Annotated in this window: 99 protein-coding genes and 5 tRNA genes (1 of these 104 cut by a window edge); 60 read left to right on the top strand and 44 right to left on the bottom strand. The window is 74.6% G+C overall.

Features of this window, described 5'->3' with window-relative positions; all coding sequences use genetic code 11:
- The 8 genes from ACFVUH_RS27120 to ACFVUH_RS27085 form a co-directional block, all read left to right on the top strand.
- Positions 1-49, top strand: the 3' end of a protein-coding gene (locus tag ACFVUH_RS27120; protein ID WP_355362139.1) for an NAD(P)H-dependent oxidoreductase. Its footprint begins 566 nt before the window's first position; only the last 49 of its 615 coding nucleotides appear in the window; the start codon falls outside the window, past its left edge; the stop codon is at positions 47-49.
- 38 nt (positions 50-87) lie between these two features.
- On the top strand, positions 88-1263 hold the full coding sequence (locus ACFVUH_RS27115; RefSeq protein WP_387915842.1) for a 3-deoxy-7-phosphoheptulonate synthase: 1176 nt from the start codon (positions 88-90) through the stop codon (positions 1261-1263).
- A 136-nt stretch (positions 1264-1399) separates the two neighbouring features.
- On the top strand, positions 1400-2173 hold the full coding sequence (locus ACFVUH_RS27110; RefSeq protein ID WP_387915841.1) for a 2,3-dihydro-2,3-dihydroxybenzoate dehydrogenase: 774 nt from the start codon (positions 1400-1402) through the stop codon (positions 2171-2173).
- A complete protein-coding gene (locus tag ACFVUH_RS27105; RefSeq protein ID WP_387915840.1) occupies positions 2166-4160 on the top strand; it encodes an anthranilate synthase family protein in 1995 nt (664 codons plus the stop codon). Before ACFVUH_RS27110 ends, ACFVUH_RS27105 begins: the two co-directional genes overlap by 8 nt.
- Positions 4161-4267: 107 nt before the next feature.
- Complete coding sequence (locus tag ACFVUH_RS27100; RefSeq protein WP_355362131.1) at positions 4268-5071, top strand: arylamine N-acetyltransferase; 804 nt, start codon at positions 4268-4270, stop codon at positions 5069-5071.
- Between the two features lie 8 nt (positions 5072-5079).
- On the top strand, positions 5080-5487 hold the full coding sequence (locus tag ACFVUH_RS27095; protein WP_355362129.1) for a DUF4440 domain-containing protein: 408 nt from the start codon (positions 5080-5082) through the stop codon (positions 5485-5487).
- Complete coding sequence (locus tag ACFVUH_RS27090; RefSeq protein WP_387915838.1) at positions 5484-6620, top strand: phenazine antibiotic biosynthesis protein; 1137 nt, start codon at positions 5484-5486, stop codon at positions 6618-6620. Before ACFVUH_RS27095 ends, ACFVUH_RS27090 begins: the two co-directional genes overlap by 4 nt.
- Positions 6620-8014, top strand: coding sequence for an aldehyde dehydrogenase family protein (locus ACFVUH_RS27085; RefSeq protein WP_387915837.1), 1395 nt, complete (start codon positions 6620-6622; stop codon positions 8012-8014). Before ACFVUH_RS27090 ends, ACFVUH_RS27085 begins: the two co-directional genes overlap by 1 nt.
- A gap of 57 nt (positions 8015-8071) precedes the next feature.
- Here ACFVUH_RS27085 and ACFVUH_RS27080 read toward each other — a convergent pair whose 3' ends face one another.
- The 7 genes from ACFVUH_RS27080 to ACFVUH_RS27050 all read right to left on the bottom strand — a co-directional run bounded on the left by ACFVUH_RS27080 (position 8072) and on the right by ACFVUH_RS27050 (position 16236).
- On the bottom strand, positions 8072-9487 hold the full coding sequence (locus tag ACFVUH_RS27080; RefSeq protein WP_387915835.1) for a lyase family protein: 1416 nt from the start codon (positions 9485-9487) through the stop codon (positions 8072-8074).
- Entirely contained in the window at positions 9484-11508 is a 2025-nt protein-coding gene (locus tag ACFVUH_RS27075) for an FAD/NAD(P)-binding protein (protein WP_387915872.1), read from the bottom strand. Before ACFVUH_RS27075 ends, ACFVUH_RS27080 begins: the two co-directional genes overlap by 4 nt.
- A complete protein-coding gene (locus ACFVUH_RS27070; protein WP_355367101.1) occupies positions 11505-12740 on the bottom strand; it encodes an FAD-dependent monooxygenase in 1236 nt (411 codons plus the stop codon). Before ACFVUH_RS27070 ends, ACFVUH_RS27075 begins: the two co-directional genes overlap by 4 nt.
- On the bottom strand, positions 12737-14317 hold the full coding sequence (locus ACFVUH_RS27065) for a class I adenylate-forming enzyme family protein (RefSeq protein ID WP_387915834.1): 1581 nt from the start codon (positions 14315-14317) through the stop codon (positions 12737-12739). Before ACFVUH_RS27065 ends, ACFVUH_RS27070 begins: the two co-directional genes overlap by 4 nt.
- Positions 14318-14407: 90 nt before the next feature.
- A complete protein-coding gene (locus ACFVUH_RS27060; RefSeq protein WP_387915832.1) occupies positions 14408-14962 on the bottom strand; it encodes an SRPBCC family protein in 555 nt (184 codons plus the stop codon).
- A gap of 93 nt (positions 14963-15055) precedes the next feature.
- A complete protein-coding gene (locus ACFVUH_RS27055) occupies positions 15056-15490 on the bottom strand; it encodes a GNAT family N-acetyltransferase (RefSeq protein WP_387915831.1) in 435 nt (144 codons plus the stop codon).
- A 56-nt stretch (positions 15491-15546) separates the two neighbouring features.
- Positions 15547-16236, bottom strand: coding sequence for a TetR/AcrR family transcriptional regulator (locus ACFVUH_RS27050; protein WP_355367089.1), 690 nt, complete (start codon positions 16234-16236; stop codon positions 15547-15549).
- A 115-nt stretch (positions 16237-16351) separates the two neighbouring features.
- On the opposite strand from ACFVUH_RS27050, the gene ACFVUH_RS27045 reads away from it, so the two are divergent.
- The 4 genes from ACFVUH_RS27045 (at position 16352) to ACFVUH_RS27030 (ending at position 19799) form a co-directional block, all read left to right on the top strand.
- Entirely contained in the window at positions 16352-16735 is a 384-nt protein-coding gene (locus ACFVUH_RS27045) for a VOC family protein (protein WP_355367086.1), read from the top strand.
- Between the two features lie 97 nt (positions 16736-16832).
- A complete protein-coding gene (locus tag ACFVUH_RS27040) occupies positions 16833-18179 on the top strand; it encodes an FAD-binding oxidoreductase (protein ID WP_387915830.1) in 1347 nt (448 codons plus the stop codon).
- A 178-nt stretch (positions 18180-18357) separates the two neighbouring features.
- Positions 18358-18879: a SigE family RNA polymerase sigma factor gene (locus ACFVUH_RS27035; protein WP_355367080.1), complete on the top strand. Its 522-nt coding sequence runs from the start codon at positions 18358-18360 to the stop codon at positions 18877-18879.
- Positions 18876-19799 (top strand): hypothetical protein, encoded by a 924-nt coding sequence (locus tag ACFVUH_RS27030; protein WP_387915827.1) that lies wholly within the window; start codon positions 18876-18878, stop codon positions 19797-19799. Before ACFVUH_RS27035 ends, ACFVUH_RS27030 begins: the two co-directional genes overlap by 4 nt.
- A gap of 51 nt (positions 19800-19850) precedes the next feature.
- Here the strand turns inward: ACFVUH_RS27030 and ACFVUH_RS27025 are convergent, their stop codons facing one another.
- Positions 19851-23051, bottom strand: coding sequence for a BTAD domain-containing putative transcriptional regulator (locus ACFVUH_RS27025; protein WP_387915825.1), 3201 nt, complete (start codon positions 23049-23051; stop codon positions 19851-19853).
- Positions 23052-23439: 388 nt separating this feature from the next.
- On the opposite strand from ACFVUH_RS27025, the gene ACFVUH_RS27020 reads away from it, so the two are divergent.
- The 7 genes from ACFVUH_RS27020 to ACFVUH_RS26990 all read left to right on the top strand — a co-directional run bounded on the left by ACFVUH_RS27020 (position 23440) and on the right by ACFVUH_RS26990 (position 33773).
- Entirely contained in the window at positions 23440-24477 is a 1038-nt protein-coding gene (locus ACFVUH_RS27020) for a ScbA/BarX family gamma-butyrolactone biosynthesis protein (RefSeq protein ID WP_387915821.1), read from the top strand.
- Entirely contained in the window at positions 24468-25211 is a 744-nt protein-coding gene (locus ACFVUH_RS27015; RefSeq protein ID WP_387915819.1) for an HAD family hydrolase, read from the top strand. Before ACFVUH_RS27020 ends, ACFVUH_RS27015 begins: the two co-directional genes overlap by 10 nt.
- On the top strand, positions 25208-26833 hold the full coding sequence (locus ACFVUH_RS27010) for an FAD-dependent monooxygenase (RefSeq protein ID WP_355367065.1): 1626 nt from the start codon (positions 25208-25210) through the stop codon (positions 26831-26833). Before ACFVUH_RS27015 ends, ACFVUH_RS27010 begins: the two co-directional genes overlap by 4 nt.
- Before the next feature lie 8 nt (positions 26834-26841).
- Positions 26842-29193, top strand: a complete 2352-nt coding sequence (locus tag ACFVUH_RS27005; protein ID WP_387915817.1) for an MMPL family transporter — start codon at positions 26842-26844, stop codon at positions 29191-29193.
- Entirely contained in the window at positions 29193-30227 is a 1035-nt protein-coding gene (locus tag ACFVUH_RS27000; protein WP_355367059.1) for an NAD-dependent epimerase/dehydratase family protein, read from the top strand. The genes ACFVUH_RS27005 and ACFVUH_RS27000 overlap by 1 nt, the downstream gene beginning before the upstream one ends.
- Before the next feature lie 86 nt (positions 30228-30313).
- Complete coding sequence (locus tag ACFVUH_RS26995) at positions 30314-31501, top strand: alpha/beta hydrolase (protein WP_355367056.1); 1188 nt, start codon at positions 30314-30316, stop codon at positions 31499-31501.
- Positions 31502-31559: 58 nt separating this feature from the next.
- A complete protein-coding gene (locus tag ACFVUH_RS26990) occupies positions 31560-33773 on the top strand; it encodes an MMPL family transporter (RefSeq protein WP_387915816.1) in 2214 nt (737 codons plus the stop codon).
- Between the two features lie 128 nt (positions 33774-33901).
- Here ACFVUH_RS26990 and ACFVUH_RS26985 read toward each other — a convergent pair.
- The 4 genes from ACFVUH_RS26985 to ACFVUH_RS26970 all read right to left on the bottom strand — a co-directional run bounded on the left by ACFVUH_RS26985 (position 33902) and on the right by ACFVUH_RS26970 (position 34649).
- Positions 33902-33975, bottom strand: a tRNA-Phe gene (locus ACFVUH_RS26985).
- Positions 33976-34002: 27 nt separating this feature from the next.
- Positions 34003-34076: transfer RNA gene (locus tag ACFVUH_RS26980), tRNA-Asp, on the bottom strand.
- 56 nt (positions 34077-34132) lie between these two features.
- A tRNA-Glu gene (locus ACFVUH_RS26975) sits at positions 34133-34205 on the bottom strand.
- Between the two features lie 102 nt (positions 34206-34307).
- Positions 34308-34649 carry a metallopeptidase family protein gene (locus ACFVUH_RS26970; protein ID WP_355367122.1) on the bottom strand — a complete coding sequence of 114 codons (342 nt, stop codon included), beginning with the start codon at positions 34647-34649 and terminating at the stop codon, positions 34308-34310.
- 70 nt (positions 34650-34719) lie between these two features.
- On the opposite strand from ACFVUH_RS26970, the gene crcB (ACFVUH_RS26965) reads away from it, so the two are divergent.
- From crcB (ACFVUH_RS26965) to ACFVUH_RS26940, 6 genes are all read left to right on the top strand, one after another.
- The gene (gene crcB / locus ACFVUH_RS26965) at positions 34720-35199 is read left to right on the top strand and encodes a fluoride efflux transporter CrcB (RefSeq protein ID WP_387915814.1); all 480 of its coding nucleotides are present in this window, start codon (positions 34720-34722) and stop codon (positions 35197-35199) included.
- Positions 35196-35606, top strand: coding sequence for a DUF190 domain-containing protein (locus tag ACFVUH_RS26960; protein ID WP_387915812.1), 411 nt, complete (start codon positions 35196-35198; stop codon positions 35604-35606). Before crcB (ACFVUH_RS26965) ends, ACFVUH_RS26960 begins: the two co-directional genes overlap by 4 nt.
- On the top strand, positions 35603-35977 hold the full coding sequence (crcB, locus tag ACFVUH_RS26955; RefSeq protein ID WP_387915810.1) for a fluoride efflux transporter CrcB: 375 nt from the start codon (positions 35603-35605) through the stop codon (positions 35975-35977). The genes ACFVUH_RS26960 and crcB (ACFVUH_RS26955) overlap by 4 nt, the downstream gene beginning before the upstream one ends.
- A 142-nt stretch (positions 35978-36119) precedes the next feature.
- The gene (locus ACFVUH_RS26950; RefSeq protein ID WP_387915808.1) at positions 36120-36911 is read left to right on the top strand and encodes a hypothetical protein; all 792 of its coding nucleotides are present in this window, start codon (positions 36120-36122) and stop codon (positions 36909-36911) included.
- Positions 36912-37117: 206 nt separating this feature from the next.
- The gene (locus tag ACFVUH_RS26945) at positions 37118-39292 is read left to right on the top strand and encodes a DEAD/DEAH box helicase (RefSeq protein ID WP_387915806.1); all 2175 of its coding nucleotides are present in this window, start codon (positions 37118-37120) and stop codon (positions 39290-39292) included.
- 181 nt (positions 39293-39473) lie between these two features.
- Positions 39474-40295 (top strand): TIGR02452 family protein, encoded by an 822-nt coding sequence (locus tag ACFVUH_RS26940; protein WP_387915804.1) that lies wholly within the window; start codon positions 39474-39476, stop codon positions 40293-40295.
- Positions 40296-40365: 70 nt separating this feature from the next.
- On the opposite strand, the gene ACFVUH_RS26935 is transcribed toward ACFVUH_RS26940, so the two are convergent.
- A complete protein-coding gene (locus ACFVUH_RS26935; RefSeq protein ID WP_387915802.1) occupies positions 40366-40704 on the bottom strand; it encodes a hypothetical protein in 339 nt (112 codons plus the stop codon).
- 136 nt (positions 40705-40840) lie between these two features.
- On the bottom strand, positions 40841-42007 hold the full coding sequence (locus tag ACFVUH_RS26930; protein WP_387915801.1) for a hypothetical protein: 1167 nt from the start codon (positions 42005-42007) through the stop codon (positions 40841-40843).
- A gap of 46 nt (positions 42008-42053) precedes the next feature.
- Between ACFVUH_RS26930 and ACFVUH_RS26925 the strand changes: the two genes are divergently transcribed.
- Positions 42054-42506: an RICIN domain-containing protein gene (locus tag ACFVUH_RS26925; protein WP_355367023.1), complete on the top strand. Its 453-nt coding sequence runs from the start codon at positions 42054-42056 to the stop codon at positions 42504-42506.
- Between the two features lie 18 nt (positions 42507-42524).
- Here the strand turns inward: ACFVUH_RS26925 and ACFVUH_RS26920 are convergent, their stop codons facing one another.
- From ACFVUH_RS26920 to ACFVUH_RS26910, 3 genes are all read right to left on the bottom strand, one after another.
- Positions 42525-43538 (bottom strand): phosphorothioated DNA-binding restriction endonuclease, encoded by a 1014-nt coding sequence (locus ACFVUH_RS26920; protein WP_387915799.1) that lies wholly within the window; start codon positions 43536-43538, stop codon positions 42525-42527.
- 26 nt (positions 43539-43564) lie between these two features.
- Complete coding sequence (locus ACFVUH_RS26915; RefSeq protein ID WP_387915797.1) at positions 43565-44272, bottom strand: tyrosine-protein phosphatase; 708 nt, start codon at positions 44270-44272, stop codon at positions 43565-43567.
- Between the two features lie 89 nt (positions 44273-44361).
- Positions 44362-45132, bottom strand: coding sequence for an SDR family oxidoreductase (locus ACFVUH_RS26910; protein ID WP_387915795.1), 771 nt, complete (start codon positions 45130-45132; stop codon positions 44362-44364).
- 142 nt (positions 45133-45274) lie between these two features.
- Between ACFVUH_RS26910 and ACFVUH_RS26905 the strand changes: the two genes are divergently transcribed.
- Together ACFVUH_RS26905 and ACFVUH_RS26900 are read left to right on the top strand one after the other, a co-directional pair.
- Positions 45275-46024, top strand: a complete 750-nt coding sequence (locus tag ACFVUH_RS26905) for a DNA polymerase beta superfamily protein (RefSeq protein WP_387915793.1) — start codon at positions 45275-45277, stop codon at positions 46022-46024.
- A 55-nt stretch (positions 46025-46079) separates the two neighbouring features.
- Positions 46080-46152, top strand: a tRNA-Lys gene (locus tag ACFVUH_RS26900).
- Positions 46153-46274: 122 nt separating this feature from the next.
- Here ACFVUH_RS26900 and ACFVUH_RS26895 read toward each other — a convergent pair.
- From ACFVUH_RS26895 to ACFVUH_RS26885, 3 genes are all read right to left on the bottom strand, one after another.
- Positions 46275-47018 carry an SDR family oxidoreductase gene (locus ACFVUH_RS26895; protein ID WP_355366981.1) on the bottom strand — a complete coding sequence of 248 codons (744 nt, stop codon included), beginning with the start codon at positions 47016-47018 and terminating at the stop codon, positions 46275-46277.
- A gap of 120 nt (positions 47019-47138) precedes the next feature.
- Positions 47139-48782: an FAD-binding oxidoreductase gene (locus ACFVUH_RS26890; protein ID WP_387915792.1), complete on the bottom strand. Its 1644-nt coding sequence runs from the start codon at positions 48780-48782 to the stop codon at positions 47139-47141.
- An 88-nt stretch (positions 48783-48870) separates the two neighbouring features.
- Positions 48871-50043 (bottom strand): acyltransferase family protein, encoded by a 1173-nt coding sequence (locus tag ACFVUH_RS26885; RefSeq protein ID WP_387915790.1) that lies wholly within the window; start codon positions 50041-50043, stop codon positions 48871-48873.
- A 145-nt stretch (positions 50044-50188) separates the two neighbouring features.
- Between ACFVUH_RS26885 and ACFVUH_RS26880 the strand changes: the two genes are divergently transcribed.
- Positions 50189-51142, top strand: coding sequence for an NADP-dependent oxidoreductase (locus ACFVUH_RS26880; protein ID WP_387915788.1), 954 nt, complete (start codon positions 50189-50191; stop codon positions 51140-51142).
- Between the two features lie 187 nt (positions 51143-51329).
- Positions 51330-51782 carry a MarR family transcriptional regulator gene (locus ACFVUH_RS26875; RefSeq protein ID WP_355366972.1) on the top strand — a complete coding sequence of 151 codons (453 nt, stop codon included), beginning with the start codon at positions 51330-51332 and terminating at the stop codon, positions 51780-51782.
- On the opposite strand, the gene ACFVUH_RS26870 is transcribed toward ACFVUH_RS26875, so the two are convergent.
- Positions 51749-52120, bottom strand: coding sequence for a hypothetical protein (locus ACFVUH_RS26870; protein ID WP_387915786.1), 372 nt, complete (start codon positions 52118-52120; stop codon positions 51749-51751). The genes ACFVUH_RS26875 and ACFVUH_RS26870 overlap by 34 nt on opposite strands.
- Before the next feature lie 44 nt (positions 52121-52164).
- On the opposite strand from ACFVUH_RS26870, the gene ACFVUH_RS26865 reads away from it, so the two are divergent.
- On the top strand, positions 52165-52758 hold the full coding sequence (locus tag ACFVUH_RS26865) for a TetR/AcrR family transcriptional regulator (RefSeq protein ID WP_355366966.1): 594 nt from the start codon (positions 52165-52167) through the stop codon (positions 52756-52758).
- A 54-nt stretch (positions 52759-52812) separates the two neighbouring features.
- Here the strand turns inward: ACFVUH_RS26865 and ACFVUH_RS26860 are convergent, their stop codons facing one another.
- From ACFVUH_RS26860 to ACFVUH_RS26845, 4 genes are all read right to left on the bottom strand, one after another.
- Positions 52813-53850, bottom strand: a complete 1038-nt coding sequence (locus tag ACFVUH_RS26860; protein ID WP_387915784.1) for a ketoacyl-ACP synthase III family protein — start codon at positions 53848-53850, stop codon at positions 52813-52815.
- Positions 53847-55073 (bottom strand): sedoheptulose 7-phosphate cyclase, encoded by a 1227-nt coding sequence (locus ACFVUH_RS26855; RefSeq protein ID WP_387915782.1) that lies wholly within the window; start codon positions 55071-55073, stop codon positions 53847-53849. Before ACFVUH_RS26855 ends, ACFVUH_RS26860 begins: the two co-directional genes overlap by 4 nt.
- Positions 55074-55130: 57 nt before the next feature.
- Positions 55131-56789, bottom strand: coding sequence for a (2,3-dihydroxybenzoyl)adenylate synthase (locus ACFVUH_RS26850; protein ID WP_387915780.1), 1659 nt, complete (start codon positions 56787-56789; stop codon positions 55131-55133).
- A 110-nt stretch (positions 56790-56899) separates the two neighbouring features.
- Positions 56900-62245 carry a beta-ketoacyl synthase N-terminal-like domain-containing protein gene (locus ACFVUH_RS26845; protein WP_387915778.1) on the bottom strand — a complete coding sequence of 1782 codons (5346 nt, stop codon included), beginning with the start codon at positions 62243-62245 and terminating at the stop codon, positions 56900-56902.
- Between the two features lie 482 nt (positions 62246-62727).
- Here ACFVUH_RS26845 and ACFVUH_RS26840 point away from each other — a divergent pair, with 482 nt between their 5' ends.
- Entirely contained in the window at positions 62728-64623 is a 1896-nt protein-coding gene (locus tag ACFVUH_RS26840) for a BTAD domain-containing putative transcriptional regulator (RefSeq protein WP_387915776.1), read from the top strand.
- Between the two features lie 51 nt (positions 64624-64674).
- Here the strand turns inward: ACFVUH_RS26840 and cydC are convergent, their stop codons facing one another.
- From cydC to ACFVUH_RS26820, 4 genes are all read right to left on the bottom strand, one after another.
- Entirely contained in the window at positions 64675-66357 is a 1683-nt protein-coding gene (cydC, locus tag ACFVUH_RS26835; protein WP_387915774.1) for a thiol reductant ABC exporter subunit CydC, read from the bottom strand.
- Positions 66354-68039 carry a thiol reductant ABC exporter subunit CydD gene (gene cydD, locus ACFVUH_RS26830; protein ID WP_387915772.1) on the bottom strand — a complete coding sequence of 562 codons (1686 nt, stop codon included), beginning with the start codon at positions 68037-68039 and terminating at the stop codon, positions 66354-66356. The genes cydC and cydD overlap by 4 nt, the downstream gene beginning before the upstream one ends.
- A 149-nt stretch (positions 68040-68188) precedes the next feature.
- The gene (gene cydB, locus ACFVUH_RS26825) at positions 68189-69235 is read right to left on the bottom strand and encodes a cytochrome d ubiquinol oxidase subunit II (RefSeq protein WP_387915771.1); all 1047 of its coding nucleotides are present in this window, start codon (positions 69233-69235) and stop codon (positions 68189-68191) included.
- 60 nt (positions 69236-69295) lie between these two features.
- Positions 69296-70591, bottom strand: coding sequence for a cytochrome ubiquinol oxidase subunit I (locus tag ACFVUH_RS26820; protein WP_387915769.1), 1296 nt, complete (start codon positions 70589-70591; stop codon positions 69296-69298).
- Between the two features lie 242 nt (positions 70592-70833).
- On the opposite strand from ACFVUH_RS26820, the gene ACFVUH_RS26815 reads away from it, so the two are divergent.
- From ACFVUH_RS26815 to ACFVUH_RS26760, 12 genes are all read left to right on the top strand, one after another.
- The gene (locus tag ACFVUH_RS26815) at positions 70834-71757 is read left to right on the top strand and encodes a LysR family transcriptional regulator (RefSeq protein ID WP_387915768.1); all 924 of its coding nucleotides are present in this window, start codon (positions 70834-70836) and stop codon (positions 71755-71757) included.
- 244 nt (positions 71758-72001) lie between these two features.
- A complete protein-coding gene (locus ACFVUH_RS26810; RefSeq protein ID WP_355366948.1) occupies positions 72002-72325 on the top strand; it encodes a 2Fe-2S iron-sulfur cluster-binding protein in 324 nt (107 codons plus the stop codon).
- The gene (locus tag ACFVUH_RS26805; RefSeq protein ID WP_387915765.1) at positions 72325-73620 is read left to right on the top strand and encodes an NAD(P)/FAD-dependent oxidoreductase; all 1296 of its coding nucleotides are present in this window, start codon (positions 72325-72327) and stop codon (positions 73618-73620) included. The genes ACFVUH_RS26810 and ACFVUH_RS26805 overlap by 1 nt, the downstream gene beginning before the upstream one ends.
- 299 nt (positions 73621-73919) lie before the next feature.
- The gene (locus tag ACFVUH_RS26800; protein WP_355366944.1) at positions 73920-74408 is read left to right on the top strand and encodes a PhzA/PhzB family protein; all 489 of its coding nucleotides are present in this window, start codon (positions 73920-73922) and stop codon (positions 74406-74408) included.
- 36 nt (positions 74409-74444) lie between these two features.
- Positions 74445-75620, top strand: coding sequence for a 3-deoxy-7-phosphoheptulonate synthase (locus ACFVUH_RS26795; protein WP_387915763.1), 1176 nt, complete (start codon positions 74445-74447; stop codon positions 75618-75620).
- A gap of 103 nt (positions 75621-75723) precedes the next feature.
- Positions 75724-76347 (top strand): isochorismatase family protein, encoded by a 624-nt coding sequence (locus tag ACFVUH_RS26790; RefSeq protein ID WP_355366939.1) that lies wholly within the window; start codon positions 75724-75726, stop codon positions 76345-76347.
- Positions 76344-78299, top strand: coding sequence for an anthranilate synthase family protein (locus ACFVUH_RS26785; RefSeq protein WP_387915761.1), 1956 nt, complete (start codon positions 76344-76346; stop codon positions 78297-78299). The genes ACFVUH_RS26790 and ACFVUH_RS26785 overlap by 4 nt, the downstream gene beginning before the upstream one ends.
- A 242-nt stretch (positions 78300-78541) precedes the next feature.
- A complete protein-coding gene (locus ACFVUH_RS26780) occupies positions 78542-79378 on the top strand; it encodes a PhzF family phenazine biosynthesis isomerase (RefSeq protein ID WP_355366933.1) in 837 nt (278 codons plus the stop codon).
- A complete protein-coding gene (phzG, locus tag ACFVUH_RS26775) occupies positions 79371-80024 on the top strand; it encodes a phenazine biosynthesis FMN-dependent oxidase PhzG (protein WP_387915760.1) in 654 nt (217 codons plus the stop codon). Before ACFVUH_RS26780 ends, phzG begins: the two co-directional genes overlap by 8 nt.
- Positions 80025-80077: 53 nt before the next feature.
- The gene (locus tag ACFVUH_RS26770) at positions 80078-80560 is read left to right on the top strand and encodes a PhzA/PhzB family protein (RefSeq protein WP_355366927.1); all 483 of its coding nucleotides are present in this window, start codon (positions 80078-80080) and stop codon (positions 80558-80560) included.
- 51 nt (positions 80561-80611) lie between these two features.
- Complete coding sequence (locus ACFVUH_RS26765) at positions 80612-81283, top strand: hypothetical protein (protein WP_355366924.1); 672 nt, start codon at positions 80612-80614, stop codon at positions 81281-81283.
- 23 nt (positions 81284-81306) lie between these two features.
- Positions 81307-81477 carry a hypothetical protein gene (locus ACFVUH_RS26760; protein ID WP_387915759.1) on the top strand — a complete coding sequence of 57 codons (171 nt, stop codon included), beginning with the start codon at positions 81307-81309 and terminating at the stop codon, positions 81475-81477.
- A gap of 156 nt (positions 81478-81633) precedes the next feature.
- Here the strand turns inward: ACFVUH_RS26760 and ACFVUH_RS26755 are convergent, their stop codons facing one another.
- The 7 genes from ACFVUH_RS26755 to ACFVUH_RS26725 form a co-directional block, all read right to left on the bottom strand.
- Positions 81634-82818, bottom strand: a complete 1185-nt coding sequence (locus ACFVUH_RS26755; protein WP_355366922.1) for a hydroxymethylglutaryl-CoA synthase — start codon at positions 82816-82818, stop codon at positions 81634-81636.
- Between the two features lie 3 nt (positions 82819-82821).
- The gene (locus tag ACFVUH_RS26750) at positions 82822-83883 is read right to left on the bottom strand and encodes a hydroxymethylglutaryl-CoA reductase (RefSeq protein WP_387915756.1); all 1062 of its coding nucleotides are present in this window, start codon (positions 83881-83883) and stop codon (positions 82822-82824) included.
- Complete coding sequence (fni, locus tag ACFVUH_RS26745) at positions 83880-84971, bottom strand: type 2 isopentenyl-diphosphate Delta-isomerase (protein WP_387915754.1); 1092 nt, start codon at positions 84969-84971, stop codon at positions 83880-83882. The genes ACFVUH_RS26750 and fni overlap by 4 nt, the downstream gene beginning before the upstream one ends.
- A complete protein-coding gene (locus ACFVUH_RS26740) occupies positions 84968-86122 on the bottom strand; it encodes a phosphomevalonate kinase (protein WP_387915752.1) in 1155 nt (384 codons plus the stop codon). The genes fni and ACFVUH_RS26740 overlap by 4 nt, the downstream gene beginning before the upstream one ends.
- Complete coding sequence (gene mvaD / locus ACFVUH_RS26735; RefSeq protein WP_355366910.1) at positions 86119-87177, bottom strand: diphosphomevalonate decarboxylase; 1059 nt, start codon at positions 87175-87177, stop codon at positions 86119-86121. Before mvaD ends, ACFVUH_RS26740 begins: the two co-directional genes overlap by 4 nt.
- Complete coding sequence (gene mvk, locus ACFVUH_RS26730; protein ID WP_387915750.1) at positions 87167-88204, bottom strand: mevalonate kinase; 1038 nt, start codon at positions 88202-88204, stop codon at positions 87167-87169. Before mvk ends, mvaD begins: the two co-directional genes overlap by 11 nt.
- A gap of 143 nt (positions 88205-88347) precedes the next feature.
- Entirely contained in the window at positions 88348-89259 is a 912-nt protein-coding gene (locus ACFVUH_RS26725; protein ID WP_387915749.1) for an aromatic prenyltransferase, read from the bottom strand.
- Positions 89260-89660: 401 nt separating this feature from the next.
- Between ACFVUH_RS26725 and ACFVUH_RS26720 the strand changes: the two genes are divergently transcribed.
- The 9 genes from ACFVUH_RS26720 to ACFVUH_RS26680 all read left to right on the top strand — a co-directional run bounded on the left by ACFVUH_RS26720 (position 89661) and on the right by ACFVUH_RS26680 (position 99839).
- Positions 89661-89733: transfer RNA gene (locus ACFVUH_RS26720), tRNA-Lys, on the top strand.
- Positions 89734-90392: 659 nt separating this feature from the next.
- The gene (locus ACFVUH_RS26715; RefSeq protein ID WP_387915747.1) at positions 90393-92174 is read left to right on the top strand and encodes an LCP family protein; all 1782 of its coding nucleotides are present in this window, start codon (positions 90393-90395) and stop codon (positions 92172-92174) included.
- A 96-nt stretch (positions 92175-92270) separates the two neighbouring features.
- On the top strand, positions 92271-92732 hold the full coding sequence (locus tag ACFVUH_RS26710; protein WP_355366889.1) for an SRPBCC domain-containing protein: 462 nt from the start codon (positions 92271-92273) through the stop codon (positions 92730-92732).
- Between the two features lie 179 nt (positions 92733-92911).
- Entirely contained in the window at positions 92912-93703 is a 792-nt protein-coding gene (locus tag ACFVUH_RS26705; RefSeq protein ID WP_387915745.1) for a VOC family protein, read from the top strand.
- A gap of 112 nt (positions 93704-93815) precedes the next feature.
- Complete coding sequence (locus ACFVUH_RS26700) at positions 93816-94592, top strand: beta-phosphoglucomutase family hydrolase (protein WP_355366883.1); 777 nt, start codon at positions 93816-93818, stop codon at positions 94590-94592.
- Positions 94592-97003: a glycosyl hydrolase family 65 protein gene (locus ACFVUH_RS26695; protein WP_355366880.1), complete on the top strand. Its 2412-nt coding sequence runs from the start codon at positions 94592-94594 to the stop codon at positions 97001-97003. Before ACFVUH_RS26700 ends, ACFVUH_RS26695 begins: the two co-directional genes overlap by 1 nt.
- A gap of 146 nt (positions 97004-97149) precedes the next feature.
- Positions 97150-98862 carry a pyruvate dehydrogenase gene (locus ACFVUH_RS26690; RefSeq protein WP_387915870.1) on the top strand — a complete coding sequence of 571 codons (1713 nt, stop codon included), beginning with the start codon at positions 97150-97152 and terminating at the stop codon, positions 98860-98862.
- Positions 98863-98934: 72 nt separating this feature from the next.
- Positions 98935-99606, top strand: a complete 672-nt coding sequence (locus ACFVUH_RS26685; protein WP_355366877.1) for an XRE family transcriptional regulator — start codon at positions 98935-98937, stop codon at positions 99604-99606.
- A 32-nt stretch (positions 99607-99638) separates the two neighbouring features.
- Positions 99639-99839 carry a DUF6126 family protein gene (locus tag ACFVUH_RS26680; RefSeq protein WP_355366874.1) on the top strand — a complete coding sequence of 67 codons (201 nt, stop codon included), beginning with the start codon at positions 99639-99641 and terminating at the stop codon, positions 99837-99839.
- A gap of 64 nt (positions 99840-99903) precedes the next feature.
- On the opposite strand, the gene ACFVUH_RS26675 is transcribed toward ACFVUH_RS26680, so the two are convergent.
- Positions 99904-101364: a PLP-dependent aminotransferase family protein gene (locus ACFVUH_RS26675; protein WP_387915742.1), complete on the bottom strand. Its 1461-nt coding sequence runs from the start codon at positions 101362-101364 to the stop codon at positions 99904-99906.
- Between the two features lie 297 nt (positions 101365-101661).
- Here ACFVUH_RS26675 and ACFVUH_RS26670 point away from each other — a divergent pair, with 297 nt between their 5' ends.
- Positions 101662-102555, top strand: a complete 894-nt coding sequence (locus ACFVUH_RS26670; RefSeq protein WP_387915740.1) for a sigma-70 family RNA polymerase sigma factor — start codon at positions 101662-101664, stop codon at positions 102553-102555.
- Positions 102556-102567: 12 nt separating this feature from the next.
- Here ACFVUH_RS26670 and ACFVUH_RS26665 read toward each other — a convergent pair whose 3' ends face one another.
- The gene (locus ACFVUH_RS26665; RefSeq protein WP_387915738.1) at positions 102568-103947 is read right to left on the bottom strand and encodes an MATE family efflux transporter; all 1380 of its coding nucleotides are present in this window, start codon (positions 103945-103947) and stop codon (positions 102568-102570) included.
- A gap of 221 nt (positions 103948-104168) precedes the next feature.
- On the opposite strand from ACFVUH_RS26665, the gene ACFVUH_RS26660 reads away from it, so the two are divergent.
- From ACFVUH_RS26660 to ACFVUH_RS26650, 3 genes are read left to right on the top strand one after another with little or no spacing between them, the layout of a single operon-like run.
- Positions 104169-104540, top strand: a complete 372-nt coding sequence (locus ACFVUH_RS26660; RefSeq protein ID WP_355366863.1) for a YciI family protein — start codon at positions 104169-104171, stop codon at positions 104538-104540.
- A gap of 41 nt (positions 104541-104581) precedes the next feature.
- Complete coding sequence (locus tag ACFVUH_RS26655; RefSeq protein WP_355366860.1) at positions 104582-105808, top strand: DUF6596 domain-containing protein; 1227 nt, start codon at positions 104582-104584, stop codon at positions 105806-105808.
- Entirely contained in the window at positions 105805-106449 is a 645-nt protein-coding gene (locus ACFVUH_RS26650) for a dihydrofolate reductase family protein (protein WP_355366857.1), read from the top strand. The genes ACFVUH_RS26655 and ACFVUH_RS26650 overlap by 4 nt, the downstream gene beginning before the upstream one ends.
- A 60-nt stretch (positions 106450-106509) precedes the next feature.
- On the opposite strand, the gene ACFVUH_RS26645 is transcribed toward ACFVUH_RS26650, so the two are convergent.
- Positions 106510-106980, bottom strand: coding sequence for a HEAT repeat domain-containing protein (locus ACFVUH_RS26645; RefSeq protein ID WP_387915735.1), 471 nt, complete (start codon positions 106978-106980; stop codon positions 106510-106512).
- 157 nt (positions 106981-107137) lie between these two features.
- On the opposite strand from ACFVUH_RS26645, the gene ACFVUH_RS26640 reads away from it, so the two are divergent.
- Positions 107138-107698 carry a hypothetical protein gene (locus ACFVUH_RS26640; protein ID WP_387915734.1) on the top strand — a complete coding sequence of 187 codons (561 nt, stop codon included), beginning with the start codon at positions 107138-107140 and terminating at the stop codon, positions 107696-107698.
- A 12-nt stretch (positions 107699-107710) separates the two neighbouring features.
- Here the strand turns inward: ACFVUH_RS26640 and ACFVUH_RS26635 are convergent, their stop codons facing one another.
- Both ACFVUH_RS26635 and ACFVUH_RS26630 read right to left on the bottom strand, forming a co-directional pair.
- Positions 107711-108241 (bottom strand): GNAT family N-acetyltransferase, encoded by a 531-nt coding sequence (locus ACFVUH_RS26635; protein WP_387915732.1) that lies wholly within the window; start codon positions 108239-108241, stop codon positions 107711-107713.
- A 55-nt stretch (positions 108242-108296) separates the two neighbouring features.
- A complete protein-coding gene (locus ACFVUH_RS26630; RefSeq protein WP_387915730.1) occupies positions 108297-109082 on the bottom strand; it encodes an NRDE family protein in 786 nt (261 codons plus the stop codon).
- Between the two features lie 224 nt (positions 109083-109306).
- Here ACFVUH_RS26630 and ACFVUH_RS26625 point away from each other — a divergent pair, with 224 nt between their 5' ends.
- Together ACFVUH_RS26625 and ACFVUH_RS26620 are read left to right on the top strand one after the other, a co-directional pair.
- A complete protein-coding gene (locus ACFVUH_RS26625; protein WP_387915728.1) occupies positions 109307-109789 on the top strand; it encodes a carboxymuconolactone decarboxylase family protein in 483 nt (160 codons plus the stop codon).
- Positions 109790-109800: 11 nt separating this feature from the next.
- Positions 109801-110619 carry an isocitrate lyase/phosphoenolpyruvate mutase family protein gene (locus tag ACFVUH_RS26620; RefSeq protein ID WP_387915726.1) on the top strand — a complete coding sequence of 273 codons (819 nt, stop codon included), beginning with the start codon at positions 109801-109803 and terminating at the stop codon, positions 110617-110619.
- Here the strand turns inward: ACFVUH_RS26620 and ACFVUH_RS26615 are convergent.
- From ACFVUH_RS26615 to ACFVUH_RS26605, 3 genes are all read right to left on the bottom strand, one after another.
- Positions 110609-110869, bottom strand: a complete 261-nt coding sequence (locus ACFVUH_RS26615) for a hypothetical protein (protein ID WP_387915724.1) — start codon at positions 110867-110869, stop codon at positions 110609-110611. The genes ACFVUH_RS26620 and ACFVUH_RS26615 overlap by 11 nt on opposite strands.
- Before the next feature lie 5 nt (positions 110870-110874).
- Complete coding sequence (locus tag ACFVUH_RS26610) at positions 110875-111141, bottom strand: hypothetical protein (protein WP_380686224.1); 267 nt, start codon at positions 111139-111141, stop codon at positions 110875-110877.
- 50 nt (positions 111142-111191) lie between these two features.
- The coding region (locus tag ACFVUH_RS26605) for a cytochrome P450 (RefSeq protein WP_387915722.1) at positions 111192-111808 on the bottom strand (617 nt) is incomplete at its 5' end.

Genomic DNA, 111808 nt, shown 5'->3' with positions numbered 1-111808 from the left:
CCGCCGGGTGGTCCGGGTGGCCGGACTGGTCCGCGGTCTCGCCGACTAGCGACCGGGCGGGTCCGCCCACCCGGGAGGGAGAGCACAGTGCACGACCCGCTCGCGGCCGTCCTCGCCGGCCGCCCCGCCGGGCAGCAGCCCGATTGGCCGGATCCGGTCGAACTCGCCGCCGTCCGAAAAGAGTTGGCCGACCGACCGGCTCTGGTGGCAGCCGCCGGGGTGCACCGGCTGCGCGCCCTGCTCGCCCGGGTCGCGCAGGGCCGCGCGCACGTCCTGCAGGCCGGCGACTGCGCCGAGGACCCCCAGGAGAGCACCTTCGGGGACGTCGCCCGCAAGGCCGCGCTGCTCGACCTGCTGGCCGGCCGGCTGAAGCTCACCACGCACCGCCCGGTGGTGCGGATCGGCCGGATCGGCGGCCAGTACGCCAAGCCCCGTTCGCGCCCCACCGAGCGGTGCGACGGCATCGAACTCCCGGTCTACCGCGGCCATCTGGTCAACGGTCCGGAACCCGACCGGGCCCGGCGCACCCCGGACCCGCGCCGGCTGACGGCCGGCTACGAGGCGGCCCGGCGGGTGATGGACCACCTCGGCCGGCTCGCCCCCGGCGAACCGGCCGCCGTCGGGCCGCCGCCGTGGACCAGCCACGAGGCGCTGCTGCTGGACTACGAACTGCCGCTGCTGCGCCGGGACGAGCGGGGCCGGCCGCTGCTCGCCTCCACGCACTTCCCGTGGATCGGCGAGCGCACCCGCGACCCCGACGGCGCCCATGTGGCGCTGCTCGCCCGGGTGGTGAACCCGGTCGGCTGCAAGGTCGGCCCGGCCACCGCGGTGGAGGAGCTGCTGCGGCTGTGCGCCCTGCTCGACCCGGGCCGCGAGCCCGGCCGGCTCACCCTGATCGCCCGGCTCGGCGCGGACCGGGTCGCCGAGGTCCTGCCCGGGCTGGTCCGCGCCGTCCGCACGGCCGGCCACCCGGTGGTCTGGCTCAGCGACCCGATGCACGGCAACACCGTCACCGGGCCGGACGGGCTGAAGACCCGGCTGGTGCCGGCGCTGGTGCGGGAGGTCGAGGCGTTCCAGCAGGCCGTCCGCTCCGAGGGCGGCGTCGACGGGGGACTGCACCTGGAGACCACCCCGGACGACGTCACCGAGTGCGCCGACGACGGGGCCGGGCTGGCCCGGGTCGGCGACAAGTACACGAGCCTGTGCGACCCGAGGCTCAACCCGGGCCAGGCGCTCGCCGTGGTGTCCGCCTGGCGCCCCTGAGCCCCGGTCCCGGCCCGAGTCCGGCCCGAACCCGGGTCCGGGCCGGGCACCGCACCACCCCGTTCCGTCCCGTGCACCACCCCAACCCACCCGCGGCCCACGTCCCCCGGGCCGCGTCCCCCAGGGAGGTCCGCACATGAGAAACAAGGTGGCATTCGTCACCGGCGCGGCGGGCGGCATCGGCGCCGCCGTGGTCCGGCTGCTGGCCGAGCGCGGTGCGCTCGTCGCGGCCGTGGACCGGGACGCCGAGCGCCTCGCCGAGCTCGCCGGCAAGCTGACCGCCGAGGGCCGCACGGTGGCCGCGATCCCCGCCGACGTCACCGACAGCGCCTCCGTCGAGGCCGCCGTCGAGGCCGCCGAGCAGCGGCTGGGACCGCTCGACCACCTGGTCAACAACGCCGGGGTGCTGCGGCTCGGCGCGATCCGCGACCTCAGCGACGAGGACTGGCGGACCACCTTCGCGATCAACGCCGAGGGTGTCTTCCGGGTCTCCCGGGCGGTGGTCCGCCGGATGATCCCGCGCGGGCACGGCGCGATCGTCACGGTGGCCTCCAACGCGGGCCTCGTGCCGCGCACCGAGATGGCGGCCTACGCGGCCTCCAAGGCGGCGGCCACCCACTTCACCCGCAGCCTCGGCCTGGAGGTGGCCCGGTACGGCATCCGCTGCAACGTGGTCGCGCCCGGCTCCACCGACACCCCGATGCTCAGCGCCATGTGGTCGGACGGCGAGGCCGGGCGGGCCGCCACCGTCGCCGGGCTGCCGTCCGCCTACAAGGTCGGCATCCCGCTCGGCAAGCTGGGCCGCCCCGAGGACGTCGCAAACGCGGTGGCCTTCCTGCTCTCCGACGAGGCCGGCCACGTCACCCTGCACGCGCTCACGGTGGACGGGGGTGCCGGGCTCGGTGCGTAACGACCGACCGTCCCCGCTGGACCGGGTGCTGGCCGACGGGCCGCCCGCGTTCGCGCTGCTGCACCGGCCGGAGGCCACCGGCCCCGGCCTGGTGGAGCTGCTGATCGGCGAGGTGTCCGCCCCGGCGGTGCTGGCCGACCTGCCACTGTCCGAGGAGCCCGGGGAGCCGGCGCGGCCCGGGGAACCGGCCGGCGAGCGGCACGAGCTGCTCGCCCTGGTCCCCTACCGGCAGATCGCCGAGCGCGGCTTCGAGGCCCCGGACGACGGCGCCCCGCTGCTCGCGCTGACCGTCACCGAGCAGGCCGTGCTGCCGCTCGCCGACCTGCTCGCCCGGCTCCCGGACGGGCCGATCGAGCTGACCGGCGGCGGCTTCGACCTCGGCGACGAGGAGTACGCGCAGACCGTCCGCCGGGTGCTCGCCGAGGAGATCGGTGAGGGCACCGGCGCCAACTTCGTGCTCAAGCGCTCCTACCTGGCCGGTGTCGCCGGGGACGCCGGGTCCGCCGCGCTCACCCTGTTCGGCCGGCTGCTGCAGCGGGAGAGCGGCGCCTACTGGACCTTCCTGGTGCACACCGGGGAGCGGACGCTGGTCGGCGCCACCCCGGAGCGGCACATCAGCGTGCACGGCGGGCGGGCGGTGATGAACCCGATCAGCGGCACCTACCGCTACCCGGAGCGCGGCCCGGACCTCGACGGGCTGATGGACTTCCTGGCCGACCGCAAGGAGAGCGAGGAGCTCTCCATGGTGCTCGACGAGGAACTCAAGATGATGGCCCGGATCTGCCCGGGCGGCGGCCGGGTGGTCGGCCCGTACCTCAAGGAGATGGCCCGGCTCGCGCACACCGAGTACTTCATCGAGGGCCGCACCGGCCGGGACCCGCGCGAGGTGCTGCGCGAGACGCTGTTCGCGCCGACGGTGACCGGCAGCCCGCTGGAGTCCGCCGCCCGGGTGATCGCCAAGTACGAGCCCGGCGGCCGGGGTTACTACAGCGGGGTGGCCGCGCTGATCGGCCGGGACGCGGCCGGCGGGCGCACTCTGGACTCCGGCATCCTGATCCGCACCGCCGAGATCGCGCCCGGCGGCCGGCTGCGGATCGGCGTCGGGGCGACCCTGGTGCGGCACTCCGACCCGCTCTCCGAGGTGGCCGAGACCAGGGCCAAGGCGGCCGGCCTGCTGGCCGCGCTGACCGAGGGCGGCCGGGACCGGTTCGCCGCGCACCCGCGGGTGCGGGCGGCGCTGGCCGGTCGCAACGGGGGCCTGGCGGACTTCTGGCTGGCCGGGGAGGCGGAGCGGGCCGGGCCGCGCCCCGGGCTGGCCGGGCGGCGGGTGCTGGTGGTGGACGCCGAGGACACCTTCACCGCGATGATCGGCCACCAGTTGCGGGCGCTCGGCCTGGAGGTCGAGGTCCGCCGGTTCGACGAGCCGTACGCGCTCGCCGGGACGGACCTGGTGGTGCTCGGGCCGGGGCCCGGGGACCCGCGCGACACCGCGCACCCGAAGATCGCCCATCTCCGCTCGGCGGTCCGGGAGTTGCTGGCCGCGCGGCGGCCCTTCCTGGCGGTCTGCCTGAGCCACCAGGTGCTCAGCGCCGAGCTGGGGCTGCCGCTGGTCCGCCGCGCGGTGCCCAACCAGGGCGTGCAGCGCGCGATCGACCTGTTCGGCGCCGCCGAGCGGGTCGGCTTCTACAACACCTTCGCCGCCTCCTGGCAGCCCGACGAGGCCGACGAAGCCGGTGCGGGCGGGCCGGGCGGGCCGGACGGGCCGGTGTGGTTCGAGGCGCCCGGGGTCGGCCCGGTGCGGATCGCCCGGGACGCCGCGACCGGCGAGGTGCACGCGCTGCGCGGACCGGGCTTCGCCTCGGTGCAGTTCCACGCCGAGTCGGTGCTCACCCGTGACGGCGTGCGGATCACCGGGGATCTGATCGAACACGCGTTGGCATTACCGTCCGCCGGGCGGAAAGCGCCGGAACGGCCGGAATTCCCCTGACGAGTCGTACACGTCCCCCAGCCGTTCCACCTGGAAAAGCATTACCGGAGCCGGAAAACCCCGGCGGAACCACCGCAACCACCGCAATCACCGACAAGGAGATCACCGTGCTGGACGACGCCTTGGTGGACGCGTATCTCGCCCGGATCGGCGCCGAACGGCCCGAGCGGGCCGACCTCGCCGCGCTCACCCGCCTCCAGGAGCGGCACGTGCTGTCCGTGCCCTTCGAGAACCTCGGCTACCACCTCGACGAGCCCGTCCACATGGACGAGCAGGTCCTCGACAAGATCGTCCGCCAGCACCGTGGCGGCGGCTGCTACGAGGTGAACCCGGCCTTCTCGTTCCTGCTCACCGCCCTCGGCTACCCGGTGGAGATCCTCCCCGGCCGGGTCCACCGCCCCGGCGGCACGCTCGGCGCCGCCCTGTGCCACCTCGCCCTGCGGGTCACCGTGGAGGGCGAGCAGTGGCTGGTCGACACCGGCTTCGGCCGCAACAGCCGCCACCCGCTGCGGCTGGCCTCGCGCGAGGTCCAGCACGACCCGGACGGCGAGTTCCAGCTGGTCGACGTCGAGGGCGGCGGCTTCGACGTGCTGCTGAACGGCAGGCCGCTGTACCGGCTGGACGACCGCCCGGTGCGGATCGAGGACTTCCGCCCGACCCTCTGGTGGTACCGCACCGCGCCCGAATCGCCCTTCCTGCAGGACGTGTTCTGCACCCTGCGGACCGAGGACGGCCGGATCACCCTCAAGGGCAACCAGCTCTCCACGCTGGCCGGCGGGGAGCGCAGCACCCAGGAGTTCGCCGGCGACGCCGCCGTGCTGGAGGCCTACAAGACCCACTTCGGCTTCAGCCTCGACCGGCTGCCCGCCCAGCCCGCCGGCGGCGTCACCGCCGGCGTCCAGACGGGATGACCTCCGCGATGACCTCCGCGACCCCGCCGACCGACCCGGCCCGGCTGCCCGCCGTCTTCGCCGAGGCCTTCAACACCGGCGACCCGGCCGCCGTCGAACCGCTCTTCGAACCCGGCGCCGCCTTCGTCGACCGCCCCGGCACGGTGCTCACCGGCGACGACCGGCGCGCCGCCGTCGCCGGCTTCCTGGCCCTCGGCCTGCCGATCCGCATCGAACTGCGGCACTGCTACACCACCGGCGACCTCGCCCTGCTGATCGGCGACTACCTGATCGAGGGCGAGGACCCGGACGGCAACCCGTTCCGCTCCGCGGGCACCGCCACCGACGTCGCCCGGCGCGGCGCCGACGGCCGCTGGCGCTACGCCATCGACAACCCGCCCGGCACCGACCGCCTCCCCGAGGAGGGACCCCAGTGACCCCCGTTCCGGAAAGCCCTGTCCTGGAAGGGCCCGGCCCGCTGCCCGACCCCCTGCTCGACCTGCCCTTCGACGCCGGCCCCGACCCGGACGCCTACCTGCGCGCCGCGATGCGCTGGCACTTCTCCCCGGAGACCGGCTCCCCGTTCTGGCTCGCCCGGGCCGGCTCGCTCGGCTTCGACCCGCTCACCGACGTCACCACCCACGCCGACCTCGCGAAGTTCCCCAACCTCGCCAACGAGCTGCGCACCGCCCGGGTCGAGGACCTGCTGCCGCGCGGCTACGGCGGGCGCGCCGAGGTGGTCGGCGTCTACGAGAGCGGCGGCACCACCGGCGCGCCCAAGCGGATCCTGCTGCTGCGCGACTGGCTGGACCGGCTGCTCGGCTGGTCCAGCGCCCAACTCGACCTGCACGGCGTGCCGCAGGACGTCAACTGGCTGGTCGTCGGGCCCACCGGCCCGCACATGGTCGGCGATGTCATCAAGGCGCAGACCGCGCTGCGCGGGGGCCTCGCCTTCACCGTCGACCTCGACCCGCGCTGGGTCAAGAAGCTGATCTCGGCGGGCCGCGGCGAGGAGGCCGCCGCCTACGCCGAGCACATCGTCGACCAGGTCGCCTTCGTGCTGGAGACCCAGGACGTCGGCGTGCTGCTCTGCACCCCGCCGGTGCTGGAGCGGATCGCCCGCCGGGACGACCTGGCCCGGCTGGTGGACGAGAAGGTCCGGGCGATCAACTGGGTCGGCACCCAGCTGGACCCGGACACCCGCCACCTCTACCGCACCGAGGTCTTCCCGAAGGCCGTGCTCTACAGCGGCTACGGCTCGACCATGATCCTCGGCAACGCCGGCGAGCGTCCCGGGCTGACCGACGACGACCCCTGCGTCTACGACCCCTTCGCGCCGTACATGAGCTTCGGCGTGGTCGACCCGGAGACCGGGCGGACGGTGGAGTACGGCGAGCGCGGCCAGGTGGTGATGCACCACGTCTCCAAGGGGCTGCTGGTGCCCAACAACCTGGAGCGCGACCTCGCCACCCGGATCCCCTCGCCGCCCGGACAGCCCGGGGACTCGGTCGCGGACATCGCGCCGGTCCGGGAGTTCGAGAACGAGACGGTCGTCGAGGGGGTGTACTGATGTCGGAGCAGCCCCGGCCCTCGCAGCCGTCCCCCCTGCTGCAGCTGGACGCGCTCGGCCCCGGCGAGCCGTACCGGGCCCGCCGGCGCACCGTGGTGGGCGACGTCACCGGCGCGCCGTTCGCCGAACTCAGCCTGGTGCCGAGGCTGTTCGTCACCCGGGCGATGAGCGCCCTGCACGCCGCCGAGCCGCTGCCGGCCGAGGAGCGGTCCGCCGCGCTCGCCAGGGCCGGGCGGATCTTCCTCACCGAGCGCATCGACGGCCTGGACCTGAACGGCTACCAGCGGGCCGTGGCCCGGGTCTCCGGGGTGCCGATCGGGGTGGTCCGGGAGGCCGTCCGGGCCATCGCCGACTCCGCCGAGAAGGCCGGCTGGGCCGCCCAGCAGGCCCGCCCGGCCGGGGCGGTGGCCGACTGGCGGGACAGCGCGACGCGCCGCGGCAGCGCGGTGTGGACCAGGCGCGGCGAGGTGTTCGCCGTCCACGCGGCCGGCAACCACCCGGGCCCGCACGGCCTCTGGCTGGAGGCGCTGGCGCTCGGCTACCGGGTGGCCGTCCGGCCCTCGCGGCGCGAACCGCTCACCCCGCACCGGCTGGTCACCGCGCTGCGGCTGGCCGGCTTCGGCTCCGACCAGGTGGTGCTGCTGCCCACCGACCACGACGTCGCCGACGAACTGCTGGCCGGCGCCGACCTCGGCATGGTCTACGGCGGCGACGACGTGGTCCGCAAGTACGCCGGCAGCACCGTGCTGCCGCAGGGCCCGGGGCGCTCCAAGATCCTGATCACCCGGGACACCGACTGGCGGGAGCACCTGGACACCGTCGTCGACTCGATCGCCCACCAGGGCGGGGTGGCCTGCATCAACGCCACCGCCGTGCTGGTCGAGGGCGACCCGGCGCCGCTGGCGGCGGCGATCGCCGAGCGGCTCTCCGCGCTGCCCACCCTGCCGCCGGAGGACGAGAAGGCGGTGCTCTCCGTCCAGCCGGTCGCCGAGGCCCGGGCGATCGAGGCGTACCTGCTGCGCCGGGCGGCCGGCACCCGGGCCTGGCTCGGCGGGGACGGCGTGGTGGCCGAACTCGGCGACGGCAGCGCGGTGCTGCGCCCGGCCGTGCACCAGCTGGACCGGCCGGACGCCGAGCAGGCCGGGATCGAACTCGCCTTCCCCTGCGTCTGGGTGGCGCCGTGGAGCCCGGAGGCCGGGGTCGCGCCGCTGCGCGACTCGCTGGTGCTGACCGCACTCACCGCGGACGACGAGCTGTTCGACCGGCTGCTGCGCGAGCCGAGCATCGCCAACGTCTACCGGGGCGACCACCCGACGTACTGGATCCGGCCGGGGGTGCCGCACGACGGCTACCTCGGGGAGTTCCTGATGCGGACCAAGACCGTCATCCGCTGAGCGGACCGGGGTCCCGGGGGCTCACCGCCCCCGGGACCCCGGCACCCGGCCGCGCGTTCAGGTCCGCAGCGCCCGGTCCACCAGGGCGCCGGCCGCGCCGGTGTACCCGGCCGGGTCACACAGCTCGGCGATCCGGTCCGGGGTGAAGTGCCCGGTCAGCTCCGGCCGTTCGCCCAGCACCTCGGCCAGCGGACGGCCCTCCCGGTCGGCGGTCAGCGAGACCTCGGTCAGCAGCCGCTTGGCCTCCGCCTTGCCGAGCGCGGGCGCCAGCCGGGCGGCGATCCGCTCGGAGACCAGCTGTCCGCCGGTGAGCTCCAGGTTGGCGCGCATCCGATCCGGACGGACCAGCAGGCCCTCGGCCAGCTCCACCGAGGTGAACGCGGCGCCGCCGGCCAGTCGCAGGCACTCGCGCAGCAGCAGCCACTCGGCGTGCCAGGCGCCGCCGGAGCGCTCGTCCTCGGTGACCAGGCACTGGGTCAGTCCGGCGGCCAGCACCGGCACCTGGAGCGCGGCGCTGCGCAGCAGGGTGGACAGCACCGGGTTGCGCTTGTGCGGCATCGCGGAGGAGGCGCCGCGCCCGGCGGCGGCCGGCTCGACCACCTCGCCGACCTCGGTGCGGGTCAGCGACTGCACGTCCACCGCGATCTTGCCGAGCGCTCCGGCGGTGAAGGCCAGCGCGGCGGCCAGGTCGGCCATCGGGGTGCGCAGCGCGTGCCAGGGCAGTGCCGGGCGGGCCAGTCCGGTCTCCGCCGCGAAGGCGTCCACCAGCCGGTCCAGGTAGGCGCCGGCGTCGACGTCCGGGTCCGGGCCGTCCAGCCGGGCGTACTCCAGGTAGCCGGCCAGGGTTCCGGCGGCGCCGCCGAGGGCGACCGGCAGCCCGTCCGCCAGGACGGCGGCGAGCCGGCGGTCGGCGTCCAGCACCAGCTGCCGCCAGCCGGCGGCCTTGAGGCCGAAGGCGGTGGGCACCGCCTGGAGGGCCAGGGTGCGGCCGGCCAGCACGGTGTCCCGGTGCTCGGCGGCCAGCGCGGTGAGCGCGCCGGCGGTGCGCTCCAGGTCGGCGCGGATCAGCCGCAGGGCCCGGGCGGCGACCAGCATCGCGCCGGTGTCCAGGATGTCCTGGCTGGTCGAGCCGCGGTGCACGTACTCGGCGGCGGCCGGGTCCTCGGCGGCCACCACCCGGGCCAGTGCCTGGACCAGGCCGACCACCGGGTTGGCGGTCTCCCGGGAGGCGAGCGCGAGCTCGCGGGCGTCGAAGTGCTCGGCGCGGGCGGCCCGGGTGATCGCGGCGGCCGCGGCGGGGGGCACCGTGCCGAGCCCGGCCTGGGCGCGGGCCAGTGCGGCCTCGGCGTCCAGCATGGCCTGCAGCCAGGCCCGGTCGGCCACGGCCGCCTCGACCGGGGTGCCGGCCCGGACGGGCGAGAGCAGCCCGGAGTCGGTGTCGGCCCCGGTCGGGGCGGTGTGCTGGTCGGTCATACGACGACGCCTCTCGGTCGGGTCTCGTCGGTCTCGTTCACCAGGAACGCGCCGTCGGCGCCGGCGGTGCCCTCCCGCGGCGGCAGCGGCGCGGCGGGCCACTCGGGGGCGGGGGAGAGCGCCAGCACCGCGCGGGCGATGGCGTCGGAGTCGCCCAGGGTCACCGAGTCGACGCCGGGGCGGATGCCGGCGGCGGTCACCCAGTGCACGGCCTCGGTCGGCACGCCGTACGCGAAGCGGCGCGGGTGCGCCCGGCCGCGCGCGTCCAGCAGCCGGTAGGGCCGCTCGGTGACGGCGAGGCCGCCGGTCTGGTAGCTGCCGCCGTGCCCGTCGGGGATCCGGTAGGGGGCGCACTGCTCGGTGTCCAGCAGGTGGCGCAGCAGGGGGTCGTCGGTGCGGCGCAGGTCGGGTTCGGGCAGCCGGGCCTCGATCAGCACCGAGGCCCGGACCGGTGGGCCGGGGACGGCGGTGGAGTGCGCGGTGAACGCCGGGTCGACCGGGTCGATCCGGATCTCGGTGCCGGGGCCGAGGAGTTCCAGCACGCCGGCCTCGACGAGCGCGATCAGCTGCTCGATCCGTTCGGTCGGCGGACCGATGGACAGGAAGGCGTTCAGCGGGGTGTACCAGCCGTCCAGGTCGTCCCGGTAGGAGCCGCCCTCGATGCCGCTGTGGTCGACCGCCAGCCGGATCTCGTTGCGCAGGTCGCGCAGCACGTCCAGGGCGGCCTTCAGCGGGCCGCTGAGGTTGCCGGCCCGGGCCTCGGCGACGTCCTGGCGCAGGTGGTCGAGCAGCCAGCCGCGGAAGTCCGCGCGGTCGGTGAACTCCCGCCCGGCGTACGGGCGGGAGAGCCGGTCCCAGCTCCACCGCTCGGTCGCCGGGAGGCCGTGGGCGTCGAGCACCGCGGCCGGGTCGTCGGCGGTCAGGTAGCGGTCGGTGAAGTCCGCGCGCTCGGCGCCGCGGGCCCTGGCGGTGAGCAGCGCGCCGTAGTAGACGGCCTCCACCTCGCGGGAGACCAGCGGCCACAGGTCGGTGGCGAAGCGCACCGGCTCGCCCCGGCGGGCGCGTTCGCGCAGCGCGGCGACCACCTCGGTGGTGAGCAGCCGGGGCAGGTGGCGTCCGTGGGCGCCCTTCTCGTTCTCGCCGCGCGCGTGGTACGGGATGCCGCGCCGGGAGGTGGCGTAGAGCCTGGGCTCGGTGCCGGAGGGGCGGTAGACCAGGGTGCCGTCGACCCGCTCGAAGTGGCCGCCGCGGCCGAGCGTGAAGAGCGCCATGTGGTCGAAGAAGTTGAGGCCGAGGCCGCGCAGCAGGACGCTCTGGCCGGGCCGGGTGGTGACGTGGACGTCGGCGGGGTTGGCGGGGGCGACGTAGTCGAGGTGGTGGATCCGGGCCAGGCTGGCGGTGCGCGCCTCGCGCGGGGTGGGCCGGGCGGGGACGTGGCCCTGGGCGAGCACGATGGCGTCCAGCCGGTTCAGCCGGGTGCCGTCCTCCAGCCGGACGCCCTGCGGGCCGCCGGGGAAGCCGTGCGCGTCGGCCATCGCGACCGCCCGGGAGCGGTGCACCCGGACGGTCACGGTGGGCGGGGCGGCGGCGACCACGGCGCGGAAGGCGTCGTGCAGGTACTGGCCGTAGAAGGCGCGGGTCGGGTAGGTGTTCGGGCCCAGGTCGGCGGCCTCGGCCAGGATCTGGTCGTCGCGGTGGGCCGGAGGGCCGGCGGAACCGCCCTCCCGGGCAAGGGACTTTGCCCATTCGTACAGGCTCGGGCCGGGTTCGACCGGGCCCTCGATCCGTACGCTGTCGTCGGTGTACACGGTGATCTGCGAGGCCACCGTGTTCATCAGGAGGTGCCGGGACTGGTCGGTGCGCCAGACCCGGCCCGCGCCGGGGGGCGCCGGGTCCACCACGTGCACGGTGACGGTGGACCCGGCGGGCCGGGTTCGTTCGTTGGCGCAGAGTCGTTCCAGTACCGACAGGCCGCGCGGGCCCGCGCCGATGACACAGATCTGGAGATGACGGTCGATCATTCCCACGGCTCGCCATCGTAGTTGTGGTGATCAGATGATGAAAAGGTCTTGACTCCGTGCATCCAGGCCACCCGCTCGTGCAGCTCGCCCTCGGAGAAGCCGCGCAGCAGCCGGTTGCGGGCCTCGGCGGCCTCGCCCGCCGGGTGCCAGAGCCGGATCGACTCCCGCGCGGCGCGCTGCACGGCCGCGGTGCGGGCGCGCCGTTCGGCGGCGAACGAGGCGAAGGCCCGCGCGAGCGCGTCGGTGCCGTCGGCCAACTCGCCCAGCAGCACGGCGTCCTCCAGCGCCTGGCAGGCGCCCTGGGCCGCGTAGTGCAGCATCGGGTGCGCGGCGTCGCCGAGCAGCGCCACCCGGTCGTCGGTCCAGCGCTCCACCGGGTCGCGGTCCACCAGCACCCAGGAGCGCCAGCCCTCGCCGAGTGCCAGCAGCCGCCGGGCGGCCGGCGCGGCCAGGCCCGCCAGCTGCTCCGCGACCGTCTCCTCGGGGACCGGCACGTTGGCGAGCGCCTCGGTGGCGCCGTTGTCCCGGGAGGCGGCCAGGTTGAGGAAGGCCCCGCCGGCGATCGGGTAGTGGACGAAGTGGCAGTGCGGGCCGGTCCACCAGGTCACCGAGGTGAGCAGCCGCAGCTCCTCGGGGACCAGCTCCATCGGGATCACCGCCCGGTACACGGTGATGCCGGAGATCCGCGGCTCGCCGTCGCCGACCAGCTGGGCGCGGACCGCCGAGTGGATGCCGTCCGCGCCGACCAGCGCGTCGCCGTGCACCGCGCCGCCGCCGGCCAGCAGCGCGGTCACGCCCGCGGCGTCCTGCCGGTAGCCGGTGACGGCGGTGGCGGCGCGCAGCTCGATCCGCTGCTCGGCCCGGCAGGCGCGCAGCAGCAGCCCGTGCAGCTCGGCCCGGTGCACCACCACGTACGGGTTGCCGAACCGCTGCCGGTAGCGCTCGGTGAGGGTCAGGCTGGTGACGTGCTCGCCGGTGACGCCGTCCATGAAGCGCAGCTCGGCCATGTGCACCCCGGCCGCCCGGACGGCGTCGCCGAGGCCGAGCCGTTCCAGCGCGAGGATGCCGTTCGGCGCGATCTGGATGCCCGCGCCGATCTCGGCGAACTCCGCCGCCCGCTCCAGGACCACCGCCCGGTGGCCGGCCCGGGCCAGGGCCAGTGCGGCGGCCAGCCCGCCGATCCCGCCGCCGGCCACCAGCACGGTCGCGGCGGTGTCGCGGCCCCCGCTCACCGGAGCGGCCCGTCGCTCTCGGCGGACGCCAGCCGGCGGGCCAGCTCCAGCCGTTTGATCTTGGTGGTGGCGGTGGCCGGGAGTTCGCCGAGCCGCCACTGCACCGGGTCGGCCATCGGCGGCAGGCCCGCCGCGGCGGCCCGCCAGGCGGCCGGGTCGAGCGGGCGGTCGCCCTTGGTGCAGACGACCGGGACCGGCCGGCCGTCCGGGCCGGGCACGATCACCACCTCGGCGAGCTCGGCGAGCCGGGCGAACAGGGTGTCCTCGGCGGCCAGCGTGGAGCCGAAGCCCTCGATCAGGTCCACCTCGCGGTCCAGCAGGTGCACACAGCCCCACCGGGTGCGGTAGCCGACGTCGCCCATCCGCCACCAGTCGTCCTGGACCTGCTGCTCGTAGCGGGCCCGCTCGCCGAGGTACGTGACGATCCGGCCGTCGCTGCGGACCTCGATGAACCCCGGGTTGTCCTCCGACGGGGGCGCGCCGTTGCGGCTCACCACCCGGACGTCGGTGAAGCCGGGGAACGGCATGCCCACGCAGCGGCCGTCGGCGTCCGCGCCGCGCCGCCGGGAGAACGAGCGCACCACCGCCGGGCCGACCTCGCTCTGCCCGTACAGCTGGCCGAAGACCGGTGCGCGCCGCGCGGAGGCGGCCAGCATGGTGCGCACGGTGCGCGGGTGGATCGCGTCGAAGGTGGACGAGAACAGCTTGACGTTGGCCAGCGGGCGGCGCGGGTCCTTCGCCAGCTCCTCCCACTCCATGAAGGAGTTGGGGTGCGCCTCCAGGATCCCCGGGCGCAGCCGGGCGAACAGCGCGCCGACGTGGGCGGGCTCCGAGTGCGCCAGCACCAGGACCGGGAAGCCGCGGAACAGCGAGATCGCCAGGGCGGTGACCAGCCGGGAGTGCACGAAGGAGACGTGGATCGCGATGGTCTCCCGCCCGGGGACGACCGGGCGCAGCACGGCCGCCTGCGGGCGGTAGCGGGCCTCCAGGGTGCGGCCGGTGTGCACGGCCAGCTTGGGCGTGCCGGTGGTGCCGGAGGTGTGGGTGATCAGGGTCGGGTGGTCGGGCGCCGGGGTGACCGGGGCGACCCGCGGCGAGCCGGCCAGCGTGGCCAGCGGGACGGCGCCGGGGTGCTCCCCGGAGGCCAGCAGGACGCCGGAGGCCAGGTCGAAGACCTCGGCCGGCAGCTCCTCGACGAGCTTGGCCGCGTCGGTGAGCAGGAACGGTTCGCCGGTGCGGCGCACCAGCTCGGTGACGGTCGCGCCGTCCAGCTGGGGCGAGAGCAGCACCGGGACGGCGCCGATCCGGGCCGTGGCGCAGGCGAGCAGGGTGATGTCGAAGCTGTTCGACTTGTGGACCACCACCCGGCGGCCCGGGCGGACCCCGGCCGCCCACAGCCGGGAGGCGTGGTCGTCGACCAGGTCGGCGAGCTCGGCGACGGTGGCCCGCCGGCCCAGCTCGGGAGCGATGTCGAGGTCGTGGTCGAGGATCACCACGTTCGCGCCGTTCCGGACGGCGGCCCGCTCGAAGAGCGTGCCCAGTCGGATTCCCCGGTTGGCTATGCGCTGAAGGAGCACCGTTCCGCCCTCTCGGTGGGGTTGCGGGTCGCTGTGCTTTCAGGGACGTGCAGGGGATTTCGGAATCGCTTCAGGGGGGGATTGGCTTTTTCAGCCCTTTTCGACGACCTGCTTGATCCGCTCCAGGGTCGCCCCCAGGTCGGCCGCGACCTTCTCGCCCCACTCGGCGAAGAACCGGCGCTTGCCGTCCTCGTCCATCTCCGCGGTGATCCCGCGGATCCCCTCGGTGGCGCTGCCCATCCGGAAGTGGTGCACCAGCACGCTGCCGCCGCCGTCCGCGGCCGCGACGTCGAAGGCCCAGACGCTGTCCTGGGTCCGGCCGGCGCTGTCCCGCATGGCCCAGCGGAAGGTCCGGCCGGGCTCGGCGGCGACCACCTCGGCGTGGGTGAACCAGGTGCCGCGCACCACCGGCGCCCAGGCGACCACGTCCGGGCTGCGCAGGTTCTCGCCGCGGAACACCGAGCCGACCGCGGACGGCTCGCCGGACACCCAGCTGCCGCCCTGGCACTCCGGGCTCCACTCGCCGCAGCGCGGGAGGTCGCTGATCACGGAATAGACCTCGGCCGGGGCGGCGGAGATCCGGATCTCGGAGCGGGAAAGGAAAAGGGGCGCGATTTCCGCGCTGCTTTCTGTGATGTCTCCCATGGCCGGAATCCTGGGCGGCGGCACGCGGGAGGGTCAAAGGCGCGCCGCCGGGTCCGTCAAGTCCGGCCGTGGACCTGACGGATCAGCGTCCGGTCACTTCAGTTCCAGGCCGAAGTGCAGGGCGGTGACCGCCATCCGGTGGGCGTGGTAGAAGCGGTGCGCGCCATGGTTGGCCGTCCCCGAGTCCAGCTCGATCCGCACGCAGCCGGCCGCCCGGGCCCGCTCCCCGAGCACCGTGAAGAGCCGCCCGCCGATCCCCGCCGAGCGGGCCGCCGGCGCGGTCACCAGGTCCTCGACGAAGAGCAGCCGGCCCCGGCTGGTGGCCAGCACCCGGTGGGTGGCCACCGCCAGGCAGCGCCCCCGCCCGTCGTAGGCGGCGGTGAAGACCAGCCCCTGGGCGTGCGCCTCGGCGGCGAAGGCGGCGAAGGCGTCGGCCCCGAGCGCCGGGCGCAGCGCCCGGATCAGCGGTGCGACGTCCCGGTGCAGCTCGGGCGTGCCCGGCCCGATGTCCACCACGGTCAGTTCCATGTCCCGTTCCCCCCGCGGGTCGTGGCGGCCCGGGTGCCCGGGCGCTCCCCGGGAGGCTACTGCCCGGCGCCGTACACCGCGAGGAACGCCGTGACCCCGTTCGCGACGACCTCGTCGATCCGCTCGGGCGGCATCGGGAGCGCGCCGTAGAAGGTGGGCTGGGCGACGGCGAGGAAGGTCAGCAGGTTGAGCATCCGGGCGGCCTCCTCCGGGTCCGGCACCACCAGCAGCCCGCGCTCGGCGAACTCCGCCATCCAGTGCGTCAGCACCCGGTGGGTCTCCCGCGGACCGGCCTCCTGCCAGGCCTCCAGCAGCGCCGGGCGGATGTGCAGCGCCTCGGCCTCGATGGTGCGCACCAGCGCCCAGTGCTCGGCGAAGGTGGTGAGCGAGTCGACCCGCTCCAGGCCGAAGTCGATCAGGTCGGTGCGCAGGTCGACGATCTTGCGCAGATGGCGGTCGGCGATCCTGGCCTGGGTGGCGGCCACCGCGGTGGCGCCTTCCAGGACCACCGACTGGAACAGCTGCTCCTTGTCGGCGAAGTGGTTGTAGATGGTGCGCTTGGAGACGCCCGCCTCGGCGGCGATGGCGTCCACGCTGGTCCGGGTGAAGCCCTCGCGGCCGAACACCGTGCGCGCGGCGCGGGCGATCGCCACCCGCTTCTCCGGCATGCCGCGGCGGTCGCCGCCCGGTCCGGCGGCCGGGGGCGTGGGGGCGGTCGTGGCCTGCGGGGTGGTCTGGTCGGTCACGGGAAACCCTCCTTGCGGTGCACTACATCGTGTAGTTTACGACACACTTGACGTGAAGCGGACTTGAAGTCCTACGCTCGACAGACGTCCGGAAGCCCCAGGAGGGAAGGGTTCCATGGCCGTTCAGCTGAACCACACGATCGTCCCGGCGCGGGACGACGAGGAGACCGCCCGCTTCCTCAGCGAGGTCCTGGGCGTCGCCGCCCCGGTGCGCAGCGAGCCCTTCCTGGTCGTCCGGCTCGCCAACGACGTCGCCTTGGACGTGATGCGGGTCGGCGGGCCGGTCCCCACCGGGCACTACGCCTTCCTGGTCGGCGACGAGGAGTTCGACGCCATCCTCGACCGGGTCCGGGAGCGCGGGCTCACCTACTGGGCCGACCCCTTCCACCGCCACGCGGGCCGGGTCAACGACTGGTTCGGCGGGCGCGGCGCCTACTTCGAGGACCCGAGCGGCCACAACCTGGAGATCATGACCCGGGCCTCCGGCGACAGCCGGTGAACCGGCCTGATGGGGCGTCAACTCCTGTGGCCGGAAACCTGACAGAGATCGGATGCGGACGGGGTTGCTCCGCCCCCGGGCGGGTTAGCCTCCCCGCATGATCGAGACCAAGGGGCCGGTGTACCGGCCCGGCGACGCCGAGTACGACGCCCACCGGACCGGCTACAACCTCGCGCTGGACCACCGACCGGGCCTGGTGGTGGTCGCCGCCGACCCGCAGGACGTGTCCACCGCCGTCCGGTACGCCGCCGCGAACGGCCTCGCGGTCGCCGTCCGCGCCACCGGCCACGGCATCTCCGTGCCCACCGACGGCGAGCTGGTGATCGACACCGCCGGGCTGGACGGCGTCACCGTCGACCCGGCCGCGCGCACCGCCACCGTCGCGGCCGGCGTCCGCTGGCGCGAGGTGACAGCCGCCGCCGCCCCGCACGGCCTCGCCCCGCTCAGCGGCTCCAACCCGGACGTCGGCGCGGTCGGTTACACCCTCGGCGGCGGCATCGGCCTGCTCGGCCGCCACCACGGCTTCGCCGCCGACCACGTCCGCCGGCTGGAGGTGGTCACCGCCGACGGCCGGCACCGCACCGCCACGCCCGCCGCCGAGCCCGAGCTGTTCTGGGCGCTGCTCGGCGGCAAGGACAACTTCGGGATCGTGACCGAGATGGAGATCGGCCTCGTCCCGTGCACCGGCCTGTACGGCGGCGGCCTCTACTTCCCGGCCGAGTCCGCGGCCGTCGCGCTGCACGGCTGGGCCGCCTGGAGCCGGACCGTCCCCGAGCAGCTGGCCACCTCCGCCCAGCTGATCCGCTACCCCGACCTGGAGGCCGTCCCCGAGCCGCTCCGCGGCCGGTACGCCGCCGTGCTGCGGGTCGCCTGGAGCGGCCCGGCCGGGCAGGGCGAGGAGTGGGTGCGGCCACTGCGGGCGTTCGGCACCCCGCTGCTGGACACGGTGCGCGAGCTGCCCTTCACCGAGGCCGGCACGATCCACCACGAGCCGCCGTTCGCGCACCCCGCGAGCGACCGCAACAGCACGCTGCGCGCGTTCACCGCCGCCACCGCGGACGCCGTGCTGGACCTCGCCGGGCCGGACGCCGGCAGCCCGCTGATCGTCGAGATCCGACTGCAGGGTGGCGCGTACTCGCGCGAGCCGGCCGTGCCGAACGCGGTCGGCGGCCGGGACGCCGAGTACCTCGCCTTCTCCACCGGAGTGATCGGCCCGTTCGCCCTGGAGGAGCTGCGCGCCGCGCACAGCGCGCTGCACGAGAGCCTGCGGCCGTGGTCCACCGGCGGGGCGCTGGCCAACTTCTTCGGGATGGACGACGCCGACCCGGCCACCGTGCGCACCGCCTACCCGGAGCCGGTCCACCGGCGGCTCACCGAGCTCAAGGCGGCGTACGACCCGGGGAACCTGTTCCGGCTCAACTTCAACATCCCGCCCGCCTCCTGATCCCTTAACGGTCCCCGCCTCCCGGTCCCCGCCTCCTGGTCCCGGCCGTCCGATCCCTGCCACGCTGTCCTCCTGACCTGGTGTTCTGCCCGTTCGGCCGGTCCTTCGGGGCCGGCCGTCGGCGTGCCCGGCAACGGTTCGGGGCCGGTCCGGGCTCTGGTCGGGTGAGGAGGTACTCATGAGAGCCAAGAAGGCCGAGCGGGACGCGGAGTTCAACGCGTTCGTGACCGGTGCCTGGCCGCGTCTGCTGCGCACCGCGTTCCTGCTGACCGGGGACCGCTACCTGGCGGAGGACGTCGTCCAGACCGCGCTGGAACGGACCTACGCCGCCTGGGGGAGGGTCACCCGGGCCGACGAGCCGTACGCCTACGTGCGCCGGATCGTGGTGAACGAGCACGCCCGCCGCTTCCGGCGCCGGGTGCCGGAACAGCTGGTCACCGCCGTGCCGGAGCGGACCGGCCCGGACGGCTTCGAGCGGCTGGACGACCGGGCCGCGCTGCTGGCCGCGCTCGGCACGCTGCCGCCCGGTCAGCGCCAGGCGGTGGTGCTGCGGTACTGGGAGGACCTCAGCGAGTCCCAGGCCGCCGCCGCGATGGGCTGCTCGGTGGGCACGGTCAAGAGTCAGGCGTCGAAGGGCATCGCCAAGCTGCGCGGGCTCTCCTCACTCATCACCATGACGAGCATCGGAGGTGCGGCATGAACCGCGACGGGACGCCCGTGGACGCGGCGGTCGAGGGCGACGAGGAGGTGGCCCGGGCGCTGGCCGGGCTGGCCGGAACGGTGGAGGCGGGTCCGGCGCCGTACGCGGCGGTGCTGGCCGGCGGCCGGCGGCGGGCGGTCCGGCGGCGGGCGTCGCTGGGCGGCGTGCTGGCGCTGGCCCTGCTCGCCACGGCGGGCGGTGTCGCCGCGGTGAGCGGCGGGGTCGGCGGTCCGGCGGCCGGCAGCGCGACGGTGGCGGTCTCGTCCGCCGACGTCGCGGCCGTCCTCCCGGGCGCCGCCCCGGCCGGGGCGCAGGGCCCCCGGGACCCGCTCGTCCCGACCCGGATCCAGGTGCTCGCGGGCACCGAGGAGGGCAAGCCGTGGAGCGTCTGGGCGGCTCTGTGGCCGGCCCCGGGCAAGGAACGGATCCACGAGCAGGCCCGGCGGATCTGGGAGGAGGACGCCGCCGCCGGCTACCCCTGGCCCGCGCCGACCGAGGCGTACGTCAACCAGTACGGCACCCCGGACGCCGACCACGTGATCTTCTACTACGTCCTGGACGGCAAGCGCCTGGCGACCCCTGCGGAGGCCCTCGTCGCACCGCCGGGCTCCCCGGTGGGCCTGCTCTTCGGCGATCCGGGCTCCGTCGGCAAGGTCTGGCTGGGCCGCCAGGCCAAGAACGGCGACGCCGACCCGCTGTTCCACGTCCCGAAGGCCCAGGCCGGGCTGATCCGTCCGGGCGTCGCCCGCGCCGAGGTGCGGTGGACCGACGGCGTCAGCGCCGAGCCGGCCATCCTCGGCCTCGGCGACTCCGAGGCCCGTTGGATCGCCGTCGCCAAGCGCGGCATCCCGGCCGAGCTGCGGCTCTTCGCCGCCGACGGCAAGCTGATCGCGACCGAGAAGAACTGGCTGGACAGCTGACCGACCGCCGGAGCCGCGTGCCATCCCCGGCACGCGGCTCCGGCGCAGCCGTCAGTGCGCGCCGAGCGGGCTCGGCCGGGTGGCGCCGTCCGGCTCCGCGTCGTCGGGCTCGGCGCTGTCCGGCTCGGCGCTGTCAGGCTCCGCGCGGCCCGGTTCGGCCGGCAGCCGGTTCCGGACGCCCTGGGCGGTGAGCGCCAGCGGCCGGTAGCCGAGCGCGGAGGCCGAGGCGTGCGCCCGGTCGGCGAGGTCGGCGGCCCGCTCGGCGTCGCCCTGCTGGAGGGCGGCCTCGGCGAGCCCGACCAGCGCGTGCAGCTCGGCCCGCCGGTAGCCGAGCCGGCCGGCCACGGTGAGCGCGGCGCCGTACCGGGCGGCGGCGGTGGCCGGACAGTCCGTGGCCAGCGCGGCGGCGCCGGTGGCGTTGAGGCACTCGGCCTCCGTCCAGCTGTCGCCGTGCGACTCGGCCGCGTGCAGGGCCTCGCGGGCCGCGGTGTGGGCCTCCTCGGTGCGCCCGGCCTCGGCGTGCAGCCGGCTGAGGACGGCCAGCACCAGTGCCTCGGCCCGGCGGTGGCTGCCGGTGCGGCCGAGCGAGAGCGCCGCCCGCAGCGACTGGACGGCGTTCCCGGGCCGGCCCAGCGCGGCGTGGGCCATGCCGAGTTCGGCCAGCGCCATGGTCTCCAGGGCGTCCGAGCCGATGGTGCGGGCCAGCCGCAGGCAGCGGGTGTAGTGGCGGTAGGCGTCGGGCCGGTTGCCCGAGTCGAACTCGGTGCGGGCGAGCGCGGCGAGCGAGACGGCGAGGCCGAGCGGGTCGCCGTTGCGGGTGTGCAGTTCGACGGCCTCGGTGAGCAGCGTCCGGGCCTCGGCCAGGTGGCCGCGGATCCAGGCGGCGCGGCCGAGCTGGTCGAGCGCCGCCGCCGCGATCTGCGGCCGGCCCAGTTCACCGGCGAGCGCCAGGGCCTGCCGGGCGTAGTCCTCACCGGCCGTGATCCGGCCGGAGTTGTGGTTGGCGTCGCTGAGGTTGATCAGCATGACCGCCTCGGCCCTGCGGTCCCCGGCCTGCCGGGCGGCGGCCAGACCGGATTCGGCCAGCCGGGACCACTGGGTGAGCCGGGCGTGCTGCTTGCAGAACGGCCGCAGCGCGTCGGCGAGCTGCCAGGCGACCGGGAGCGGCCCGTGCTCGGCGGCGTACCGGACGGCGGCGGTCAGGTTGGCGAACTCCGCGGACAGGTCCCCGTCGCCCTCCCGGGCGGCGCACCCCGTCTCGGGGGTGACCACGCCCGCCTGGTCGACGCTGCGGCGCGGGGCGGGGCCGCCGCTGCCCGCCGCGGCGGCGGTCGCCACGTACCAGCCGAACAACCGGCCCAGCGCGGTGGTCCGTTCACCGGCCGTCAGCCGCTGGTGGGCGCGCTCGTGGGCGAAGAGCTGCAGCAGCTCGTGCGGGAACCGGTAGCGGTCCTCCACCCGCTCCAGCAGGTTGGCGACCTCCAGCTCGCGCAGCTGCCGCTCGGCCGTGGCCGGCGGCGAACCGGCCATCGTGGCGGCGGCGTTCACGGTGAAGTCCGGCCCGGGGACGAGCCCGAGCAGGCAGAAGAAGGTGCGGACGTTGGTGCGCAGCAGGTCGTAGGAGAGGCCGAGCGAGCCGGCCAGCGCGGTCTGCGCCTCGTCCGGCGCGGAGAGCGCGGCCACCCGGTCGACGGTGAGCTCCCGGGCGATCCGGCCGAGCGGCACGTCGGAGCGGTAGGCCGCGTTGGCGGCGACGATCCGCAGCGCCAGCGGCAGTCCGGCGCAGAGCCGGACGATCTCGTCCACGGCGGCCGTGTCGTCGCCCTGCCCGGGCTGGAGCAGCGCGGTCACCAGGCGGTGCGCCTCGGCGGCCGGCAGCACCGGGACGACGAGGCGGTGCGCGCCCTCCCGGACGGTCAGGCTCACCAGCCGGCGGCGGCTGGTGACCAGCACCGTGCTGCCGCCGCCCCCGGGCAGCAGCGGCCGGACCTGGTCGGCGTCCCGGGCGTTGTCCAGCACCACCAGGACGCTGCGGCCGGCCAGCAGCGAGCGGTAGAGGCCGATCCGCTCGTTGACGCCCTGCGGCACCCGCTCGGCGGGCACCCCGAGGGCCCGCAGGAAGCCGCCGAGGACCTCGGCGGGGCCGGCTGGCGCGGCCCGGCCGTGGCCGTGCAGGTCGGCGAAGAGCTGGCCGTCGGCGAACAGCGGCGCGGCCCGGTGGGCGACGTGCAGGGCGAGCGCGGTCTTGCCGACCCCGGCGGTGCCCTCCAGGCAGACCAGCGACAGCGTGCCGTCGGCGGGCCGCAGCAGCTCGGCGAGCCGGTCGATGTGCTCCCGGCGCCCGGTGAACCCCCGTGGGCCGAGCGGCAGTTGGGCCGGCCGGGGAACGTCCGGCGCGATCGTCCGGGGCGCTGGCGGGGCGGGTGGCTGCGCCGGTTCCACCGCTCCGGCCGTCGGTACCGGCACCGGGACCTGCGGCCGGTCCCGGACCTCGGCGGGTGCGGGCGGATCCGCCGGGGCCAGCCGCAGGACCCGCTCCTGGGCGGCGCGCAGGTGCGGCCCCGGGTCGAGGCCGTGCTCGTCGGCGAGCAGCCGGCGGACCCGCTCGTACACCTCCAGCGACTCCGCCTGCCGCCCGGACTGGGCCAGTGCCAGCACCAGCTGGGCCTGGAACCGCTCGCGCAGCGGGTGTTCGGCCGCCAGCCGGCGCAGTTCCGGGATCCGGCCGGCCAGCCGGCCCAGCTCCAGTTCCAGGTCGAAGAGGTCCTCCAGCGCGCCGAGCCTGGCCTCGGCCAGCCGCAGCCGCAGCGGCTCGATGCCCGGCCCGTCCACGCCCTGGGCGAGCGGCCCGCGCCAGAGCGCCACCGCCTCGGTGAACGCCTCCGCGCCGCCGGCCGCGTCGCCGTTCGTCCGCCGCGCCCGCCCGTCGACGAGCAGTTCCTCGAACCGCTCGACGTCCACCGTGCCGGGCGCGGCCAGCACGTAGCCGGCATCCGTCCAGGCCAGGGTGGCCAGTCCGGCGAGCGCCCGGCGCAGGCCGGAGACGTACTTCTGCACCAGGTTGACGCTGCGCCCGGGGGCGTCGGCGCCCCAGACCAGCTGGACGATCCGCTCGGTGCGCACCGGACGCCCGCTGTTGAGCAGCAGGACCGCGAGCACCGCCCGCTGCCGGGGCGGTCCGAGGTCCGCCGCGAATTGTCCCCGTCTGACCCGTACCGGTCCGAGAACCTCGAACCACACGTCGTCAGCCAACGCTCCCCCCAAAGCCGTTGTGACGTCTCGCCCCCACGCGGACGTTATCACCGGCCGTGGGAGGGGCCCCGGATCGTTACCGCATCGTTTGTGTAGGCTCCGCCAATCCTGGGCAGGGACATGACCGACGCCGGTGTGCCGCCGCCCTCCCGGCGGATCTCCCTCCCGGGTCCCTTCCCCCCGCTTCCCGCCGCTTCCCGCGCCCTTCCCGGCGCCTTCAGCGGACGGTCAGCGCGGCGCCGGACAGTTGCCGCAGGCCGGGAGCCGCGAGGTCCCCGGCCGTAGCCGGTGAGGGGGCCGGCCCGTCGTACCGAGGCCGTTCCGCGGTCGGGCCGTCCTTTCGAGCCGTTTGTCCGGGAAACCGATGTTGCCAACCGGGGGGATCTGCATGAACGCCACACCCGAGCTGCTGAGACTGGCGGACTCCGAGGAGTCCCGGAACCACGCGCCCACCACCGAGTTGACCTTCGCCTCCACCGTGCCGCGCGACCTGGTGCACCGTGCCGCCATCGCCGAGGTGTTCGTCACCGACTCGGCCCGGGTCGGCGATCCGGACCCGGAGAGCGACGAGCACACCTTCGAGGTCGCCGCCCAGCTGCCGCGCGCCCACGTCGTCGGCGAGCGCGGCGGGAGCTACGACTTCCTGCTGCTGGTCGAGGTCCTGCGCCAGTCCGGCGTCCTGGTCGCGCACCGCTACCTGGACGTGCCGCTGGACCGCGCCTTCATCTTCAGCTCGCTGAACCTCACCATCTCCGGACTGGAGGCCCTGCGGATCGGGCCGCGCCCGGCGCACGCCGTGCTCTCCACCACCGTCCGCCCCAAGCGCAACCCGGCCGGCCGGGTGCTCGGCTTCGACTTCACCGGCGTCTTCTGGCTGGACGGCGTGCAGGCCATCGTCGGCTCCGGCGCGCTGACCTTCGTCACCAACCGGGCCTTCCAGATGCTGCGGGCCGGCAACCGCAAGAAGCTGGAAGGGCGTTCGCCGCGCCACCCGCAGCTGCTGCGCTCCGCGCCCTCCCTGGTCGGCCGGCGGGACGCGTCCAACATCGTGCTCACCGAGCCCGCCGTCAGCGAGTCCGGCACCGCCTCGGCGCTGCTGGTGGTGGACACCGACCACCCCCACCTGTTCGACCACAAGCTGGACCACGTGCCCGGCAACCTCCAGCTGGAGGCCGCCCGTCAACTGTCCGTGGCCGCCGTCGCCAAGCTGCACGGTCTGCCCGCCGAGAGCCTGGTGGTCACCGCGGCGAAGGCCGATTTCACCGACTTCGCCGAACTGGACCTGGTGACCAAGGCGGTCGCCGAGGTCGGCGACGCCAGCTTCGACGGCGCGCTCGGCGCCGTGACCGTCCCGGTCGCGATCACCGTCTCCCAGGAGGGCAACACCGTCGCCACCCTCGGCATCGAGGTGACCCAGTGGAGCTGAACCACCTCGTCCCGTCGGCCGACGGCATCGACACCGTGGTCGTCGACTACGGCGGCGTGCTGACCAACCCGCTCGCCGAGACCTTCACCGAGTTCGGCGTGCGCACCGGCCTGGACCTGCAGGCCATCGGCACCGCCTTCGCGGCCGCCACCGCACGCCACGGGATCAGCCCGATGGCGGAGCTGGAGGTCGCGGCGATCACCGAGCAGGAGTTCACCGAGCGCCTGCTGGCCGAGCTGCCGCCCGGCTCCGCCGCCGCCCTGGGCGGCCGGCCGTTCGGTGAGCTGTGGTTCCAGGGCCGTCGGGCCAACGCCCAGCTCGTGGACTTCGCCCGGCAGTTGAAGTCCGGCGGCTACCGGATCGCGCTGCTCACCAACAACGTGGTGGAGTGGCGTCCCCGCTGGCAGGCCACCCTCCCGGTGGAGGAGCTGTTCGACGTGGTCGTCGACTCCTCGGCCGAGCGCGTCCGCAAGCCGGACCCGGAGCTGTACCTGCGGCTGCTGGAGCGGCTCGATGCCCCGGCCCGGCGCTGTCTGTTCATCGACGACACGGCCGAGAACCTCGACGCCGCCCAGCGGCTGGGCTTCCACACGGTGCTGTTCGAGAACACCGCGCAGACCGTGCGCGACGTCTCCGAGCGGCTGACCGCCCAAGCCCTGCGCGAGGTCTCCAGCCGGCTCGGGCACCCCCTGGCGGAGGACCTCGGCCGCCCGGCCGACGGGGCGCTCCGATGACGGCGCCGCAGGTCCTCGTGGTCGGGGCCGGCCCCACCGGCCTGACCGCGGCCTGCGCCCTGCTCCAGCACGGGGTGCCGGTGCGCCTGGTGGACCGCCGGGAGTGCTTCGCCGCCGAGCCCAAGGCCCTGGTGATGTGGAGCGGCGCCCTGGAGGCGCTGCACCGCCTCGGCGTGGCCGACGCCGTCGCCGAGCGGGCCCTGCCGCTCACCGGCGCCTCGTACTGGTCGAACGGGCGCCGGCTGGCCGGCGTCTCCTTCGGCACGCTGACCGGCACCCGCTTCCCCGGGCCGCTCTGCGTGCCCCAGCCGGTCACCGAGGAACTGCTCTACGAGCGGCTGCTCGGCCTCGGCGGCCGGGTCGAGTGGGCCACCCGGGCCACCTCGGTCGAGGCGGCCGGCGATCGGGCGGTGGTCCGGCTGGAGTCGGCCGGCGGCGCGGTCGAGACCGTGGCCGTCCCCTGGCTGATCGGGGCCGACGGCGTCCGCAGCACCGTCCGCGAGGCGCTCGGGATCCCCTACGAGGGCAGCAGCTACGACCGGGAGTTCGTGCTCGGCGACGGCCGGATCGCCGGCGACCTGCCGCCCACCGAGGCGCAGTACCACCTGAGCCCGGACGGCGTGCTCGTCCTGGTCGCCCTGCCCGAGGGCGGCCACCGGATCTTCTTCGACCTGCCCCCGGGCAGCCGGACCGGCCCGCCGGACAACGCCGAGCTCCAGCAGCTCCTGGACGCCCGCGGCCGCGGCCGCTGGACCGTCGAGGAGACCTGGTGGACCAGCCGCTTCCGGGTGCACACCAAGGTGGCCGCCACGTTCCGGCAGGGCCCGGTGTTCCTCGCCGGGGACGCCGCGCACGCCCACAGCCCGGCCGGCGGCCAGGGCCTCAACACCGGTGTCCAGGACGGCTTCGACCTCGGCTGGAAGCTGGCGGCCGTGCTGCGCGGCGGCGATCCGGCGCTGCTCGACAGCTACGACCCGGAGCGCCGTCCCACCTCCGCCCGGGCGGTGCGCAACTCCGAACGGCAGACCAGGCTCTGGCTGCTCAAGCCGCGCCCGGCCCGCGCCCTGCGCGACCTGCTGCTCGGCGCGCTCTCCCGCAGCGGCGCCCTGGAGCGCCGCATCGTCCCGGAACTCGCCCAGCTCGACCTCGATCTGACGGCCAGTCCGGCCGTCGGGCGCACGCCCGCGCCGGGCGGTCCGACCCCCGGCCGACGGCTCGGTGACGCCCCGCTCCGCCCGATGGGCGGGACCGGTGCCACCTCCCTGCACGGCTACCTCGCGACCGGACGGCACACCGTGCTGGTCGCCGGAGCCGGGCAGGAGGCCGCGACGGCGGCCGAGGAGGCCGCCACCGAGCTGACCCGGCGCGGCGTGCGCGATCTCGCCGACGTCCTGCTGCTGCTGCCGCCGGACGGGCCCGTGCCCGTACCGGCGGGGCCGTCCGGCCACGACCTCGCGGCCGGCCGGCTGCCGGGCGGGCAGGCCGGGGCGGCGGCCCTGGCCTGCCATCTGCGCCCGGACGGGGTGGTGGCCCGGGTCGTGACCCTGGACCGGCCCGGCCGGGTGGGCGAGCTGCTCTCCGCGCTGCCGACCGGGCAGCGCTCCGCCACCCCCGCTCCGTGAGGTTCCCGATGCTCAAGCGACTCGGCCGGGCGGTCACCGCCCGGCCCTGGTCCGCCCTCCTCTTCGTGGTGATCTTCCTGGTCAACGCGCTGGTCGTGGGCACCGGCGTCACCGACCGCCTGCACAACGGCGGCACCTCCGACCCGGGCTCCGAATCGGCGCGCGCCGCCGTGCTGCTGGAGCAGTCCTTCCCGGCCAGCTCGCCCAACCTCGTCCTGGAGGTCTCCGCGAAGGCCGGCGGCTCGGTGGACGCCCCCGAGGCGGCCCGGGCCGGTGCCCGCCTCGGCGAGCGGCTCGCCTTCGAACCGGACGTCGTCGGGGTCACCTCGTACTGGCAGACCGGCGTCGAGGGCCTGCGCTCCGCCGACCGCGGTACGGCGCTGATCGTCGCCCGCATCGAGGGCGACGAGAACCACGCCAAGGACGTCTTCGACCGGCTGGCCCCGCGCTACCGGGGCAGCCCGGCCGGCCTGGAACAGCTGGACGTCCGGCTCGGCGGCACCGTCGCGGTCCGCGAGGAGATGCAGTCCACCATCGCCGACGACCTGGTCCGGGCCGAGCTGATCGCGCTGCCGATCACCCTGCTGATCCTGGTGCTGGTCTTCCGCGGCCTGATCGCCGCCCTGCTGCCGCTCGCCGTCGGGATCTGCGCGATCCTCGGCACCAACGCGGCGCTGCGGGTGATCACCGGCTTCACCGAGGTCTCGGTCTTCGCCCAGAACCTCACCACCGCGCTCGGCCTGGGCCTCGCCATCGACTACGCGCTGCTCATCGTCCGGCGCTTCCGCGAGGAACGCGAACGCGGGCTGGAGGTCCGCGAGGCCGTCGCCACGACCCTGGACACGGCCGGCCGCGCGGTGCTGTTCTCGGCGCTGACCGTCGCCGTCTCGCTCTCCGCGATGCTGGTCTTCCCGCTCTACTTCCTGCGCTCCTTCGCCTACGCCGGCATCTCGGTGGTGCTGATCGCCGCCGCCGCCGCGCTGGTCCTGCTGCCCGCCCTGCTCACCCTGCTCGGCGGCCGGATCGACGCGCTCAAGATCCGGCTGCCCGGCGGCGCGGCGCGCTCCGGCCGGGAGCCCGGCGCGGGCTGGCACCGCACCGCCACCCTGGTGATGCGGCGCGCCCCGCTGTTCGCGCTCGGCATCACCGCCCTGCTGCTGGTCGCCGGACTGCCCTTCCTGCGCGTCCAGTTCGCCGCCGCCGACGACCGCCAGCTGCCCACCGGCTCCGAGGCACGGGTGGTCCAGCAGACCATCCGGGAGGGCTTCACCGCCAGCGCCACCGGCGTCATCGACGTGGTGGTGCACAGCGGGGCCACCGGGAGCACCGGCGCCGGCAGCCCGGACCGCGAGGAGCTCGGCCGGTTCGCCGCCAAGCTCTCCGCGCTGCCCGGCGTCACCGAGGTCTCCACCCCGCTCGGCGACTACCGCTCCGGCGCCCCCTCCGGCGAGTCCGGTCCGGCCGACAGCGTCCGTACCGCCGACGGCCTCGGCCACCTCTCGGTGGTGCCCGCCGCCGGCGGGGGCGACGTCTCCCAGGCGAACCAGGACCTGGTCGGCGAGATCCGCCGGGCCGGCGCCGACTTCCCCGCCCTGCGGCCGGTGGTCGGCGGCCAGGCGGCCACCCTGGTCGACAGCAAGCACGCCATCGCGGTGCGCCTGCTGCCGGCCGGCGCGCTGATCGTCGGAGCCACCCTGCTGCTGGTCTTCCTGCTCACCGGCAGCCTGCTGATCCCGCTCCAGGCGGTGCTGCTGAACGCGCTCAGCCTGACCGCGATGTTCGGTGTCGTCGTCTGGGTGTTCCAGGACGGCCACCTGTCCGGCCTGCTCGGCTTCACCCCGACCGGCGCCGTCGAGACCACCCTGCCGGTGCTGATGTTCTGCGTCGCCTTCGGCCTCTCCATGGACTACGGGGTCTTCCTGCTCTCCCGGGTCAAGGAGGAGTACGGCCGCGGGCACGACCCGCGCAAGGCCGTCGCCGACGGCATCCGGCACACCGGCGGGCTGATCACCGCCGCCGCGCTGATCCTCTCGGTGGTGCTGGTGGCGATCGGGACCTCCCGGATCACCAACACCAAGATGCTCGGCCTCGGCGTCGCGCTCGCCGTGCTGGTCGACGCGACCGTGGTGCGCTGCCTGCTCGTCCCCGCCGTGATGGCCCTCGGCGGCCACGCCACCTGGTGGGCCCCGGCGCCGCTCAAGCGGTTCCAGGAGCGCTTCGGGCTGCGCGAGGAGTCGCCCGCCCCGGCGGGCGGCGCGGGCGGTGCGGACCGGACGGACTCCGGTCCCGGCCCCGACGGCCGGCACGACCCCGATCCCGACCCCGGTCCGGGGCCCGTCCTCGCCGCGAAGGAGTCCTGATGACCGACCAGCGCACCCCGCCGGGCCGCGTCGTGGTCACCGGCGCCACCGGACTGCTCGGCACCGCCGTGGTCCGCGAGCTGCTGGCCGCGGGCCACGAGGTGACCGCCCTGGTCCGCGACCGGGAGAAGGCCGGACGGCTGCTGCCCGCCGACGAACGGCTCACCGTCCTGGCCGGCGACATCACCGACCCGGCCGGCTACCGGTCGGCCCTGCCCGGCGCGAGCGGCGTCATCCACACCGCCGCCTACTTCCGGGAGTACTACCAGCCGCAGCCCGACCTGGGCCGGCTGCACGCCGTGAACGTCGACGCGGTGACCACCCTGCTCCGCGAGGCGGTCGACGCCGGGGTGCCCCGGGTGGTGCACACCAGCTCGATCAACACCATCGGCCGGGGCACCACCGGGTTCCCCGCCGACGAGGACACCCCGCCGCCCGCCGACTGGCAGCGCAACGGCTACCGGGCCAGCAAGGTTCGCGCCGAACAGGCCGTCACCGAGTTCTGCGCCCGCGAGGGGATCACCGTCCCGCTGGTGCTGCCCGGCTGGATGTGGGGACCGGGCGACGCCGGACCCACCTCGGCGGGCCGGCTCTTCCTCGCCGTCGCCCACGGAGACCTGCGCGCCGTCCCCCGGGCCGGCAACCACGTGGTGGACGCCCGCGACGTCGCCGCCGCCTGCGTCCGCGCGCTGACCCACGGCACCGGGCTGCGCCGCTACATCGTCGCCGGCTCCTGGTACGGCCTGCACGACCTGGTCACCGGCATCGCCGCCGCCACCGGCGCCACCGCGCCCCGGCAGATCCCGGCCGCCGCGGCGCTCGGCTTCGCGACCGCGCTGGAGTACGGCGCCAGGCTGCGCGGCCGGCCGCCGGTGGCCACCCGCGAAGGGGTCCGGGTGCTGCTCGACGGCACCCACACCCGGCTCTCCTCCGCCCGCGCGGAGCGTGAACTCGGCATCACCTTCCGCCCGCTGGCGCAGACCCTGTCCGACGAGGCGCGCTGGTACCGCGAGCAGGGGCGGCTGCCGTCATGACCCCTCCCACGCCCCCCTCCCCGGACCCCGCTACCACCCAGCCCCCGGACCCCGCTCCCACCCCGTTCGACGAAAGGGCCGCGACCGTGCCCCGTTCCAGGAAGACCGCCCTGCTGACCGTCGCGGCCGCACTGATCGCCCTGACGCCCGCGGTGGCCGCCGTCGCGGTCCGCGCCGACGACTCCCCGAAGCCCGGCACCCCGACCGCCGCCGCCACCGGACCGGCCGCCCCCGCCCCGGCCCCCGGCGCCGAACAGGCCGCCGCCGACACCAAGGCCCGGCTGGCCGCCGAGTCCGTCGTCGACGTCCCGGTCCGCTTCACCGTCCAGAACGTCAACCGCACCCTGGCCGCCTGCCCGGTGGACGGCAAGACCTACCAGGTCACCGGTCACCTCACCGCGCCCAAGGCGGTCCTCGACGGCGGTGCGGGCCCGCGCGCCGTCACCCTCTACGAGCACGGCATCGCGGCCGGCGAGTGGTACTGGCGCCTCGACGCCCCCGGCTACCACCACACCGAGGAACTGGCCAAGAAGGGCCACGCCTCGCTCACCATCGACCGGATCGGCTACGGCGGCAGCGACAAGCCCGACGGTTTCGGCAGCTGCATCGGCGGCCAGGCCGACATCGCCCACCAGATCGTGGAGCAGCTGCGGGCCGGCAGCTACCGGACCGAGCAGGAGGGCCGCGCCGCCGTCCCGTTCGACAAGGTCGTCCTGGCCGGCCAGTCCAACGGCGGCCAGGTCTCCCAGATCGAGGCCTACTCCTTCCAGGACGTCGACGGCCTGGTCCTGATGGACTGGACCGACCTCGGCCTCACCCCGCAGGCCAACGCGCGCTTCTTCTCCTCCCTGCAGACCTGCCTGCGCGGCGGCTCGGCCGCGGACGGCGCGGGCGGCCCCGGCGGCTACGCCTACTACGACCTCGGCAGCGAGGAGTTCAAGGCCGGCAACTTCCACGACACCGAGCCCGGCGTGGTCGACCTCTCCGCCCCGCACCAGAACCGCCACCCCTGCGGCGACATGGCCTCCCAGCTCGGCTCGGTCCTGGTCGACCTGCGGCACCTCAAGGACATCAAGGTGCCGGTGCTCTTCCTCTACGGGGAGAAGGACGCCCGCGTCCAGGGCGGCGCCGAGCACCGCGCGCTGTTCACCGGCACCACCGACACCCAGCTGATCGAGATCCCCGGGGCCGGCCACTACATGGGCATGGCCCGCAACGCCCCCCAGGTCCACGCCTCCCTCGCCGACTGGCTGACCAAGCACCAGTTGCGCTGAACCGAACGCCGGCCGGGGGCGGCACCGTCCCCCACCTCATGTCTGGAGACCAGTTGTCATGACGCTCACCCTCGAACCCGGGGTCGACCAGCGGGTGCCGCTGCTGCGGAGGCTGGGCCGACTGCTGGTCGACCGGCGGCGCGCGGTGCTGATCGTCGGCACCGTCGTGCTGGTCGTCGCCGCCGCGCTGGGCGCCGGCGCGCAGAAGGCGCTCTCGCTGTCGCGCTTCGAGGCGCCCGGCTCGCAGTCGAACCGGGCGGAGCAGCTGCTGCACCGTGAGTTCGGCCACGGCAGCCCCAACATGATCCTGCTGGTCACCGCCAAGCACGGCACCGTCGACGACCCCGCCGTCGCCGCCGCCGGCCGGGCGCTGGCCGAAGAGCTCGGCGCCTCGGCCGGCGTCCGGACCACCGGCTCCTACTGGGCGCAGGGCAACAGCCCCGCGCTCGCCGCCACCGACCGCGGCAAGGCCCTGGTCACCGCCTGGCTGGACGGCACCGCCACCGAGTCCCGCGAGCGGCTCGCCGACCTCTCGCCGAAGTTCACCCGCGAGACCGCCGACATCAAGGTCGAGGTCGGCGGCCAGGACGAGGTCTTCCGACAGGTGGGCGCCCAGGCCCGGAAGGACTTCCTCGGCGCCGAGGCGATCGTGCTGCCGATCGTCCTGCTGCTCCTGCTCGCCGTCTACCGCCGCTGGTCGGCCGCCGGGCTGACCATCGGCGTCGGCCTCTTCTCGGTGCTCGGCACGCTGACGCTGCTGCGCGGGGTCACCGCCTTCACCGAGGTCTCCACCTTCGCCGCCAACCTGGCCCTGGTGATGGGCCTGGGGCTCGGCATCGACTACAGCCTGTTCATGATCTCCCGGTTCCGCGAGGAGTCCGCGGCCGGCCACGACAAGCACACCGCCGTGGTCCGCGCCGTTGAGCGGGCCGGCCGCACGGTGATCTTCAGCGGCATCACCGTCGCCATCTCGCTGCTCGCCCTGTTCGCCTTCCCGTTCCCCTTCCTGCGGTCCTTCGCGTACGCGGGCGTCTTCGTGGTGCTCACCGCGATCGTCGGCGCCGTCGTCCTGCTGCCCGCCGCGCTCGCCGCCGTCGGGCACCGGGTGCTGCGGTCGGGCGCCGCCGGAGCCGCCCGCCCGGTCGAGGACGGCCGCTGGTACCGGCTCACCCGCCGGGTGATGGCCCGCCCGCTGGTCTGGGGCACCGCCGTGGTCGCCCTGCTGCTGCTCGTCGGGGCACCGTTCCTCGGCGTGAAGTTCGGCCTGCCCGACGAGCGGGTGCTGCCGGCCGACGCCACCAGCCGGGTGGTGCAGCAGCAGGTCCGCGACGGCTTCCCGGCCCGCGAGACCGACGCCCTCCAGGTCGTCGCCACCGGCGTCGCCGACCCGAAGGGGAGCACCGGGCAGACCGAGGCCTACGCGGCGAAGCTCTCCACCCTGCCCGGCGTCTTTCAGGTGGACACCTTCACCGGCTCCTACGCCGGCGGAAAGCTGCGCACCCCGCCGACCGCCGACTCCGCGCGCTTCGCCACCGGCTCCGGCGTCTGGCTCACCGTGATCCCCGAGGAGGCCGCGCTGGCCGGGGACATGCCCGGGCTGGTCGGCAAGGTCAGGGACGAGGCCGCGCCCTACCAGGTGCAGGTCGGCGGCTTCCCGGCCGACATGACCGACTTCCGCTCCCGCCTGCTCGGCGCGCTGCCCCTGGTGGCGGGACTGATCCTGGTGCCGACCTTCATCCTGCTCTTCCTGATGACCGGCAGCCTGCTGATCCCGGCCAAGGCCACCGTCTCCAACCTGCTCAGCCTCACCGTGATGTTCGGCGCCCTGGTCTGGGGCTTCCAGGACGGCCACCTGGCCGGCCTGCTCGACTTCACCTCGGCCGGGTCGATGGAGCCCAGCATCCCGATCCTGATGTTCTGCATCGCCTACGGGCTGTCGATGGACTACGAGGTCTTCATCGTCTCCAGGATCAAGGAGGAGCACGACCGCGGCGTGGACACCGAGACCGCCGTCGCGACCGGCATCCAGCGCAGCGCCCCGCTGATCACGGCCGCCGCGGGCATCCTGGCCCTGACCTTCGCGGTCTACGCCACCGGGTCGGTCGTCTTCCTCAAGGAACTCGGCGTCGGCCTCGCCCTCGCCGTCCTGGTCGACGCCGTGCTCGTCCGGGCGATCCTGCTGCCCGCCGTGATGCGCCTGGCCGGCCCCGCCAACTGGTGGGCCCCCGCCCCCCTCCGCCGCCTCCACGCCCGCTTCGGCCTCACCGACTGACCCACCCCCGTCCCGGGGCGGCCCCCGCCGCCCCGGGACACCCACTCGGCCCAGAACGCGAAGGACCTGCAACGCGAACGGCCCCGGAGAGAATCTCTCCGGGGCCGTTCCGCCTTTTCAGGCTCCTGTGGCCAGGGCCGGGGTCGAACCGGCGACCTTCCGCTTTTCAGGCGGACGCTCGTACCAACTGAGCTACCTGGCCGTACTGCACCGTCTCTTGCGAGACGAGCGATCCCGACGGGACTTGAACCCGCGACCTCCACCTTGACAGGGTGGCGAGCTAACCAACTGCTCCACGGGACCTAGGAGTGGCGAACCACTTCAGGTCTTGCGGCACAACACTTTACTACGGTACTGCGTGCCCCCAACGGGATTCGAACCCGTGCTACCGCCTTGAAAGGGCGGCGTCCTGGGCCACTAGACGATGAGGGCTTGCGGCCTGTCCGGCTGTTTCCAGCGTTCGGGGACGTCGAGAAGCATATGGGATGTCGGGCCGAACGCCAAAACGGGTTTCGGCCGGGCGGGCGGCGGGGGTCAGGACCAGCCGAGCTCGTCGAGTTCGTGGTCGTCGAAGCCGAAGTGGTGGGCGACCTCGTGGATGACCGTGGTGCGGACCTCCTCGACGACGCGCTCGCGGTCGTCGCACAGGCGCAGGGTCGGGCCGCGGTAGACGATGATCCGGTCCGGCAGGACGCCCGCGTACCACTCGCCGCGCTCGGTGAGCGGGGTTCCCTCGTAGAGGCCGAGCAGCTCCGGGTCGGCGGGGTCGGGCTCGTCCTCGACGAAGACGGCGACGTTGTCCATCATCGCGGCGAGTTGCGGCGGGATCCGGTCCAGCGCGTCGGCGACCAGTACCTCGAACTCTTCCCGGGTCATCTCCACCGGTTCATTGTCGGGTCTGCGATGACGGTGTGCCAGGCGGTCGGGGCCGGTGTTTCATGGGGCTGTGGCGACCTCGGAGGACGTGGTGGTGGACGGTGCGGCGGCCGGTGCGGTGCGACGGCGGCCGCCGGTGCTGCGCGGGCAGGGGCCGGCGGTGGCCGTGGTGGCCGTCGGCGGGGCGCTGGGCGCGAGCGCCCGGTACGGCGCGGGGCTGCTGTGGACGACCGGGCCCTCGGCGTTCCCGTGGACGACGCTGCTGGTGAACGTGGTGGGGTGCGCCGTGATCGGGGTCTTCCTGGTGGTGGTCACCGAGGGCCGGCCGGCCCATCCGCTGCTGCGGCCGTTCTTCGGCACCGGCGTGCTCGGCGGGTTCACCACCTTCTCGACGTACGCGGTGGACATCCGCCGGCTGCTGGAGGAGGGGCGGCCGGGACCGGCCCTGGCGTACCTGGGGCTGACCCTGGTGGCGGCGATGGCGGCGGTCTGGGCGGCGGCCGCGGTGACACGCCGTCTGCTGCTGCGCGGGGCCGGGAGGCGGGCGTGAGCGGGGAGACGGGTGCGGCGGATTCGCGGCTGGGCGGGCCGGCGCTGCGGCTGACCGTGCTGGTCGGCGAGAACGACCGGTGCCACCACCGCCCGCTGTACAGCGAGATCGTGCACCGGGCGCGGGCCGCCGGGCTGGCCGGGGCGAGCGTGTTCCGGGGGGTCGAGGGGTTCGGCGCGTCCTCGATGGTGCACACCGCGCGGCTGCTGTCGCTGAGCGAGGACCTGCCGGTGGCGGTGGTGATCGTGGACACCGAGGAGCGGGTGCGGGCGTTCCTGCCCGAGCTGGGGGAACTGGCGGTGGAGGGGCTGGTGACCCTGGAGCGGTGCGAGGTGCTCCGGTACGCCGGGCGGGCCGGCGGGTCGGCGACGGGGTCGGGCCCGGCGACGGGGGAGGGCGGGGCGTGAACTGGCTGCTGGTGGTGGCGGGCGCGATGGTCGGCGCGCCGCTGCGGTACCTGACCGACCGGGCGGTGCAGTCCCGGCACGACTCGGTGTTCCCGTGGGGGACCTTCGTGGTGAACGTGTCCGGCTGTCTGGTCCTCGGGCTGGTGACCGGGGCGGTGGCGGTCGGCGCCGCGTCCTCGCACGTCCAGCTGCTGCTCGGGACCGGGCTGTGCGGTGCGCTGACCACGTACTCGACCTTCTCGTACGAGACGCTGCGGCTGACCGGGAGCGGGGCCGGGCGGTACGCGCTGGCCAATGTGGCGGGCAGCGTCGCGGCGGGCCTGGCGGCGGCGTACGTGGGGGCGGGGCTGGCCTCGGCGCTCTGGGGCTGAGCGCGGCGTTCCGGGGCCCGTCCGGGTGCTTCCGGGGCCCCACCCGTGTCCGGGAGCCCGGCCGGCGCGTTGGACACCCGCAAGGGTGGCCGTGCGCGGTGGGTGGGCGGTCCGGGCGGGGCGGGTGCAGGAGAGGGACTCGGTGGCGGCGATGCGTGCGGTGCGGGTGGTGCGTGCGGTGACGGAGCGGGAAACGGCGGTGGTCCGGAGCGCCGTGGTGCGCGGCGCGGCGGTGCTGGCGGTGGCCGGGCTGGGGCTGACCGGCTGCATGTCGGTCGGGCCGGGTGCGGAGGAGAAGCGCGGTGTGGTGCCGGTCGGCCAGGTCGGAACGCCGACCAGGCCGGGGGCGACCCCGTCGGCCTCGCCGAGCGGCGGTGGGCACCCGGGGGGTGCGGCGGGGCGGTCGGAGCGTGCGGCGGGCGCACAGGCCCAGAGCGCGCCCACCGGGGGGATGAACGCGGCGCCCGGTGAGTCGGTCGGCGGTGCGGTCGGTGCGGCGGGTGCGGGCGGCGGCAACGGCGGGGGCGGTGCGATGGGCGCGCCCGCCGGTGTGGAGCCGGTGCCGGCGGCAGCCCCCGGTGAGGCCGCGCCCGGCACGACCGGCACCGCAGGGGGCGCGAGCGCCAGTCCCGCGCCCCGTCCGGGCGCCGGCGGCACCGGCACGGGCGGAGCGGCCGGGGGTGCGGCGGGCAGCGGCGGCGCGGGCGGCACCGGCCACCCCTCCGGCGGGGCCGGGGGCACCGCGGGCGGCGGAACCGGCGGTTCCGGCGGCTCGACGGCGCCCGCCCCGGCGGCCAGCCCGACCGGGCACGCGTCCTCCCCGGAACCCGGCCACACCACGCCTCCTGCCCCGACCGCCACCACGGCCCCGGAGCCGACCTCCGCCCCGAGCGTCACCGCGCCCACCAGCTCCGGTGCACCGGGCGGCCACTGAGCCCCGATCCACAGCCTGGCCAGCGCATTTGCCTCCGATCCCCAGGCTCCTCTATGGTGGTAGATCGTTCGTTTGATCCATTTGACTGGCGCCCTATTCCCATCTGGCGCCCTTGGCGCGTTCCGGCGATCCGTGGCTGACCGCATAGAGGCGGTTGTGAAACAGAACCCCGGACTTTGGCGCGTGCCACTTCCGGAAGGTTTTGCATGTCTCTCGTTGACGACGCCCGCTTCGCCATGCCCGCGAGCGAGTCCGCCGCCGATGCCACCACCGCCCCCGCCGAGGCCGACGCCGAGCTGATCGCCGCCGTCGACGCCGTCGACGCCGTCGAGGACACCGACACCGACACCGACGCTGCCGCCGACGAGGCCGACGAGGCCGACGAGGCCGAGCCGACCATCACCTTCGGCGACCTGGGCCTGCCGGACGAGATCGTCCGCGCCCTCGCCAAGCGCGGCGTCACCACCCCGTTCCCGATCCAGGCCGCGACCATCCCGGACGCCCTGGCCGGCAAGGACGTGCTGGGCCGCGGCCGCACCGGCTCCGGCAAGACCCTCAGCTTCGGCCTGCCGCTGCTGACCCGCCTGTCCGACGGCGAGCGCACCCGCGCCAAGCACCCGCGCGGCCTGATCCTCGTCCCGACCCGCGAGCTGGCCATGCAGGTCGCCGACGCCCTGGAGCCGTTCGGCTCGGTGCTCGGCCTGCGCCTCAAGGTCGTCTGCGGCGGCACCTCGATGTCGAACCAGATCTACGCGCTGGAGCGCGGCGTCGACGTCCTGGTCGCCACCCCGGGCCGCCTGCGCGACCTGATCAACCGCGGCTCGGCCAAGCTCGACGACGTCCAGGTCGCCGTCCTCGACGAGGCCGACCAGATGGCCGACATGGGCTTCCTGCCCGAGGTCACCGAGATCCTCGACCAGGTGCCGGCCGGCGGCCAGCGCCTGCTGTTCTCCGCCACCCTGGAGAACGAGATCGACACCCTGGTGAAGCGCTACCTGAACAGCCCGGTCACCCACGAGGTCGACCCGTCGGCCGGCGCCGTCACCACCATGACCCACCACATCCTCGTGGTGAAGCCCAAGGACAAGGCGCCGATCACCAACGCGATCGCCGCCCGCAAGGGCCGCACGATCATCTTCGTCCGCACCCAGATGGGCGCCGACCGCGTCGCCGAGCAGCTGGTCGAGGCCGGTGTGAAGGCCGACGCGCTGCACGGCGGCATGACCCAGGGCGCCCGCACCCGGGTGCTCGGCGACTTCAAGGACGGCTACGTCAACGTCGTCGTCGCCACCGACGTCGCCGCGCGCGGCATCCACGTCGACGGCATCGACCTGGTGCTCAACGTCGACCCGGCCGGCGACCACAAGGACTACCTGCACCGCTCCGGCCGCACCGCCCGCGCCGGCCGCTCCGGCACCGTCGTCACCCTGGTGCTGCCGCACCAGCGCCGCGGCGTCTTCCGCCTGATGGAGGACGCAGGCGTCGACGCCGGCCGTCACATCCTCGACCACGCCTTCGACGCCGAGGTGGCCCGGATCACCGGTGCCCGCTCGCTGGTCGAGGTCCAGGCGGAGAGCGCGGCCAACATCGCCGGTGCCGCCGAGCGCGAGGTCGCCGACATGACCCGCCAGCTGGAGCGCGCGCAGCGCCGCGCCGCCGAGCTGCGCGACGAGGCCGACCGCCTGTCGGCGCGGGCCGCGCGCGAGCGGGCCGAGCTGGGCATCGAGGACGAGGCCCCGGCCGCCGAGGCCGAGACCGAGGGCGCGACCGCCGCCGACGAGACCGCCGCCCCGGCCGCGGCCGAGCCGGCCGCCGCGGTGACCGAGGAGCGCGCGCCGTCGTACCGCGAGGCGCGCACCGAGCGTCCGTCGTTCAACCGTGACCGCGACGACCGCGGTGGCCGTTCCGTCGGCCGTGACCGTGACGAGCGTGGTGGCCGTTCGTTCGGCGACCGCGAGCGTGGTGGCCGTTCGTTCGGTGACCGTGACCGCTCGTTCAACCGTGACCGTGACGAGCGTGGTGGCCGTTCCTTCGGCGACCGTGACCGTGGCTTCAACCGTGGTGACCGCGACGAGCGTGGTGGCCGTTCGTTCGGTGACCGTGACCGCTCGTTCAACCGCGACCGCGACGACCGCGGCGGCCGTTCCTTCGGCGACCGTCCGGCCCGTTCCTTCGGTGACCGCGACCGCTCGTTCAACCGCGACCGCGACGAGCGTGGCGGCAGCAACAACCGTCCGTTCGCCCGCCGTGACGACCACCGCTCCGGCGGCCGTCCGCAGTCCGGTGGCTTCAACCGGGACCGTGACGACCGCGGTGGCCGCTCCGGTGGCTTCAACTCCGGCTTCAACCGCGACGACCGCAAGCCGCGCTGGAAGAACTGACGCCGCGCAGTACCTGACGTCGGGTCGCCCCTGACGCACCCGCGACGGGCCCGCTCCACTTCGGTGGGGCGGGCCCGTCGCCGTTCGCGCCCCGCCGTTCGCCAGCCCGCCCCTTCCGGTTGTTCTGTGGCCGAGAATAACCAGTGGCGCGGTGTGCCCGCCCTGGCCTACCGTCGGCGGCATGAGCAGCAGAACGCAGGTGGCGGTGGTGAACGAGGGCATCGCCGAGCGGGGGAGCTACCGTGCGAGCGGGGGCGAACTCGTCGAGTTGACGGAGCAGTTGGCGGCGGCGCGGGCCGGCACGGTGTCGTACGACCCGGCCGGGCTGGACGCCCTGGTCGCGGCGGGCGGCCCCGGTCCGGTGGCGGCGTCCGCCGTCGAGGTGACGGCCGAGGGCAGCGTCCAGGCGGCCCACCGGCTGGTCGAGGCGGGCGCCGGCCCGGTCGGGGTGCTCAACTTCGCCTCCGCGCGGAACCCCGGCGGCGGCTACCTGCGCGGCGCCCGCGCCCAGGAGGAGGACCTCTGCCGCAGCGCCCTGCTGTACACCTGCCTGCGGGAGGCGCCGGACTACTACGAGGCGCACCGGGCCTCGACCGACCTCCGGTACAGCCACCGGGTGATCGTCTCGCCCGACGTGCCGGTGGTCCGGGGCGAGGACGGCGGGCTGCTGGCGCGCCCGTACGGCGTCACGTTCCTGACCTCGCCGGCGCCGAACGCCGGCCAACTGGCGCTGCGGACCCCGGGCGGCGTGGACGTGCGGGGCGTGCTCGCCGAGCGGGCCGAGCGGGTGCTCGCGGCGGCGGCCCGGCACGAGGTGCGCGCGCTGGTGCTCGGGGCGTGGGGCTGCGGGGTGTTCCGCAACGACCCGGCCGAGGTCGCGCAGGCCTTCGAGCACGCGCTGGCCCGCTACGGCGCGGCCTTCGACCGGGTGGTCTTCGCGGTCTGGGACCGGACGCCGGTCTCGCCGAACCGGGCCGCCTTCGAGCAGCGGTTCGGCGGTTGACGTCCCGGGTGTTCGCGGGCCACCGGACCCTTCGGGTCACCGGGCCCTTCGGATCACCGGGCCCTTCGGATCACCGGTGCTTTCGGGTCACCAGGGTCGAAGTGACCACCGAGGCGGCCGTCACCACCCCGGTGACGGCGAAGACGGACGGCCAGGCGCCGATCTTCTTCGCCAGCGGGTGCGAGCCGCCGAAGGCCGCCACGTACAGTCCGGTCAGCGCCGCCGCGGCGGGCGCTCCCGAGCGCCGGTGCCACTGCGCGGCGGCACCCGCGCCGGCCACGGCCAGCACGGCACCGCCGAGCTGTCGCTTCCCGGTCCACCGGGCGACGCCGTAGCCGCCGACCAGACCGCTCGCCGCGGTCAGCGCGGCCGGTGCGGTGCTCGCGAGCGCGTTCGGGATCCTCGCCATCGTCGACTCCACTCCTCGGCGGATCCGGTGCGGATCCGCGGCGGGTTCTCGGGATTCCCCGGGCTTCCCCGGGGCTTCCGACGATAACCCGCCGCCCGCGCCGGCCCGCCCCGGCCCCCGGCCCCGCCGCCCCGCGCTACCGCACCGCCCGCTCGAAGGGCAGCGCGGGCGCGACGGCCGCCAGCCGGGCCGCGGCCTCCTCCGGCGCCAGGACCCGCTCCAGCCGCAGGTCGCCGGGCACCTGCTCGACGAACCGCCCGGCCGCCCAGCTCCGCTCGTACGGCTGCGGGTCCAGGACAAGGGTCCGCACGCCGCCCACCACCGGGATGTCCTCCGGCATGCCCTCGTTCCAGATCCAACCGCCGTCCGGCGCCACCAGGTTGAACGCGCCCGTCGCGATGAACCGGCGCCCTTCCAGCCACCGGGTGCGGCTGAGCGCGACCACCTCCGGGTCGGGTCGGCTGCCGGGCAGGTGACCGCCGCCGATCAGCGCCTCGGCGAGCAGCGTGTGCAACTGGAAGTTGTCGGTCAGGCCGTCCATCCGCAGCAGGTAGCCGGTGCCGCTCGGGCGGTGCAGCACCAGCAGCGGTTCGTCGTCGAGGGCGGCGGCCAGGTACCGCAGGCCCTTGAGGTCATGCCGCTCGGACCGCTCGCGGTACCGGTCGATCAGCTCGGTGAGCACGTCGGTCACGCCGTCGGCCCGGGCCGCCCGGCGCACGGCGGCGTGCGTGCAGAGCGCGAACGCGGCCCGCTGCCACAGCTCGAGGGTCCACCAGCCGGCCACGGCCCGGTGGGCGTGCCACCCGGCCATCCGCCTGTGCCCGTGCCCGTCCGTCCGCCCGTCCCCGAGGAGCCGGGCGTGGGCCCGGCCCGGGTCGTCCCGGTCGGGGTCCGGCAGGTCCTCCGCGTCGCCGTCGGCCCACCGGTCGATCAGCAGCAGCGCCCCGGTCAGCGCCTCGCGCAGCCCGGCGAGCACCCGGTCGGCGCAGGCCGCCGGGTCGGCGCCGCGCTCCACGCAGGCGCCGACCATCATCGCCAGGTGCGCGCGGGGGAACGCCGGGGTGTCCGTGAGCAGCGCCGCCAGCCGGGGCCCGACCGCCGCCGACTCCGCCTCCCCGGCGGGCCCGAGCAGTCCGCCCACCCGGCGCAGCGCCGCATCGAAGTGCTCACCCCCGTCGGGGCCGTCCGCCAGGCCGGCCACGGCCGCCTCCAGGGCGCCCACCGCCCGTTCGAGTGCGGTCTGCTGACGGCCCGACGGCCCGCCGGGGCGGCCGTCCTGCGCGGAGTGAGGGTCGAGCACCATTCGCCGCAGCATAGGGGCTGTCAGTACCGGGTGAGAGACTCGCCCGGTGACCGAGCACGAGATCACCGACGGCCTCTACCGGATCCGGAACGTCGCCACCGGCCTGCTGCTGGAGGTCCCCGGCGGCAGCCGGCGCAGCGGCGTGAAGGTGCTGCTCGCCGCCGAGGACGGCTCGGACGCCCAGCTCTGGCGGCTGACCGCCGTCCACCCGGGCGGCGCGCTGTTCCACGTCGAGAACGTCGCCGGCGGCAAGCGGCTGGATGTCACCGGCGCCGCGACCGACGACGGCGTCCCGGTCCAGCAGTGGTCGGCCAACGCCTTCGGTGCCCAGGAGTGGCTGGTCGAGCACCACGTCGACGACCCCGGCACCTGCACCCTCACCAGCTTCATCAGCGGCAAGCCCCTCACCGCCCCGACCGACGACCCCACCGCCCCCGTCCACCAGTGGGAGGACGTCGACTCCCCGACCCAGTGGTGGCGCCTGGAGCGGCGGCCCTGACCCGGGCCGACCGACCGGTCAGTCCAGCCGGTACCCGTCGTGCTTGAAGACCGACCGGTCGTGCCAGCGCAGGAAGTCGTGGGCGCGCGGTGCGGCCGGTCGGCCGTGCGGGTGCGGCACCGGTCGGTCGTGCAGGGCCCGGACCGCCTCGCCGGCGGGCGAGTCGGTCCGGAAGTGCGGGGAGATCCGGACGGTGCGGTCCTCGGTCACCCCGAGCACGCCGAAGTCGAACAGCGCGTGGTGCAGCGAGCAGAGCGCGAAGGCGTTGGCCAGGACGTCCGGGCCGCCCTGGCTGTGCCACCGGATGTGCGCGGCCTCGACGCCGACCGGGTGGCGGCCGAGCCGGCCGTCGTACCCGCAGAACGCGCAGGCGTGGTCGAACGCCCGCAGCACGTCGGCGGCGAACCCGGCGGCCCGCACCCGCCGTCGGATCAGCCGGAACACCGGGTCGGGGGCGGCACCGGCGTCCGGATCGCCGCCGTCGAGGTCGCGTCCTCCGAGGTCGCGTCCTCCGAGGTCGCCGCCGCCCAGGTCGGCGATGCCCAGGTCCGGCAGCTCGACATCCGCCTGCTCGCAGATCGCCGCCTCCAGGGTGGGCGTGAAGTGCCGGTCGAGCAGCAGCCGGACGGCGATCGGCCCGGCCGACGGGTCCTCGGTGAGCAGCCGCTCGACCTCGGGCCGCAGCCGCCCCACCGCGCCCACCCCGCGCAGCGCCGCGCCGCTCTCCCGGACGTCCCTGGCGTCGAGTTCGCGCCCGGTGGCGTCGCGGAGCGACCAGAGGCTCCGCTCCAGGCGGACGAACGGCATCGCCGCCCGCTGCACGGCCGTCACGCGGCCGACGGCCGGCCCGAAGTCGTTGATCAGCCGGCTGACCGGTTCCTCGGCCTCCGCGTAGCCGACCAGGCTGCTGCCCAGCCGGGCGTGCCGGCCGAGCAGCCAGAGCAGCAGCAGCGGCTTGTGCGGGGCCCGGACCCCGCCGGTGTTCGCCTGCCGGAGCCGGCACAGGACGTCGAGCAGTTCCCCCCGCTTCATCGCTTCACCCGCGCCCGGCTCCCGCGCTACGCCGACAGGTTGGTGCGGAGGGCGTCGAGGTCGGCCTCGGTGGCGCCGTGGGCGTGCAGGTAGGCGGGGACGGAGCCGTGCTCGTCGTGGATCCAGGCGAAGGAGGAGACGAGCAGCTCCGCCGAGACCGGGCGGGAGAGCCGCTCGGCGCCGGTCTCGTCGAGGTACGGGGTGGGGCCGTCCAGCAGGCCCAGGCCGGTGTTGGAGAGCAGGTAGTCGGCGGTGATGTCGGCCTCGGAGGCGCCCAGCAGGGACTGGACGACGGCGATGGTGAGGCCGGTGCGGTCCTTGCCGACGGCGCAGTGGACGACGGCCGACAGGGTGCCGGGGGCGCCGAGCCGGCGGATCGCGGCGACCAGCGACGGGCCGGCGGTGGAGGCCATGAACGGGTAGAGGTCGACCTGGTCCTCCGGCCAGGGGCGCGCGGACTCCTCCGGCTTGGCGGGCAGGGTGGGCAGGTGCAGCGCCTCGTGGTCGAGGTCGTGCCGCAGGTCCGGGAAGGCGTCCAGTTCGTGCCGGCTGCGCAGGTCTATGACGGTGCGCAGGCCGAGGGCCTTGAGGCGCAGGGCGCCCTCGGGCGTGAGGGTGTGGAAGGAGCCGGAGCGGAACAGCACGCCCCGGCGGAGCGCACCGACGCCCCCGGCGTCACGGAAGTTGCGCACGCCGGGGATGTCGATGAAGGCGGACTGCACGTCGTCGGTCATGGCCACCACCGTACGGTCGCGGACCGGGCCAGGGGAAGGAAGAGACCGGCCCTTTCGATCTTCGCCGGGGGCCCTGTTCCCCGTGGTGCTCAGCGGCCGCCGGAGACGTCCAGGAACGCGCCGGTGGAGTACGAGGAGGCCGGCGACAGCAGGAAGAGGATCGCCTCCGCGACCTCCTCGGGCCGCCCGCCGCGGCGCATCGGCAGATGGGGTGCGACCCGGTCGACCCGGCCGGGCTCGCCGCCGAGGGCGTGGATGTCGGTGTGGATCAGGCCCGGACGCACGGCGTTGACCCGGATGCCCTCGGCCGCGACCTCCAGGGCCAGCCCGCGGGTCATCGAGTCGACGGCCCCCTTCGCCGCCGCGTAGTCCACGTACTCGTTGGGCGAGCCGAGCCGGGAGGCCGCCGAGGAGACGTTGACGATGGCACCGCCGCGCCCGCCGTGCCGGGTGGACATCCGGCGGACGGCCTGCGCGGCGCACAGGAACGGGCCGGTGATGTTGGCGGCCCAGATCCGGTTCAGCCGCTCCTCGTCGATGTCCTCCAGCCGGCCCTGCCGCTCCAGCGTGCCGGCGTTGTTCACCAGGGCGGTGAGCGGGCCGAGTTCGGCGTCGACGGTGTCGAACAGCCGGGCCACCTCGGCGCTGCGGGTGACGTCCGCCCGGACGGCGAGCGCGGTGCCGCCGTCGGCCCGGATCGCGTCCACCACCGAGGCGGCGGCGGCCTCGTCCGCCCGGTAGTTGACGCACACCCGGTAGCCGCGCCGCCCGGCCAGCAGTGCGGTGGCGGCACCGATGCCGCGCCCGGCACCGGTGATCAGAACGACGTCGGGCTGCTCGGAACCGTTCGTTGTCGACATGCTCCGTACCCTACCCGCCCGCCGCGTCCCGGGTCGGGGCCCCGGGAATTCGCTCGCCCGGCGCGGCCCCGCCCGGCAGACTCACTCCTCCGGACCTGCTGACGGACCTGCTGACGGACCGTCCGACGAGAGGAGCCCCGCCATGTCCACCCCGCCCGGCACCGCGCCGACCCCCGGCACCGTGCTGCTCTCCGGCATCGTCGGCTCCACCGCCTACGGGCTGGCACACGCCGGCTCCGACCTCGACCGGCTCGGCCTGTTCGCCGCCCCGACCGAGGACTTCCACGGCCTGCGGCTCCCGGTCGAGTCCCAGGTCACCACCGCCCCGGACCGCACCCTGCACGAGGCCGCCAAGTGGTGCCGGCTGGCCCTGCGCTGCAACCCGACCGCCTCCGAACTGGTCTGGCTGCCCGACGACCTCTACGAGGTGCGCACCCCGCTCGGCGAGGAGCTGATCGCGATCCGCCGCTCCTTCCTGAGCGCCCGGGCCGTGCGCACCGCCTACCTCGGCTACGCCACCCAGCAGTTCCGCAAGCTGCGGACCCGGGACACCGCCGATCCGGCCACCCGTGCCCGCGCCGCCAAGCACGCCCGCCACCTGGTCCGGCTGCTCGAACAGGCCGTCCACCTGCACGAGGCCGGCCACAACCTGGTCCGGCTGCCCGACCCGGAGCGGGTCCGCGACCTCGGCGAGCGCATCGCCGACGACCCCGCCCGCGCCGAGGGCCTGCTCGCCGCCGCCACCGAGCGCCTCGACCACCCCGGCGTCCTCCCCGACCACCCCGACGACCGCCCCGCCGAGGCCTGGCTCCGCCGTGTCCGCGCCGCCCACTGGACCGACCGCCCACCGACCGCCCACCGCACGAACCACCCACCGGACAGCCACGCGTGAGCCCTACCCCACCGGGTAGGATCACGGCGGCCCGCCACCATCCCGGCCGGGCCACGGGCCGCTAGCTCAATTGGCAGAGCTGCGGACTTTTAATCCGTAGGTTCAGGGTTCGAGCCCCTGGCGGCCCACTCGGGCGTAGGCCGGAACGGTCGGCGTTCCCCCGCCCTCGCCCCGGGCATGCGACCGGCCCGGTCTCCCGGAGGTTCCGGGGGACCGGGCCGCGGTGCGTGCCGGTGCTGCGGGGGAGCGGTCAGGCGAGGCCGCCGGCGGCGGCGATGACCTGGCCGGTGATCCAGCGGGCGTCCTCGGAGGCGAGGAAGGCGATGACATCGGCGATGTCCTCGGGCTCGCCGACCCGGCCCAGCGGGGTCATGCCGGCGACGGCCGGGAACTGGTCGCGGATCGGGGCGGTCTGGTCGGTGTTGACCAGGCCCGGCAGCACCGAGTTGACGGTGATCTGGCGGGCGCCGAGCTCCTTCGACGCGGCCAGGCCGAGCGCCTCGACGGCGGCCTTGGTGGCGGAGTAGACGCCGAAGCCGGGGAACGGCTGCTTGGTGTAGCCGGTGGAGATGTTGATGATCCGGCCGCCGTCGTTCAGCAGACGGGCGGCCTGCTGGATCGCGTAGAACGTGCCCTTGAAGTTGACGTCGATGACCCGGTCGAGGAGGTCCGAGCCGACCTCGGCGAGCGCGCCGATGGCGCCGATGCCGGCGTTGTTGACCAGGATGTCCAGCGAGCCGAAGGCCGCGACGGTCTCCTTGAAGACCCGCTCGACGTCGGCCGGGACGCCGATGTCGCCCTGGATCGCGATGGCCCGGCCGCCGGCCGACTCGATCGCGGTGACGACGGCCTGGGCGGACTCGGCGTCGCTGTGGTAGTTGACCGCGACCTGGGCGCCGTCGGCGGCCAGGCGCAGGGCGGTCGCCCGGCCGATGCCGCGCGAGGAGGCGGTGACGAGGGCGGTCTTGCCGGCGAGCTTCTTGGTGGCGGTCATGGTGATTCGGTGCCTTTCCGTTCGTGGTGGGCGATGGGATTAATGTAGCGGTCGCTACATGCAATCGCAAGCAAGTTGGGGAAGATGGGTCGGGAGCCCGGACTCCCGGCCGAACCGGGGTCAGACCGGCAGCTCGACCGAAAGGCCGTGCCGGAACACGTTCCTCGGGTCGTAGACGGCCTTGACCTGCTGCAACCGCGGGTAGTTGTCCTTGTAGTACAGGCGCTGCCAGGGGATGCCCGAGGCGTTCAACTGCGGGTCACGGGCGTCCGCGTCCGCGTAGTTGATGAACATGCCGTCCGTGGCCACGTTCAGGCCGGGCACGCCGCCGGTCTCGGCGTACAGCTCGCGGAAGAACTGCCGCAGCCAGGCCAGGTGGACGCCGTCCTGGGCGGGGTCCGTCCACAGCGCCGCGCACTGGACCTTGAGGATCGAGTCCCGCTGGGCCACCGCGGTGTCGGTGGAGGACCAGCGGTTCACCTGGCCGCCGTACGCCGAAATGAGCATCAGCGCACCGGGGTTGAAGTAGTCCGTGCGGGTCAGGTTGCGGTACATCGCGTCGATCTGGACGGCCGTGAAGGCCCTGCGCTGGTACCCGGGCTTGCCCTTGAACCGGTAGGTCGGGTCGGGCCCGGTGAATCCGCCCCACTGGGTCGCGTGCAGCCAGGGGACGAGCCGTTCCTCCACGACCACCGGGGCGACGCCGACGCCGGCCCCCAAGGCCGCGATGTAACTGTCCAGCATCTGCTGGCTGTTGGCGCCCGACGCGTCCATCTGGACGGTGAGGCTGATCGATCCGCCGGACTGGTGCGGGAGCTTGAGCTCGCTGAACATCGCGCAGTACGGCGAGTTGGTGGCGCTGTTGGCCTCGTGCCACTGGCCGTAGTTGGTCATCAGCTGGGTGAAGGCGGCCTTGGACAGGCTGGACCAGGCCCAGTTGACCGTGCTGATCCAGACCGTGGACGGCGGCTTGGGCAGCAGGGTGGCCGGGTTGGTGCTGCTGGTGGTGCCGGTGACGTCCGGCGAGCGCAGCCAGTAGCGGGTCGCGATGCCGAAGTTCCCACCGCCGCCACCGGTGTGGGCCCACCACAGTTCGCGGTGCGGATCGCCCTGGTTCCGGGTGGCGATCACGCTCCGGGCGATGCCGGAGGCGTCCACGATCACCACTTCGACGGCGTAGAGGTAGTCGACGATCAGGCCGTACTGCCGGGACAGCGCGCCGTAGCCGCCGCCCGGCAGGTGGCCGCCGATGCCCACCGAGGGGCAGGCCCCGCCGGGGACCGTGACGCCCCATCCCTTGTACAGCTTGTCGTAGACCTGGCCGAGCCGGGCGCCGGCCTCGACCTCGAAGGCCTGCCGGGTGCTGTCGTACGAGATCCCGTTCATCTCCGAGATGTCGATGACGACCTTCACGTCCGAACCGGCCACGAAGTCCTCGTAGCAGTGGCCGCCGCTGCGGACCGCGACCCGCTTGCCGGCGGTGACGGCCTCCTGGACCGCCGCGACCACCTGGGCGGTGGTGCCGGTCAGCCGGACGTAGTCGGGGGTCCCGACGAACCGCTGGTTGGCGCCGGTGCGGACGTCGGGGAAGCGGCCGTCGGCCGGAAGGACCGTCACCGGTCCGAAGACCGGATCGGTCGTGATCGTCGCGACCGACGTCGTGTCGGCGACTGCGATGCCCCCCGCAAGCCCCGCAGCCGCGGTCGCTCCGCCGATCGCGGCCGACCGTGCCATGAACCGTCTGCGGGAGAGTGAGCTGGTCATGATGTTCTTCCTTTGCGCTGGGTGGCGAACCGGGATGGAGCGACGGGGAAGCTGTGGTCGGGCCGGGTTCCGCGGGGTGCGGAGGTCCTCACCGGCCGCTGTCGTGGGCCGCGGCCAGGGCCGGGGCCGGCGCGTCCGGGGCCGGCGGGGCCGTCCGCCGGGGGCGGCTGAACCGCCGCATCATGGGCTGTTCGACCAGGGTGTGGAGCAGCCAGGAGGCCACCACGGTGATCGCGAGGCCCAGGAGCAGCAGGGCGAGCGCCTGCGGGGTGTCGAAGAGCCTGGTCCCGAGCCGGGCGCGGAGCCAGATCAGCAGCGGGACGTGCAGGAGGTAGAAGGCGAAGGAGATCTCGCCGAGCCAGATCGCCGGGCGGCTGTGCAGCACCGTCCGCTTCCCGGCCAGGTCGCCGGCCGCCACGGCCGGAACGATCAGGGCGAGCGGGACGAGGGTGGCCGCGTCGAGCCCGTAGACGTACGGCAGCCGCATCGCCAGTGCGTAGGCGGCGACGAAGGCGATCACCGCGGTCAGCGGGCCGATGGCGATCCAGCGGCCGGAGAGGACGATCCGCGCCATGACGATGCCGAGGACGAAGTCCAGCGCCCGGACCGGCGGGAGGGCGTAGACCGCCCAGAACTGGTAGAGCCCGATCGGCTGGCCGTCGGCCATGCCCGGGGTCGCCGGCAGCAGGACCTGGGCGGCCACGGCCACCAGGACCACCGCGGCGACGATCCCGCCCGCCCACCACCACAGCCGGTCGGCCCGGATCCGCCCGATCCAGCGGGCCAGCCACGGGAACGCGAAGTAGAAGAAGGCCTCGCAGGCCAGCGACCAGCTCGGGGGGTTGGCGCTGAAGAGCACGTCGTAGCTGGGCACCCAGGAGTGCACCAGGAAGAGGTTCGGCAGGACCTGGTTCCACTGGACGCTCTGGCCGATGACCACCAGTGCGACCAGGAAGCCGACGACGTGGTTCGGGTAGACCTTCACCAGCCGGCGCCGCCAGAACCCCCGCAGGGTGTCCCCCGACCGCTGGGCCATGGTGAGGACGAAGCCGCTGAGGACGAAGAAGAACGACACTCCGACGTGCCCGGCGTTGATGAAGAGGTCGTGGTAGAGGCCGGCGAACCCGGTGTCGGCGAAGAGGTTCACCCAGATCCCGTGGTGCAGGAAGACCATCGCGGCGGCGATGAAGCGCAGTCCGGTCAGGGATGGCAGGCGGGTGCCGCGGACCGCCGCGGGGTCCGGTCTTGGCGCCTTGGACATCGTGGGTACCTCCCGGGGGCTGATCGGTGACGACGTGGTCAACATAGCCAGCAAGTCCATGCGTTCGCAAGCAAGTAGTCGAACAAAAGTCCGTGGCGTCGCGTGGTTGACAGGCTCGCGACCCTCACTAAATAGTTGCTACTGCATGCAATCCGCAGTGCGGATCGCTCTCTCCTGGAAGGACTCGCCGATGCGCGCGCTCGTCATCCCCGTCTACGGTGGCCCCGAGGTGCTCACCCTCTCCGAGCTGCCCGTGCCGGAGCCCGGACCGGGGCAGATCCTGGTCCGCACGGCCGCCGCCGCCGTCAACCCGGTCGATCTGCTGACCCGTTCCGGCGCGCTGGCCGAGCACATCGGCCACCCGCTCCCGCTGGTGCCGGGCTGGGACGTGTCCGGCACGGTGGAGGCGCTCGGCAGCGGGGTGACCCGGTTCGCCGCCGGCGACCGGGTGATCGCGATGATCGGCCAGCTGGCCACCGGTATCGGCACCTGCGCCGAGTACGTCGTCCTCGACGCGTCCGCCGCCGCGCTCGCGCCCGGGAACACGGACCTGGCCGACACGGCCGCGCTGCCGCTGGCGGGGCTCACCGCGCACCAGGCGCTGGAGCAGCTCGCGCCGGAGCCCGGCTCCACCCTGCTGGTCAGCGGCGCGGTGGGCGCGGTCGGCGGGTTCGCCGTGCAGCTCGCGAGCGCGCTGGGGCTGCGGGTGATCGCCCATGTGCGGCCCGGGGACGAGCGGCGGGCCCGGGAGCTCGGCGCGGCCGAGGTGCTCCCGGCGGACGCCCCGGTGCCCGCCGGTGTCGCGGACGCGCTGCTGGCGACCACCGGCGATCCCGGCCGGGTGCTGGGCGCGGTGCGCGACGGCGGGCGGGCGGTCACGGTGTACGTGCCCGACCCGCCGGCGGCGGAGCGCGGCATCACCGTGTCCACCTGCTTCGCCCGGGAGGACGGGGAGCGGCTCGCGGAGGTCTCCGGTCTCGTCGAGAAGGGCGTGCTGACGCTGCGGATCGCCGACGTCCTGCCGCTCGCCGAGGGCGCCGCGGCGCACGCCCGGCTGGAGGCCGGCGGGGTGCGCGGGAAGCTGCTGCTGTCGGTGTGACCGGCCGGGGGCCGCCGGCCGGGCGGGCGCCGCGCGCACTGCACCGGCCGGTTGTCCTGCGGTACTGTTGATGTCCGTTTCCTGCTGCCTCGGAACTGCATGTGAATGCATAGGGTGGACGGCGGCCCCGCAGCGGAGCGGTACGCCAGTGGCGTGCCGGAGCCGCCGGAGAGGTAAGAGGTCGTCGATGGGACAGCGACGCGAGAGCGACATCGAGCTGTGGAACCAGCTGGCGGTGCTCGTCGCCGAGGTGGGGACCACCGTGGACCGCAGGCTCACCCGTGAGGCCGGGATCAGCCTCAGCGAGTTCCAGACGCTCAACGCACTGGCCGCCGCGGAGCCCGAGGGGCTGCGCATCCAGCAGCTCGCCGAGGCGCTCGGTCTGAACCAGTCCTCGGCCAGCCGTCTGGTGGGGCGGCTCCAGGGCCAGGGCCTGGTGAGCCGGGGCGTCTCGGAGACCGACCGGCGCGGCGTGCTCGCCCGGATCACCGAGCAGGGCAAGGAGACCGCCCGGGAGGCCCGCGCCCTGTTCGACCGGGAGATGGGCCAGGCACTGGACCTGGCCTCGATCGACGGGCGGACGGCGACCGTGGTCGCCCGGCTGCGCTACACCCCCGGCGAGCGGCCGCCGGCCTCCTGACCGGCCGCGAGGCCCTCGGGCGCGTCCAGGGACGGGCCCGCCTCCAGCTCGAAGGACCAGCAGTCGGTCGGCGGGTAGCCGATCAGCTCGGTGGCCGGGCAGCCGTCGGGCCGTGCCGGTCCCTCCAGCGGGTCCCAGAGCACCACGCGCCCCCACCGGTTGCCCGCCCGGTCCCACAGCCAGCGGCCGGCGCCGTCGCCCTCCGGCGAGGGCTCCGGGCCCTGGCGCAACCGCCCGAGCAGCGACTCGACGGTTTGTGCCGAGTCCGTGAGGTCCCACCAGAGCACCGTGGCGTACCAACTGCGCACGGGCGGCGCGGGCAGCATCTGTGCAACCATGCCATTACCTTCCTTAGCGAACAGTACAAAAAAGGTGGACGACCATGGCCCGAGGAAGACCCCGCACCTTCGACCGTGCGGCCGCGCTCCGGCAGGCCACCATGCTGTTCTGGCAGTACGGCTACGAGGGCACCTCGGTCGCCGAGCTGACCAAGCGGATGGGGATCAACGCGCCGAGCCTGTACTCCGCCTTCGGGGACAAGCGCGCGCTCTTCGACGAGGTCGTCGAGACGTACGGGCAGAGCTTCGGGAGCTTCGTGGCGGTCGCCCTCCAGGAGGAGGCGACCGCCCGCGAGGCCTTCGCCCGGGTCCTGCGCGAGGCGGCCGCCGTCTACACCGATCCCGAGCACCCGGCCGGCTGCCTGGTGATCAGTGCCACCACCAACGTCTCCCCGAAGGACGACGACGTGGCCGACGCGATGCGGGAGCTGCGGCGCTCCAACCTGGACGGCTTCCGGGAACGCGTCGAGACGGACGTCGCGGCCGGGCGCCTCCCCGCGGGGACGGACGCCCACGCGCTGGCCGTCTACTACGCCACCGTCGTCCAGGGGATGTCCCAGCAGGCCAGGGACGGGGCCTCGGCGGCGGACCTGGCGGCGGTCGCCGAGCTGGCGATGGCCTCCTGGCCCGCCGGCTGAGGCCACGTCCGCGGCCACGTCCGCGGCCCTCCCCTCAGCGGAGCGCGGGCCGGTTCACCGCCCGGCCCCGGTCGGTTCGTCGAGGATCTCCAGCACGGCGCAGGTCCAGTTGAAGCCGCCGCCGACGCCGACCAGGAGCACCCGCTGCCCGGCCACGAGCGCACCCTCGTGGCGCAGGTGGTCGAGCGCGCCGAACTGGTCGCTCGCGCCCACGTGCCCGGTGCGCAGGCCCCACCGCCAGGTGGTGCGCTCCAGCGCCACGCCCAGCGGGTCCAGGCACTCGTCGTGCAGCAGCTCCCGGCCGAAGTTGGGGGTCAGCACGTGGTCGGCGTCGGTGATCGCGATGCCGGCCTCCGCGGCCGCGGTCCCGGCCGCCCGCCGCAGGCCGGTGGCCATCCGCTCGGTGATCTCGTCCAGGCCGATCAGCTTCGCGAACTCCAGGGTGCGGGCCTTCAGGCTGACCGGGTGGTGGGCCGGATCCGGATTGGGCCGGAACGCCAGGTTCCCGCGCTGCATGCCCTCCAGCTCCGGGTCGTTGGCCGTGGCGATCGACAGCACCCGGGCGAACCCGGGGTGGCGGGTGAGCACGGCCGCGCTCGCCCCGTCGCCGAAGACCAGGCCGGGGCTCGCCGTCCAGCGGTCCCAGACCGGCTCCGCGAATCGGTCCGACGCGGTGATCAGCGCGGCCTCCCGCGAGGGGCCGGCGGCGAGGAAGGCGGCGGCCAGCTCCATGGCGCCGACCGCCCCGTTGGAGAGCTGGTGGACCTCGAAGGAGACGCCGTGGCCACCGAGCACCCGGTGCTGCAGGTAGGAGGCCGCGTTCCAGCCGTCCAGTCCGCTGTAGCCGGCGACCGCGTGCAGCAGCAGTCCGAACTGCTCCGCCCGCAGGCCGGAGTGACGCAGCGCGGCGGCACCGGCCTCGACCGCCATGTCCGGCTGGGAGTCCTGCTCGCCGGCGATGGCGACGCTCACCTGTCCGGTCCGGCGCCGCACCGCCGGGTCGTACCGGCCGTCGGCCACCGCCTCGTCGACCGGGGTGGGCTCGGGGTAGTGGGAGCCCACCCCGCCCAGGAAGAGGTTCTGGTACTTCATCGGGCCGCCTCCCCCTCCCGGCCGCCGGTGGCGGCCGTGCCCAGGACGGCCAGTTCCTCGGCCGCGCCGGCGAGTTCCTCGTCGGTGAGGTCGTTGACGAACACCGCGGAGCCGATGCCGACCGGCAGCGGCAGCCGCTGGGCGCCGTCCCGGTGCCGGACCGTCTCGGCGAGCGCCTCGGACAGCAGGCCGGGCTCGCAGAAGCGGTGCCAGACCGGGAGCCGCAGCGTCCGCAGCACGCCGATGATCCGGTCGCGGTCGGCCGGCGTGACCAGGCCCCGCCGGGCGGCGACCAGCGTGGTCAGCGCCATGTCCACGGCGACCGCCTCGCCGTGCAGCAGTTCGGGCAGCGCGGCCATCTCGATCGACGGGCTGAACGAGTGCCCGTAGTCCACGACGCGCTCCAGCGTCTGCTCCCAGAGGTTGGGCTGGAGTTCCTCCAGCATTCCCTGCACGGCCCGGCGCAGCACCTCGCGGGCCGCGGCCTCGCTCTCACCGGAGCGGCCCTGCAGCCGCTCGGCGAGCAGCGTCGCGCCGTGCTCCTCCAGCAGGTCGAACAGTCGCCGGTCCTTGATCAGGCCGATCTTGAGGATCTCGGCGAGGCCGTTGCTGATCTGCCGGTCCTCCTGGGTGGCGATGAAGGAGCGGTCCAGCAGCGCGACCGCCGGGGGCTCGTAGGTGCCGAGCCGGTTCTTGTGCCGGCCGAAGTTCACGCCGGTCTTGGCGCCGATGCCGGCGTCGATCAGACCGACCAGGGTGGTGGGCACCCGCACGTACGGGGTCTTGCGCCGGTAGAGGCTGCTGGCGAGTCCGACGACGTCGAGCAGGACGCCGCCGCCGATGCCGATGACGGGCTCCCGGCGCCGGTCGATGCCGAAGGCGTCCAGCTCGTCGAAGATCCGGAAGACGGCGTCGGAGGTTTTGTTCTCCTCGGTGGCCTCCAGGACGCACAGGTGGCCGGTGATCCGGTGGAAGTCGAGGTACTCGCGGATGCGGTCGCCGTAGAGCCGGCCGACCGCGGCGTCCACCACCAGGAAGCGGCGGGAGGTGTCCGCCCCCTCCGGCGCGCCGGCCCGGGCCAGCGCCGTGTTGTCGAAGTCCAGGACGCCTGGGGTGACGGCCACTTGGTAGCGGACCGGTTTTTCGCACTCCACCGTCCAGGTGCTCGCGGGTGGCCGGGACAGGTCGGTGTCGAACGGTGACGAGGTGAGCTGGTGCGGCACGGTGTGCTCCTTCGGTGCGGTGCGGTGCGGTGCGGGTTGCCGGTCCTGCGTGCGAGGTCAGTGCTGGTACTGCGGGTCGGCGGCCCGGTCGGCGGCCCGGTCGGCGACCAGCCGGCGCAGGGCCTGCTTGTCGGTCTTGCCGACCGCCGTCTGCGGCAGGGTGTCGACGACCCAGAGCTGCTCGGGCAGCTTGTAGGCGGCGATGCCGCTCGCGGTGAGCCGCTGCACGGCCTCCCCGGTGCTGAGGGTGCGGCCCTCGCGCAGGACCACGAAGGCGCCGACCCGCTCGCCGAGGTCGGGGTCCGGGTAGGGGACGACCGCGGCGTCGGCGATCTCCGGCAGTTCCGCCAGCAGGTGCTCGATCTCGTCGGCCGCGATCTTCTCGCCGCCGCGGTTGATCACGTCCTTGATGCGGCCGACGACCACGAGGTTGCCCGCGGCGTCGCGGCGCACCACGTCGCCGGTGCGGAACCAGCCGTCGGCGGTGAAGGCGGTCCGGTTGTGCTCGGGCGCCCGGAAGTAGCCGCGCGGGGTGTACGGGCCGCGGGTCAGCAGTTCCCCCGGCTCGCCGGCGGCGGTCTCCTCGCCGTTCGCGTCGATCACCCGGATCTCGTCGTGCGGGCTCATCGGGCGGCCCTGGGTCTCCTCCGCGGCCCACCGGGAGTCGTCCGGCCTGGTGTAGTTCAGCAGGCCCTCCGCCATCCCGAAGACCTGCTGGATCCGGCAGTCGAGCACCTGGGCGGCGCGGCGCACGGTCTCCGGCTCCAGCCGTTCCCCGCCGACCTGGACCACCCGGAGCGAGGGCAGGTCGATCGAGGTGCGTTCGGCCGACTCCATCCAGCGCCGGAGCACGGCGGGGACGGCGGCGAGGTGGGTGACCCCGTGCGTCTTGATCGCGTCGAACACCGCGGTCGGCGACGGGGAGGCGACGAACACCGCCTGCCCGCCGGAGGCGAGGGTGCCGAGCACGCCGGGACTGCCCAGCACGAAATTGTGCGCGGCCGGGAGGGCGGCGAGGTAGACCGTCCCGGTGTCGAAACCGCAGACCGCCGCGCTGCCGCGGAAGTTGTACTCGTAGTCGTTGTGGGTCCGGGCGATCACCTTGGGGGTTCCGGTGGTGCCGCCGGAGAGCAGGAAGAGGGCGACGTCCGAGGGGTCGGGGTCGGGGAGGGCGGCGGGCAGGACCGGCGGGGAGTCGAGCAGGGCGTCGAGATCGGTCTCGGTGCCGGCCTCCTCCTCGCAGCCGGCTATCAGGAGGCGGCGGATGCTCGGGACCTGCTCGGCGACCCGGCGGGCCTGTGCCGCGTGGTCGTAGCCGCGGGTGGTGGCGGTGGTGGCCAGCGCCACCGCCCCGGTGTGCCGGCCGAGCGCGACCAGCTCGCGCTCGCGGTGGGCGGGCAGCAGCAGGACCGGCGCGACCCCGATCCTGGCGCAGGCCAGGACCAGCAGCACCAGCTGGTGGCAGTTGGGGAGTTGGACGAGCAGGTTGTCGCCCGGCTCCAGGCCGAGCACGGTGAGGTTGGTGGCGGCCGATTCCACCCGGGTGGCCAGCTCCCGGTACGTGATCCGGGTGGTGCCGTCCACCAGGGCGGTCCGGTCGCCGTACCGGGCGGCCCACTGCTCGGGCAGCAGCCCCAGGGGCAGGCCGCGCCAGTAGCCCTCGGTCCGGTAGAGCTCGGCGAGCTCGGGTGGCCAGGCGGTCGCGCCGTGACGCATCTTCGGTTCCTTCCAGGTCTGTTCGGGGGGCCGGGTCCGGCGGACCGCCACCGCACCGAGCGGTCGTCGGCGGGGCGGGGGTCCGCCGGACCCGGCCGGGTGCGGGGGGATCAGGCGGCGACGGCTTCGACCGGCTCCGGCTGCTGCTCCGGCCGCTGCTCCGGCTCCGTCTCCGGCTCGCTCGCCTCGGCGGCGGCGGACCGCTGCTCGATCAGCCGCTCCGCGAGGTAGCCCGCCACCGAGGTGACGCTCGGGTGGTTCCAGAGCAGCGTCGCGGGCAGGCTGAGCCGGAACCGCTTCTCCAGGCTCCGGCGCACCGTCATCGTCATCACCGAGTCCAGGCCCATCTCGGTGAGCGCCCGGTTGACGTCCAACTCCTCCAGGGAGACCCGGAGTTCACCGCCGACCTGGCGGCCGACCTCGGTGACGAGCAGCTCCCGGAGCGGCTCCGGGGCGAGCCCGGCGCCGAACTCCTCGGCCGGATCGCCGTCCTGGCCGCCGCCGGCCGCGCGGCCGAGCTCTCCGAGGCCGCTGAGGATCGGCAGCGGCCCGGTGCCCTCCGGCAGCCGGACGGTGCGCAGTACGGCGAGGTAGGGCTCCTGGTAGCTGCTGGCGAACTCCCAGGCCCGGAAGGCGTCGGTGACCGAGATGTCCCCGACGCCCCGGTCGGCCAGCTCGGCGTCGACCACCTTGTTGACGGCCATGCCCATCGCCCGCCAGGACGTCCAGCCGAGGCTGACGGTGTCGCCGGCGCCGGCCGCGGCGCGGTGCCGGGCGAACGCGTCCAGGAAGGAGTTGGCGGAGGCGTAGCTGGCCTGGCCGGTGAGCCCGAGCTGGAGACCGATGGACGAGAAGAGGGCGAAGAAGTCCAGGGTTCCGGCGGGGAACAGCCCGTCCAGGACGAGTGCGCCTTCCACCTTGGGCCGCATGACGTCGGCCAGCGAGCGCCGGGTCAGACCGTGCAGCATCCGGTTGTCGAGGACGCCGGCCGCGTGCACGATGCCGCGGATCGGCGGCAGGCCCAGCGCCTCCGGCTCGGTGAGGATCTTCGCGGCGGCCTGGTCGGTGATGTCCAGCTCCAGCACCCGGACGGTGACGCCGAGGGCCTCCAGGTCACGGACGGCGGTGATCCGCCGCACCGTCTCGGGCTCGGTCTGGGCGTCCCAGCGGTGGCGGGGCGGCAGCCCGCTCCGGCCGGCCAGGACGATCCGTCGGGCACCCCGGCCGGCCAGCCAGGTCGCCACCTCGGTGCCGAGCGTGCCGAGGCCGCCGGTGATGAGGTAGGTGGAGTCCGCGCGGCAGTTGAGCGGTGCGCGGTCCGGTTCGGCGGACAGCTCGGCCAGCCGGGCGGCGAGCACCGCGCCGTCGCGGACCGCGAAGACGTCCGGTTCGGGCCGGGTGCGGACCAGGCCGGCCAGCTGCCCGGCGCCGAGGTCGGCGGCCGTCGGGTCGAGGTCGACCAGACCGGCCCACAGCTCCGGCTGCTCGCCGGCGATGATCCGGCCCAGCCCCCACAGCGGGCCCTGGGCGAGGTCGGTGAGGGCCGTGCTCTCGCGCGCGCCCACGGTCACGCCCCACAGCCGGGGGGCCAGCGCACCGTACTCCTCGGCCAACAGCTGGGCCGTCCTGGCGAGTTGCCAGGCGTTGTCCACGGCCGTCCCGGCGATGTCGCCCTCCGGGACCTCGGCGATCGGCAGGACGAGCAGGGCGTCGTCCGGGCCGAGTTCGTCCATGGCCGCCGGGAGTCCGTCGAGGTCCGCGACGGCGACCGGGCGCACCCGCGCCGCCTCGAACGCGGCGGCGATCGCGGCGCGGGCCCGCGGGCTGCCGCCGAGCAGGCCGACCGCGCGCAGTCGGGCGCCGCCCTCCGGCTCCGACTCGACGGGCTCCCAGGCGAGTCGGTGCACCAGGCGGCGCGGGCTGACCGCGGCCCCGGCGTCTCCGTCCAGCTTGCCGAAGCGCAGTTCGCCCAGCCGCCCGGACACCGTGCCGTCGTCCTCGACCACGACGGCCTCGACGGTGTCGCCGTCCGGGGCGTCGGTGAGGCGGACGTGCACCGTCGTCTGCCCGCCGAGCCGTCCGGACATCTCGACCCGGCCGATCCGGGCGGGCATCCGCAGCGTCGGCTCGCCCTCGAAGAGCAGCGGGGCGAAGGAGAGGATCGCGTCCAGCAGCGAGGCCCAGGCGTCGGAGCGCCCCTCGCCGTCGCCCGCCGGTGCGACCCGGGCGATCAGCTCGCGCTCGCCGCGGTCGAGCGAGACGATCCGCCAGTCGAAGCCGACGTCCGCGACGCCGACCCGGTTGAGGTGTTCGACCACGGCCTCCGGCCGCAGCACCTCGGTGCAGCGCGCGCGGGCCGCCGCCAGGTCGGGCACGGCCGCGGCGGCGGCCGGTGCGACGGCCCGGGCGGTCGCGTGCGAGGTCCAGCCGAGGCCCTCGTCGCCCTCGGTGCCGTCGCCGGTCGGGCGGGAGGCCAGCCGGACCATCCCGTCCTGGGCGACCACCTGGATGTCGCGCGGCCCGGTGACGGCCACCGGCACCCGCAGGTCCACGTCGGTCAGCGCGCCGTGTTCGCTCGCGGCGGCGAAGGTGCGGATGAGCACCGCGGCGGGAACGACCTCGACGCCGTGGATCGGATGGCTGCCCGGGTAGGGCCGGTTGCCGTGGTCGAGGTAGGTCTGCCAGAGCCGCACCGAGGAGTCACCGGCCAGCGTCAGCCGGCCGCCGAGCAGGGTGCTCGACTCGATCCGGTGCCGGCCGGAGCCGCTGCCGACCGGCGTCGAGGGGGTGCGCCAGAACCGCTTGTGCTGCCAGGCCGTGGTCGGCAGGTCGACCAGGGTGCCGTCGGGCTGGAGCGCCGTGAGGTCCACGGCCGCGCCGTGGGCGTGCAGCGCGCCGACGGCGAGCAGCAGCGCGGGGGTCTCCGGCTGGTTGCGCCGCAGGGTGCCGGTGGTGAACGCGTCGTCGTGGCCGGCCTCGGCCAGCGCCTCCTTCACCGAGTGCACGATGACCGGGTGGGCCGAGACCTCCAGGAAGAGCCGGTGCCCGTCCTCGGCCGCCGCGGCGACGGCACGGTCCAGGCGGACGGCGTTGCGCAGGTTGGCGGACCAGTAGTGCCCGTCGCGCACCGTGGCGGAGCGCGGGTCGGCGAGCGCCGTGCTGTAGACCGGGATGCGCGGCGCGGCGGGCACCAGGTCGGCGACGGCGGCGACCAGCCGGTCGAGCAGCGGGTCCATCTGCGGGCTGTGGAAGGCGACGTCGGACGCGACCTCGCGCACCGTCCGCCCGGCCGCGCGCCAGCGCTCGGCGTGCGCGGCGACGGCCTGCGGGGTCCCGGCGACGACGGTCGAGCCGGGGGAGGCGGCGATCGCCGCGACGGCGTCCGGGGTGCCGGCCAGCTCCCGGTCGGCCTCGTCGAACGAGAGGTCGACCAGGGCCATCGCGCCCTGGCCCGCGACCTCGCGCAGCAGTGCGGAGCGGCGGCAGATCAGCCGGGCGCCGTCCTCGCGGGAGAACACGCCCGCGACCACGGCGGCGGCGATCTCGCCGACCGAGTGGCCGATCACGGCGGCCGGGCGCACGCCCCGGGCCTCCAGGGCGGCGGCCAGGCCGATCTGGACCGCGAAGATCATCGGCTGGATCACATGGGTCTCGTCCAGCGGCCCCTCCAGCAGCACCCGGCGGGGCGAGAAGCCCATCTCGGCCCGGTAGATCGCCTCCACCTCGTCGATCGCCGCGGCGAACCCGGCGTCCGTCTCCAGGAGTTCACGGCCCATGCCGAGCCACTGCGAGCCGTGGCCGGAGAACAGCCAGACGGCGTCCCGGGCCGGTCCGGACCACGCGGCACCCTCGACGACGGCCCGGTCCGGCTCGCCGGCGGCGGCCTTGCGCAGGGCCTCGACCAGGCCGGCCCGGTCGGCGGCCACCACGGCCGCGCGCCGGCCCAGGTGCGAGCGGCGGTGCAGCAGGGTGTGCGCGACGTCCGCCTGGGCGGCCCCGGCCCCGGCGCCGGTCAGCCAGTCGGCGAGCTTCGCCGCGTTGGCCCTGAGTCCGGCCTCGGTCACGCCGGAGAGCGCGAACACCCGTTCCCCGTCGGAGTCTTCGGCCGCCGTGGACCGCCGGTCGGCCGGGGCCGGGGCCTGCTCCAGGACGGCGTGCGCCACGGTGCCGCCGTAGCCGAAGCTGGACACCCCGGCCCGGCGCGGGCCCTCGCCGCTCGGCCACTCGGTGGTCTCGGTGACGACCCGCAGCCCCGAGGTCTCCCACGGGATGTCCGGGTTGAGCTCGGTGATGTTCGGGGTGGCGGGGATCCGTCCGTGGACCAGCGCCAGGACGGCCTTGATGACCCCGGCGACGCCGGCACCGGCCTCCAGGTGCCCGATGGTGGGCTTGACCGTGCCGATCAGGCAGGGATCGTCGGGCCCGCGGTCCTCGCCGAACACCCGGCTGAGCGCGCCGACCTCGATCGGGTCGCCCTTGCGGGTGCCGGTGCCGTGCGCCTCGACGTAGCCGATGCTCTGCGCCGCCACCCCGGCCTGCCGCAGCGCCTGCCGGGCGACGTACTCCTGCGCCTCCCCGTTCGGCGCCATGATGCCCGCCGTCCGGCCGTCCTGGTTGACCGCGGTGCCGCGCAGCACCGCGAGGACCCGGTCGCCGTCGCGCTGGGCCTCGGAGAGCAGCTTGAGCACGAGGACGCCCGCGCCCTCGCCGCGCCCGTAGCCGTCGGCGGCCGCGTCGAAGGACTTGGAGCGGCCGTCGGAGGAGGTGGCGCCCGCGGCGTCCAGCACCATGGTGAGGCCGGGCCCGGCCATCACGTTCACGCCGCCGGCGATCGCCAGGGTGGCCTCGCCCGTCCGCAGGCTCTGGCAGGCGAGGTGCAGGGCGACGATGGAGGAGGAGCACGCGGTGTCCGCGATCAGGCTCGGGCCGCGCAGGTCCAGGGCGTACGAAATGCGGTTCGCGACCGCGCACATGGAGGCGCCGATGCCGCTCCACGCCTCGATGGCGGGCAGGTCCTCCAGCATCTGGCGGCCGTAGTCGTCGGAGCCGACGCCCATGAACACCGCGGCGTCGGTGCCGGCGAGCGTGTGCGGCGGCAGGCCGGCGTTCTCCAGCGCCTCCCAGGCGACCTCCAGCACGATGCGCTGCTGAGGGTCCATCAGTTCGGCCTCGCGCGGCGTGACGCCGAAGAACTCCGCGTCGAACGCGGCGGCGTCGGCGAGGAAGCCGCCCTGCGAGGTGGTGGAGCGCAGCGCCGCCGCGTTGCGCGGATCGAGTTTCTCGTAGTGCTCCCAGCGTTCGGCCGGGACCGGGCCGATCGCGTCCTGCCCGTTCACCAACAGCTGCCACAGCTGCTCGGGGGAGTCGACTCCGCCGGGCAGCCGGCAGCCCATGCCGATGACGGCCACCGGCTCCGCGCCGGATTCGGGCCTGCCAGAGAAGGGAATTGTCGCCATGAGCGCCTTGACCTTTCGTAGACGAGAGCGCCCGGCGGCCCCGGACAGCACTGGCCGGGACCTCGGCCGCCCAGGATCTTCCGGACGTGAGCGCAGGAGCACCTCGACCGCTCCGACCGGAAGCCGACGGGGCGGAGCGTGGGTGATGCGTACGAAGGATCGTGCCCTGCGGGCAGAAAAGCCTCGGCCAGGTGGCGACCAAGGCTCGGTCAGGACGGGCGAACGCGCTGGTCGCAGGGGTGCGAAGGCCAGCGGAGCCGGTGGCCGGCGGTCCGGCGGCGCGATCTGCCGCTTTTCACGTCATTTCGATGCTTTTCGCCGGGCCGGCGAATTCCTAGGTGCCTAATTCGACGGCGATGTCACGGCCTCCGATCGACCCTTGTCAACAGGCCGACCTAGCATGGCGATCGAGTTATCTCGTCGGCGCGGACGGGGCCTGCCACGAGGAAAGACGACCGAGGAGCAAGGGGGGGATCGTGCCGATGGACGAGTACGCTCGTGCGGCCGGGCCTGATCGGGAATTCCGGGACACCGGCCCGGGGGATCCGTCGGAACCGCTCAACTTCTCCCTGCTGGGCCCGCTGGAAGTCCGGCGCGCGGGCCGCGACATCACCCCTCGTGCCCCCATGCAGGCCCGGCTGCTCTCGCTGCTGCTGCTGCACGCCAATCGGGTGGTGCCGTTCAGATCCGCCATCAACGAATTGTGGGAATGGCCGCCGAAGCTGGCCAGGAAGACGATCCAGACCTATGTCTACCAACTCAGGACGGCGCTCGGGCCGATCAACGAGGTCACCGGATCGCCGCTCATCGAAACGGTTCCGGGCGGATACTGCATTCGGATCGCCGACCGCCAGCTGGACCTCCGGCGTTTCGGCCGGCTGGTCGCCGAAGGGCTGTGCGCACGGGACGTCGGGGAGAATCTGCGGGCCGCCGCGGTGTTCCGGGAGGCGCTCGACCTCTGGCGCGGCGCACCGCTGGGCAACATCGAGTTCGGCCCGGGGGTGTCGGCCCAGCTCGGCCTGCTGGAGGAGCAGCGCACCACCATCCTGGAGGAGCGGATGGGCATCGACCTGCGACTGGGGCGGCACCGCGAACTGGTCGGCGAGCTCAAGGCGCTGGCCCGCCAGCACCCGACCCACGAGGGGTTCTGCGCGCTGCTGATGGAGGCCGGCCGCCGGACCGACAACCCGGGGCTGGCGCTGGAGGCCTACCACGAACTGCGCCGCAATCTCGTCGGGCAGCTCGGGCTCGAACCGTCCCGACGGCTCCAGCAGCTCCAGCAGGACATCCTGAACTGCGTCCCGGTGGAGACCGGCCGGCGGCCCGCCCCCGCCGCCGCGCAGCCCGCCGTCGCCCCGAGCGAACTCCCGTCCGGCATCGCCGACTTCACCGGACGCCGGGAGGCGCTCGGACACCTCGAGTCGATTCTGGGCGCGCCCGCGGCCGGCTGGGCGGCCCGGACGGTGGTGATCGTCGGCCAGCCCGGGATCGGCAAGTCGGTGCTCGCCGTCCAGGCCGCGCACGTCCTCAAGGAGCGCTTCCCCGACGGCCAGTTGTTCATGGCGCTGCACGACCGGCTCGGCGGACCGATCGGACCCGAGGACGCGATCACCCGGATGCTCGGATCCCTCGGGCACGCGCCCTCCGACCTGCCCGCCGACCCCCACGAGCGGGCCACGCTGCTGCGCACCACCACGGCCGGGCGCAAGCTGCTGATCGTCCTGGACGACGTCGACTCGGCGGACCAGGTCCTCCCGCTCGTCCCGGGGAACCCGGAATCGGCGGTGATCGTCACGGCCCGGAACCGGCCGATCGGGCTCTCGGCGCACAGCACGGTCGAACTCGGGCCGCTGACCGAGCAGGAGAGCGTCGAGCTGCTCGCCGGGATCGTCGGAACGGGCCGGATCACCGCCGAGCCGGCCGACAGCGCCCGGCTGGTCGGGCTGTGCGACCGGTTGCCGCTGGCGATCAGGATCGTCGGGGAGAAGCTGCTCGCCCGCCGGGCCTGGCGGGTGCGCAAGCTCGTCCAGCGGCTGTCCGAGGAGCACCGCGTGCACGAGGAGCTGAGGGTCGGCCCGTTCGACCTCGGCGCGCGGCTGGACCACGCGGCCGGGCGGCTGCGGCCCGAGCACCGGGACGCGCTGATCAGCCTCTGCCGGCTCGGCGACGGGGGGTTCGACCTGGAGGCCGCGGCCCGCACGCTCGGGATGGACCTGCTGGACGTGGAGGAGCCGGTCGGCGCCCTCGTCGCGCACCACCTGCTCCAGGTGACGGTCGACCGCTCCAGCCACGACGCGCGGTTCCGGTTCCCGCCGTTGACCCGGCTCTACTTCGAACACGCCTCGGTGGCCAAGCCCTTCCTGCACCTCGCCGGCTGAGGCCGCACCCGCCGCACCCGCCGCACCCGCCGCTCGCGCCCCCGCCCGCGGTCAGCCGACGGGGGCGAGGCGGCCGTCGGTGAGGGTGAGGACGGCGTCGGCGGCGGTGAGGGCGGCGTGGTCGTGGGTGACCAGGAGGGTGGTGCGGCCGCGGGTCGCGTCGAGGATGTCGGCGAGGACGGCGGCGGCGGTGTCCGGGTCGAGGCCCTCGGTGGGTTCGTCGAGGACGAGGACGGGCGGGTCGGCGAGCAGGGCGCGGGCCAGCAGCAGGCGCTGGCGCTGGCCGCCGGACATGGTGGCGCCGTCGCCGCCGAGCATGGTCTCCCAGCCGTCGGGGAGGGACTCGATCCAGTCGAGCAGCCGGGCCCGGCGGGCGGCCTCGCGCAGGTCCTCGTCGGCGGCGTCGGGGCGGGCCAGGCGCAGGTTGGCCCGGATCGTGGTGTGGAAGACGTGGGCGTCCTGGGTCACGCCGGTGATCACCCGGCGGACGTCGGCGCCCGCGCAGTCGCGCAGTTCGCGGCCGGCGACGCGGATGCTGCCGCTCTCGTAGGGGACGAACCGCATCAGCGCGGCGATCAGCGTGGACTTGCCGGAGCCGCTGGCGCCGAGCAGGGCGACCCGGCGGCCGGGCGGCAGGCGGAGGCTGACGCCGTCGAGGGCGGCGGGGCCGTCGGGGCGGTGGCGTACCCGCAGATCGGTGATCTCGACGCCGAGCGGGCCGTCGGTGGGCAGCGGGGCCGGGTCGGCCGGGTCGGTGACCGGGGGCGGGGTGTCCATGAGGTCGGCGAGCCGGCGGGCGGAGGCCCAGACGTCGGCCAGCCGGCGGGCGGCGGCGGGCAGGGCGGCCGGCGCGTCGAAGGAGACCAGGGCGAGCACGGCGAGGACGGTGAGCTGGACGGCGGGCAGCCGGCCGTCGGCGTGGGCGCGCAGGCCGAGCCAGGTGGCGCCGACGGTGGCGGCGCCCTGGAACAGCAGGACCGCGGCGGAGGCGAGCGAGGTGGTGAGCGCCGCGCGGCGCTCCAGGGCGGCGATCCGGGCGGTGGCCTCGGCGGCCCGCCGGTGGGCGCGACCGCGGGCGCCGTACGCGGCGAGGTCGGCGGCGCCCTCGGTCAGGTCGACGGTGAGCGCGGTGAGTTCGGCGCGCGCGGCCTTCTCCGCCCTCCCGGCGCGGCGGGACAGCGCGAGCACCAGGGCGGGCACCAGTAGGCCGGCCACGGCGAGCAGCACCCCGATCAGCAGCCCGGCGGAGGGCAGCAGCACCAGGGCGGTTCCGGTGGCGGTGGCGGCGACCAGACCGGCCGCGGTGACCGGGACGAGGACGCGCAGCAGCAGGTCCTGGGCGGCGTCGACGTCGTCGACCAGCCGGGTCAGCAGGTCGCCGCCGCGGAACGCCGGGGTGCCGGCCGGGGCGAGCGGGACGAGTGCCTCGTACACCCGGGCGCGGAAGCCGGCGACGGCGCGCAGCACGCCGTCGTGGCCGAGCAGCCGGTCGGCGTAGCGCAGGGTGCCGCGGCCGAGGGCGAGGGCGCGCACGGCGACGATGGCGACGGCGACGGCGGAGATCGGCGGCTGCTCGGCGGCGCGGGTGATCAGCCAGGCGGCGGTGGCCATCAGGGCGGCGCCGCTGAGTTCGCTGCCGGCGGCGGCGAGGACGGCGGGCAGCAGTCGGCGCCAGTGCGGGAGCAGGTGGCGCAGCAGCCGGACGGTGGGGCGGGGGGCCGGGGGGTTGGTCATGGGAGGAGCACCACTTCTTCGGCGGCCGGGGCGGGTTCGAGGGCGCCGGCCCGGACGGTGACGATCCGGTCGGCGTGCGGCAGCAGGCTCCTGCGGTGGGCGACCACGATCGCGGTGCGCCCGCGCATCAGCTCGGCGGTGGCCCTGGTCACGGCGGCCTCGCTCTCCGGGTCGAGGTGGGCGGTCGGCTCGTCCAGCAGCAGGATCGGCGCGTCCTTGAGGAACGCGCGGGCCAGGGCGACGCGTTGGCGCTGTCCGGCGGAGAGCCCGGCGCCGTGTTCGCCGAGCAGGGTGTGGTAACCCTGCGGCAGCGCCTCGGCGAAGCCGTCGGCGCAGGCGGCCCGGGCGGCCGCGCGGACCTCGGCGTCGGTGGCGTCGGGGCGGCCGAGGCGGATGTTGTCGGCGACGGTCGCGGCGAACAGGTGCGGGCGCTGCGGCACCCAGGCGACCTGGGCGAGCCAGTCGTCGGGGTCGAGCGCGGCGAGGTCGGTGCCGTCCACCAGGACCCGGCCGGCGCCGGGGGCGGTGAAGCCGAGGAACAGGGCGAGCAGGGTGGACTTCCCGGCGCCGCTCGGGCCCACCAGGGCGAGGTGCTCGCCGGGGTGGACGGTGAGCGAGACGGCGTCGAGGGCGGGCGCGGCGCGGTCGGGGTGGTGGACGGTGACCCCGTCGAGGCGCAGCCGCGCGCTCCGGGCGTCGGGGACCGGCGCGGCGGCGGTGCGTCCCGCCGCGGGCTCCTCCTCGTCGAGGACGGCGAAGACCCGTTCGGCCACGGTGATGCCCTCGGCGCTGTCGTGGAACGCCGCGCCCGCCGCGCGCAGTGGCAGGTAGGCCTCGGGGGCGAGGAAGAGCACGACCAGGGCGGTGCGCAGGTCCAGTTCGCCGGCCAGCAGCCGCAGGCCGACCGGGACGGCGACCAGGGCGACCGACAGGGTGGCGACGGTCTCCAGGACGAGCGAGGAGAGGAACGCCACCCGCAGCGTGCGCATGGTGGCCCGCCGGTGGGCGTCGGCCATCTCCCGCACCACACCGGTCTGGTGGTGCTCGCGGCCGAACGCGCGCAGCGTCGGCAGTCCGGCGACGACGTCGAGGAAGTGGCCGCCGAGCCGGGCGAGCAGCCGCCACTGCCGGGCGGTGCGGCGGGCGGTGTGCATCCCGACCAGCGCGCCGAACACCGGGATCAGCGGCAGCGTGAGCACGATGATCAGTGCGGAGGTCCAGTCGGCCCACCAGAGCCGGCCGACGACCACGAGCGGGACGACGGCGGTGGCGGCCATGGTGGGCAGGTAGCCGGTGAGGTAGGGGTCGAGGGCGTCGAGGCCGCGGGTGAGCAGGGTGGCCGTCTCGCCGTGCCGGCGGGCGGCCAGCCGGCGTGGGCCGGTCTCCCGGAGCCGGGCGGTGAGGCGGTCGCGCAGGGCGCGTTTGGCCTCGGCGGCGGCGCGCTGGGCGAGGACGCCGCGGGCCCAGGCGAGCAGGGCGCGCAGGGCGAGGACGGCGGCGAGCGCGGCGAGGGCGGTGGTGTCCGGGCGGTGCCCCGCGAAGCCGTCGGCGAGCAGGCCGGCGAGCAGGCCGGCCTGGCCGACGACGAGTGCGGCGCCCAGCAGGGCGAGCGCGGTGGAGGTGGTCAGGTGGCGGCGCACCACCGGGAGTTCGCGCCGCAGGCGGCGTTCGGCCGGCTTCATCCCGTGCTCCCTCCCGGGGCGGTGCCCGGCGTGCGGTGCGGAGGGCTTCCGCGGCCCGTCCGGGCCGGTCGGGTGGCGGCCGGGCCGCGGAAGCCGGCTGGAAGGCCGCCGGCCGGCAGCGGGGGGCTGCCGGCCGGCGGTGGCGGTGGTCAGAAGTAGCTGGGGTGGCGCAGCCCGGTCCGGCCGCGGAACGCCCACCAGCTCCAGACCTGGTAGAGGAGGATCAGCGGGAAGATCACCACGCCGAAGCCGATCAGCAGCTTCAGGGTGGCCCCGTCGGCCACGGCGTCGTCGACGGTGATCCCCGCCCCGGACTCGGCGGCCAGCAGGTACGGGTACTGGCCCGCCCCGATCAGCAGCACCGGCAGCGCGGTCGCGACGCAGGTGGCGGTGAAGGCCGGCGCGTCGCGGCCCCGGGTGAGGAACCACCAGCCGGCCGCGACGGCGGCGGCGACGAGCAGGAACAGGACCACCGAGGTGGCGGTCCTGGTCATCGAAGCGCCCACCCCGAACAGCGACAGCAGCAGTCCGAGGGCGCTCGCGGCACCGGCCGCGGCGACCAGGGTGGCGCCCACCCGCCGTGCGGTCACGGCGAGTTCGGGCTCGGAGCGGAGCGCGATGAAGGCCGCGCCGTGACCGGCGAAGAGCAGCGCGACGGCCACCCCGCAGGTCAGCGAGAACGGCGCGAACACCTCGCCGAAGCCGATGTGGAAGGAGCCGTCCGCCCGGCGGGGCACGCCGTGCAGCAGCAGGCCGACCACGATGCCCCAGCACACGGCGGGCACCACGCCGCCGAGCACCACCAGGGCGTTCCACCAGCGCAGCGCCCGGGGGCCGCGGGACCGGCCGCGCAGCTGGACGGCGGCGTTGCCGAGCACCAGGGCGGCCAGGATCGCCACGATCAGCGGGTAGAGGCCGGAGAGCAGGCTGCCCTCCAGGTGCGGGAAGGCGCCGAACATCGCGCCGGCGAAGGCGACCAGCCACACCTCGTTGCCGAGGAAGAACGGGGCGATCGCGTCGAGCGCGGCGTTCCGTTCCGCGGGATCCGGTGCCCGGGCCGGCGCGCCGTCGGGTGCGCCGGCCGGTGCGCCGAGGAACGGGGACAGCATCTGGACGCCGTAGTCGTAGCCGCCGAGCACGAAGTAGCCGGCGAGCAGCAGGCCGAGGAGGGCCAGCCAGAGGGTCTCCAGGCTCATGTAGCCCAACCTTCCGTCACGTCAGGGGAGTGCATCTCGGTGCGGGATCCGTCGCCGGGGTCAGAAGGCCGGGACCGGCTGCTTGTCGTCGGCGCCGCCCGCGTCGGGCAGGTCGTCGCCGAGCGGATCGCCGGCGCCGAGCTGGGCGCCGTCCGGGCCGCGCCGGGCGAAGCGGGTGATCAGCGTCCAGTTGGTCGCCGCGAGGCCGACGAAGATGGCGATGAACAGCGCGCAGGACACCGTCAGGGCTCCGGTGCTGACGTTGGAGAGCGCGTCGTCGACGGTCAACTCGCCGTAGACCAGCCACGGTTGGCGGCCGATCTCGCGCACCACCCAGCCGCCGACGGAGGCGATGAAGGGCAGCGGGATGATCGCGGTCATCAGGTAGGCGAGCCAGCGCTTGCGTACCAGCAGGTCCTTCAGCAGCAGGAAGACGGCGATGAACGTGATGGTCGAGACGGTGTTGCCGAGGATCGACATCAGGTCCATCGAGTTCTTCACCCAGCCTTCCCAGGGCACGTAGTCCCCGGGGCCGTGCTGGGCGACCAGCCTGGCCTGCTCCTCGGCGACGCCGCTGCCCTTGAGGATGGCGGCCTTCATCGGCTGGGTCCGCTCGATCACGGGGACCTGCAGGTTGCCGACGATGATGACGAAGAACGAGGAGAGCATGCTCACCCAGACGCCCAGCCGCAGCGAGCTGCGGAACAGCTCGGTCTCCCGGGTGCCCTTGGCGAAGTGCCAGGCGCTGATGCCGGCGACGAAGATGCCGCCGGTGGTGAGCGCGGCGAGCGCGATGTGGCCGAGCGCGACCAGGGCGTTGGCGTTGGTGATCAGCGCGACGAAGTCGGTCAGGTAGGCGGCGCCGTCGCGCACCTCGTAGCCGACCGGGTGCTGCAGGAAGCCGTTGGCGACCAGGATCCAGAACGCCGAGGCGTACGCGGTGAGGGCGACCAGCCAGATCAGCGCCACGTGCACGCTGCGGCGCATCCGGCCCCAGCCGAAGATCCACATGCCGAGGAAGGTGGACTCGGCGAAGAAGGCGATCAGCGTCTCCAGGGCCAGCGGGGCGCCGAAGACGTTGCCGGCGAACTTGCTCAGTCCGCTCCAGCTGAGTCCGAACTGGAACTCCATGACGAGGCCGGTGACGATGCCGACCGCGTAGTTGATGACGTACAGCTGGCCCCAGAAGCGGGTCATGCGTTCGCGCACCGCGCGGGTGGCGGGGTCGCGGGTGTACGCGGCCCGGGTGTGCATGAACGCCACCATGGGGACCAGCCCCATGGTGAGGATGACGAAGAGCCAGTGCACGCTGGTGGTGGCCGCGAACTGGAGTCGGGCCAGATCCGCAGCGCTCATGATGCGACCTTCCTGGGGGGCGGTTGGCCTCCGGGTCGGCGGACGGATGAGGGGGCGGGGGAGCGGGAGGGAAGGGGAGGGAGTGGACGGGTTCCTCGCCTCGCGTGTGCGGGTGACGGGCATCGCTGCCCGCCACCCGCTGCGACGAACCCCACCGATGACGTTAGGCGGGATTGCTTATGCGTTCCAAGACCGGTTTTGCTATGTGCCGATAGCCCATCAGGCATGAGCAGAGGTGAACCGTGGATTTGCTGCAACTGCGTCACTTCCGGACCGTCGCCCGTTTTGAGCACATCAGCCGCGCCGCCGAGGAGCTGAACGTCGCCCAGCCCTCGCTCAGCCGCACCATCGCCAGGCTGGAGGCCGAGCTGGGCACCCCGCTCTTCGACCGGCAGGGCCGGCGGATCCGGCTCAACGAGTACGGCGCGGTGTTCCTGCGCCACGTCGACCGCGCGCTGAGCGAGCTCGACGACGGCCGCCGGGCGCTGCGGGAGGCCCGGGAGACCGGGCTCGGCCGGGTCGGCGTCGCCTCCGAGACGCTGCTGACCGTCACCCATCTGATGGGCGGCTTCCGGGCCGCCTACCCGGGCGCCGAGGTGCGGCTCTTCCAGTCCACCGTGTCGGAGATGGACCGTCAGTTGCGCGCCGGTGAAGTCGACTTCTGCGTGGCTTCGCAACCGCTGACCGGCCCGGACCTGGAGTCCGTCGAACTGCTCCGCGAGGAGGTGCTGCTGGCCGTCCCGCGGGGGCACTGGCTGGACGGCCGGGAGAGCGTGACCATCGCCGAGATCGCCGACGAGCCGTTCGTCACCACCCGGCGGGGCCACTGGCAACGCGCCCTGCTGGAGCGGCTGTTCGCGACCGAGGGGATCACCCCGAGGCTGTCCTGCGAGGGCGACGAGCCGGGGGCCAGCCAGGACATGATCAGCACCGGCCTGGGCATCGGCCTGATCCCGGCGATGTCCCGGCTGGCCGGCACCGACACCCACGTGCCGGTGGCCTGGGTGCACGTGGAGGCCCCGAACTGCTACCGGGTGCTCACCCTGGTCTGGAACCGGGAGGCCTACCAGTCCGAGGCGGCCCGCCGGTTCCGGGAGTTCACCGTCAGCAGGCCGCTCATGACGCACCGGCGGCCGGATCCGAGGATGCTCCGGGCGCGGACCTGACGGCGCGGGCCCCGGTGATCGATCCTGGCGTGCGCCAGGGTCCTTTGCTACGCTCGAACGCGCTGCCGTGTTCCTGGCCCAGGGCTTCGCGTGTCCGAACGGCCGGTAAGAGATGGCGGGTTGGCGGGAGCGACGTGCTCCGCGCCGACCACCGGCGGCGCCGTCCTTCCTCCCTTTCGTTACGTGACCGGTGCCCTGTTCCGGCGCGCCCTCGCGCGCCCGGGCGCCACCGAGGAGTCCCGTCATGCCCAAGATCACCTACGTCGCCGTCGATACGACGGAGCGCACCGTCGACGTACCGGCCGGCACCAGCGTCATGCGCGGCGCCGTCTTCAACGACGTCGACGGCATCGTCGCCCAGTGCGGCGGCAACCTCCAGTGCGCCACCTGCCACGTCTACGTCGACGAGTCGACGCTCGACAAGCCGGAGCCGATCCGGTCCGACGAGAACGACATGCTGGACTTCACCGCCTGCCCGCGCCGCCCCAACAGCCGGCTCAGCTGCCAGCTCACGGTGACCGAGGCGCTGGACGGCCTGATCGTGCACCTGCCCGAGCGGCAGAAGTGATGGCCTTCGCGACGGGCCCCTCGCCGGAGCGCCCCGCGCTCGGCCACCCCTCGTCGGTCGTCATCGTCGGAGCCGGCCAGGGGGGCTACCAGACGGCCGCCTCGCTGCGTGAGCACGGCTTCGGGGGAAGACTGGTCCTCATCGACGCGGAGGACGAACTCCCCTACGAGAGACCCCCGTTGTCGAAGGCCTATCTCAAGGGGGAGGTGGACGAGTCCCAGCTGTGGCTGCGGCCGGTGAGCTACTACGCGCGCCAGTCGATCGAACTGGTCGCGGGCTCGGTGACGGCGGTCGACCCGGCCGCCCGCACGGTCCGCCTCGCCGACGGCTCGGTGTTCGGCTACGGCCACCTGGTGCTGGCCACCGGGGCCACCGCGCGCACGCTCGGCGTGCCGGGGTCCGGGCTGCGCGGGGTGCACACGCTGCGCACCGCCCAGGACGCCGCCGCCCTGCGCTCCTCGCTCGGCGCGGCCCGGCGGGTGGTGGTGGTCGGCGCCGGATTCATCGGGCTGGAGTTCGCCGCCGCCGCCCGGCGGGCGGGCCGCGAGGTGACGGTGGTCGAGGCCCTCGACCGTCCGCTGGCCCGGGTGCTCTCCGCGCGCACCGCCGAGCACTTCACCCGGCTGCACCGGCGCGAGGGCAGCCGGCTGCTGTTCGGCCAGGGGGTGGCCGCGCTGCACGGCGACGACCTGGGCCGGGTCGCCTCGGTGGAACTGGCCGACGGCAACCGGCTGCCGGCCGATCTGGTGCTGGCCGGGATCGGGGTGATCCCGCGCACCGGCCTGGCGGCGGCGGCCGGCCTGCGGGTGAGCGGCGGCATCGCCGTCGACTCCTCCCTGCTGACCAGCGACCCGCACATCTCCGCGATCGGCGACTGCGCGGCGTTCCCGCAGGTGCGCTCGGGCAACCGGCTGCGGCTGGAGTCGGTGCAGAACGCCGTCGGCCACGCCGAGGCGGTGGCCGCGCGACTGACCGGCACCGGCCGCGGCTACGCCGAACTGCCGTGGTTCTGGAGCGACCAGTTCGCGACCACCGTGCAGATCGCCGGCCTGGACGAGGGGCACGACACCGAGGTGGTGCTCGGCGAGGACCCCGACGCGTTCTCGGTACTGCTGTTCCGCGGCGGTGAGCTGCAGGCGGTGGAGTCGGTCAACCGGCCGACCGACCACCTGGCGGCGCGACAGCTCCTTGACCGGGGCATGGTGCTGAATCCGGCCGATGCCACCGCCCCCGGCTTCACCCTCCGCGGCCACCTCACGAGCCACCGCGGCGGCTCCGCCGTGCCGGTCGGCTGACCGGCCAGAGCCCCTCCGCGTACTCCGGCGCCCGTCCCGAACCCCGGGGCGGGCGCTGTTCAACGGAATACCGGATTCCGAGAACATTGGCCCCACGCCTTTCAAAGGTGAGGTCGCAGAACAAGCGTTTTTTTATCGCCGGACGGTTTTCGGCCACCCCCGGACGGCGTTGTGGCGATCGAACCTTCACAGTTAGTTCATAGGTCGCTGTTGCGGAAGCATCTGCCGGTGAGGCAGGATTCAACAAGATCGCTTGCTTGCTCATTCACTCGTCCGAATAACAAACAGGGGATACGACTGTGCCTGAATCCGCCGGCCCGCAGGGATTCGCCGACGAGACCGAGCTGCGCCGCCTCAACCGGGCCACCGTCGAGCGGTACATGCGCACCCTCGGGCAGGACCGGCTGCGCCGTCACGAGCTCTTCACCGAGGACGGCGTCGGCGGCCTCTGGACCACCGACACCGGCTCCCCGGTCGCCACGCACGGCCGGGACCGCCTGGGTGAGCACGCCGTCTGGTCGCTGAAGTGCTTCCCGGACTGGGAGTGGTACAACGTCGAGATCTTCGAGACCCAGGACCCGAACCGCTTCTGGGTCGAGTGCGACGGCCGCGGGAAGATCCTCTTCGGCGACTACCCGGACGGTTACTACGAGAATCACTTCCTCCACTCGTTCGAATTGGAGAACGGGCGGATCAAGCTGCAGCGCGAGTTCATGAACCCGTTCCAGCAGCTGCGCGCGCTCGGAATCCCGGTGCCGGAGATCAAGCGCACCGGAATACCCACCTGACAATTCAAGAAATCCACCGCCGGATCGGAGTACGTCGTGGAAGACGTCATACGGGAGATTCGTATCCGCGGGGCGTTGCATCAACCCGAATGGAGCGACCTCCTCCAGGTCAGCCGGGTGGGCGAGGCGCTGGCCTCGCGTCCCACCCTGGTCCAGCCCGACGAGCTGGCCACCTTGCGCACCCTCCTGGGAAAAGTGGCGACCGGCGAAGCGCTGGTGTTGCAGTCCGGGGACTGCGCCGAGGATCCGCAGGAATGTACACGTCAACATGTGGCGCGTAAGGCGGCGCTGCTCGATCTGCTCGCCGGGACGCTCGGATTGCGCACCGGAAAGCCGGTCGTCCGCGCGGGCCGCATCGCCGGACAGTTCGCCAAGCCCCGCTCCAAGCCCACCGAAGTCGTCGAGGGGATCGAACTCCCGGTCTTCCGTGGGCACATGGTGAACGGACCGGAGCCGGACGCGGAGTCCCGCCGGCCCGACCCGCTGCGCATCCTCACCGGCTACATGGCCGCCGGTGACATCGTCGAGCACCTCGGCTGGCGCGACCGCGCGGCCGGCCGCGACGTGGTCGAGCCCCTGGTGTGGACCAGCCACGAGGCGCTGCTGCTCGACTACGAGACGCCGATGCTGCGCGTCGACGACAAGGGCCGGCTGTTCCTCGGCTCGACCCACTGGCCGTGGATCGGCGAACGCACCCGCCAGGTCGAGGGCGCCCACGTCGCCCTGCTGTCCCAGGTGGCCAACCCGGTGGCCTGCAAGGTCGGCCCCGGCATGGAGCCCGACGAACTCCTCGCCCTGTGCGAGAAGCTCGACCCGTGGCGCGACCCCGGCCGCCTCACCCTGATCGCCCGGATGGGCGCCGAGGCCGTCGCGGACCGGCTGCCGAAGCTCGTCGACGCCGTCCGCGGCGCCGGCCACCCGGTGGTGTGGCTCAGCGACCCGGTGCACGGCAACACCTTCACGGCCCCCGGTGGCCTCAAGACCCGCCTGGTGGGGACCATCGCCCTGGAGGTCGCCCGGTTCGTCGAGGCCGTGCGCGGCTCGGGCGGCGTCGCCGGCGGTCTGCACCTGGAGACCACCCCGGACGACGTCACCGAGTGCGCGTCCACCGAGGCCGACCTCGACTCCGTCGGCGAGCGCTACACGACCTGCTGCGACCCCCGCCTCAACCCGGCCCAGGCCGTCTCCGTGGTGTCCGCCTGGACCGCCTGACCCGTCCGTCCCGGCACGGCACCACGTCACCCCATCGAGCTCCACCGCCCCGCTCTGCGCGCGCCCCCTCACAGACCCTCGCATCACGCAAAGAACCGGAGCCATGACCGGCATACCCCCCATTCCGTCCTACCCGTTACCGGCCGAGGGCGACCTGCCGCCGGCCGTCGTGTCCTGGACCGCCGAGCCGCACCGCGCGGTCCTGCTCGTCCACGACATGCAGCGGTACTTCCTCGACCCGCTCCCCGACGACCCGCGCACCGAACTGGTGCGCAACGCGGCCCGGCTGCGCGACCGCTGCGCCGCCCTGGGCGTCCCGGTCGCCTACACCGCCCAGCCGGGCGGCATGACCGACGAGGAGCGCGGACTCCTCAAGGACTTCTGGGGCCCCGGCATGCGCCCCGCCCCGGAGGACCGCCAGGTGGTGGACGCCCTGGCGCCCGCCGAGCACGACTGGCTGCTCACCAAGTGGCGCTACAGCGCCTTCTTCCGCACCGACCTGCTCCAGCGGATGCGCGACGCCGGCCGCGACCAGCTCGTGCTCTGCGGCGTCTACGCCCACGTGGGCGTGCTGGCCACCGCCGTCGAGGCCTTCACCAACGACATCCAGGTGTTCTTCGTCGCCGACGCCACCGCCGACTTCTCGGCGGAGTACCACCGCTCGGCGCTCACCTATGCCGCCGAGCGCTGCGCCCGCGTCACCACCGTCAAGGGGCTGTTCGCATGACGCACAGCCCGCACAGTCCACACCGCCCGCACGGCCGGGGCGCCGAGCACGGCGCTCCGGACCTGCTCCGCGAGGTGCTGGAGGGCCGTCCGGAGGCCTTCGCCCTGCTGCACCGGCCGGGCGCCGCCGCCGAGGGCGGCCCGGTGGTGGAGGTGCTGACCGGCTCGGTCGCCCTGCCCGCCGTGCTCGCCGACATCCCGCTGCCCGCGGCCCCGGAGCCCGGCGCCGGGGAGCGGCACGAGGTGCTCGTGGTGGTCCCCTACCGGCAGCTCGCCGAGCGCGGCTTCGCAGCCGCCGACGACGGGACGCCGCTGGTGGCGATGACCGTCACCGGCCAGCAGCGGGTGCCGCTGGCGGACGCGCTGGTCCGCCTCCCGGACGTGCCGACCACGCTCGCCGGCGGCGCGTTCGACGTCGGCGACGAGGCGTACGGCGAGGTGGTGAGCCGCATCGTCGAGGAGATGATCGGCACCGGCGAGGGCGCCAACTTCGTCATCCGGCGCACCTTCGTCGCCGACATCACCGACTACGGGCCGCTCAGCGCGCCCGCGCTGTTCCGCCGGCTGCTGGAGCGGGAGTCCGGGGCCTACTGGACCTTCCTGGTCCACACCGGCACCCGCACCCTGGTCGGCGCCTCCCCGGAGCGGCACGTCAGCCTCCGCGGCGGCACCGCGGTGATGAACCCGATCAGCGGCACCTACCGCTACCCGGCGTCCGGCCCGACCCTCTCGGGGGTGCTGGAGTTCCTCAGCGACCGCAAGGAGACCGACGAGCTCTACATGGTGCTCGACGAGGAGCTCAAGATGATGTCCCGGATCTGCGGGACGGGCGGGCGGGTGGTCGGCCCGTACCTCAAGGAGATGGCCCGGGTCGCGCACACCGAGTACCTCATCGAGGGCCGCACCGACCGCGACGTGCGGGACGTCCTGCGCGAGACGATGTTCGCCCCCACCGTGACGGGCAGCCCGGTGGAGAGCGCCTGCCGGATCATCCACCGCTACGAACGGGGCGGCCGCGGCTACTACAGCGGCGTCGTCGCGCTGATCGGGCGGGACGCGGCGGGGGAGCGGGTGATGGACTCCGCGATCCTCATCCGGACCGCGGACATCACCCCGCGGGGGCGGATCGGCATCGGCGTGGGCGCCACCATCGTGCGGCACTCCGACCCGGCCTCGGAGGCGGCGGAGACCAGGGCCAAGGCGGCCGGCCTGGTCGCCGCGCTCGACGGCGGTGCGAAAAAACGTTTCGCCGACCATCCGAGCGTGCTCCGAGCCCTGGAGTCGCGCAACGACTCGATCGCCGGCTTCTGGCTCGCCGACACCGAGGACCGCGCCTCGGCCCGGCCCGAACTCGCCGGGCGGAGCGTCCTGGTGGTCGACGCCGAGGACACCTTCACCTCGATGATCGACCAGGAGCTGCGCTCCCTGGGCCTGCGCGTCACGGTCCGCCGGTTCGACGAGGAGTACTCCTTCGAGGGCCACGACCTGGTGGTGATGGGGCCCGGGCCGGGCGACCCGCAGGAGGCCGCGCATCCCAAGATGCGCCATCTGCGCGGCGCGATCGACACGCTGCTGGCGGAGCGCCGGCCGTTCCTCGCGGTCTGCCTCAGCCACCAGGTGCTCGGGCTGCGGCTCGGGCTGCCGATCCGCCGCCGGACGGTGCCCAACCAGGGGGTGCAGAAGGAGATCGACCTCTTCGGCACCGTCGAACGGGTCGGCTTCTACAACACCTTCGCCCTGCTGAGCGCGGCGGAGGAGTTCCCCGCCCACGGCGTCGGCCCGGTCCGGGTCAGCCGTGACCCGGCGACCGGGGAGGTCCACGCGCTGCGCGGGCCCGGCTTCGCCTCGCTCCAGTTCCACCCCGAGTCCGTCCTCACCCGGGAGGGGCCGCGGATCGTGGCCACCGCCCTGTCCGGACTGCTCGGCCCGGCGAGGGTCCCCGACCCCGCCTGATCCGCCCGGGACCGCCGGGCCGGCGCATCACCCCCCCGTGCGCGCCGGCCCGGCTCCACGCTGCCCGGCTCCACCCGTGGCCGGCTCCACCCGTGGCCGGCTCCACCCGTGACCGGCTCCACCCGTGACCGGCTCAACCCATGGCCGGCTCCACGCTGCCCGGTTTCACCCTGCCCGCCGCGCCCGCTCTGCACGGCCGCCGCGGCGGTGCCCCGCGTTCCCAATGACGAGTGGGAGGACCCATGCACCAGTACGTCGTCGTCGACGCCTTCGCGCGCCGGCCGCTCACCGGCAACCCGGTGGCGGTCTTCTTCGGGGCCGACGACCTGTCCGCCGACCAGATGCAGCGCATCGCCCGGGAGATGAACCTCTCCGAGACCACCTTCGTCCTCGCCCCCCGGGAGGGCGGGGACCACCATGTGCGGATCTTCACCCCGGTGAACGAACTCCCCTTCGCCGGACACCCGTTGCTCGGCACCGCGATCGCCCTGGGCGACCGCACCGAGGCCGGAACGCTGCGGATCGAGACCGCGATGGGCGTCATCCCGTTCGAGCTGGAGCGGGAGGGCGGCCGGACCGTCGCGACCAGCATGCGCCAGCCGGTGCCGGTCTGGGAGCCGTTCGACCGGGCCGAGGAACTGCTCTGGGCGCTGGGGGTGAGCGGCTCGACGCTCCCGGTGGAGATCTACCGCAACGGCCCGCGGCACGTCCTGGTCGGCTTCGAGAGCGTCGAGGCGCTGTCCAAGGTGGACCCGGACCACCGGGCGCTGGCCCGGTTCCCGGACATGGCCACCAACTGCATCGCCGGTGCCGGGACCGTCTGGCGCAACCGGATGTTCTCGCCCGCGTACGGGGTGGTGGAGGACGCCGCGACCGGCTCCGCCGCCGGCCCGATCGCCATCCACCTGGCCCGGCACGGTCTCGGTGCCTACGGGCAGCGCATCGAGATCACCCAGGGCGTCGAGATCGGCCGCCCCTCGCCGATGGGCGCCCTGGTGCACGGCGAGGGGGACCGCGTCGACAGCGTCGAGGTCTCGGGCCACGGCGTCATCACCATCGAAGGAGTCCTGCATGTCTGACCTGTCGAGGCGTTCCGAGTCGCTGACCGGGACGGTCGTCGTCGACTTTCCGGAGTTCCGCACCCCGCCGGCCGAGCCGATGGGCCTGCTGAACTCCTGGCTGGCCGCCGCGGCCGGGCACGGGGTGCGGGAGCCGCGCGCCCTCGCGCTGGCCACCGCCGACGCCCGGGGCCGCAGTTCGTCCCGGATCCTGGTGATCAACCGGATCACCGAGCGGGGGATCGTCTTCGCCACCCACGCCGGCAGCCAGAAGGGCCGGGAGCTGGCGGAGAACCCCTGGGCCTCCGGCGTCCTGTACTGGCGGGAGACCAGCCAGCAGGTGATCCTGGCCGGGCCGGTGCGGCAGCTGCCGGACACCACCGCCGAGGAGCTGTGGGCCGCCCGGGCGGTGTTCACCCACCCGATGACCACCGTCTCGCAGCAGAGCCGGCCGGTGGAGGACCTCGAGCACTTCGAGGAGATCCGGGCCAAGGCGCTGGAGCTCGGCCGCCCGCAGCAGCCGCTGCCCCGCCCCGCGTCCTACACCGCATTCGAACTGGTGCCCGACGTCCTGGAGTTCTGGGCCGACGGCACCGACCGGCTGCACGAGCGGCTGCGCTACGACCGCACCGCCGACGGCTGGGGGATCAGCCGGCTCCAGCCGTGACCCCCGCGCGGAGCACCCTCCGCGCCGACCCCGCCCACCGCCCCGGAGATGTCATGACCTCGCCACAGATCTTCACCGACCGGCACGACCTGCGCGCCCGCAACCGGCGGGCCGTCGAGCAGTACCTGGAGACCGGCCCCGAGGCCCGGCTGCGCCGGTACACCCTCTACACCGAGGACGGCACCGCCGCCCTCTTCTACACCGACATCGGCCGGCCCATCGTGGTCACCGGCCGGGAGAAGCTGAAGCGCCACAACGAGCTCTCCCTCGAGGTCCTGCCCGACTGGCAGTGGTCCGACGTCCGGCTCTACGAGACCCAGGACCCGGACCTCATCATGGTCGAGTGCGACGGCGAGGGGACGATCCGCTTCCCCGGCTATCCCGAGGGCCGCTACCGCAACCACTTCATCCACGGCTTCACGCTGCGCGACGGCCTGATCGCCGCCAGCCGCGAGTACACCAACCCGATCGAGCACATGAAGTCGCTCGGCATCGAGACCCCGCACATCCGGCGGGACTGGATTCCCACCGACTGACCGGCCGGGCAAGGGAATCCGGGTGTCGCACGCACGCACCAAGGAGATTCGATGGAGTTCCACTCGTGTCCCAGGAACCACGGACGGGCGATCCCCGCCGCCGCCGGTTCCGTCCTCTGCGCCCCGTGCATCGGACAGCTGGAACGCACCCTGCGGGCGCTCCCGGAGCTGCACCGGGAGTGCCTGCACCACATCCAGTCGGAGCCCCGGCGGCGCAACCCCACCAGGGTCTCCGGGACCCGCCGCCGGGACCGGCTGAACCTGGCGGCGATCGACGCCCGCAACAACATCGTGGCGATCCTGGAGTCCTGGTCGGGATTCGCCGCCGAGCGGCTGGGCACCGAGCGGCTGGGCAGCGAGCGCCTCGGCGCCCAGCCGCCCGGCGCCGCCACGGGGATCCGCTCCGTGCCGCACCTGGCGCGGTTCCTCGGCCGTCACCTGGACTGGCTCACCGCGCAGCCGCCGGCCGCCGAGTTCGCCGACGAGATCGAGGAGCTGCGGGTCGAACTGCTCAACGCGATCGACCCCGAGGCCGCCGACCGCCCCGCGCCGTCCACCAGGGACTGCGTGGTGGACGGCTGCCCGGGGACGATCGACACCTCACCGCAGCAGCACACCGGGGGACGGAGCAGCATCGGCTGCTCGTCCGGACACTCATGGGGGATACGCGAATGGCTCACGCTACGGCATCTCATGGACCAGCGGCGAGAGGCGGCGGTCTGAGCCGTCCGCCCCGCCACCGGCTGGTGCCGACGAACGTCGCCGCGCTCGCCGCGGGCGTCTCGGAGGCGACCATCCGCAAGTGGGTCAGCCGGGGGAAGATCACCCGGTACGGGACGCCGGGCCGCTCGGAGTTCGACATCGAGGAGCTCACCGCGATCGCCCTGCGCCGCCGGCCCGGGCAGCTGAGCAGCTGATACCTGAGCAGCTGAGCAGCTGAGCAGCTGAAAACCGGGGCACCGGGGCACCGGGGCACCTGAGCACCGACAACCCCGCGGATCCGCTGCCGGGCGGGCGGCAACACCGCCCGTCAACGGATCCGCGGGTGCTCCGTGTCGGGACCAGACGCGCCGTCAGCGCCGCTCGTAGCGGCGCTTGTGCCCGCTGATCCCCGCCAGCCGGAACGGTCCGGTGGTCTGCTCCGGGGTCGGATGGTCGCCGCCGTCCGTCGGCAGGGACCGCAGGTGCAGCTCGCGGTAGCGGTCGTAGCCGATCGGCCGGCGCCGCTCGACCGCCGCCCGGTGCTCCGCCGTGCGCAGGTGCGCCCGGTAGCCCGGCACGACCGTCCCGGCGAAGAACTCCGCGACGCTGCCCGAGCCGTAGCTGAGGAAGCCCACCGAACGCCCGTCGAGCTCCTCCGCCTGGTCGAGCAGCGCGGCCAGGCCCAGGTACACCGAGGCGGTGTAGCTGTTGCCGATCACCTCGTTGTACGCGGTGGTCAGCCCCAGCGCCTCCTGGACGGCCGTCTCGTCGGTGTCGTACCCGGCGGAGTTCAGCAGGTGGCGGTGCGCCTTGTAGGCCATTCTGGTGAACGGCTGGTGGTAGCAGAAGGCGCTGAAGTCCTCCAGCGGCCGGCCGCCCTGCTCGGCGTAGTCCTTCCAGGTGCCCTGCACGGCCTGGAGGTAGGCGCCGATCGACTCCTGGCCGTCGACCAGCGCGGCGTCCCGGTAGTTCGGCCGCCAGAAGTCCATGACGTCCGCGGTGAACAGGCCCGAGGGCGGCTCGATCCGCACCAGCGCCGGGTCCGCGGTGACCAGCATGGCCACCGCGGCGGCGCCCTGGGTGGCCTCGCCGGGGCTGTCCAGGTCGTACTTGGAGACGTCGCTCGCCACCACCAGGACCTTCTGGGAGGGGTCGCGGTGGATCAGGCCGAGGGCGAACTGCAGGGCGGCGGTGGCGCCGTAGCAGGCCTGCTTGAGCTCGACGACCCGGGTCGCCGACGGCAGCCCGAGCAGCGAGTGGACGTACACCCCGGCGGCCTTCGCCTGGTCGATCGAGGACTCGGTGGCGAACACCAGGGTGCGGACCCCGTCCGCGCCGTGCCGGGCGACGATCGGGGCGGCGGCCGCGGCGCCCAGGGTGACGATGTCCTCGTCGGCGGCCGGCACGCTCATCGACCGCTGGCCGATGCCCACGTGGTACTTGCCGACCGGCGTGCCGTTGTGCTCGGCGAGCGCCGTGTGCGGCAGCACGAACTCGGTGGTGGCGAACGAGAGGTCGTGGATGCCGACCGCGGTGGCGGTGGTACTCGTGGACATGCGCTACACCCCGACCTTCTCCGTCGCCTTGCCGCGTTCCAGGTGGACGTGGGCGCGCATCAGCTCGCCCGGGTTGGTCTGCGCCGCGAGCAGCGAGAGCTCGCCGCAGAGCACGGTCGCCGCCGCGATGACGGCCAGCCGGCGGGCGTTCTCCCCCGGCTCGCGGTCGGCCCGGCAGCCGAGCCGGGCCAGGTTGCTCTCCACGAAGTCGAGCCCCTTGCCGTTGCCCACCGTGCCGACGATCAGGTTCGGCAGGGTGCAGGCGAAGTACAGGTCGCCGTCGCGGTCCTCGGCCATCACCACGCCCTGCGAGCCCTCGACGATGTTGGCCGCGTCCTGCCCGGTGGCCAGGTAGAAGCCCAGCAGCATGTTGGCGAAGTGGGCGTTGGCCGAGCGGATGCCGCCGGCCAGCAGGGTGCCCAGCATGTTCTTGCGGACGTTCAGCTGGACGACCTTCGCCGCCGTGGTGCGCAGCACGCCGGTGACCACCTCGCGCGGCACCAGCAGCTCGGTGACCACGTTCTTGCCGCGGCCCAGGATGCCGTTGACGGCGGTCGCCTTCTTGTCCGTGCAGTAGTTGCCCGAGATCGAGCCGTAGGAGATGCCCGGGACCGTCCGCAGCAGGTGCTGCAGCAGCACGTCGGAGGCGAGCGTCGCCATGTTGTGCCCGGAGGCGTCGCCGGTGGTGAACTCGAACCGGACGAACAGCAGGTTGGCGTTGATCTCGTGCCGGACGCCGACGAGTTCGGCGAAACGGCTGCAGCCGCGCACCACCTCCTTCAGCTCCTCGAAGCGGGCCTCGACGGAGCGGGCGGCGGCCAGCGCGGTCTGCGCGTCGGTCGCCTCGACCAGCACCGAGCGGGTCATCCGCTCGTCGACCAGGGTCGCCACGATGCCGCGCTCGGCGAGCATGGAGACCTTCGCGCCGCGGCCCACCGAGGGCCACAGCGGGGACTCGTAGGTGGCCAGCGGCACGTGCGTCTCGGTGCTGGTGACGTTCCCGGAGATGCGCACCGGTCCCACCCAGCGCATCGGGACGCCGGCGACGGCGTGTTCGTCGGTCATCGGGTGCCTCCCGTGAGGTCGTCGGTGGCGGCGGTGGTGGCGGAGCGCCGGGCGAACAACCCGGTGTCGATGCCGCGGTCGGCGCAGAACTCCCGCAGCGAGCCCTGGATCAGCAGGTCGCAGCGGGTGAGGTCGGCGGGGGTGGCCGCGCCGAGCATGGTCATCAGCGCCGCCAACTGGTCGAGCCAGGTGGTGAGCTGGTCGACCAGCGCGTCCACGCCCTCGTCCATCAGGGTGCGCAGGAAGGTCCCGGACGCCCCGACGCCGTGGGCGCCGAGCGCCAGCGCCCGGGCCACGTCGAGCGGGTGGCGCACGCCGCCGGAGGCCAGCACGGGCAAGTCCACGCCCTGTGCGTCCAGCAGGCAGGCGGCGGTGGACAGGCCCCAGCCCTCCAGGAAGGTGTAGTCGCGCAGGTCGCGCCGGCCGTTCTCGATCCGGGCGAAGTCGGTGCCGCCCCGGCCGCCGAGGTCGGCCACCCGCACGCCCAGCTCACGCAGCGTCAGGACGGTCTCCCGGCTGAGCCCGAAGCCGACCTCCTTGACGATCACCGGGACGTCCACGCCCGCCGCGATCTTGCCGATCTGCGGCACCCAGGCGGAGAACGAGCGGTCGCCCTCCGGCATGACCGTCTCCTGGACGGTGTTGACGTGGATCTGCAGGGCGTCGGCCGCCAGCAGGTCGACGGCGCGCCGCGCCTTCTCCACCGAGGCGGTGGCGTTGACGTTGGCCAGCACGAAGCCGTCCGGGTTCTCCTCGCGCAGCACGCTGAAGGTGCCGGCGCAGGACTCGTCCTTGAAGTACGCGCTCATCGAGCCGGAGGCGATCGGCACCCCGGTCCGCCGGGCGGCGATCGCGAGGTCGCGGTTGATCCGGCCGGTCATCTCGCTGCCGCCGGTCATCGCGTTGATGTACAGCGGGACCGGCCAGGAGACGCCGGCGAAGGTCGTGGCCAGGGACACCCGGGGCCGGTCGATGCCGGCCAGGGCGTGGTGGACGAACGACACCTCGTCGAACTGGTTGCGCCCGACGTGGCCGTGCTGCTGCTCGACCGCGAGCCGGACGTGGTCGTCCTTGCGTTGCGAGATCATTCCTCGTTCCCTTCCAGGGCGGGACGCAGGGCCAGGGGTCGTACCCCGGCCGCGGCCCACCGCTCCCGTAGCTGGTCGATGTCGGGCGACGCGTCCGCGGTCCCGCTGTCCGTGGTTCCGCCGTGCGCGGTGTCCAGCAGCGCGATGCCGCAGTCGCCGCCCCCGGCGCCCGAGGGCTTGGCCGCTCCGCCCACGGCCTCGGCGGCCTCGCACAGGGCGGTCAGGGCGGGGGTGAAGACGCCGAGCCCGACCGCGTCGTCGAGCCGGGCCAACTCCCTTCGGGCGCACCGGATCTGCTCCAGCAGACCCGGCCGGTCACCCTGTTCGAACGCCTCGGCGGCGGCCCGTACGACGTCCTCGGCGGCGGCCGTGTACCGCCGGTGGGCGGGTGTGCCGCGCGGGCCGCGCCGGTGCAGGCCGGACACCAGGTCCGCGGTGGAGGCCGGGGTGCCGGTCCAGCCGACCTCCAGGGCCAGCCCGGGGACCGGCGGCAGCCGGCGCACCGCGAAGCCGGGCCAGGGCTCGGCCAGCGCCCCGGCCACCCCCCGGCGGCGGGCCAGGTCGAGCACGGCGGTCCGGTCGGGCGACCGGTAGGCGATCCAGCCGCCCCAGGTGCTGGCGGCGAGGTCGCCGCCGGAACCCTTGGGGTCGAGCCCGGCCGAGGCCAGCAGGGCCAGCCGGTACCGCTGCTCGGCCGACAGCGCCAGGCCGGCGTACGCGGCCACCGCCGCGACGGTCGCCACGGTCACCGCGCCGCTGGAGCCCAGGCCGAACTTGACGCCGTCCTGGTGCAGCCGGCTGCTGATCGCGAGGTCCAACTCCAGCTCCGGTCGGCCGTGTTCGGCCAGCAGCCGGGCGACCGTCTCGACCGCGGCGACGACGTGCGCCAGCTCGCGCCGGGTCCGGGCCGGGTCCGCCGCGCCGACCGGGTCGAGCCGGCCCTCCCGCCACCGCCAGCGCACCGGCGCGGCGGCGAGGTCGGAGGAGAGCAGGACGCCCGGGCCGGCGGCGGGCTCGGTGACGGTGGCGGTGATGTGGCGGTCGACCGCCACCAGGATCGCCGCGCCGCCCGGCTCCACCACCGCGTACTCGCCCGCGACGAACAGTTTGCCCGGCGCGCGCCGCACCACCGGCGGGCGGGCGCCGTTCACGCGTCCGCGTCCGGGCTCGGGCCCAGCAGCCGGACGCCCGGCCCCGGCCCGGCGAGGTGCACCGCACCGTTGCCGACGGCCCCGCGCACCGCCGCGGCCACCCGCTCGGCGTCCGCGCCCCGGCAGAGCACCTTGACGTTCGGCCCGGCGTCCATCGTCGCGTACGCCGCCACCCCGGCGCGCCGCAGCTCCTGCACGGCGTCCAGCACGGTCAGCGTGGCCGCCGAGAGGTAGCGCACCGCCGGGCGCGCCGCCAGCATGGTGGCGTGCATCCCGAGCGCGTTGCGCTCGGCGATCTCGCCCACCGCGTCGAGGTCGGCGCGGTCCAGCGCCTGCCGCATCTCGACCAGGTCGGCCTGGCTGGACGCGGCCCACGGCCGGTACAGCGGCGAGGTGTCGACGGTGCGCCGCATCGCCTCCCGGCTGGACACCGCCTTGGGCCCGGCGTCGACCACCGCGACCACCAGCGCCGGGTCCAGCGCGCGCACCGGCACCGGCAGCGGCTCGGCGTACGAGCCGAGGTCGGGGTCGGCGTGGCCGGGCTGTCCGGCGTGCCACAGGGCGAAGCCTCCGAAGACCGACCGCGAGGCCGAGCCGGAGCCGCGCCGGGCCAGCCGGGACAGCCCGGTGGCGTCCAGGCCCAGTCCGTAGGCGGCGCCGGCGGCGGCGGCCAGCGCGGCGAACCCGCTCGCCGAGGAGGCCAGTCCGGCGCCGGTGGGCACGGTGTTGCCGGTCTCCACGACGGCGCGCAGCGGCAGTCCGGCGCGCTCGCGGACCAGGTCCAGGAAGGCGATCACCCGGCGCAGCGGCTCGCCTCGCAGCGGCACGCCGTCGAGCGCGACCGCGTCGTGCGCGGCGCCGGGGGCGAGCCGGACCCGGGTGGTGGTCGGGAAGACGTCCAGGGTCAGCGAGAGGCTGTCGGTCCACGGCAGGACGAGCCGCTCGTCCCGCTTGCCCCAGTACTTGACCAGCGCGATGTTCGGGTGCGCGACGGCGGTGGCGTCGCCGGCGGCGGCCGGGTGGTCGGGCACGGCGACGGGCTGCTCAACTGCCATGGCCGGCCTGCTTCCCGAGCGGGACGGACCAGGTCTGGACGGCGCCGGCGGCCAGCAGCCGGCGGGTGACCTCGGCGGCCTGCTCCGCGCGGGCCAGCGCGATGACGCAGCCGCCCATCCCGCCGCCGGTGATCTTGGCGCCGAGGCCGCCGCCGGCCAGCGCGGCCTCGACCATTCCGTCGATCCGCTCGGTGCTCAGCCCGCTGCCCCTCAACAGTCCGTGATAGTCGGTGAGTTGGGCGCCGAGCTGCTCCGGCCGGCCCTCGGCGAGCGCCAGCCGGGCGGTCTCGGTGAGCTCGGTGGCCCGGCGCACGAAGGCCGCCCGGGAGCCCGGACGGTCCTCGAAGCCGCGGCGCAGCAGCTCGACGGCGTCCTTGGTGCGGCCCGCGACGCCGCTGTCCGCGACGATGAACAGGCCCTCGCAGCCGATCGGCAACTCCTCGGCCCGGCCCGCCTGGAACAGCAGCGGGGCCTTCGCGCCGACGGCCATCGCGTCGACGCCGCTGGCCCGCCCGTGCGCCACGTTCTCGGCCGTCTGCACCAGGTCGAAGGCCAGCTGCGGCGACACCTCGCGCCCGAAGAGGTCGGCCAGCGCGTGGACCACCGCCCGCGCGCAGGCCGCGCTGGAGCCGAGCCCCCGGCCGACCGGGATCGCGCAGTCGATGATCACGTCGAGGTGCAGGGTGTCGGGCACGCCCATGACGGCCCGGAACTCGGCGGTCAGCCGGTGCAGTCCGTCGGAGGCCTGGGTGGCCTTCGGCCGGGCCCGGTCGCCGGTCATGGTGAGGGAGAAGTCGTCGGGGTCGGCGGGCGACTGCGCGGAGTACCCGGCGGTGGCGGTGACGGCCGGCTGCGGCATCGGGAGGGCGAGCGCCGGGGCTCCGTAGACCACCGCGTGCTCGCCCAGCACGATGGCCTTGGCGCGCGCCCGACCGGTGCCGACCGGCCGGGTCCCGCGCTGCTCCGACAGCCCCTCGGCTGCGGCGGGTAGGGACAACGAACTCAGCTCCCCGTGTCGTTTCTGCATGGAGATCGCTCATCCGGAGTTCTCGTGAGGAAGTGGATCCGGCGGCAGCCGGCGCCCGGCCACGTGCCGGGACGGCGAAGGGCCCGCCGGGGACCGAGGAGCGGTCCCCGGCGGGCCCTCGGCGGGCGCCGCCGCGGCGGGTCCTACTTCTCGGCGACGAGCATCTTCTCGACCGGGCGCCGCCACTGGTAGTACGACTGGATCTTGTGGTATTCGCCCTTGGGCGTGACCGTGACGCCGTAGACGAAGTTGCGGCCCTCGGTGCTGTACGGGGCCTCCTTCACCAGCCGCACGATCTGCGGGGCGACGGTGACCGGCAGCGCCAGCGGCTCGGGCGTCATCACCGAGTAGGTGATCCGCGAGATCTCCGGGGAGTCCCAGCTCAGCGTGGCGTACATGACGAACGCCTTCTCGTTGAACGCCAGCAGCTCGTCGCTGGGCGCGGGCAGGCCGAGCTCGCCGAGCAGCGAACGGACGCCGTCGGGCTCGAAGGTCGTCCGCGGCACCCGGCCGGAGGCGCCGCCGCCGAAGTAGAGGTTGACCGTGCGGCTGCCGTAGTCGATGCCGACCGTGCTGACGATGTCGGCCAGCCCGTAGCGCTCGAAGGTGTCGAGGTGGGCCGCGATGCTCTCGGGCGCCGACGGCAGCGCCATCACCTCGCGGACCGTCAGCAGCCGCTCGATGGTGGGGAAGGACCAGGCCTTGGTGAAGCCGGCGCGGACCCCGAAGTCGACGCCGCAGCTGTCGATCGGGAGTTCGCCGTGCACCTCGGCCAGCAGCCGGCCGACGGGGTGGTCGGTGGGCTCGGTCAGGCCGTTCGCCAGCGCGACGGCGTAGGGGTCGAGGCCCCGGGGGAGCATGGTGAACCGGCAGTCGAGGTCATCGGCGCCGCGCGGGCTGTTCTGCACCCGGAAGGAGATCACCGACTCCTCCAGCACGTCCTGGTAGGCGGTGAGGACCGGCCAGACCGTGTCGCGCTCGAAGGGCACCTCCACCACGCGGGCGGTTCCCTCGATGGCCGTGTAGAAGTTCTCCAGGAAAGCGCTTTCCGACATTCTTCCTCCACCTGTCCAGTCGTGGCGTGCGTGTGTGGGGCGCAGCGCGTCGCGGGCCGTGCGGCGGTGCGGACGTGCGAGTGCGGCGCGTGCGCGGTCCTCCCCCCGCGCACGCCGCGGCTCGGGCGGGTGGCGGACTACCGAGGGGGAACCAGTGCTCGTGTCGGCCGCGGACCTGGTCCGACCTGCGCGGACCGGCGGCTGTGACACTCAACCCCCGCCCCCGGAACGGGTTTTGGGCAGGGTGGGCGTGCAGAAATAGTGACACGCGCCCGGCTCCGGGCCAAGCCCGCGCAAAAGTGACCTGGGTCACGCCCGCCCGTGGCCCGTCCGCCGGCCGGTCCCCGGGCCCGTATTCGGCCGCACCGCACGGTCCGGTCTGGCATGATGTCCACGGTGTAGGGGTGCTAGCTCAATGGGTAGAGCAGCGGACTTTTAATCCGTAGGTTCAGGGTTCGAGCCCCTGGCGCCCCACCGGTGCGAAGGCCCGGGTCGGACCACCTCCGACCCGGGCCTTCGTCGTGCCCGGGGCCGTCCGGAGCGCCGCAGGACCCGGCCGCCGAGACGGCGGACCTCGCGACGGGACTCGGGCTGCCGGCGGGTCTGACCGGCTCCCCGGCGCCGGCCGTCCGGCGCGAGGCGTCCGGCCGGGCCTCCGAAGCCGCCCGGCTGTGGAGCGCGTTCCTCGACTCCGGTCCGGGGGAGGGCGCGGACCACACCGAACGGGCCTTGTTCCGCCTGGTGTTGGGGCTGGGAGCGGTCCTGGAGCCCGCCGCTCCACCGGGGCCACCGCAACCGCCGGCGCCGCTGCGCCGGTCGACCTCCCACGTGACCCGCGACCGGTGGTCGCCGGCCGCCGCCGCCGGCCCCGGCGGCGCCCGGATCGGCAAGGAGCAGCGCTGAGCGTTCCGGTGCGGGAATCACCCGGGGGCAATCATCGCTTTGTATGATCCACGAGGGTCTGTTGGGGGACGACGGACCGGCTGGGGGGCTGTGGGGGCGTTATTTCGGGGGAGTTCGTCGGTTATTGCGACCGTCGTATGTGCAACCCGAGAACCGCCTCGACCGTCTCTCTGTGTGCAACGCGTCCGGACCAAGGGGGGCGCGGCGTCCCGGCGGTGAAAGGTGCAGGCATGTCAGGTCAGTGGGGCGAGGGTGCGGCTCGCGGTGACGACGCGTCCGGCGCGGCCACGGCCGACGGGGCGAACTCCGCGGCGGTGCCCGCGCCGCGGCCGGGCGGCCGTGCCGAGGCCCGCCGCGCCGCCCAGGGCAAGGCCGGTGCCGCCCAGGGCGCGCCCCCGGCGGCGCCCGGCGGTCGGGCGGCGGCCAGGGCGGCGGCGCGCAAGCCGAAGTGGGGCGCCAAGAAGATCGTGGCCTGGTCCGCCGCCGGGGTGCTCGTCCTACTGGCGGGCACCGGCGGGCTGATCTACTACAAGCTGAACGGCAACATCAAGTCCTTCGACGCGGACGCGATAGCCCCGGACCGCCCGCCGGAGGCGCAGGCCGACTCGGACGGCAACAAGCCGGTCAACGTGCTGATGATCGGCTCCGACAGCCGCGGCAAGAACAACTCCGACCTCGGCGGCGGCGAGGAGGGCGGCGCCCGCTCGGACACCACGATCCTGCTGCACGTCTACGCCGACCACAAGCACGCCGTCGGCATCTCCGTACCGCGCAACGCGATGGTGGCCATCCCGTCCTGCAAGCTGCCCAGCGGCAAGTGGACCAAGGGCGAGAACAGCCAGCTGTTCAACGCGGCGTTCTCCACCGGCGGCTCCGACGACGGCAATCCCGCCTGCACCCAGAACACCGTGGAGAAGCTCACCGGGATTCGCGTCGACCACACCATCGTGGTCGACTTCTCGGGCTTCTCGGCGATGACCAAGGCGGTCGACGGGGTGGACGTCTGCCTGCCGCAGGACATCCACGAGGGCGACATCAACCCGAACCTCCCCAAGAAGGGCAACGTGGTCCTGAAGAAGGGCCCGCAGAAGGTGGAGGGCCAGCAGGCGCTCGACTACGTGCGACTGCGCCACGGCATCGGCGACGGCTCCGACATCGGCCGGATGAAGCGCCAGCAGGCCTTCATCAGCTCGCTGGCCTCCAAGATCAAGAAGCAGGGCCTCAACCCGACCACCATGCTGCCGCTGGCCGACGCCGCCACCAAGTCGCTGACCGTCGACCCCGGCCTCGACAGCGCCGACAAGCTGATGTCCTTCGGCCTGTCGCTGCGCAACATCGACCTGCACGACCTCAAGTTCGTCACCCTGCCCTGGCGCTACCGCACCCAGGACAAGAACATCGACATCGTCCAGCCGGACGCCGGCAGGCTCTTCGACACCCTCAAGGCCGACCGGACCATCGACGGCCAGAACGCCACCGGCGAGCAGCCCGCGGAGGCCGCCCCGCCGACCGCCCCGGCGGACCCGGGCACCCCGGCCGCCACCGCCGCCGTGACCGCCTCCGCCTCCCCGCTCGCCACCGACGCCGCCAACAAGAACATCAGGGTGTCCGTCCTCACCGGCACCACCGCCGCCGGCATGGCCGGCAAGGCGACCGAGCAGCTCAAGGCGGCCAAGTTCACCGCCACCCCCGGGGGCCGGGCGGACAACACCAAGTACACGACCACCATGGTCCAGTACGGCTCCGGGCAGAAGGCGAACGCCGAGAAGGTCGCCGCGGTGTTCCCCGGCGCGATCGTCGAGCCCGGCACCTCGGCGGGCGTCACCGTGATCGTCGGCAAGGACTTCGCGGCGGCCAACGGCGCCACGGTTGCCGCGAGCGCCGCCGCGAGCTCCTCGGCGGCCCCGTCCGCCCCCGGAACGCCCGCCCCGCTGCCCACCAGCGTGACCGGCGACGCCCGCTCGGCCGACGACGACATCTGCGCCAACACCACCTACGGCTCCGGCGGCTGAGCGGGCGGGCGCTCCGGGGCGCGGCGCCTGCGGGCCCGTGCCATGGTGGGCCTGTCGCACACGCCGGGGGGAGCCGCAGGCCCGAAAGGCGGAACCATGGCCGAGATCGCCCTGGAGCTCGACATCGCCGCACCGCCGGCCGTCGTGCTGGCCGCGCTGACCACCCACGACGGGCTGACCTCCTGGTGGACGACCGATGTGGAGCGGGAGGACGACGTGCTGCTGTTCGACCTCCCGGACGACCCCGAGCCCTACCGGCTGCGGCGTGAGCGCACCGGCCCGGACCGGGTGGTGTGGACGAACGCCGGGGCCTTCCCGCCGCACTGGGCCGGCACCTGGATCAGCTGGGACCTCGCCGACCGGCCCGACGAACGCGGCGAGCCCGGCCACCGCACCCGGCTGCTGCTGCGGCACGGCGGCTGGCAGCCCGGCAGCGAGGAGGGCGTGCCGCTGGTGGCCGGCACCTGGGCGCAGCTGCTCGTCCGGCTCAAGGACTACGCGCAGAGCGGCGAGCCGCGGCCGCTGTTCACCGAGGGCGGCCACCACCACGCGCCGTGACCGCCCGCACGTCCGCCGGTGAGCGTCCGGCCGGCGGCGACCCGCCGGGACGCCGTCCGGTGGCGGGATCGCGGAGGCCCGGCGATCGTGGGCGGTGTACGGCCGTCGGCCGCGCGGCCCCACCGCCCGCGCCGCCCCGGCGGCCCCGCGGCGGACGACCATCGCTTGGAGGCCAAGGAATGCCCGTAGTCACCGCACCGTACAAGCCCGGCACCCCCTGCTGGGTGGACCTGACGACGAGCGACCAGCAGGCCGCGCTCGACTTCTACCGCGACCTGTTCGGCTGGCAGGGCGAGGTCGGCCCGGCCGAGTTCGGCGGTTACGCCGTGTGCTCGCTGAACGGCAAGCCGGTCGCCGGGATCATGTCCCGCTCCGAGGCCGGGGAGTCCGGGCAGCCGCTGCCGCCGGTCTCCTGGACCACCTACCTCGCCACGGACGACGCCGACGCCGCCGCGCTGGCCGTCGTCGGTGCCGGCGGTGCGATCATCCACCCGGTGGTGGAGGTCGGCGGCACCGGCCGGATGCTGGTCGCCGCGGACCCGACCGGCGCGGTGTTCGGCGTCTGGCAGAAGCTGGAGTTCATCGGCGCGGGCATCGTCAACGAGCCGGGCTCGCTGGTCTGGAACGAGCTCAACACCACCGACACCGCCGCGGCCGGCCGCTTCTACCAGCAGGCGTTCGGGCTGCGCCCGGGGACCATCCAGGGCATGGAGGGCTTCTACTCGCTCAACGTCGGCGACCACACCGTGGGCGGCATGCAGCCGGTCGCCGGGTACCTGGCGCCGGGCACGCCCTCGCACTGGATGGCCTACTTCTCGGTGGACGACACCGACTCCACGGTGGACGCCCTGGTCAAGGCCGGCGGCTCGGTGATCCAGCCGCCGTTCGACATGCAGGCCGGGCGGATGGCCGTGGTGCGGGACCCGCAGGGCGCGGTCTTCTCGGTCACCTCCACCCCGGACTCGCCCTGAGCGGCCGGTTCCGGCCGCCCCCCGGCCCGTGTCGAACGAACCGCCGCCCGTTCCCGCGACGCGCCGCCGGGAATGGGCGGCACGGCGCGCGCGGACGGGGGAGACTGCACCCATGCTGGGGCTACCGGACGACATCCGCGCTTTCCTCTTCGACCTCGACGGGGTGCTCACCCAGACCGCCACGGTGCACGCCGCGGCCTGGAAGGACACCTTCGACGCCTTCCTGCGGGCCGAAGCGGCCCGCACCGGCGGGCCGTTCACCCCGTTCGACGCCGTCACCGACTACGACGCCCACGTGGACGGGCGGCCGAGACTCGACGGCACCCGCTCCTTCCTGCACAGCCGGGGCGTCGACCTGCCCGAGGGCACCGACGACGACCCGCCGGGCGCCCGCACCGTGCACGGTGTGAGCCGGGCCAAGAACGACACCGTGCTGCGGATGATCCGCGAGCAGGGCGTCGCCCCGTACGACGGCTCGGTCGCCTACGTGCGCCGGCTGCGCGCGCTCGGCCTGCCCACCGCCGTCGTGTCGTCCAGCGCCAACTGCCGGGACGTGCTGCGGGCGGCGGGCATCGAGGGCTTCTTCGACGTGATCGTGGACGGCGTCGTCGCCAAGCGCGAGGGCCTGCCGGGCAAGCCCGCGCCGGACACCTACCTGGCCGCCGCCCGGGCACTGGGCGTCGAGCCCGCGCACGCCGCCGTGTTCGAGGACGCGCTGGCCGGGGTCGCCTCCGGCCGGGCGGGCGGCTTCGGCGCGGTGGTCGGCGTCGACCGCACCGGCCAGGCCGCCGAACTGCGCCGCGACGGAGCCACCGTGGTCGTCCGCGACCTCGCCGAGCTGATCCCCGACCACCCGCAGCAGCCCGAGAAGCCGGAGGCGTCGTCGTGATGAGCGGACAGGAGCAGCCCTTCGCCGTCGACCCCTGGCAGGTCGTCGAACACGGCCTCGACCTCACCTCGCCGGCCCGCGCCGAATCCGTCTTCGCGCTCTCCAACGGCCACATCGGCCTGCGCGCCAACCTCGACGAGGGCGAGCCCCACGGCCTGCCCGGCACCTACCTCAACGGCGTCTTCGAACTGCGCCCGCTGCCCTACGGCGAGGGCGGCTACGGCTACCCGGAGTCCAGCCAGAGCGTCATCAACGTCACCAACGGCAAGATCATCCGATTGCTGGTCGACGACGAGCCCTTCGACCTGCGCTACGGCGAACTGCTCAGCCACCGCCGCTGGTTGGACTTCCGCGAGGGCCTGCTGCGGCGCTCCGCCGAGTGGACCTCCCCGGCCGGGCGGACCATCAAGGTCGACTCCACCCGGCTGGTCTCGCTCACCCAACGGGCCGTCGCCGCCGTCGAGTACACCGTCGAGGCGGTGGACGGCCCGGTGCGGATCGTGCTGCAGAGCGAGCTGGTCGCCAACGAGCAGCTGCCCGGCGGCCCCGAGGGCGACCCGCGGGCCGCCGCCGTGCTGGAGGCCCCGCTGCTCGCCGAGGTCAACCACGCGGGCGGCACCAAGGCGGTGCTGGTCCACCGCACCCGCTACAGCGGCATCCGGGTCGCGGCCGGCATGGACCACGTGATCGAGGGCCCGGAGCGGCTGGACACCGTCGCCGAGGCGGAGGCCGACCACTGCCGGATCAGCGTCACCACCGTGCTGAACCCCGGCGAGCGGCTGCGGCTGGTGAAGTTCATGGCCTACGGCTGGTCGGCGACCCGCTCGCTGCCGGCCGTCCGGGACCAGGTCGAGGCCGCGCTGACCGCCGCCCGGTACACCGGCTGGGACGGTCTGGTCTCCGAACAGCGGGAATTCCTCGACGAGTTCTGGGAGACCAGCGACATCGAGATCGAGGGCGACGTCGAACTCCAGCAGGCCGTCCGGTTCGCCGTCTTCCACGTGCTCCAGGCCGGTGCCCGCAGCGAGGAACGCGCCATCCCCGCCAAGGGGCTGACCGGTCCCGGCTACGACGGCCACAGCTTCTGGGACACCGAGGCCTTCGTACTGCCGGTGCTCACCTACTGCCTGCCGGCCGCCGTCAACCAGGCGCTGCGCTGGCGGCACACCACGCTCCCGCTGGCCCGTGACCGGGCCGTCCAACTCGGCCTGGCCGGCGCGGTGTTCCCGTGGCGGACGATCCGCGGCGAGGAGTGCTCGGGCTACTGGCCGGCCGGCACCGCCGCCTTCCACATCGGCGCGGACATCGCGGCCGCCGCCGCCCGCTACGTCCGCGCCACCGGGGACACCGAGTTCGAGCGGGACTACGGGCTGGAACTGCTCGTCGAGACCGCCCGGATGTGGCGCTCGCTGGGCCACCACGACTCCGTCGGCCGGTTCCGCATCGAGGGCGTCACCGGCCCGGACGAGTACAGCGCCGTCGCGGACAACAACGTCTACACCAACCTCATGGCGCAGACGAACCTGCGCGCCGCCGCCGAGGCCGCCGCCCGGCACCCGGGCAAGGCCGCCGAACTCGGCGTCAACACCGAGGAGACCGCCGCCTGGCGGGACGCCGCGGCCGCGATGTTCATCCCGTACGACGAGAACCTCGGCGTCCACCCGCAGGCCGACGGCTTCACCGACCACCAGGTCTGGGACTTCGAGAACACCCCGCCGGAGAACTTCCCGCTGCTGCTGCACTACCCGTACTTCGACCTGTACCGCAAGCAGGTGGTCAAGCAGGCCGACCTGGTGCTCGCCATGCAGGTCCGCGGCGACGCCTTCACCGACGAGCAGAAGGCCCGCAACTTCGCCTACTACGAACGGCTGACCGTCCGCGACTCCTCGCTCTCCGCCTGCACCCAGGCGGTGATCGCCGCCGAGGTCGGGCAGCTCGACCTCGCGTACGACTACACCGCCGAGGCCGCCCTGATGGACCTGCACGACCTCGGCGGCAACACCCGCGACGGCCTGCACATGGCCTCGCTCGCCGGGGCCTGCATCGCCCTGGTGGCCGGCTTCGGCGGGCTGCGCGACCACGGCGAGGTGCTCTGGTTCCGGCCCCGGCTGCCCATCGGGCTGATGCGGCTCAGCTTCTCGCTGCTGGTCCGCGGGCAGCTGCTGGGGGTGGAGATCGACCACGACCGGACCACCTACACGCTGCGCCGGGGCGAGGTGATCCACCTGCGGCACGACGGCGAGACGGTCCAGGTGAAGGCGGGCCGCCCGGTCTCGGTGCCCACCACCACCCCGCCCGCCCAGGAGCGCTGCAGCCAGCCCCCCGGCCGCGAACCGGCCCGCCGCCAGGCCCAGGCGGGCCTCTCCACCGGCCGGATCACCTCCGGCCCCGACCACCTCGCCGCCGAGTAGCACCGCCACCGCCCCGCCCCCGCGAGCCCCGGCCCCCCTCACCCGTCCGGCCCACCCCGGGTGCGGGGGGTCCGGCGCCGACGGACGGTGCTGGTGTCGCGCGTCCCCGGCGTCAGGAGATCCCCGTGGTGAGTGTCGCCGAGCAGATGGTCGAGGTGCTCCGGCAGGCCGGGGTCGAACGCGTCTACGGCGTGGTCGGCGACAGCCTCAACCCCGTCGTGGACGCGATCCGCCGGGCGGAGGGCATCAGCTGGGTGCACGTCCGCAACGAGGAGGCCGGCGCCTTCGCGGCCGCCGCCGAGGCCGAGCTGACCGGCCGCCTCGCGGTCTGCGCCGGCTCCTGCGGTCCCGGCAACACCCACCTCATCCAGGGCCTCTACGACGCCCAGCGCAGCGGCGTCCCGGTGCTCGCCCTCGCCTCGCACATCCCCTCCGGCCAGATCGGCACCGGCTTCTTCCAGGAGACCCACCCCGAACGGGTGTTCACCGACTGCAGCAGCTGGTGCGAGATGCTCTCCACCCCCGGCCAGCTGCCCCGCCTGCTGCGGGTCGCGATCCAGCACGCGCTGGGCGCCCGCGGCGTCTCCGTGCTGGCCTTCCCCGGCGACGTCGCCGCGCTCTCCGCCACCCGTCCGACCGGTACCAGCCACTACCTCACCGAGCAGGCCGTCGCCGCCCCGCCCTGGTCCCAGGTGCAGGAGCTCGCGGGCGCGCTCAACAGGGCGCACCGGGTCGCCCTGTTCTGCGGCGCCGGCGTCCGCTCCGCGCACGCCGAGGTGCTGGAGGTCGCGGCCGTCCTGCACGCGCCGGTCGGGCACTCCCTGCGCGGCAAGGAGTGGATCCAGTACGACAACCCGTACGACGTCGGGATGAGCGGACTGCTCGGCTACGGCGCCTGCCACGAGGCGCTGCACTCCGCCGACCTCGTCGTGCTGCTCGGCACCGACTTCCCGTACGACTCCTTCCTGCCCCAGGCCCGCACCGTCCAGGTCGACCACGACGCCACCCGGCTCGGCCGCCGCACCGCCCTCGACCTCGCGGTGCACGGCGACGTCTCGGCCACCCTGCGCGCCGTGCTGCCGCTGCTGGAGCAGAAGCGCGACCGCTCGTTCCTGGACGACATGCTGCGCCGCCACTGCCGCGCCCTGGAGGGCGTGGTCGGCGCGTACACCAAGGACATCGAGAAGCACCTGCCGATCCACCCCGAGTACGTGGCCTCGGTGCTGGACGAGGTGGCCGCCGACGACGCGGTGTTCACCGTCGACACCGGCATGAACAACGTCTGGGCCGCCCGGTACCTGCAGCCCAACGGCCGCCGCCGGGTGATCGGCTCCTTCCTGCACGGCTCGATGGCCAACGCGCTGCCGCACGCGATCGGCGCCCAGCTCGCCTTCCCCGGGCGCCAGGTGGTGGCGATGGCGGGCGACGGCGGCCTGTCGATGCTGCTCGGCGAGCTGCTCTCGGTGGCCAAGCACCGGCTGCCGGTGAAGACGGTGGTCTTCAACAACGGCGCGCTCGGCATGATCAAGCTGGAGATGCTGGTCTCCGGCTACCCGGAGTCGGAGATCGACAACGGCGACGTCGACTACGCCGGGATCGCCCGGGCGATGGGCATCCCGGCCAAGCGGGTCACCGAGCCGGCCCGGGTGCGGGAGGTGCTGGCGGAGGCGCTGGAACGGCCCGGTCCGGCGCTGGTGGACGTGGTCACCGACGCCAACGCGCTGTCCATCCCGCCGCACATCACGGCCGCCCAGGTGAAGGGCTTCGCGCTGGCCGCCGGGCGGACGGTGCTCTCCGGCGGCGTCGGCCGGATGATCGACCTGGCCCGGTCCAACCTCAGGAACATTCCCCGCCCGTAGCGGGCTCACACGCGGCTTTGCCTGAGAGGCAAGAAAATTGCCCAGGCGGCACGCGAGGTGTCCACTGGACACATGACCACCAGCCCAGCCGGTCCCCAGCCCGAGGCTTCCACCGCCCCCGCCGCTCCCGTCGCCCCCGTCGAGGAGCACGAGCTGCAGGAGGTGGCCGGCCTCGCCGCGCGGCTGCGCGACCACCGGCTCGGCAGCCGCCTCACCCTGGAGGTCGCCGCCGCCCGGATCGGTCTGTCCCCAGCCTACTTGTCCCGACTGGAGACCGGACGCCGGCAGCCCTCACTGCCCGTCCTGCTCGGCCTCGCCCGCGCCTACGGCACCTCCGTCTCCGGCCTGCTCGGCGAGACCTACACCGAGCCGGACCCGGTGGTGCGCGGCGGCGCGATCGAACCCGGTCGCGCCGGCGGCTGGGGCTACCGCCGCACCGGCGCCCCCGGCCGGGCCATGCAGGCGCTGCGCGTGCACGTCCCCCCGGGCGTGCAGGACGCCGTGGTCCGCGTCCACCCCGGCGAGGAGTGGCTGTACGTCCTCCAGGGCCGGCTGAAGCTGACCCTCGGCGAACGCGTCCACCTGCTCGAGGAGGGCGACTCCGCCCACTTCGACTCGCTCACCCCGCACTGCATCGCCGCCGACTCCTCGTCCGGAGTCGAACTGCTCTTCATGCACACCCTGCTGCAGAGCCCCGGCGGCGAACTCTGCCTCGGTGGCGGCCCCGCCGCCCCGCACCACTGACCCGACGTCAGGAAACCCGGAGGATGATCCCGATGGCCGAGACCGCCGCAACCCCCGCCGCGACCGCCCTGCCCGCCCCGGACACCAGGGACGAGAACGCGCCGAAGACCATGGACGCGGGCAAGTGGGCCAACCGCCGCGTCTACCACCGCCTGGTGATCTACACCGCCGGCATCCACATCTTCGCCGGCTTCATCATGCTCCTGTTCGAACTGGGCAGCCGCAACAAGTAACCCCTCCGTCCCAGGCCGCCGAGGCCCACCCCGGCGGCCTCCGGCCTGCTGCGACGCGGGTGCCTCAGGCCGTGCGCAGCACCGCGCAGAGGGCGTCGAGGGCGGCGGGGAAGGCGTGGTCGGGCGGAGTGGCGTAGCCGACGACCAGGGCCGGCGGGGCGTCCGCGGCGGCGTGCTCGGTGAGGTACCAGCCGAGGCCGGTGAGGACCAGGCCGGCGGCGCGGGCGCGGCTCACCAGCTCCGCTTCCGGGCGGGAGCCGGGCGGCAGCTCCAGGACGGCGTGCAGCCCGGCGGCGATGCCGGTGACCCGGACGTGCGGGGCCCGTTCGGCGAGCGCCGCGACCAGGAGGTCCCGGCGGCGCCGGTAGTGCAGCCGGCAGCGCCGCACGTGCCGGTCGTAGCGGCCCGAGGTGATCAGTTCGGCGAAGGTGAGCTGGTCGATCACCGGGCTCATGGTGTCCGCCAGGTCCTTGAGCCGGCCGACCGGTTCGACCAGTTCGTCGGGCAGTGCCAGCCAGGCCAGCCGCAGACCGGGCGCGAGGCTCTTGGCGGCGGTGCCGCCGTACACCACGCGGTCCGGGTCGAGCGCCTGCATCGCGCCGAGCGGCTGCCGGTCGTAGCGGAACTCGCCGTCGTAGTCGTCCTCGATCACGTACCCGTCGTGCTCGCGGGCCCAGCGGACGGCGGCCGAGCGGCGCTCGGCGGCCAGGGCGGCGCCGGTCGGGAACTGGTGCGCGGGGGTGAGCAGCACCGCCCCGACCCGTTCCCCGGTCAGCCCGGCCAGCAGGTCCGTCCGCGCCCCGGCGCAGTCCAGCGGCAGCGGCGCGAGGCCGAGCCCGGCCGCCCGCAGGACGTCCCGCTGCGGCGGCAGCCCGTACGTCTCGACGGCCACCCGCCCGGCCCCGCGTTCGCGCAGGGCGGTGGCCAGCAGGCCGAGGCCCTGGCCGAAGCCGGCACAGATCAGCAGCCGGTCCGGATCGGTGCGCACGCCCCGCACCCGGGCCAGGTAGTCGGCGAGCGCCCGGCGCAGCTCGATCCGCCCCAGCGGGGAGCCGTAGTCGAAGGCCTCGTGCGGGGCGACGGCCAGCGCCCGGCGGGCACTGGCCAGCCAGGCGGTGCGGGGGAACAGCGAGAGGTCCGGCCGCCCGGCGAGCAGGTCGTGCCGCCCGGTGGGGCGGCGGCCCGCCGCCACCTCGACGGTGCGGCCGGCGGGCCGGGGCGCGGGGCGTTCGGCGACCGTCGTCCCGGAGCCCTGCCGGGAGCTGAGCCAGCCTTCGGCGGTCAGCTGCCCGTACGCCTCGACGACGGTGTTCCGGGCGATCCCGAGGTCCTCGCCGAGCGCCCGGGAGGACGGCAGCCGGGTGCCGGGTGCGAGCCGCCCGTCCTGGACGGCCTCGCGCAGCGCGTCCTCCAGGGCCGCGCGCAGTCCGGCCCCGGCGGCGCGCCGTTCGCCGAGGTCGAGGTGCAGGTCTCCGCCGAACGCGGTCCAGGGGGCGGCGGCGCGGGTGGTTCGGGGGCGGCTCATGGCGGGATTATCGCCGCAACCCCCGCCGCCCCCGGATCGTCCGATGCATCCCGCCCGACGCGCGACCGCGGTGGGGGATGGCGAACACGGCGTACCAGGACGGGAGTTCGGCGGTTCCGCAGCGAAGGCGGCGACCCGGCCGCGGGGCGCCCCTCCGGCGGCCCGGCCGCGTCGGCCCGCGGCCCACGCCGGCCCTGAGGCCACCCGTCCCCCGGCCCGGTGCGCGCGTGTTCGCGTCACGAGGAGCGGCTAACGTCCGTCAGTGAACCGACGGATCCCGACGCGAGGGTGTGGCAGATGAACGGGGAAGACCTTCTGGCCGAGCGCTTCGAGCAGCACCGGCCCCATCTCCGGGCGGTCGCCTACCGGATGCTCGGCTCGCTCAGCGAGGCCGAGGACGCCGTCCAGGAGACGTGGTTCAAGCTGAGCCGTACGGACGTCGGCGGGGTCGTCAACGTGGGCGGCTGGCTGACCACCGTGACCGGCCGGGTCTGCCTGGACCTGCTGCGCTCCCGCGCCGCCCGGCGCGAGGACCCGCTGCAGGAGCAGGACGGCCGGGAGGTCCGGCTGCCCGATCCGATCATCGGCGGGGCGCGGGCCGTCGACCCGGAGCAGGAGATCCTCACCGCCGACTCGGTCGGCATCGCGCTGATGATCGTGCTGGAGACGCTGGCCCCGGCGGAGCGGCTGGCGTTCGTGCTGCACGACCTGTTCTCGGTGCCGTTCGACGAGATCGCCCCGATCCTCGGCCGCACCTCCGCCTCCACCCGCCAGCTCGCCAGCCGGGCCCGCCGCCGCGTCCAGGGGGCCGCGCCCGTGCCGGACGCCGATCTGGCGCTGCGCCGCGAGGTGGTGGAGGCGTTCCTGGCCGCCGCCCGCGGCGGGGACTTCGACGCGCTGCTCACCGTCCTCGACCCGGACGTGGTGGCCCGCTCCGACGGCGGCGCCCTGCGCCCGGCCACCTTCCGGCGCGGCGCGAACGAGGTGGCGGCCGGGGCGAGCCTCTTCGGCACGCAGTTCGCCGGGGAGTCCCGCCCGGTGCTGGTCAACGGCGAACCGGCGGTGGCCGCGTTCGCCGACGGCCGCCCGGTCTCGCTCGCCGCGTTCACGGTGCGCGGCGGCAGGATCGTCGAGCTGAACATCTTCACCGACCCGGAGCGCCTGGAGCGCCTCGGCCTGTCGGCGGCCTGACGCCCGGGGCCCTCACTCCGGGTGGCTGCTCCACCGGCGGTCCGGCCGCCGGTGGAGCAGCCACCACAGCACCGTCCAGCAGACCGTGACGCCCAGACAGGCCCCGGCCGTCATGGTCAGGTACAGCGGGTCGGTGGAGTGCCGGGCCGCGCTCAGCCGCCCGCCCACGGCGATCACGGCGCCGAAGTACACGAGGTTCAGCGCGAACGCGACGATGCCGTGTCCGGTCTGCTCCAGCAGGGTCAGCGCGGTCAGCGCCAGCGCCGTGCAGCCGAACGACGGCCCGGCCAGCTGGAGGAAGCGCACGGCCTGCCCGGCGGTGGCCGGGTCGTCGGAGAGCCGGGCGGCCAGCGGCGCGCCCGCCGTCCACAGCACCGCCGTCACGCCGAGGTAGCAGCCCGCGGTCAGCAGGCCGCCGGAACGCACGGCCCGCCGGGCGGCGGTCCGGTCACCGGCCGCGGCCGCCTGGTTGACCAGGATCGCGATCGCGGAGCCGAACCCCACGGCCGGGACGACCACCGCGCTCTGCAGCGTCGAGCCGAGCGTGAACCCGGCCACCGCGCCCGGGCCGAACGGGGAGACCACGCGCAGCATGGCCAGGTTGACGGCGCAGAGCAGCAGGAACGAGGCACCGACCGGCACCCCGACGGACAGCGCCGCCGCCCGCACCTCGCCCCGGCTGCCCTCTTCCCGGCCCCCGGCGGCCCGTCGCGGCGATGCCGCCCGCAGCCATGACGCCCGCCGCAGTCCCGCCCGCCGCAGCAGCACCGCGCCGAGCAGCAGCTCCACCACCCCGGCCACCAGGGCGGAGACCGGCAGCGCGGTCAGCCCCCAGCCCGCCCCGAGCCCCAGCCCGCCGACCCCGGCCAGCAGCAGGCCCGCAGAGGTGAGCGTCAGCAGCATCCCCCGCCCGGTCGCGCCGGAGCCCCGCAGCACGGCCGCGCACAGCTCGCCCAGCGCGCCGACCGCGTTCACCGCCACCATCGCGGCCAGCAGGGCGAGGAACGGCGTCCGGTCGGCGGCGGGCACGTCGAGCAGCGCCCCCAGCGGCCCGGCGCCCGCCAGGACGACGACGCCGCACACCAGGTAGCAGCCCGCGCCGAGCCGTGCCGCGGCGGCGAGGTGGCCGGGCAGGTCGGCGCGCCGCCCGCTCCCGGTGGCGCGCGCGGCCACCACCTGGAGTGCGGTCGAGAGGCCGACGTTCAGCGCCACCAGCAGGAAGGCGACCGGCGTGTAGAGCGACCGCAGGTAGAGCGCGTGCCCGCCGGCCGCGCCCAGCATCGCCGCCACCGCGAACTGCGCGCCGAGGGCGATCGCCTCGCTCAGCGCGACGGGCGCGGCGAAGCCCGCGATCCGGCGGACGGTCGGTGGCGGCACGGTCGTCTGTGTCATGGCTCCCCCGCCCGTTCGCACGTCGTCCGCCGAGCATGCCGAATTTCCGGCCCCGCACGGAAGCCCGGACGCACCCGCCGCCCGTCTCCGGAGCGCCCGGCGCCGAGGTGGGAAAAGATGTCGGGAAATCTTGCCGATGGATGTCGAGACCCCGGCGGTCCGCTCCGACCGAGGGGTGAGAGCGTGCCGCGAGGGGCACGCGGGACGGGAGGACACCCGAGATGAAGTACGTCGCCATGATCTACGGCAACCAGGCGAAGTGGGACGCGTTCCCGGCCGAGGAGTGGCCGGCCGCGATCGCCAAGCAGGAGGCGTTCAACACCAAGTACCGGGAGACCGGCGAGCTGTTCGGCGCCTACGGCCTGGCGGACGCCGCCGCGGCCCAGCTGGTGCGGCGCGCGGACGGTCTGCCGGCGGTCACCGACGGGCCGTACCTGGAGACCAAGGAGTACATCGCCAGCTTCTACCTGCTGGACTGCGAGAGCCTGGAGCGCGCCCAGCAGATCGCCGCCGACATGCCGTTCGCGGACGTCGAGCCGGTCGAGCTGTGGCCGATCCTGCACGAGTCCCCGGCCCCCTCGGCGGACGTGTGAACGGCGGCCGACCGCCCGCCCCGGGGGGCCTGGAGGGCCTGTTGCGCGATCTCGCGCCCCAGGCCCTCGGGGCGCTGGTGCGCCGCCACGGGCGGGGACAGTTCGACGCCTGCGAGGACGCCGTCCAGGAGGCGCTGCTGGCGGCCGCCACCCAGTGGCCGGTCGAGGGGATGCCGGAGAACCCGCGGGGCTGGCTGGTGACGGTCGCCGGACGGCGGCTGACCGACGCCGTGCGCAGCGAGGCGGCCCGCCGGCGCCGCGAGGACGCGCTGCTCCTCGCCACACCGCAGTCCGCGCTGCTCAGCCCCCCGCCGGACGCGGCGCCCGCCGCCGACCGGGACGACTCGCTGCACCTGCTCTTCCTCTGCTGCCACCCGGACCTGTCCGCACCCAGCCGGATCGCGCTCACCCTGCGGGTCGTCGGCGGCCTCGGCACGACGCAGATCGCGGCGGCGTTCCTGGTGCCGGAGGCGACGATGGCGCAGCGGATCAGCCGGGCGAAGCAGACCGTCCGGACCGCCGGGCTGCCCGCCGGGCAGCTCTCGGAACGGCTCGCCGAGGTCCGCCAGGTGCTCTACCTGATCTTCAACGAGGGCTACACGGCGAGCAGCGGCGACGACCTCACCGCGCCGGAACTCTCCGCCGAGGCGATCCGCCTGACCCGTCTGCTGCTCCGGTTGGTCCCGGACGACGCCGAGACGGCGGGCCTGCTCGCCCTGATGCTGCTCACGGACGCCCGCCGTCCGGCGCGCACGGGGCCGGGCGGGGAGCTGGTGACGCTGGCGGAGCAGGACCGTTCGCTGTGGGACCCCGCGCTGATCGAGGAGGGGGTGGCGCTGGTCAGCCGCACCCTCCCGCGCGGCCGGGTGGGTCCGTACCAGCTCCAGGCGGCGATCGCGGCCGTCCACGACGAGGCGCCGGACGCCGGGTCGACGGACTGGCCGCAGATCCTGGTGCTCTACGACCTGCTGCTGGCCCGGTTCGGCGAGAACCCCTTCATCGCCCTCAACCGGGTGGTAGCGCTGGCGATGGTCGGGGGACCGGAGGCCGGGCTGGCCGCCCTCGCCCCGCTGGAGGCGGACAAGCGGTTCGCCCGCCACCACCGCCTGTTCGCCACCCGGGCGCACCTCCTGGAACTCCTCGGCGACCCGACGGCGGCGGACGTCTACCGCGAAGCCGCCCGCCGTGCCACCAGCGCCCCGGAACGCCGCCACCTGACCGAGAACGCCCGCCGGCTGCAGGCCGGCGCGGATCGGAGGAACACATGAGTCAACTTCTGCGGGTCCAGAACTTCAACGTCTCGGCCGACGGCATCGGCGCCGGCGAGGACCAGACCCTGGAGCGGCCGTTCGGCCACGTCCGGCCGGAGGAGCTGTTCTCCTGGGCCGGCGCCACGGCGAGCTGGCCGATGCGCACCGACCCGGGCGGCAGCCGGGGGCTGGACGACTACCTGACCCGCGACTACGCCCGCAACATTGGTGCCGAGATCATGGGCCGCAACAAGTTCGGCCCCCAGCGCGGCCCCTGGGAGAACCTGGAGTGGCAGGGCTGGTGGGGGGACGAGCCGCCGTTCCGCACCCCGGTGTTCGTCCTGACCCACCACCCGCGGCCCTCGATCACCCTCTCCGACACCACGTTCCACTTCGTCGAGGGCGACCCGGCCGCGATCCTGGGGCAGGCGAAGGAGGCGGCCCGGGGCAAGGACGTCCGCCTGGGGGGCGGGGTGACCACGATCAGGCAGTTCCTGGACGCCGACCTGGTCGACACCCTGCACGTGGCGGTCTCGCCGGTGAAGCTCGGGACCGGGCTGAAGCTCTGGGAGTCCCCGGACGAGCTGCGCGACCGCTTCCACCTGGACGTCGTGCCCAGCCCGAGCGGGGTGACGCACCACCTGTTCTGGCGGAAGTAGGACGGAGGTCGGGGGCCCCGGGCAGTCCGGGGCCCCCGCGCCACCGTGGCCGGCGAGGCGCTACGCCTTCGGGCGGGTGCGCCGGTGGATGCTCCCGCCGGGGACGTACCAGCCGGCCACCTTCCGGACGGTCGGGCTGGGGTCGTGGGCCTGCGCCGAGCGCAGGGCCGCCAGGGCGTCCGCGCTGGTGTGAACGAACTTGCCGACGAGCTCGACGGCCCTGGCCCGGACGTGCGGATCGGGATCGGCGGCCAGATGCCGGATCCCGGGCGCGAGAACCCGGTCCGCGCCCGGCGCACAGGTGTCGCCCTTGCAGCGGTCACAGGCCAGCGCATGGAACGCGGCGATCCGGACGCGGGCGTCGGGATCGTCGGCCATGGTGATCAGTTGGTCCATGGAGTCGACGTCGACCAGGTGGTCGAGGAGCCGGCAGCACCCTTCGCGGACCGCGGCGTCCTCGTGGGAGAGCCCGCCGCGGATCGCGTCGAGCGCTTGGTCACCGCGGCGCAGCAGTTCCCGGTACGCCGCCACAGTGCGTTGTGCATCGCCCAAGCACGAGACGAGGGCTTCGTTGTCCGTTCTGACGAATCCCAGCATCCCCCCAGGGTGACGACGAACGGTGCTCCCGGCAAAGGGTTTCGGGCCCGCCGGCTTCCTGCGCCGTCACGGCGGGGATAGCGTGATCATCATGACGGAGCTGGAAGAACTGGTCCTGACCCCTGACGAGCGCGCCCGAGGGGTCCGGGTCGACGGCGTGATGTTCGGCATGGACTGGTCCGGCGAGGAGACCCCGGGCGAGCTGGCGGCGTTCGTGGCCGGGCGGGTGCGGGCCTTCGGGGTGGATCCGGCGGGCGTCGACACCGGCGACCTCTACCGCGCGGCCGAGGCCGGTCCGACGCTGAACCGTGGCGACTTCCCGGTCCGCCAGCTCGACCACCTCTCCGGGGTGCTGGCGGACCTCGGGTGCACGCTCGCGGTGTGGGAGGACGGCACCGACACCTACGAGCTGCTGGTCGCGCTGACCGGTGGGCGCGAGCTGGCCGGGCTGACGCACGAGGACCTTCCGGTGCGGGCCTGGGGCTCGGAACCCGAGGGGACCCTGGTCAGCCTGAACTGCCCGAGCTGCTCGCAGATGCTGGTCTGGGAGCTGCCGCCGACCGAGACCCTGGCCGGCGAACAGTGCGAGTGCGGGGCCCCGCTGTTCGACGCCGCCGGCGGTCCACTGCCCGGCGTCACGCTGCACGACTGAGCCGGCGGGCCCTCAGGCCTTCCACTCCTCGGCGAGGAGCCCGAGCAGCACCTCGTCCAGGAACTCGCCCATCACCCAGGCCGAGGAGCGCAGCACGCCCTCGCGGACGAAGCCGTTGCGCTCGGCGGCGCGCAGCATCGCGGTGTTGTCGGCCAGCGTCTCGATCTGCAGCCGCTGCAGGCCGCGCACCACGAAGCCGTAGTGGCACAGCGTCGCGACCACGTCGGTCCCGTAGCCCTTGCCGCGGGTGGAGGGCAGCAGCCCGAGCCCGATGTGGGCGGTCCGGTGGTGGGTGTCGATGCCCCACAGCGTCGCCGTGCCGACCAGCGTGCCGCCCGCCAGTTCCACCACGGAGAAGGGGACGTGCGCCTGCTGCGTGTCGTCCACCACGAGTCGCGGGTCGTTGGAGCCGGGCGTGATCGGCCGCCACGGCCGGCCTTCGGCCCGCGCGGAGTTGACCACGTCGTCGTAGAGTTCGGCCAGCAGGATCGGGATGTCTTCCTGGTGCCGGGCCCGCAGCCCGATCTTGTCGCCTCGAAGCATGCCGACTTCCTATCCGACGGATCGTCAGTCGGCAAACGAATTTGTCCGGCCGCGCCTACAGTTCCACCCGCCGCCAGCCCTCGTCGGCGCCGTCCGGCTCCACGGGGAGGGCGGCGAAGTCGTAGCGGACGGTCCCGGCGCCGAGGGCCAGCAGCGAGATCGAGGACGAGCCCCAGATCCGGCCGTCCCCGAACTCGCGCCGCTGGACCAGCGCGGCGGGGTCGTCGAGCGCCAGCCCGTCGCCGGTGGCGATCGGCAGCCAGCGGCCCCACGCCTGCTCGGCGGTCGCGGCGCCGGGGTGCGGCTGCGGCCGGGGTTCGGTGGCGAAGCGGGCCCGGAAACGGGCGGCGCGGGCGGCCATCAGGGTGCGGATCCGCTCGGAGGCGGTGCGGTTCTCGGCCAGTCCCTCCGGCCCGTCGTTGAGGACGACGCTCAGGCCGGTCGGCAGCTCCACCTCGGCGAGCCGGCTGCCGCTCCCGCCCCAGCTCAGCACCTGGGCGCCGGTGGGTCGGACGACCACCAGGTGGAACGGGTCGTAGCGGTCGAGGTCCAGGTCGCCGACCCGGCCGCCCCGGACGGCGAGCAGCGGCAGTTCACCGCGCGACAGCCGCGCCTGGGCCGGTGCCAGGGTGCCGAAACCGTTCAGCAGGCACGCGGCGACAGGCCCCGGACCGCCCGGCTCCACCGCGAGCCAGGTTCCGCCCGCGACCAGGTCCAGTCCGCCGACGGCCGACGGCTGCGCGGGCCAGTGCCGCCCGGGCGGTGCCCACCGCCGTCCGGCGTACTCGTCCCGCACCGACAGCAGCAGCACCGGCACCGCCGCCGTCGGCTCGATGCTCACGAACGCCGTGCACACGTTCCGTCCCCCTGACCTCGTCCGCACCACCCTCCCCGCGATCCTCGCACGCCCGTTCGCCGACCGGGAGTGGTCGCGCTCTTCCGCCCGACCGTCCGGTCGTGCCACACTCCCTGCCCACGTCCCGGCCGCGGTGTGCGAAGTGGCCCATGATTCCGGTGGCCGAACGTACCGGGACAGTGGGCCGCCGGGTTCCTAGGCTGGGGGACATGACGACGACGAACGACAGCACCGAAGCCACCGTGTCAGCCCCGGCGCAGCGGATCTCCCTTCCCGACCTGGCGCCCGACTACTACAAGGCGATGATCGCCTTGGAGCGCGCCGCTCGGCAGGGCCTGGACCCGGTGCTCGCCGAGCTGGTCAAGGTGCACGCCTCGATGATCAACGGCTGTGCGTTCTGCATCGACATGCACTCCACCGACGCGCTCAAGAACGGCGAGCAGCAGCACCGCCTGCTCTCCCTCCCCGCCTGGCGCGAGACCTCCTGGTTCACCGCCAGGGAGCGCGCGGCCCTCGCGCTGACCGAGTCGGTCACCCTGCTCACCCAGGGGCACGTGCCGGACGCCGTCTACGCCGAGGCCGCCGCCCACTTCGAGCAGGCCGAGCTGGCCCAGCTGATCGCGGTGATCACCACCATCAACGCCTGGAACCGGATCGGCGTGACCTCCCGGCTCAGCCCGGCCGCGAAGTAGGGGCCGCGGCGATGAGCGCCGAACAGCGCGACAAGGCCCGCCGCCTGCACGAACTCCACCGCCCCGGCGCACCGCTGGTGCTCGCGAACGTGTGGGACGCGCTGGGCGCCCGCCTGGTCGCGGCCACCGGGGCGCCGGCCCTCGCCACCGCCAGCGCGAGCGTCAGCTGGGCGCTCGGCAGCGCCGACGGCGACGCCGCCGACCGGGACGCGGTGCTGGCGCAGACCGCGCTGGTGGTCCGCGCGGCCGGGGCGCTGCCGGTCACCGCGGATCTGGAGAGCGGGTTCGCCGACACCGCCGCCGGCGTCGGCGGGACGGTCGCCGAACTGCTCGCCACCGGCGCGGTGGGCGTCAACCTGGAGGACGGCGACCGGCCCGCGGCCGAGGCGGCCGAGCGGATCGCCGCCGCCCGGGCGGCGGCGGACGCGGCCGGTGTGCCGCTGTTCGTCAACGGCCGCACCGATGTCTTCCTGCGGCGGCTCGGCGCGCCGGAGGGGCGCCTGGACGAGGCGGTGGCCCGGCTGCGGGCCTACGTCGAGGCGGGCGCGGACGGCGTGTTCGTGCCGGGGGTGGCCGACCCGGCGGTGATCGCCGCGCTGGTCGAGGCCGTGCCGGCGCCGCTGAACGTGCTGGCGGGACCGGGCTCGCCGTCGGTGCCGGAGCTGGCGGCGCTGGGCGTGGCCCGGGTCAGCCTGGGGCCGGGCCTGGCGAAGGCGGCGTACGCGGCGGTGCGCCGCGCCGCCGAGGAGGTGTACACGGGCGGGACGTACACCGCGCTCGACGGCGGGCTGGACTACGGGGAGCTGCAGAGGCTCTACGTCACCGGGTGAGCGAGCCCACCGTTCCCGCGACGTGGTCGAGCGCGGTGCCGCCGGAGCAGCGGGTGGGGCCGGCGGCGTGGCTGCCGAGCGCCGGGACGACCGCCACCTCCTGGAGGCAGGTCGCGGCGGCGCCGAAGTCCCGGGCGGGCGCGGGTACCGGCGCGGGTACTGGCGCGTCCGCGGGCGCGGAGGCGAACGCGGGCGCCGGCGCGACGGCCAGCGCCAGCGCGCCCAGCACGAGCGCCGCGGGCCGCCGCACGCCGGTCACAAGCCCTGCCCGATCTGGCCGCTGAGGCCCGGGTGGGTCATCTGACCGGTGCCGATGGCCTCGATCTCGGTGGCGGCCTTGCCGACCAGCGGCAGATCCTTCGCCTTGTGGATGACGAGGTCGGCGGGGGACAGGGTGAGCCCGTTGGACAGGCCACCGAGCGCGTCGGGGGAGGACGCGGTGGAGGTGGCGGCGGACGCGGCGGGCGCGGCGGCGGCGAGACCGGCCAGGGTGAGGGCGGCCAGGGTGGCGAGTTTCTTCATGAACCCCCCAACGACCCGGGCCGCCCTCGGTCACTCGGCGGCGACGGGGCTCAGACGGTCACCCGCAGCGTCCGCACGCTGTTGCTGACGAACGAGCCGATCGGCTCCGGCGTCGGCCCGTCCGCGAGCGCCAGCGCGGGGAAGCGCTCGAACAGCAGCCGCAGCGCCGTCTCGGCCTCCAGCCGGGCGAGCCCGGAGCCGAGGCAGAAGTGCGGGCCGTGCCCGAAGGACAGGTGCCGGTTCGGCTGCCGGGTGAGGTCGAAGCGGTCCGCGTCCGGGAAGTGGGCGTCGTCGCGCCCGGCGGCCGCGTAGGAGGCGAGCAGCGCCTCGCCCCGCCGGATCACCGTGTCGCCGACCGGGATGTCCTTGGTCGCGTAGCGGAGCGGGAACTGCCCGACCGGCGAGTCGTACCGCAGCGTCTCCTCGACGGCCGCCGACCACGGCACCGTGCCGTCCAGCACCAGCCGCAGCTGCTCGGGGTGGGCGAGCAGGGCGCGGACGGCGTTGGTGATCAGGTTGAGCGTGGTCTCGTGGCCGGCCACCAGCATCAGCAGCAGGGTGCCGACCAGCTCGCTCTCGCTGAGCCGGTCGTCGTCCTCGCGGGCGGCGATCAGGGCGGTGGTGAGGTCGTCGCCGGGCTCGGCCCGCTTGGCGGCGACCACCGAGG

It is taken from the genome of Kitasatospora sp. NPDC058032, assembly GCF_042885845.1.
In the GTDB taxonomy this organism is placed as follows: domain Bacteria; phylum Actinomycetota; class Actinomycetes; order Streptomycetales; family Streptomycetaceae; genus Kitasatospora.
The sequence above is the reverse complement of the archived record's forward strand: the minus strand, read 5'-3'. Positions and strand labels throughout refer to the sequence as shown.

What these genes read in the sequence shown, in the direction of transcription:
- ACFVUH_RS27110 (WP_387915841.1), top strand. Translation starts at nt 1,400, where the DNA reads ATGAGAAACAAGGTGGCATTCGTCACCGGCGCGGCGGGCGGCATCGGC.
- ACFVUH_RS27095 (WP_355362129.1), top strand. Translation starts at nt 5,080, where the DNA reads ATGACCTCCGCGACCCCGCCGACCGACCCGGCCCGGCTGCCCGCCGTC.
- ACFVUH_RS27085 (WP_387915837.1), top strand. Translation starts at nt 6,620, where the DNA reads ATGTCGGAGCAGCCCCGGCCCTCGCAGCCGTCCCCCCTGCTGCAGCTG.
- ACFVUH_RS27080 (WP_387915835.1), bottom strand. Translation starts at nt 9,487, where the DNA reads ATGACCGACCAGCACACCGCCCCGACCGGGGCCGACACCGACTCCGGG.
- ACFVUH_RS27075 (WP_387915872.1), bottom strand. Translation starts at nt 11,508, where the DNA reads ATGATCGACCGTCATCTCCAGATCTGTGTCATCGGCGCGGGCCCGCGC.
- ACFVUH_RS27060 (WP_387915832.1), bottom strand. Translation starts at nt 14,962, where the DNA reads ATGGGAGACATCACAGAAAGCAGCGCGGAAATCGCGCCCCTTTTCCTT.
- ACFVUH_RS27055 (WP_387915831.1), bottom strand. Translation starts at nt 15,490, where the DNA reads ATGGAACTGACCGTGGTGGACATCGGGCCGGGCACGCCCGAGCTGCAC.
- ACFVUH_RS27045 (WP_355367086.1), top strand. Translation starts at nt 16,352, where the DNA reads ATGGCCGTTCAGCTGAACCACACGATCGTCCCGGCGCGGGACGACGAG.
- ACFVUH_RS27040 (WP_387915830.1), top strand. Translation starts at nt 16,833, where the DNA reads ATGATCGAGACCAAGGGGCCGGTGTACCGGCCCGGCGACGCCGAGTAC.
- ACFVUH_RS27035 (WP_355367080.1), top strand. Translation starts at nt 18,358, where the DNA reads ATGAGAGCCAAGAAGGCCGAGCGGGACGCGGAGTTCAACGCGTTCGTG.
- ACFVUH_RS27030 (WP_387915827.1), top strand. Translation starts at nt 18,876, where the DNA reads ATGAACCGCGACGGGACGCCCGTGGACGCGGCGGTCGAGGGCGACGAG.
- ACFVUH_RS27020 (WP_387915821.1), top strand. Translation starts at nt 23,440, where the DNA reads ATGAACGCCACACCCGAGCTGCTGAGACTGGCGGACTCCGAGGAGTCC.
- ACFVUH_RS27010 (WP_355367065.1), top strand. Translation starts at nt 25,208, where the DNA reads ATGACGGCGCCGCAGGTCCTCGTGGTCGGGGCCGGCCCCACCGGCCTG.
- ACFVUH_RS27005 (WP_387915817.1), top strand. Translation starts at nt 26,842, where the DNA reads ATGCTCAAGCGACTCGGCCGGGCGGTCACCGCCCGGCCCTGGTCCGCC.
- ACFVUH_RS27000 (WP_355367059.1), top strand. Translation starts at nt 29,193, where the DNA reads ATGACCGACCAGCGCACCCCGCCGGGCCGCGTCGTGGTCACCGGCGCC.
- ACFVUH_RS26990 (WP_387915816.1), top strand. Translation starts at nt 31,560, where the DNA reads ATGACGCTCACCCTCGAACCCGGGGTCGACCAGCGGGTGCCGCTGCTG.
- ACFVUH_RS26970 (WP_355367122.1), bottom strand. Translation starts at nt 34,649, where the DNA reads ATGACCCGGGAAGAGTTCGAGGTACTGGTCGCCGACGCGCTGGACCGG.
- ACFVUH_RS26945 (WP_387915806.1), top strand. Translation starts at nt 37,118, where the DNA reads ATGTCTCTCGTTGACGACGCCCGCTTCGCCATGCCCGCGAGCGAGTCC.
- ACFVUH_RS26940 (WP_387915804.1), top strand. Translation starts at nt 39,474, where the DNA reads ATGAGCAGCAGAACGCAGGTGGCGGTGGTGAACGAGGGCATCGCCGAG.
- ACFVUH_RS26935 (WP_387915802.1), bottom strand. Translation starts at nt 40,704, where the DNA reads ATGGCGAGGATCCCGAACGCGCTCGCGAGCACCGCACCGGCCGCGCTG.
- ACFVUH_RS26930 (WP_387915801.1), bottom strand. Translation starts at nt 42,007, where the DNA reads ATGGTGCTCGACCCTCACTCCGCGCAGGACGGCCGCCCCGGCGGGCCG.
- ACFVUH_RS26920 (WP_387915799.1), bottom strand. Translation starts at nt 43,538, where the DNA reads ATGAAGCGGGGGGAACTGCTCGACGTCCTGTGCCGGCTCCGGCAGGCG.
- ACFVUH_RS26915 (WP_387915797.1), bottom strand. Translation starts at nt 44,272, where the DNA reads ATGACCGACGACGTGCAGTCCGCCTTCATCGACATCCCCGGCGTGCGC.
- ACFVUH_RS26910 (WP_387915795.1), bottom strand. Translation starts at nt 45,132, where the DNA reads ATGTCGACAACGAACGGTTCCGAGCAGCCCGACGTCGTTCTGATCACC.
- ACFVUH_RS26905 (WP_387915793.1), top strand. Translation starts at nt 45,275, where the DNA reads ATGTCCACCCCGCCCGGCACCGCGCCGACCCCCGGCACCGTGCTGCTC.
- ACFVUH_RS26895 (WP_355366981.1), bottom strand. Translation starts at nt 47,018, where the DNA reads ATGACCGCCACCAAGAAGCTCGCCGGCAAGACCGCCCTCGTCACCGCC.
- ACFVUH_RS26890 (WP_387915792.1), bottom strand. Translation starts at nt 48,782, where the DNA reads ATGACCAGCTCACTCTCCCGCAGACGGTTCATGGCACGGTCGGCCGCG.
- ACFVUH_RS26885 (WP_387915790.1), bottom strand. Translation starts at nt 50,043, where the DNA reads ATGTCCAAGGCGCCAAGACCGGACCCCGCGGCGGTCCGCGGCACCCGC.
- ACFVUH_RS26880 (WP_387915788.1), top strand. Translation starts at nt 50,189, where the DNA reads ATGCAATCCGCAGTGCGGATCGCTCTCTCCTGGAAGGACTCGCCGATG.
- ACFVUH_RS26875 (WP_355366972.1), top strand. Translation starts at nt 51,330, where the DNA reads ATGGGACAGCGACGCGAGAGCGACATCGAGCTGTGGAACCAGCTGGCG.
- ACFVUH_RS26870 (WP_387915786.1), bottom strand. Translation starts at nt 52,120, where the DNA reads ATGGTTGCACAGATGCTGCCCGCGCCGCCCGTGCGCAGTTGGTACGCC.
- ACFVUH_RS26865 (WP_355366966.1), top strand. Translation starts at nt 52,165, where the DNA reads ATGGCCCGAGGAAGACCCCGCACCTTCGACCGTGCGGCCGCGCTCCGG.
- ACFVUH_RS26860 (WP_387915784.1), bottom strand. Translation starts at nt 53,850, where the DNA reads ATGAAGTACCAGAACCTCTTCCTGGGCGGGGTGGGCTCCCACTACCCC.
- ACFVUH_RS26850 (WP_387915780.1), bottom strand. Translation starts at nt 56,789, where the DNA reads ATGCGTCACGGCGCGACCGCCTGGCCACCCGAGCTCGCCGAGCTCTAC.
- ACFVUH_RS26845 (WP_387915778.1), bottom strand. Translation starts at nt 62,245, where the DNA reads ATGGCGACAATTCCCTTCTCTGGCAGGCCCGAATCCGGCGCGGAGCCG.
- ACFVUH_RS26840 (WP_387915776.1), top strand. Translation starts at nt 62,728, where the DNA reads ATGGACGAGTACGCTCGTGCGGCCGGGCCTGATCGGGAATTCCGGGAC.
- cydC (WP_387915774.1), bottom strand. Translation starts at nt 66,357, where the DNA reads ATGACCAACCCCCCGGCCCCCCGCCCCACCGTCCGGCTGCTGCGCCAC.
- cydD (WP_387915772.1), bottom strand. Translation starts at nt 68,039, where the DNA reads ATGAAGCCGGCCGAACGCCGCCTGCGGCGCGAACTCCCGGTGGTGCGC.
- cydB (WP_387915771.1), bottom strand. Translation starts at nt 69,235, where the DNA reads ATGAGCCTGGAGACCCTCTGGCTGGCCCTCCTCGGCCTGCTGCTCGCC.
- ACFVUH_RS26820 (WP_387915769.1), bottom strand. Translation starts at nt 70,591, where the DNA reads ATGAGCGCTGCGGATCTGGCCCGACTCCAGTTCGCGGCCACCACCAGC.
- ACFVUH_RS26810 (WP_355366948.1), top strand. Translation starts at nt 72,002, where the DNA reads ATGCCCAAGATCACCTACGTCGCCGTCGATACGACGGAGCGCACCGTC.
- ACFVUH_RS26805 (WP_387915765.1), top strand. Translation starts at nt 72,325, where the DNA reads ATGGCCTTCGCGACGGGCCCCTCGCCGGAGCGCCCCGCGCTCGGCCAC.
- ACFVUH_RS26790 (WP_355366939.1), top strand. Translation starts at nt 75,724, where the DNA reads ATGACCGGCATACCCCCCATTCCGTCCTACCCGTTACCGGCCGAGGGC.
- ACFVUH_RS26785 (WP_387915761.1), top strand. Translation starts at nt 76,344, where the DNA reads ATGACGCACAGCCCGCACAGTCCACACCGCCCGCACGGCCGGGGCGCC.
- ACFVUH_RS26780 (WP_355366933.1), top strand. Translation starts at nt 78,542, where the DNA reads ATGCACCAGTACGTCGTCGTCGACGCCTTCGCGCGCCGGCCGCTCACC.
- phzG (WP_387915760.1), top strand. Translation starts at nt 79,371, where the DNA reads ATGTCTGACCTGTCGAGGCGTTCCGAGTCGCTGACCGGGACGGTCGTC.
- ACFVUH_RS26770 (WP_355366927.1), top strand. Translation starts at nt 80,078, where the DNA reads ATGACCTCGCCACAGATCTTCACCGACCGGCACGACCTGCGCGCCCGC.
- ACFVUH_RS26765 (WP_355366924.1), top strand. Translation starts at nt 80,612, where the DNA reads ATGGAGTTCCACTCGTGTCCCAGGAACCACGGACGGGCGATCCCCGCC.
- ACFVUH_RS26755 (WP_355366922.1), bottom strand. Translation starts at nt 82,818, where the DNA reads ATGTCCACGAGTACCACCGCCACCGCGGTCGGCATCCACGACCTCTCG.
- ACFVUH_RS26750 (WP_387915756.1), bottom strand. Translation starts at nt 83,883, where the DNA reads ATGACCGACGAACACGCCGTCGCCGGCGTCCCGATGCGCTGGGTGGGA.
- fni (WP_387915754.1), bottom strand. Translation starts at nt 84,971, where the DNA reads ATGATCTCGCAACGCAAGGACGACCACGTCCGGCTCGCGGTCGAGCAG.
- mvaD (WP_355366910.1), bottom strand. Translation starts at nt 87,177, where the DNA reads ATGGCAGTTGAGCAGCCCGTCGCCGTGCCCGACCACCCGGCCGCCGCC.
- mvk (WP_387915750.1), bottom strand. Translation starts at nt 88,204, where the DNA reads ATGCAGAAACGACACGGGGAGCTGAGTTCGTTGTCCCTACCCGCCGCA.
- ACFVUH_RS26725 (WP_387915749.1), bottom strand. Translation starts at nt 89,259, where the DNA reads ATGTCGGAAAGCGCTTTCCTGGAGAACTTCTACACGGCCATCGAGGGA.
- ACFVUH_RS26715 (WP_387915747.1), top strand. Translation starts at nt 90,393, where the DNA reads ATGTCAGGTCAGTGGGGCGAGGGTGCGGCTCGCGGTGACGACGCGTCC.
- ACFVUH_RS26710 (WP_355366889.1), top strand. Translation starts at nt 92,271, where the DNA reads ATGGCCGAGATCGCCCTGGAGCTCGACATCGCCGCACCGCCGGCCGTC.
- ACFVUH_RS26705 (WP_387915745.1), top strand. Translation starts at nt 92,912, where the DNA reads ATGCCCGTAGTCACCGCACCGTACAAGCCCGGCACCCCCTGCTGGGTG.
- ACFVUH_RS26700 (WP_355366883.1), top strand. Translation starts at nt 93,816, where the DNA reads ATGCTGGGGCTACCGGACGACATCCGCGCTTTCCTCTTCGACCTCGAC.
- ACFVUH_RS26695 (WP_355366880.1), top strand. Translation starts at nt 94,592, where the DNA reads ATGAGCGGACAGGAGCAGCCCTTCGCCGTCGACCCCTGGCAGGTCGTC.
- ACFVUH_RS26690 (WP_387915870.1), top strand. Translation starts at nt 97,150, where the DNA reads ATGGTCGAGGTGCTCCGGCAGGCCGGGGTCGAACGCGTCTACGGCGTG.
- ACFVUH_RS26685 (WP_355366877.1), top strand. Translation starts at nt 98,935, where the DNA reads ATGACCACCAGCCCAGCCGGTCCCCAGCCCGAGGCTTCCACCGCCCCC.
- ACFVUH_RS26680 (WP_355366874.1), top strand. Translation starts at nt 99,639, where the DNA reads ATGGCCGAGACCGCCGCAACCCCCGCCGCGACCGCCCTGCCCGCCCCG.
- ACFVUH_RS26675 (WP_387915742.1), bottom strand. Translation starts at nt 101,364, where the DNA reads ATGAGCCGCCCCCGAACCACCCGCGCCGCCGCCCCCTGGACCGCGTTC.
- ACFVUH_RS26670 (WP_387915740.1), top strand. Translation starts at nt 101,662, where the DNA reads ATGAACGGGGAAGACCTTCTGGCCGAGCGCTTCGAGCAGCACCGGCCC.
- ACFVUH_RS26665 (WP_387915738.1), bottom strand. Translation starts at nt 103,947, where the DNA reads ATGACACAGACGACCGTGCCGCCACCGACCGTCCGCCGGATCGCGGGC.
- ACFVUH_RS26660 (WP_355366863.1), top strand. Translation starts at nt 104,169, where the DNA reads ATGAAGTACGTCGCCATGATCTACGGCAACCAGGCGAAGTGGGACGCG.
- ACFVUH_RS26650 (WP_355366857.1), top strand. Translation starts at nt 105,805, where the DNA reads ATGAGTCAACTTCTGCGGGTCCAGAACTTCAACGTCTCGGCCGACGGC.
- ACFVUH_RS26640 (WP_387915734.1), top strand. Translation starts at nt 107,138, where the DNA reads ATGACGGAGCTGGAAGAACTGGTCCTGACCCCTGACGAGCGCGCCCGA.
- ACFVUH_RS26635 (WP_387915732.1), bottom strand. Translation starts at nt 108,241, where the DNA reads ATGCTTCGAGGCGACAAGATCGGGCTGCGGGCCCGGCACCAGGAAGAC.
- ACFVUH_RS26625 (WP_387915728.1), top strand. Translation starts at nt 109,307, where the DNA reads ATGACGACGACGAACGACAGCACCGAAGCCACCGTGTCAGCCCCGGCG.
- ACFVUH_RS26620 (WP_387915726.1), top strand. Translation starts at nt 109,801, where the DNA reads ATGAGCGCCGAACAGCGCGACAAGGCCCGCCGCCTGCACGAACTCCAC.
- ACFVUH_RS26610 (WP_380686224.1), bottom strand. Translation starts at nt 111,141, where the DNA reads ATGAAGAAACTCGCCACCCTGGCCGCCCTCACCCTGGCCGGTCTCGCC.